This is a genomic window from Streptomyces sp. CNZ301, assembly GCF_004217425.1.
Genome location: NZ_SHLG01000001.1, coordinates 5,202,010 through 5,317,352 on the forward strand (window position 1 = coordinate 5,202,010; position 115,343 = coordinate 5,317,352).

General features: G+C 69.9%; 80 protein-coding genes and 2 pseudogenes (2 of these 82 only partly in view). 59 read left to right on the forward strand and 23 right to left on the reverse strand.

The window, feature by feature from the left end; translation table 11 throughout:
- Both car and EV375_RS22455 read right to left on the reverse strand, forming a co-directional pair.
- Positions 1 to 572 carry the 5' end (the start) of a carboxylic acid reductase gene (car, locus tag EV375_RS22450; protein WP_207228223.1) on the reverse strand. 2,980 nt of this gene lie to the left of the window's left edge, so the window shows 572 of its 3,552 coding nt (coding positions 1-572); it begins with the start codon at positions 570 to 572; its stop codon lies off the left edge, out of view.
- Positions 573 to 813: 241 nt separating this feature from the next.
- Entirely contained in the window at positions 814 to 1,446 is a 633-nt protein-coding gene (locus EV375_RS22455) for a hypothetical protein (RefSeq protein WP_130301223.1), read from the reverse strand.
- 1,032 nt (positions 1,447 to 2,478) lie between these two features.
- On the opposite strand from EV375_RS22455, the gene EV375_RS22460 reads away from it, so the two are divergent.
- The 23 genes from EV375_RS22460 to EV375_RS22570 all read left to right on the forward strand — a co-directional run bounded on the left by EV375_RS22460 (position 2,479) and on the right by EV375_RS22570 (position 36,979).
- Positions 2,479 to 4,326 (forward strand): phage tail sheath C-terminal domain-containing protein, encoded by a 1,848-nt coding sequence (locus EV375_RS22460; protein WP_130301224.1) that lies wholly within the window; start codon positions 2,479 to 2,481, stop codon positions 4,324 to 4,326.
- 67 nt (positions 4,327 to 4,393) lie between these two features.
- Entirely contained in the window at positions 4,394 to 4,918 is a 525-nt protein-coding gene (locus EV375_RS22465) for a phage tail protein (protein WP_028436610.1), read from the forward strand.
- A gap of 26 nt (positions 4,919 to 4,944) precedes the next feature.
- On the forward strand, positions 4,945 to 5,706 hold the full coding sequence (locus EV375_RS22470; protein ID WP_130301225.1) for a T4 family baseplate hub assembly chaperone: 762 nt from the start codon (positions 4,945 to 4,947) through the stop codon (positions 5,704 to 5,706).
- A complete protein-coding gene (locus EV375_RS22475; RefSeq protein ID WP_130301226.1) occupies positions 5,699 to 6,523 on the forward strand; it encodes a hypothetical protein in 825 nt (274 codons plus the stop codon). The genes EV375_RS22470 and EV375_RS22475 overlap by 8 nt, the downstream gene beginning before the upstream one ends.
- A gap of 4 nt (positions 6,524 to 6,527) precedes the next feature.
- A complete protein-coding gene (locus tag EV375_RS22480; RefSeq protein WP_130301227.1) occupies positions 6,528 to 7,640 on the forward strand; it encodes a Pvc16 family protein in 1,113 nt (370 codons plus the stop codon).
- 6 nt (positions 7,641 to 7,646) lie between these two features.
- A complete protein-coding gene (locus tag EV375_RS22485) occupies positions 7,647 to 9,677 on the forward strand; it encodes an AAA family ATPase (RefSeq protein WP_130301228.1) in 2,031 nt (676 codons plus the stop codon).
- Positions 9,668 to 10,030 (forward strand): hypothetical protein, encoded by a 363-nt coding sequence (locus EV375_RS22490; RefSeq protein ID WP_130301229.1) that lies wholly within the window; start codon positions 9,668 to 9,670, stop codon positions 10,028 to 10,030. The genes EV375_RS22485 and EV375_RS22490 overlap by 10 nt, the downstream gene beginning before the upstream one ends.
- On the forward strand, positions 10,027 to 17,016 hold the full coding sequence (locus EV375_RS22495; protein WP_130301230.1) for an eCIS core domain-containing protein: 6,990 nt from the start codon (positions 10,027 to 10,029) through the stop codon (positions 17,014 to 17,016). Before EV375_RS22490 ends, EV375_RS22495 begins: the two co-directional genes overlap by 4 nt.
- A gap of 33 nt (positions 17,017 to 17,049) precedes the next feature.
- A complete protein-coding gene (locus EV375_RS22500; RefSeq protein ID WP_130301231.1) occupies positions 17,050 to 17,808 on the forward strand; it encodes a hypothetical protein in 759 nt (252 codons plus the stop codon).
- On the forward strand, positions 17,805 to 18,530 hold the full coding sequence (locus EV375_RS22505) for a hypothetical protein (RefSeq protein WP_130301232.1): 726 nt from the start codon (positions 17,805 to 17,807) through the stop codon (positions 18,528 to 18,530). The genes EV375_RS22500 and EV375_RS22505 overlap by 4 nt, the downstream gene beginning before the upstream one ends.
- Before the next feature lie 52 nt (positions 18,531 to 18,582).
- Positions 18,583 to 18,972 carry a hypothetical protein gene (locus EV375_RS22510; protein ID WP_130301233.1) on the forward strand — a complete coding sequence of 130 codons (390 nt, stop codon included), beginning with the start codon at positions 18,583 to 18,585 and terminating at the stop codon, positions 18,970 to 18,972.
- Positions 18,965 to 20,104 carry a hypothetical protein gene (locus EV375_RS22515; RefSeq protein ID WP_130301234.1) on the forward strand — a complete coding sequence of 380 codons (1,140 nt, stop codon included), beginning with the start codon at positions 18,965 to 18,967 and terminating at the stop codon, positions 20,102 to 20,104. Before EV375_RS22510 ends, EV375_RS22515 begins: the two co-directional genes overlap by 8 nt.
- A gap of 44 nt (positions 20,105 to 20,148) precedes the next feature.
- A complete protein-coding gene (locus tag EV375_RS22520; RefSeq protein WP_055484167.1) occupies positions 20,149 to 20,676 on the forward strand; it encodes a phage baseplate assembly protein V in 528 nt (175 codons plus the stop codon).
- Positions 20,677 to 20,786: 110 nt separating this feature from the next.
- Complete coding sequence (locus EV375_RS22525; RefSeq protein WP_207228226.1) at positions 20,787 to 21,143, forward strand: hypothetical protein; 357 nt, start codon at positions 20,787 to 20,789, stop codon at positions 21,141 to 21,143.
- Positions 21,140 to 21,529, forward strand: a complete 390-nt coding sequence (locus tag EV375_RS22530; protein ID WP_130301235.1) for a GPW/gp25 family protein — start codon at positions 21,140 to 21,142, stop codon at positions 21,527 to 21,529. The genes EV375_RS22525 and EV375_RS22530 overlap by 4 nt, the downstream gene beginning before the upstream one ends.
- Entirely contained in the window at positions 21,526 to 24,828 is a 3,303-nt protein-coding gene (locus EV375_RS22535) for a putative baseplate assembly protein (RefSeq protein WP_130301236.1), read from the forward strand. The genes EV375_RS22530 and EV375_RS22535 overlap by 4 nt, the downstream gene beginning before the upstream one ends.
- The gene (locus EV375_RS22540; RefSeq protein WP_130301237.1) at positions 24,825 to 28,829 is read left to right on the forward strand and encodes a putative baseplate assembly protein; all 4,005 of its coding nucleotides are present in this window, start codon (positions 24,825 to 24,827) and stop codon (positions 28,827 to 28,829) included. The genes EV375_RS22535 and EV375_RS22540 overlap by 4 nt, the downstream gene beginning before the upstream one ends.
- The gene (locus EV375_RS22545; RefSeq protein WP_130301238.1) at positions 28,826 to 30,988 is read left to right on the forward strand and encodes a hypothetical protein; all 2,163 of its coding nucleotides are present in this window, start codon (positions 28,826 to 28,828) and stop codon (positions 30,986 to 30,988) included. The genes EV375_RS22540 and EV375_RS22545 overlap by 4 nt, the downstream gene beginning before the upstream one ends.
- A gap of 132 nt (positions 30,989 to 31,120) precedes the next feature.
- A complete protein-coding gene (locus EV375_RS22550; RefSeq protein WP_130301239.1) occupies positions 31,121 to 32,680 on the forward strand; it encodes a DUF6519 domain-containing protein in 1,560 nt (519 codons plus the stop codon).
- A gap of 112 nt (positions 32,681 to 32,792) precedes the next feature.
- Entirely contained in the window at positions 32,793 to 33,707 is a 915-nt protein-coding gene (locus EV375_RS22555; protein ID WP_130301240.1) for a peptidoglycan-binding protein, read from the forward strand.
- Between the two features lie 614 nt (positions 33,708 to 34,321).
- Positions 34,322 to 34,963 (forward strand): HNH endonuclease family protein, encoded by a 642-nt coding sequence (locus EV375_RS22560; protein ID WP_130301241.1) that lies wholly within the window; start codon positions 34,322 to 34,324, stop codon positions 34,961 to 34,963.
- A 423-nt stretch (positions 34,964 to 35,386) separates the two neighbouring features.
- On the forward strand, positions 35,387 to 36,271 hold the full coding sequence (locus tag EV375_RS22565) for a universal stress protein (RefSeq protein ID WP_130301242.1): 885 nt from the start codon (positions 35,387 to 35,389) through the stop codon (positions 36,269 to 36,271).
- A 168-nt stretch (positions 36,272 to 36,439) separates the two neighbouring features.
- Positions 36,440 to 36,979: a GNAT family N-acetyltransferase gene (locus EV375_RS22570; RefSeq protein WP_130301243.1), complete on the forward strand. Its 540-nt coding sequence runs from the start codon at positions 36,440 to 36,442 to the stop codon at positions 36,977 to 36,979.
- Between the two features lie 9 nt (positions 36,980 to 36,988).
- Here the strand turns inward: EV375_RS22570 and EV375_RS22575 are convergent, their stop codons facing one another.
- Positions 36,989 to 38,383 carry an MFS transporter gene (locus EV375_RS22575; RefSeq protein WP_486588644.1) on the reverse strand — a complete coding sequence of 465 codons (1,395 nt, stop codon included), beginning with the start codon at positions 38,381 to 38,383 and terminating at the stop codon, positions 36,989 to 36,991.
- Positions 38,384 to 38,716: 333 nt separating this feature from the next.
- Between EV375_RS22575 and EV375_RS22580 the strand changes: the two genes are divergently transcribed.
- From EV375_RS22580 to EV375_RS22630, 11 genes and pseudogenes are all read left to right on the forward strand, one after another.
- Positions 38,717 to 39,343 (forward strand): hypothetical protein, encoded by a 627-nt coding sequence (locus EV375_RS22580; RefSeq protein WP_130301244.1) that lies wholly within the window; start codon positions 38,717 to 38,719, stop codon positions 39,341 to 39,343.
- Entirely contained in the window at positions 39,340 to 40,035 is a 696-nt protein-coding gene (locus EV375_RS22585) for a DUF5987 family protein (protein ID WP_486588645.1), read from the forward strand. Before EV375_RS22580 ends, EV375_RS22585 begins: the two co-directional genes overlap by 4 nt.
- Positions 40,032 to 41,672, forward strand: a complete 1,641-nt coding sequence (locus tag EV375_RS22590) for a GMC family oxidoreductase (RefSeq protein WP_130301245.1) — start codon at positions 40,032 to 40,034, stop codon at positions 41,670 to 41,672. The genes EV375_RS22585 and EV375_RS22590 overlap by 4 nt, the downstream gene beginning before the upstream one ends.
- Positions 41,673 to 41,871: 199 nt before the next feature.
- Positions 41,872 to 42,579: a class I SAM-dependent methyltransferase gene (locus EV375_RS22595; RefSeq protein WP_130302047.1), complete on the forward strand. Its 708-nt coding sequence runs from the start codon at positions 41,872 to 41,874 to the stop codon at positions 42,577 to 42,579.
- Positions 42,580 to 43,288: 709 nt separating this feature from the next.
- A complete protein-coding gene (locus tag EV375_RS22600) occupies positions 43,289 to 44,251 on the forward strand; it encodes an ABC transporter substrate-binding protein (protein WP_486588646.1) in 963 nt (320 codons plus the stop codon).
- 2 nt (positions 44,252 to 44,253) lie between these two features.
- On the forward strand, positions 44,254 to 45,258 hold the full coding sequence (locus tag EV375_RS22605) for an amino acid ABC transporter permease (RefSeq protein ID WP_130301247.1): 1,005 nt from the start codon (positions 44,254 to 44,256) through the stop codon (positions 45,256 to 45,258).
- Positions 45,255 to 46,019 carry an amino acid ABC transporter ATP-binding protein gene (locus EV375_RS22610; protein ID WP_130301248.1) on the forward strand — a complete coding sequence of 255 codons (765 nt, stop codon included), beginning with the start codon at positions 45,255 to 45,257 and terminating at the stop codon, positions 46,017 to 46,019. The genes EV375_RS22605 and EV375_RS22610 overlap by 4 nt, the downstream gene beginning before the upstream one ends.
- A complete protein-coding gene (locus EV375_RS22615; RefSeq protein WP_130301249.1) occupies positions 46,016 to 47,230 on the forward strand; it encodes a M20 family metallopeptidase in 1,215 nt (404 codons plus the stop codon). The genes EV375_RS22610 and EV375_RS22615 overlap by 4 nt, the downstream gene beginning before the upstream one ends.
- A 159-nt stretch (positions 47,231 to 47,389) precedes the next feature.
- A complete protein-coding gene (locus tag EV375_RS22620) occupies positions 47,390 to 48,262 on the forward strand; it encodes a MurR/RpiR family transcriptional regulator (RefSeq protein ID WP_130301250.1) in 873 nt (290 codons plus the stop codon).
- Between the two features lie 248 nt (positions 48,263 to 48,510).
- Positions 48,511 to 48,732: a hypothetical protein gene (locus EV375_RS22625; protein ID WP_130301251.1), complete on the forward strand. Its 222-nt coding sequence runs from the start codon at positions 48,511 to 48,513 to the stop codon at positions 48,730 to 48,732.
- Positions 48,733 to 50,650: 1,918 nt separating this feature from the next.
- Positions 50,651 to 52,372, forward strand: a pseudogene (locus EV375_RS22630) (ATP-binding SpoIIE family protein phosphatase); the annotation flags it as partial.
- Between the two features lie 416 nt (positions 52,373 to 52,788).
- Here the strand turns inward: EV375_RS22630 and putP are convergent.
- Entirely contained in the window at positions 52,789 to 54,330 is a 1,542-nt protein-coding gene (putP, locus tag EV375_RS22635) for a sodium/proline symporter PutP (protein ID WP_130301252.1), read from the reverse strand.
- 699 nt (positions 54,331 to 55,029) lie between these two features.
- On the opposite strand from putP, the gene EV375_RS29870 reads away from it, so the two are divergent.
- From EV375_RS29870 to EV375_RS22700, 13 genes and pseudogenes are all read left to right on the forward strand, one after another.
- Positions 55,030 to 64,758 (forward strand): Ig-like domain-containing protein, encoded by a 9,729-nt coding sequence (locus EV375_RS29870; protein WP_130301253.1) that lies wholly within the window; start codon positions 55,030 to 55,032, stop codon positions 64,756 to 64,758.
- A 178-nt stretch (positions 64,759 to 64,936) separates the two neighbouring features.
- Positions 64,937 to 65,071 (forward strand): annotated as a pseudogene (locus EV375_RS22645) ((2Fe-2S)-binding protein); the annotation flags it as partial.
- A 498-nt stretch (positions 65,072 to 65,569) separates the two neighbouring features.
- Entirely contained in the window at positions 65,570 to 66,526 is a 957-nt protein-coding gene (locus EV375_RS22650) for an iron ABC transporter permease (protein ID WP_130302049.1), read from the forward strand.
- Positions 66,523 to 67,641, forward strand: a complete 1,119-nt coding sequence (locus EV375_RS22655) for an iron ABC transporter permease (protein ID WP_130301254.1) — start codon at positions 66,523 to 66,525, stop codon at positions 67,639 to 67,641. The genes EV375_RS22650 and EV375_RS22655 overlap by 4 nt, the downstream gene beginning before the upstream one ends.
- Complete coding sequence (locus EV375_RS22660) at positions 67,638 to 68,540, forward strand: ABC transporter ATP-binding protein (protein ID WP_130301255.1); 903 nt, start codon at positions 67,638 to 67,640, stop codon at positions 68,538 to 68,540. The genes EV375_RS22655 and EV375_RS22660 overlap by 4 nt, the downstream gene beginning before the upstream one ends.
- Entirely contained in the window at positions 68,537 to 69,523 is a 987-nt protein-coding gene (locus EV375_RS22665) for an iron-siderophore ABC transporter substrate-binding protein (RefSeq protein WP_130301256.1), read from the forward strand. The genes EV375_RS22660 and EV375_RS22665 overlap by 4 nt, the downstream gene beginning before the upstream one ends.
- 896 nt (positions 69,524 to 70,419) lie before the next feature.
- The gene (locus EV375_RS22670) at positions 70,420 to 71,208 is read left to right on the forward strand and encodes a glucose 1-dehydrogenase (protein WP_130301257.1); all 789 of its coding nucleotides are present in this window, start codon (positions 70,420 to 70,422) and stop codon (positions 71,206 to 71,208) included.
- A 676-nt stretch (positions 71,209 to 71,884) separates the two neighbouring features.
- Positions 71,885 to 72,766 carry a transketolase gene (locus EV375_RS22675; RefSeq protein ID WP_130301258.1) on the forward strand — a complete coding sequence of 294 codons (882 nt, stop codon included), beginning with the start codon at positions 71,885 to 71,887 and terminating at the stop codon, positions 72,764 to 72,766.
- Positions 72,763 to 73,749: a transketolase C-terminal domain-containing protein gene (locus tag EV375_RS22680; RefSeq protein ID WP_130301259.1), complete on the forward strand. Its 987-nt coding sequence runs from the start codon at positions 72,763 to 72,765 to the stop codon at positions 73,747 to 73,749. The genes EV375_RS22675 and EV375_RS22680 overlap by 4 nt, the downstream gene beginning before the upstream one ends.
- Positions 73,750 to 73,982: 233 nt before the next feature.
- On the forward strand, positions 73,983 to 75,002 hold the full coding sequence (locus EV375_RS22685) for an ABC transporter permease (RefSeq protein ID WP_130301260.1): 1,020 nt from the start codon (positions 73,983 to 73,985) through the stop codon (positions 75,000 to 75,002).
- Between the two features lie 166 nt (positions 75,003 to 75,168).
- Entirely contained in the window at positions 75,169 to 76,131 is a 963-nt protein-coding gene (locus EV375_RS22690; protein ID WP_486588647.1) for a sugar ABC transporter substrate-binding protein, read from the forward strand.
- A complete protein-coding gene (locus EV375_RS22695; protein WP_486588648.1) occupies positions 76,128 to 77,666 on the forward strand; it encodes a sugar ABC transporter ATP-binding protein in 1,539 nt (512 codons plus the stop codon). The genes EV375_RS22690 and EV375_RS22695 overlap by 4 nt, the downstream gene beginning before the upstream one ends.
- 359 nt (positions 77,667 to 78,025) lie before the next feature.
- A complete protein-coding gene (locus tag EV375_RS22700; RefSeq protein ID WP_207228228.1) occupies positions 78,026 to 78,979 on the forward strand; it encodes a sugar-binding transcriptional regulator in 954 nt (317 codons plus the stop codon).
- A 332-nt stretch (positions 78,980 to 79,311) separates the two neighbouring features.
- On the opposite strand, the gene EV375_RS22705 is transcribed toward EV375_RS22700, so the two are convergent.
- From EV375_RS22705 to EV375_RS22720, 4 genes are all read right to left on the reverse strand, one after another.
- A complete protein-coding gene (locus EV375_RS22705; protein WP_130301261.1) occupies positions 79,312 to 80,085 on the reverse strand; it encodes an SDR family oxidoreductase in 774 nt (257 codons plus the stop codon).
- A 157-nt stretch (positions 80,086 to 80,242) separates the two neighbouring features.
- Entirely contained in the window at positions 80,243 to 81,754 is a 1,512-nt protein-coding gene (locus EV375_RS22710) for an FGGY family carbohydrate kinase (RefSeq protein WP_130301262.1), read from the reverse strand.
- Positions 81,751 to 82,722, reverse strand: a complete 972-nt coding sequence (locus tag EV375_RS22715; RefSeq protein WP_130301263.1) for a transketolase C-terminal domain-containing protein — start codon at positions 82,720 to 82,722, stop codon at positions 81,751 to 81,753. The genes EV375_RS22710 and EV375_RS22715 overlap by 4 nt, the downstream gene beginning before the upstream one ends.
- Complete coding sequence (locus EV375_RS22720; RefSeq protein ID WP_130301264.1) at positions 82,722 to 83,612, reverse strand: transketolase; 891 nt, start codon at positions 83,610 to 83,612, stop codon at positions 82,722 to 82,724. Before EV375_RS22720 ends, EV375_RS22715 begins: the two co-directional genes overlap by 1 nt.
- Positions 83,613 to 83,937: 325 nt before the next feature.
- Between EV375_RS22720 and EV375_RS22725 the strand changes: the two genes are divergently transcribed.
- Entirely contained in the window at positions 83,938 to 84,213 is a 276-nt protein-coding gene (locus EV375_RS22725; protein ID WP_130301265.1) for a hypothetical protein, read from the forward strand.
- Positions 84,214 to 84,768: 555 nt separating this feature from the next.
- On the opposite strand, the gene EV375_RS22730 is transcribed toward EV375_RS22725, so the two are convergent.
- From EV375_RS22730 to mftA, 9 genes are all read right to left on the reverse strand, one after another.
- Entirely contained in the window at positions 84,769 to 85,389 is a 621-nt protein-coding gene (locus EV375_RS22730) for an adenylate kinase (RefSeq protein WP_130301266.1), read from the reverse strand.
- Positions 85,390 to 85,502: 113 nt separating this feature from the next.
- A complete protein-coding gene (gene acs, locus EV375_RS22735; RefSeq protein WP_130301267.1) occupies positions 85,503 to 87,449 on the reverse strand; it encodes an acetate--CoA ligase in 1,947 nt (648 codons plus the stop codon).
- Positions 87,450 to 87,541: 92 nt separating this feature from the next.
- A complete protein-coding gene (mftF, locus tag EV375_RS22740) occupies positions 87,542 to 89,056 on the reverse strand; it encodes a mycofactocin biosynthesis glycosyltransferase MftF (protein WP_130301268.1) in 1,515 nt (504 codons plus the stop codon).
- A complete protein-coding gene (locus tag EV375_RS22745; RefSeq protein WP_130301269.1) occupies positions 89,053 to 89,838 on the reverse strand; it encodes a mycofactocin-coupled SDR family oxidoreductase in 786 nt (261 codons plus the stop codon). Before EV375_RS22745 ends, mftF begins: the two co-directional genes overlap by 4 nt.
- A complete protein-coding gene (gene mftE, locus EV375_RS22750; protein ID WP_130301270.1) occupies positions 89,835 to 90,641 on the reverse strand; it encodes a mycofactocin biosynthesis peptidyl-dipeptidase MftE in 807 nt (268 codons plus the stop codon). Before mftE ends, EV375_RS22745 begins: the two co-directional genes overlap by 4 nt.
- Positions 90,642 to 90,798: 157 nt before the next feature.
- Positions 90,799 to 91,968, reverse strand: a complete 1,170-nt coding sequence (gene mftD, locus EV375_RS22755) for a pre-mycofactocin synthase MftD (RefSeq protein WP_130301271.1) — start codon at positions 91,966 to 91,968, stop codon at positions 90,799 to 90,801.
- A 48-nt stretch (positions 91,969 to 92,016) separates the two neighbouring features.
- On the reverse strand, positions 92,017 to 93,264 hold the full coding sequence (gene mftC, locus EV375_RS22760; RefSeq protein WP_130301272.1) for a mycofactocin radical SAM maturase: 1,248 nt from the start codon (positions 93,262 to 93,264) through the stop codon (positions 92,017 to 92,019).
- Between the two features lie 19 nt (positions 93,265 to 93,283).
- Positions 93,284 to 93,565, reverse strand: coding sequence for a mycofactocin biosynthesis chaperone MftB (gene mftB / locus EV375_RS22765; protein WP_130301273.1), 282 nt, complete (start codon positions 93,563 to 93,565; stop codon positions 93,284 to 93,286).
- A gap of 11 nt (positions 93,566 to 93,576) precedes the next feature.
- Positions 93,577 to 93,696: a mycofactocin precursor MftA gene (gene mftA / locus EV375_RS22770; RefSeq protein WP_130301274.1), complete on the reverse strand. Its 120-nt coding sequence runs from the start codon at positions 93,694 to 93,696 to the stop codon at positions 93,577 to 93,579.
- A gap of 312 nt (positions 93,697 to 94,008) precedes the next feature.
- On the opposite strand from mftA, the gene mdo reads away from it, so the two are divergent.
- The 4 genes from mdo to mftM all read left to right on the forward strand — a co-directional run bounded on the left by mdo (position 94,009) and on the right by mftM (position 99,128).
- Positions 94,009 to 95,301: an NDMA-dependent methanol dehydrogenase gene (gene mdo, locus EV375_RS22775; protein WP_130301275.1), complete on the forward strand. Its 1,293-nt coding sequence runs from the start codon at positions 94,009 to 94,011 to the stop codon at positions 95,299 to 95,301.
- Positions 95,302 to 95,368: 67 nt separating this feature from the next.
- A complete protein-coding gene (locus EV375_RS22780) occupies positions 95,369 to 96,637 on the forward strand; it encodes an AAA family ATPase (RefSeq protein WP_130301276.1) in 1,269 nt (422 codons plus the stop codon).
- 14 nt (positions 96,638 to 96,651) lie between these two features.
- Positions 96,652 to 98,202 (forward strand): VWA domain-containing protein, encoded by a 1,551-nt coding sequence (locus tag EV375_RS22785; protein ID WP_130301277.1) that lies wholly within the window; start codon positions 96,652 to 96,654, stop codon positions 98,200 to 98,202.
- Positions 98,199 to 99,128: a mycofactocin oligosaccharide methyltransferase MftM gene (mftM, locus tag EV375_RS22790; protein ID WP_130301278.1), complete on the forward strand. Its 930-nt coding sequence runs from the start codon at positions 98,199 to 98,201 to the stop codon at positions 99,126 to 99,128. The genes EV375_RS22785 and mftM overlap by 4 nt, the downstream gene beginning before the upstream one ends.
- A gap of 21 nt (positions 99,129 to 99,149) precedes the next feature.
- Here the strand turns inward: mftM and EV375_RS22795 are convergent, their stop codons facing one another.
- Genes EV375_RS22795 through EV375_RS22805 form a run of 3 tightly spaced genes read right to left on the reverse strand, consistent with a single transcriptional unit; the run spans position 99,150 to position 102,471 of the window.
- On the reverse strand, positions 99,150 to 99,833 hold the full coding sequence (locus EV375_RS22795; RefSeq protein ID WP_130301279.1) for a MadR family response regulator transcription factor: 684 nt from the start codon (positions 99,831 to 99,833) through the stop codon (positions 99,150 to 99,152).
- Complete coding sequence (locus EV375_RS22800; RefSeq protein WP_130302053.1) at positions 99,823 to 101,202, reverse strand: MadS family sensor histidine kinase; 1,380 nt, start codon at positions 101,200 to 101,202, stop codon at positions 99,823 to 99,825. Before EV375_RS22800 ends, EV375_RS22795 begins: the two co-directional genes overlap by 11 nt.
- 18 nt (positions 101,203 to 101,220) lie before the next feature.
- Positions 101,221 to 102,471, reverse strand: coding sequence for an iron-containing alcohol dehydrogenase (locus EV375_RS22805; RefSeq protein WP_130301280.1), 1,251 nt, complete (start codon positions 102,469 to 102,471; stop codon positions 101,221 to 101,223).
- Between the two features lie 277 nt (positions 102,472 to 102,748).
- On the opposite strand from EV375_RS22805, the gene EV375_RS22810 reads away from it, so the two are divergent.
- The 5 genes from EV375_RS22810 to EV375_RS22830 all read left to right on the forward strand — a co-directional run bounded on the left by EV375_RS22810 (position 102,749) and on the right by EV375_RS22830 (position 109,248).
- Positions 102,749 to 104,023, forward strand: coding sequence for a helix-turn-helix domain-containing protein (locus EV375_RS22810; RefSeq protein WP_130301281.1), 1,275 nt, complete (start codon positions 102,749 to 102,751; stop codon positions 104,021 to 104,023).
- A 198-nt stretch (positions 104,024 to 104,221) separates the two neighbouring features.
- Entirely contained in the window at positions 104,222 to 105,739 is a 1,518-nt protein-coding gene (adh, locus tag EV375_RS22815) for an aldehyde dehydrogenase (RefSeq protein ID WP_130301282.1), read from the forward strand.
- Positions 105,739 to 106,143, forward strand: coding sequence for a DUF779 domain-containing protein (locus tag EV375_RS22820; protein WP_130301283.1), 405 nt, complete (start codon positions 105,739 to 105,741; stop codon positions 106,141 to 106,143). The genes adh and EV375_RS22820 overlap by 1 nt, the downstream gene beginning before the upstream one ends.
- Positions 106,144 to 106,924: 781 nt before the next feature.
- A complete protein-coding gene (locus tag EV375_RS22825) occupies positions 106,925 to 107,776 on the forward strand; it encodes a DAPG hydrolase family protein (RefSeq protein WP_130301284.1) in 852 nt (283 codons plus the stop codon).
- Between the two features lie 71 nt (positions 107,777 to 107,847).
- The gene (locus tag EV375_RS22830; RefSeq protein WP_130301285.1) at positions 107,848 to 109,248 is read left to right on the forward strand and encodes an FAD-binding oxidoreductase; all 1,401 of its coding nucleotides are present in this window, start codon (positions 107,848 to 107,850) and stop codon (positions 109,246 to 109,248) included.
- 209 nt (positions 109,249 to 109,457) lie between these two features.
- On the opposite strand, the gene EV375_RS22835 is transcribed toward EV375_RS22830, so the two are convergent.
- Positions 109,458 to 110,876, reverse strand: a complete 1,419-nt coding sequence (locus EV375_RS22835; RefSeq protein WP_130301286.1) for an arylsulfotransferase family protein — start codon at positions 110,874 to 110,876, stop codon at positions 109,458 to 109,460.
- Between the two features lie 616 nt (positions 110,877 to 111,492).
- Between EV375_RS22835 and EV375_RS22840 the strand changes: the two genes are divergently transcribed.
- The gene (locus EV375_RS22840; RefSeq protein WP_130301287.1) at positions 111,493 to 111,987 is read left to right on the forward strand and encodes a hypothetical protein; all 495 of its coding nucleotides are present in this window, start codon (positions 111,493 to 111,495) and stop codon (positions 111,985 to 111,987) included.
- Positions 111,988 to 112,433: 446 nt separating this feature from the next.
- On the opposite strand, the gene EV375_RS22845 is transcribed toward EV375_RS22840, so the two are convergent.
- Both EV375_RS22845 and EV375_RS22850 read right to left on the reverse strand, forming a co-directional pair.
- Positions 112,434 to 112,886: a hypothetical protein gene (locus tag EV375_RS22845; RefSeq protein WP_130301288.1), complete on the reverse strand. Its 453-nt coding sequence runs from the start codon at positions 112,884 to 112,886 to the stop codon at positions 112,434 to 112,436.
- A 374-nt stretch (positions 112,887 to 113,260) separates the two neighbouring features.
- Entirely contained in the window at positions 113,261 to 113,719 is a 459-nt protein-coding gene (locus EV375_RS22850) for a protein kinase domain-containing protein (RefSeq protein WP_130301289.1), read from the reverse strand.
- Positions 113,720 to 114,384: 665 nt separating this feature from the next.
- Between EV375_RS22850 and EV375_RS22855 the strand changes: the two genes are divergently transcribed.
- A protein-coding gene (locus EV375_RS22855) for a hypothetical protein (RefSeq protein WP_130301290.1) crosses the window boundary here: on the forward strand, positions 114,385 to 115,343 show its 5' portion. 196 nt of this gene lie beyond the right edge of the window; only the first 959 of its 1,155 coding nucleotides appear in the window; its start codon is at positions 114,385 to 114,387; its stop codon lies off the right edge, out of view.

The following is a 115,343-nucleotide window of genomic DNA, read 5'->3' on the forward strand; positions in this document are numbered from 1 at the left end:
AGCGCCAGTTCGACGGCCGTGTCCAGGAGTTCGGCGCTCGTCGCGAGGATTCGCGGGGCCGACTCGGCGACGACCGGTGCGAGACCGCCGAGCGTCGCGCTGGTGTGAAGCGGTACGGAGACGAGCCCCAGGTAGACGCACGCCAGGTCGACGGTGGCGTAGTCGCCGCTGGTGAAGCCCAGAGTGCAGACGAAGTCCCCGGCGTCTGCCGGGGACTTCGGGTGGCTCGTCAGCTCGCTCGCGAGGGCCTGGATTCTGAGCCACACCTCGCGGTAGGTGAGGGTCCTGAACTCCGGCAGCAGTACGGATTCGGTGCGGCCCGTCCGAGGTTCCTTCGTATGCTCCCTCACGCGCTCGCCGAAGGCGGGCCGGTCTGCGTAGCCCTCCATCACGGTCGCCATGATCCGCGGCAGCCCCATGCCCGGTGCCCGTATCGCCGCGGTCACCTCGTCGAGCGGCTTCGCCTCCCGGAACTGCCGGTCCGTTGCGTACAGTTCGGCGACGCGACGCTCCGCGGGCGAGGGCGGCGCCCCCTCGTCACCGTCGCTGCCGGACTGCGCGTTGACTGCCATTCCGTCTCCTGTTCGCCGCTGCACGGGTATCGGTCGGACGGCGACCCTACGCACACAGCCGCGCACCGTGGCCGAACCGGTAACGGTCGTGCGCAGTCGATCAGCGGGACGGGCCCGGGGGCTCCGTCCGGGCAGGGAGGTGGTGTGACCCGGGCTGGGGAGGCGCCCGCCGCCGGGGGAGAGGCCCGGCGGCGGTGGCACTGGCGGTGGCGGTGGCAGTGGCAGTGGCAGTGGCGGCAGTTCAGTTCAGCTTCGCGACCGCGGTCCTCGTCGTCCGCTTGAAGTCCACGAGCGGAGCGTCTCCGAGATCGCCCATCTGGCCCCAGCGGACCACGGTCACGGCCTTGCCGTCCCGCCCGACACCGAAGAGGTGCACATTGGTCTCGGACTCGGGGACGGAGACGCTCACCCCGTAGACGTGCGCGCCGTCGCCGGCGGCCTGCCCGCCGTAGTCGTCCCAGGAGGCGGTGCCGCCGGGCGTCTCGCGAAGCCAGTCCGCGGCGCAGGCGGCGACGCTCTTCTTGAGCGACGCGGCCAGCTTCTTCGCCGCGCCCGTGCTCGCGGCGACGACACCGACCTGGGTGGCGTTGGTGTCCAAGTCCGTGTGGAACTCGCGGTGATGGCTCCGGGAGGCGGGCAGCTCACCTTCCACGCAGAAGGGCTCGGGGTCCGGCAGCCCGGCCGTCACCTTGCCCGCGAACCAGGGCGAGGACGGGTGCGGCGGCAGGTCCGCGGGAGACAGGAAGCCCGGCGCCCGGTTCTTCTTCGCGGCGCCCGCGGCGACGCCCGGGCTGCTCGCGGCGAGCGTGAGGCCCAGGGCCGAGAGCGCCGCGAGAGTGCCGAACGCGGCGGAACGGAAGGTCTGTGCACGCATATCCGGGACCTTTCCCCCGTATCGGTACTGACGCCACAACAGACCATCAAGCGCGCGGAAGGGTTGTACGCGTGAGGGCCGCAAGGTGCTGTCGTTGTCGTCCGGCGACCGCCGGCCGGTGCCGGCCTCCTTGCCCGGCGACGGCCCGGCCGAAAGCCTTCCCGGCCGCGCTCACTCCGAGGCGAGTCTGCCATGGGGCGACGGGTGGCCTGGCCGGACGCCCGCCGAGCGGGCCGGCGACCACGCGGACCGGCTTCCGCGGACGTCGTTCCTTCAGGTCGGGGCCGGGGGCGGGGACACCCGCCCGGGCGTCCTTTTTGTACCAAGCTCACGATTTCCGCATGTGCGACCCCAAAATGTTCACATGCCGGAATGCGCCCCTCCGGGGAGGGGTGGCGCGGAGGTGCGGCGGTGGCGCCGCTCCGGGCTCCGGCTCTCGACACCGTCAACTCCTCTGATTCGCCGCATTGCTGCAGGTGAGGGTCCTGGTGGAAGGGTGCACAAGGGGCTTGGGGAAGGGGCGGGCATTCGATGGCGGACCGGCACATTCCGGATGCTTCGGCCCCGTACCCGTGTACGAGGCGGCCCTGCTGACCTGCGTCGATACCCGTGTCGTAGTGCGGCACCCCGTCGCTGTGACGAGAATTCGACCATCGCGCTGACCAGTGTGTGCCGGTCGAAGTGCGCGGTCATCTGACCTGCACCTTCGTCGGGGCGTCAACTCCGAGCGCTGTCGGCGGTGTTGGCGGAACCTTTTCCTCCCGGCCCGATGTGGCCGGATTTAACGGGTGTTGAGTCGTCGGGTATTCCCGATATGAATGTCGATGCACTCGGGCATCAGGAGTCGCGCCACAGGACGGTGTGCCCCGCACGTACCGCATGAGTACGGGGCGCCCTGGTCGGCGGCGAGGCACGGGGGGAAGCTCGCGAGTGCGTCGTCGCGTGCGCCCAGGCCGCCGTACCACCACGGACCTGTGTCCCCCTTTCCCACTGAATGCCGTTGTCCAGGCGCTCGTAGGGATTGGAGGGGGAATGCCGACGAAGCCGACCTATCCCGGTGTTTACGTCGAAGAGATTCCCAGCAGCGTCCGCACCATCACCCAGGTCACCACAGCGGCCACCGCCTTCGTGGGCCACACCCGCCGCGGGCCTCTCAACAAGCCGGTCAGGGTTACCAGTTACGCGGAGTTCGAACGCCGCTTCGGGGGCCTGACCTCGCAGAGCGCCGTCGCTTACGCCGTGCACCAGTTCTTCAGCAACGGCGGCTCCATCGCCGTCATCGTGCGCGTGGCGAAGGCCGGTTCGGGCAAGGCGGCCTCGGCGACCCTCGAATCGACCGAGGGCCGCAGCGAATGCCCCGTGCTGGAGATCACCGCCCGTGAGCCGGGCGTGTGGGGCTGCGGGCTGCGCGTGTCCGTCGACTACGACACCCCGGCACCCGAGGAGACCTTCAACCTGCGCGTCTTCGACGCCAGGGGCGAGGCCCGCGAGTTCTTCGGCGGTCTGTCCATGGACCCCTGCCACAGCCGCTACGTCCAGACCGTCGTCAACTCCGGCTCCACGCTCGTGCGCGCCGAGGTCGTCGGCGAGGGACGCCCCGACCCGTCCGGCACGGTCTCCAAGCCCTTCTCCGGGGACCTGCCCGACCTCGGTGTCGAACTGACCGTGAAGATCGGTGAGGTCGAGCGGGAGTTCGTTCTCCACGACCGGGACGAGGACGGCGAGGCTCCCTGCAGCGTCGCCGAACTCGCCCTGCTCCTGGAGCGGAAGCTGCGGGCCCTGCCGGACGCGCCGGGCCGCCACGACTTCGCCGCCGCGGAAGTCACCGCCTTCGGCAACCGGCTCCAGACCGTCGCCGGCAGCAACGACCCGGAGGCCGTCGTCCGCTTCGTCGGCGAATGCGCCAACGACCTGGGCCTGGAGGCCTCCGTCAACCCGCCCGTGTTCGCCCTCGATGGCGGCGAGGACGGCGAGGCGCCCGGTCCGCGCGACCTGATCGGCAGCGAGGCCCGCAAGTCCGGGCTCCACGCGCTGCGCGACGTCGACGACGTCAACCTGCTCGCGCTGCCCGAACTCGCGGCGTACGAATCGACCGAGGACATGATCAGTGTCCTGGCCGCGGCCCAGCGGCTGTGCCGCGAGGAACGCATCTACCTCCTCGTCGACGCGCCCGCTGCCTGGTCCGGAGTGGACGCCGCCCGCACGGGCATCGCCGCATTCGAACCCGTACGCGGCAGCCACGCGGGTCTGTACTTCCCGCACCTGCAGATGACGGACCCGCTCACCGGACGGCTGCGTTCCTTCCCGCCCTCCGGCGCCGTCGCCGGCGTCATCGCCCGTACCGACGGGGAACGCGGCGTGTGGAAGGCACCGGCGGGCACGGAAGCGCGCCTCGCCGAGGTGCACTCGCTGTCCGTGCGGCTCACCGACCGCGAGAACGGGCTGCTCAACCCGCTCGGCGTCAACTGCCTGCGGACGTTCCCGCTGGTGGGCCCCGTGGTCTGGGGCGCCCGCACGCTGGAGGGCTCCGACGCACGCGAGAGCGAATGGAAGTACACCCCGGTACGGCGGCTCGCACTGCACGTCGAGGAGAGCCTCCACCGCGGCCTGCGCTGGGCGGTCTTCGAGCCCAACAACGAGCAGCTGTGGCAGCAGATCCGGATGAACGTCTCCTCGTATCTGCACACGCTCTTCCAGCAGGGCGCCTTCACGGGCGGCACCCCGCGGGAGGCGTACTTCGTCAAGTGCGACCACGACACCACGACGGACGAGGACGTGGAGAACGGCGTCGTCAACGTCGTCGTGGGCATCGCGCCGGTGCGCCCGGCCGAGTTCGTGATCGTCAAGGTCCAGCAGATGGCAGGGCAGTTCACGTCCTGACGGGCCGGCCGCCGTCCGGGAGGCCGGCGGCCGGGTGACCGATCACCCGAGGAACCGAAGGAATCCGATGGCAGAGTTCCAGATAAACGCCCATCGCTTCGACCCGTACAAGAACTTCAAGTTCCTCGTCCTGTGGGACGGACGTACGGTCGCGGGCATCAGCAAGATCAGCCCGCTGAAGCGGACCACCGAGGTCGTCAAGCACCGCCACGGCGGCGACCCCAGCACCCCGCGCAAGTCGCCCGGACGCTCCGAGTTCGAGGGCGTCACCCTGGAGCGCGGAGTCACGCACGACCCGGAGTTCGACCGCTGGGCCAACAAGGTGTGGCAGGTCGGCGCCGGGCTCGGCTCGGAGGTGTCACTGGCCGACTTCCGCAAGGACATCGTCATCCAGGTCCTGAACGAAGCGGGCCAGGTCGCCGTCTCGCACAAGCTCTACCGCTCCTGGCCGAGCGAGTACCAGGTGCTGGGCGAGATGGACGCCAACGCCAACGCGGTCGCGATCCAGAGCCTCAAGCTGGAGTGCGAAGGCTGGGAGCGGGACTACGAGGTCCCGGAGCCCGCCGAGCCCTCCTTCACCCACCCGGCCTGAACGCCGGACAGGGGGGAGCGACGGCGATGGCGCACTCGGAAGCCGCACGCCTGCTGGCGGTCTGGGAGGAAGCACTCACCCGGACCGGCGCGGAGCGTGCGCGGATCCTGCACCGGGCGGCACGCCCGCAGGCCGGCCCCGGCGAACTGCCGCGGGTCCCGGTCGGCGAGCGCGAAGCCGACCTGTACGCGCTGCGGCGCGCGCTGTTCGGCGACCTGATGCAGGTACTCATCGAGTGCGCCTCGTGCGGCGAGGCCATGGAATTCGACCTCGACGCGGGCGAGTTGGCGGCCCGGCCGCCTCAACGGCCGGAGCCCTTGCGGGTGACGGCGGACGGCTGGGAGATCGACTTCCGGCTGCCCGCCGTCGCCGACCTCGAAGCGGCGGCCGAGGGGGCGGCCGGCGCCGACGACCCGAGGGCCGCGGCGAGTGCCCTGCTCGTCGCGTCCTGCACCGTCAAGGTCCGCAGGGACGGTACGGAGGTGCCCGCGGAACGCCTCGCGGAAGTGCTGCCCGAGCAGGTGCGGGACCGGATCGCCGAGGCCGCCGAACGGGCAGATCCGGCAGCCGAGATCACGCTCGACATCTCCTGCCCGGAGTGCGGAGCCGGCACCCCCGCCGAGCTCGACATCACCTCCTACCTGTGGACCGAGCTGGACGCCTGGGCACGCGACTTGCTCCTCGACGTCCACCTCCTCGCCACCGCCTACGGATGGCGGGAGCCGGACATCCTGGCGCTCAGCCCGGCGCGGCGCCGCTACTACCTGGAGCTGTGCGCTGATGTCTGACTACTTCGACCGGCTGCTGGCGCGGCACGCGTCCCTGCCGCGCGCCTCGGGCCCGGCCGGGAAGCCCGGTGCCGGAGAAGGCGCCCGGGACGGCCGGACCGCGCCGGGAGATGCGGCAGGAGACATGCGGCGGGTGCGCGTGAGGCCGCGGCTGCCCGGTCCGTTCGAGCGCGTCGAAGCGCTCCGCGACCGTGAGGACGGGGACGACGGACTCTCCCCGGCGGGCCCGCAGGCCCCGGTGCCGCGCCCGCGCACGGACGAGGGCCCGGCGTCCCGCGGCGTACGGGAGATACACACGGAACGGCACACCGTCGTACGCGAGACGTCGGCGCCCACCGAGCGGGCGGAGCCGCAACAGGGTCGACCCCGGCCGGGGAGCGCCCCGTTGAGGCCCGTCCCCTCCCGTGCGCCACGGCCCGCCGCGAGCGTGCCCGTGCAGCGGGCGGGGCGGGGCGCGTCCCGCGACGCCGGCCCGGCCGACCCCGGCGCACCGCAGACGGGCGCCGCGCCCGCGCTCGTCGCCCGCAGCGGGGAGGTCGTTGCCCGCTCCGCCGCCGCACGCCCGGGAAGCGGTGACCTCTCGGCGGCGCGGAGCGCCCGGCAGCAGGCGGCGGCAGGGCGGCGAGGCGGCGCCCGGCCGGCCGAACGCGTCGTCCACGTCCAGATCGGCCGGCTCGAAGTGAGCGCCGCCACCCCGCCGGGCGCAGGCCGCGGCGGAGCAGGCGAACCGGGGCGGCAGCAGACCGGCCGTACGGCGCCCACGGTGAGCCTCGAGACCTACCTCGCACGCGGCCGGAACGGGGAGAGGAGCAACTGAGCCCATGAGCAACGCACTTGCGGTCGCGCACGTGACGCAGGCGCTGGCGCTGCTGATCGAGAGCAACCTGCGTCCCGAGATCGACATGGCCGTATCCGTCGAGACTCGCAAGCCGCCGGCCGAGCCGTCGCTCGAACCGACGATCACCGTCTTCCTGTACCAGGTCACGCACAACCCGTCGATGCGCAACTACGACCTGCCCACCCGCGCGTCCGACGGCAGGCTGCTCAACAAGGCGGTCGCGGCGCTCGATCTGCACTACGTGATCAGCGCGTACGGGGAGGAGAACGAGCTGGTCGGCCAGCGGCTCATCGGCTGTGTGGCCCGGATCCTGCGCGAGTTCCCCGTCCTGCCCGCCGACGTGATCCGGGAGGCGGGCGAGCTCCCGTACTTGGCGGGCAGCGATCTGGCCGAGGCGGAGCAGAAGGTGCGCTTCACGCCGCTCCAGATGGACATCGACGAGACCTCGAAACTGTGGGGGATGCTCCACCAGACGCCTTACGCGCTGTCGATGACGTATCAGGGGTCGCTGGTCCTGGTCGAGGGACGGGAGGAGCCTCGGCCGAGCCGCCCGGTGGAGAGGACCGTGGTGACGGTCGGCGCCTCGGGCACGCCGTACGACAACACCGCTGCGCCGGGGAGCGGTTCGGGCGGTGGCCCGGGTGCGGCGGGTACGCCCGGCGCGCCGGGCGTACCCGCCGCCGCGGACGGAGCCGAGGGGGAGGAAGGCGACGCCGGGGCGAGTGCGACGGCGGAGAAACCCGCGGTGAGGCCCGCGGTGAAGGAAGCGGCGGCGAAGGCCCCGGCCCGGAAGACGGCTGCGAGGACGGCGGGCTCGAAGACGGCGGGCCGGAAGACGGCTTCGAAGAGCACGGCGGCCAAGAAGACGGCCGCCAAGAGCACGGCCGCAAAGAAGACCGCAGCCAAGAACACGGCCGCCAAGAACACCGCAGCCAAGAAGGCGACCGCGGCCAAGCAGGCCGCCGCCAAGAAGGCCTCGGCGCAGAAGAGCGCCGCCAAGAAGCAGGCAGGCGGAAGCCGTTCGGCACGTGGGGCAGCCGGCGGCGGCACGCCGACCAGCCGCACGGACAACACATCCGACGGCAAGGAGAGCTGAGGCGCGGTGCACGGAACGGGGGCCGACCAGGAGAAGACGCGCCATGTGGCGGAACTGTCCGCCGCCGTCGCGGGCGTGCTCGCACGCGTCGACGCGCACGCCGGCCGTGCCCGTACCCCGAGGGAGGACGGCAGCGACCGCGTCACCGACGACAAGGGGCACGACGGCAAGGGCACCGGCGCCCGTACCCCGGATCGGCGGCACGAGACGCAGGACCAGCAGCAGGCGCCCGTTCCCGCTCCGCTCGCGAAGCTCCAATCCGCCTTTGGTCTCAGCTCGTTCGAGCGCGACATCGTTCTCCTCTGCGCCGCCGCGGAACTCGACCCCACCACCGCCGCCCGCTGCGCCGCGGGCTCCGGCGACCCCGAACGCGCCCACCCCACGTTCTCCCTCGCCCTGGCCGCGTTCGAGGACGCCCACTGGAGTGCCCTCACTCCCGTCGCGCCGCTGCGCCGCTGGCGCCTCGTCGAACTCGCCGACGAGACCCGGCTGACCACGTCCCGGCTTCGGCTCGACGAGCGCATCCTGCACTTCCTCACCGGTTCCGCCTACCTCGATCCCCGGCTGCACGGCATGCTCCGTCCGGCCTCCGCAACCGACGAACTGCCCACGCCGCACGAGGCGGCGGCGGAGCGCGTCGCGGCGGGCTGGAGCGTCCGGCGTCCCGACGCGCCGTTCCGCGTCGAGCTGATCGGCGGTGACCTGCGCACCCGCGAGGACATCGCCGCAACTGCCGCCGCCCGGGCCGGACTCGGGCTCTACGCGATGTCCGCCGAGGACGTCCCCACCGAGCCCGCGGCCCGCGACGCCTTCGCCCGTCTCTGGCAGCGGGAGGCCGTGCTGCTGCCCGCCGCGCTGCTGCTGGAGACGGGAGAGCTGGACCGCGAACACGCCGCCGCCACCGAAGCGTTCATCGCGTCCGCCGCCGTGCCGATCGCCGTCGCGGGAGCGGAGCCGCGCCGTACGGACCGGCCGCGCGGCGAGCGCGTCGCCGTTCCCCAACTGGACGACGCGGAGCAGCAGCGGCTCTGGAGGGACGCGTTCGACAGCGTACCCGGCCTGGAAGCGGGCCAACTGCACTCGCTCGCGGCGCAGTTCCAGCTTCCACCGCACACCGTGCGGTCCGCGGCCGTCTCCGTGCGCCGGGACCTGCCGGACGCTCCTGCCGGGACCGGAGCGGCCCACGGCCTTGCCTGGCAGGCGGGGCTCTCCGAGGCCCGCATCGGCCTGGAGGGACTCGGCCGCCGCATCGAACCGGAGGCGGGCTGGGACGATCTCGTCCTCGCCGAGCGGCAGTTGAAGATCCTCCGCGAGATCGTCGCCCACGTGCGCCAGCGGGCCCGCGTGCACCAGGAGTGGGGCTTCGCGCGGACGCTGCGACGCGGCCTGGGCGTCACCGCGCTCTTCGCCGGCGGCTCCGGCACCGGGAAGACCCTCGCGGCCGAGGTCATGGCGAAGGAACTCGGGCTCGACCTGTTCATCATCGATCTGTCCCAGGTGGTCAGCAAGTACATCGGTGAGACCGAGAAGAACCTGCGGAAGGTCTTCGACGCGGCCGAACTCGGCGGCGCACTCCTGCTGTTCGACGAGGCCGACGCCCTCTTCGGCAAACGCAGCGAGGTCAAGGACAGCCACGACCGTTACGCCAACCTCGAAGTCAGCTATCTGCTCATGCGCATGGAGGCGTACCGCGGCCTGGCCGTACTCACCACCAACATGAAGAAGGCCCTCGACACGGCCTTCATGCGGCGCATCCGCTTCGTCGCCGACTTCCCGTTCCCGGGGCACGAGGAGCGCGCCGAGATCTGGCGGCGCGTGCTGCCCTCGCAGGCCCCGATGAAGGACATCGAGCCGGACGCGCTGGCCCAGCTCACCGTCGCCGGCGGCTCCATCCGCAACATCGCGCTCTCCGGCGCGTTCCTCGCGGCCGAAGAGGGCGACGCGCTTCAGATGCGGCACATGCTCGCGGCGGCACGCACCGAATACCAGAAGCTGGAACGCTCCTTGACGCCCTCGGAGGTCCGCGGATGGGTCTGAACGGAGTGCATGGAGGCAACGGCTCGGGCGCCGCAGGTGACGCTCCGCGCGAAATCCACGTCGAGATAGGCGAGTTGGCCCTCGACGGCTTCCGCGGAGACCCCGGCCTCGTCGTCGCCGCGTTCGAGAACGAACTCGCGCGCCTCGTACGGGAACACGGCGTGCCCCTCGCCGCCGACGGCGAACCGCACACCCTCGACGCCCTCACCGGTCTGCCGCCGCTGCCCGCGACCGTCTCCGCGGGCCGTCTCGGCGAAGCCCTCGCCCGTTCCGTCCACGCGGGTCTCGCCGGCGACGGCGAGGACCCCGAGCAGACGCGGCGGACGCGCGGCCCGGACGGGAGGCGGCGATGAGCAGCACACACGCCTCCGCCGACCAGCAGCAGGCCGCGAACGAAGCACGGCGGCGCAAGCGCAAGGAACGTGCCGCCAAGTCCCGCACGCCCGAGCCGAAGGACATCGTCAGCGGCGCCGGACAGCCCCTGGACGTGGGCGTGCGGCGGGAGTTGGAGGAACAGCTCGGCCACGACCTCGGCAGCGTCCGCCTCCACACCGACCGCGACGCCGGCACCCTCACGGACATGCTCGGCGCGGACGCCGTCGCCGTCGGCCAGGACATCTTCTTCCGCGAGGGCGCCTACGCACCCGGCACCGCCGACGGCTACCGGCTGCTGGCGCACGAGTTGCTGCACACCGTGCAGAACCCTTACGGAGCGGGCCCGTTGACGGCCGGCCGCGACCTGGGTTCCGTCAGCCTGCCGCAGGAGGCCGCAGAGCAGGAGGCGGAGTCGACGGCGCAGCGCCTGATGCGCGAGGAGACCTCGGGCGAGGTCGCGGCGGAGTCCTCACAGGCTGTGGACGTCGAACAGGGCGAAGTCACCCCCGCCTGGATGCGCTACGCCACCGTCGACGCGGACCGCATGCGCACGGAGAAGCTGGACCCGGCGGGGCTGGTGGAGCGGCTGGCGAACTCGGTGGTGCGCTCGCTGCGCAGCGACCCGGAGGACCGCTCGAAGCGCACCCGCCGCCAACTGGCGCGGCTTCCCGAAGGGTTGCAGGTCGACGTCCTGGAACGCCTGGAGGCCAGGCTGCTCAGCTCCGAGCACGACCGGGTCCTGGACCTGATGGAGGAGTTCGAGCAGAGCGGCGAGGCGGAGACCGGCGGCCTGGCGTGGCAGGGATCTCTCGACGCCCCGGCCCTCGTCCCGGACCCGGTCGAGGAGCTGAAGCTCGACCGGGAGGCTGAGCAGCGTGCGGCCGAGGAGAAGCAGGAGCGGGAGGAGAAGCCCGCTGCCGCGCCAGGTCCGGAGAAGGCCCGGTCCGGTGACGGCGGAGCCGCGGGCAGCACCCCCGAGAACGGCGGCCCGGGCCAGGGCGGCGCCAGCCAACAGGGCGCGCAGGAGGGCGAGAAGGAGCCCGGCACCGACAACGGCGGTGACGCTTCCAGCCCCGCCGCCACCGGCGAGCAGCCGACGGCTCCCGCTTCCCGCTCCGACGCCGGCCAGGAGCAGCAGGCCCAGCAACAGGACGCCGCATCGGGCGCCACGTCCGAGGAGAAGGCCGGCGAGAAGTCGGGGGAGCGGCAGGGCCAGGAGAGGTCCGGCGAGAAGGACGGCGGCTCCGGGGAGAAAGGCGAGAAGAAGGACGGCGCCAAGGACGGGGACAAGGCGCAGGAGAACACCGAACAGGAGGGCGCCCCGGCCGAGAGTGAGGAGGCGTCGGCAGCCAGGAACCGTCCGGGCGCGGCCGATCAGCTGGTGGCAGGCCGGCAGCGCCGGCAGGACGAGAAGGACGGGCAGGGTGAGGGCTCGCCCGCCCCCGCCGGTCAGGGCAAGGAGCTGCCCGGCCCGTCGAGTCGGCTCGACGGCGTACGCAACCAGGATCTGGAAGGCCCGGAGGAGAAGGCCGACGACGACCCGTTCGGTTCGGACAGCCAGTCCGAAGTCGACGTCGGTGGCGGCGAGAAGAGCGCGTGGGACGTCAAGCTCCAGCCGGAGGACTTCCTGCCGGAGAAGGACCTCGACGTCTCCGCCGTACCGACCGCCGACAAGGTGGACCCCTCCTCGTCCGCCGCGCCCCCGATGCCGTCCTTCCCGGCGCCGCCGGTGACGAAGGCCGACAAGGTCCAGGCCGAACGGGACGCGGAGGACGCCGAGGACGAGGCGGCGGAGGAAGAGCCCGAAGCGCAGGACGAGTCCGCGTCCGCTGAACCGTCGCCATCGGTCGAGACGGAGGGCGGGCCTTCTCAACTGGCGGATGGGCTCGGCCTGGAGGAGGCGCTCGGCCCCAAGCCGAGCACAGCCACGAAGGACCCGAAGAGCGGCGACGACCCCAAGGAGGGTCCGGCCACGGCTCAGGCGACGGTGCAGGAGGCACCGGGCAAGGCCGAGGCAGACAAGGACGTCAAGGAGCAGGCCGGCAAGGAGGAGAAGGGCACGGCCGCCGGCGGGGACAAGGACTCGGGCGGGCAGGAGAAGGAGTCTCAGAAGGCGGCGGGCAGCGGCTCCGCCCAGTCCGAGGCCAAGGGCGGGGAGCAGGCGAAAGCGTCGTCCGACTCCGCGGAGAAGGGTGGCGCCCAGGCAGACGGCAAGGGCGCGGACAAGGGCACGCCGTCGGGGGACAAGGGCGTACAGGCGGAGGACAAGGAGGGCGGCCCCGCCTCGGACGCCAAGTCCCCGTCGGCCGCCGGCGACACCCACGTATCGGGCCAGTCCGGCACGGACACCTCAAGCGGCGCGGGCGGGACGGACAGCGAGCCGTCGGCAGGTTCCTCGTCCGGCGATTCGGGTGGCGCATCGGGCGGGGTCTCCGCGCAGAGCGAGGGGACGCCCGTCACGGAGAGCCCCCGCACGGGCGGCTCGGCGGAGAAGAAGTCCGCGCCTGCCGGGTCGGCGCCGTCGGCCGCTTCCGCCAAGTCGGCCTCTGCCGCGCCGACGGCCGCGAAGCCCTCGTCCGAACCGAAGGCCGCCCCGGAGCCCAAGTCCGCAGCGGCGCCCAAGTCTTCACCGGCGAAGTCGGCTCCCGCGTCCAGGAGCCGCGGCGGAGCCGGTGGAGGGGGCGGCGGTGGCGGCAAGGGCGCGGGCCCGGCCAAGGGCGGCAAGAAGAAGGCCTCCAAGGCGGCGCCCAACCTGTCGGGCATGTCCCCGGAAGCGGGTCTGTCCACCGCGTCAAGTCTCAAGCCGCACCAGGCGATCGAGGCCATGGGCGGCGTCAGCAGTTCGGTGGACCGCACGGTCGGCGACGAGCACAAGCAGCTCGCCGGCTCGCCCCCGTCGATGCAGCGCCCGGCAGGCGCCCCGCAGACGCTGCACGGCAAGCCCAAGACGGACGCACCGGCGCAGTACTCCCAGGACCCGGCCCACAAGGCCGACGCCCCGAAGGACGAGAAGGCCGAGGTCAAGGGCGAGAAGAAGCCCGAGGGCGAGATCGAGGCGGAGAAGGCGGAGGAGCCCGGCGGCTGGGACACCTTCAAGATGGCCCTCGGCTTCGGCATCGGCAAGGTCCTCAGCTGGGTCGGATTCGAGGTCGACGCATCGGAGCTGGCCGCCAAGTTCGCCGGCCTGCCCACCAAGGACGAGGCCCTCAAGCAGGCCCAGGCGGGCAACGCCCCGGGCGTCGAGATGAAGGGCGCGGCCAACGACAAGGCCGACGAGCAGGGCGGGCACGTCGACGACAAGGGCCAGGAGTCCGTCGACACGGGCCGCGACGACGCCGGCCGCAACATGGGCGAGAACCAGGTCTACCCCGACGCTCCCAAGGAGGAGATGAAGGGCAAGGTCCCCGGACGGCAGGGGGGCAAGGGCGGCAAGGGCCAGGCCGGCGGCGCCAAGACGGGGGCCGTGCCGCCCGAGGCCGCCTCGGAGGTGGCCGAGCACGACCGCGGGCCGCAGTTCCGGAAGGCCTTCAGCGAAGGCCGGAAGGGCATGGCGAAGGAGCGGGAGACCAAGGAGAAGGACTCCCGCAAGTCCAAGGAGAAGCACAAGAGCAGCGTCGGCAAAGAGGTCACGTCCAACACCAGGAGCCAGGCCGGCGAACGGGAGAAGGCGCTCAAGGACGTCGACGGTCAGCGCGAGGACTGGCGCAAGGAGCAGGACGGCGAGCTGAGGAAGCTCGGCACGAAGAAGTCCGACCGCCACGACAAGATCCGCAAGGACGTCAAGGAGAAGGAGGAGAAGACCGACAAGGACGTCGGCAAGGAGAAGGACGGCAGCGACAAGAAGATCAAGGACGAGGGCACCAAGGCCGAGGAGAAGGCCGAGAAGAAGAAGACCGACAGCGCGAACGAGTCCGGCAACTGGGTCACGAAAGCCTTCGACTGGATCAAAGAGAAGGTCATCGAGATCAAGAACGCGATCGTCAAGGTCATCAAGGACGCTCGCGACGCGGTCATCGGCTTCATCAAGAACTTCAAGGAGACGGTCGAGCGCTGGATCAACGACGCCCGCAAGGCCATCGTCGACGCGATCAAGAACTTCATCGACGACCTGATCGAGTTCGCCAAGGCGATGGTGCGCGCCGTCATCGAACTCGCCAACCGCATACGGAAGTTCATCACCTCCCTGATCGCGGCGGCCATCGCTCTCGTCAACAAGCTCGCCCGGATGCTCAAGCAGATCGTCAAGGACCTGCTGGACGCCCTCGCCAAGCTGCTGAGCGACATCCTGAACATCCTCAAGAAGATGCTCCAGGACGTCGTCAAGGCCGTCATCGACGCGGTGAAGACGGTCCTCGAGTACGCCTCCAAGATCCTCGGTGCGCTGGGCGAGTTCATGCTCATCGCCGTCGACTTCCTCTCAGACCCCGGCGGTTGGCTGAGCGGCGCGAAGAACTCTGCGGTCGACGGCGCGAAGAACCACCTCTTCCGCGAGGTCAAGGCGGCCGTCAAGGCGTGGTTCCAGTCCAAGATCGAGGAGATCATCGGGATTCCGAAGGCGATCCTCGACAAGCTGCTCAAGGGCGGCTGGACCCTGGAGCGGATCGTCAAGGAGACGTGGGACGCGATCGTCCCCCAACTCCCCTTCATCATCGGCGAGATCGTCATCACCAAGGTCGTCGCCAAGCTCATCCCCGGCGCCGGCTGGGTGATGGCCGTCATCGACGCCATCCGCACGGCCATCGGCGCGCTCGGCGAGATCCTCAAGGCGATGGGCGCGGTCATCAGCTGGCTGAAGGCAGTGCGCCAGAGCGGCGCGGGCATCCTCTTCGCCAAGGCCGTCGCCGCGGGCATCGTCGCCCTTCTGGAGCTGGCCTACGAGGCCCTGCTGAGTGGCATCGGCAAGTACGTCTCGAAGGTCGGCCGCCGTCTCAAGGGCATCGCCGCCAAACTCGGCGGCAAGAAGGACAAGCCCGGCGGCGGCAAGGGCGGGGGCGCCGACGGCTCGGACGGCAGGGGCGCCCCGAAGAAGGACCAGGAGCAAGACCCCGCCTCCGGCAAGGGGGACGCCCCGCACACGACGGGCGCGCCTGGGGTGCGGCCGGTCGGTACGAAGCCGAAGCCGGACGGGAAGCCGGGCGGCAAGGCTGAGTCCGGCGGGAAGCCGGGCACCAAGGCTGATGGGAAGCCCGACGGGAAGCCGGATTCGAAGCCCGGCACCAAACCGGACGGGAAACCTGGCACGAAGCCTGACGGCAAGCCGGACCTGGACAAGCCCGGCCACAAGGGCGGGGACAAGGGCCACCAGGGCAAGGACGGCGACAAGGCCGACGCCCCGGTCAAGCCGAAGCCCCGGCCCGACAAGGACGCCGACGGCAAGCCGAGCACGTCCAAGGACAAGGACGGCAAGCCCAAGCCCAAGGACGACAAGCCGGACACCCGCCCCACGCCGGCCGCCAAGCCCAAGCCCAAGCCGGAACCCAAGCCGAAGCCGAAGGACGACCCGGACACGAAGCCCAAGCCGAAGGACGACAAGGGCGACAAGGACTCGACGAAGCCCAAGGACGACGACAAGGGCCCGGGCAAGGGCAAGGACAAGGACGCCGACCCGAACAAGCCCAAGGGCAAGGACGACAAGGACGGCGACTCGAACAAACCGAAGGGCAAGGACGACAAGGACGGCGACAGGACCAAGCCGAAGCCGGACAAGGACGGCCCGGGCAGGCGCAGGCCGAGGCCGGAGAAGAAGGGCCCCGGCAAGTCCAAGCCGCGGCCCGACAAGAAGGGCCCGGGCAGGCCCAAGTCAAAGGCGGAGAAGGACAAGCGGAAGAAGGACGAGGAGTCCGAGACAGCAAAGCAGGCACGACTTGCGCTGATCGTCGCCAGGATCCGCCCGATCATCGAGGGAGAGCTCGACCCCGGGGTTCACCGCCAGACGTTCTCGGCGCTGCTGGCCCGTCTGCGTCGCCAGCACCGGCTCACCAGGCTTTACACGCAGGGTGGGGAGCGGTTCAGCGTCAGGGCAGTTCTGAACCCCGGAGTCACGGTCACCCGGGGGTACCTCAAGCAGGTCATGCGGTACCTGGAACAGCAGCAGCTGCCGGATCCGGGAATCACTCCTGCGCCACAGGACTACGGCAGGCCAGGAAAGGTCACAGAAGCAAAGTACGTTAACCCGGTCTGGGCGGCCCGCAGTGGGCAAAAGCCCAACAATCTTAGCCACACTGAAGGCTGGGAATACCTGGAAAGGTACAACCTTACAAAGACTCCCGACCAATGGGATCGAATGCATCTGATCCCACGGGAGCTGGGAGGTCCGGCCAAGGGGTCCAATTTCATCCCGGCCCTGAACTCCATAAACCGCCCGTTCTACAGTGGTTTCGAGAAGGCTCCTTCCCAGGAATTCGGATCAGCCCCATCGTCGACTCCGAAGTCACCGGAACCGGGCTGGTACAGGGTGAGCCTGACGCGCTACGAGGGCAGGAGTACCCGCAGCTATCCCAACGGCCCAAAATATCCGAAGGGGTTCCCCAAGGAGATCACCGCTGAGTGGGGCAGGTATGACAAGGTGAGGGGAACCGGCAGGAAGCGGTCCGACTGGAAAAAGCGCCCGTCGAGTAATCGGACCACGCTGAGCACCTTCATCGAACCTCCGTTGCCGAACCCGAACCACACTCCCGGCGCGGCGGTCCCCATCAACACCGCGAGTCGGACCGCTGTTGAATTGGCATTCAGGTTCCGAAGGACGTCTGCCGCCAAGAAGGCCCGGAACAAGGCATTCATGAATGCCTTCATGGAGGTGCGTAACAGTGCCGCGCCCGGAACGAAGGCATTCAAGAGCTTCAGTGACCTGAGCCGTGAGATGCGGAGCTATAGAAACATGGCAGGGAAGCCGTTGATCGGGGTGCCCGAACTACTGGCAACACTGAGGCTGCGCCTCAAGAACGGATACTTCACGTTCAAGTGATCCATCCACTCATGCAACCGGGAGAAAGACAGGATGTCCCACTTCACCGCGAACGAGGAGCGGCACCTCGCCTCTTTGCGAGAGCTGACGAACTGCCCATACATGGACGTCGAACACGAGGAAGTGGACCAGCTCCCCCCCTCCGTCGAGGATCTGCCCCCTCTGTCGGACTTCAACGAAAAATGGAGCGCCGTCCAGCTGGACGGTGACATGGTTTCGTCCGCACTGAGGTTCACCGAATTCGGTGCCAGTTGGTCGACCCTGTCCGGAGATGAATACGACGATGTGAGCGAGGGTGAAGAGTCCGACGACCCCACTGACTTTGAACTCCCCGAGATCCACGGCGAATTCTTTCTTCGTCCGATCCGCGACATTCTTGGTCAACCAGCAGGCCCCGCTGATCCGGTCGAGACCGAGTTCCAGAGAACGTTTCTGTCTGAACTGCGCGTCATGGATCAGACCCCCCGTTCCGGGGCCGGTATGCTCACGTATCTGCGACTCAGTCCAGGCTCTGGTCCACTGGAGGTCTGGTACAGCGATATTGCAGCCATCGGCGTGCCCCCATACCCTCCGGGATTCGTCAGGATGGACCTCACATACAGCGAATACCTGGACGCGCTGCTTCTCACCAAGGGGACGTATGGGTGGCAGTACCTGTACACGGATATCTCACTCGCCGATGGATTCTCGGAAACAGTCGAGTATCTCGAAGGGATGCTGAGCCTTTTCCCTGAACTCTTCCCCGACCACGACTACTCCGACCTGCGTGCCCGCCTGGAGGCCCGGCTGTGACCTACGCAGACATCCCCCGCCCCATCCGCTCCGGCATCGTCATTCTCGATCCGGAACGCGGCACGCCCCAGCGCGTCATCGTGCTGCAGTTCAATCCGGACACTCTGGAGCGGTCGCTGCAGCCGCAGTCCGCCGGCGGTGACAGCGAAGGTGGGGGCGGGGGCGACAAGAACGAAGCCTTGCGCCTCAAGGGCCCGGCCCAGGAGAGCTGGAAGTTCACCGCGGAGCTGGACTCCACAGATCAGCTGGAGGTGGCCTCGCCCAACGGCATCCATCCCCAACTGGCCGCGCTGGAAATGCTCGTGCACCCCACCACGGCGCAGATTCGGGAGCACAGCCGGCTGTCGAAGAAGGGCGCGATCGAGATCAGCCCCATCGAAAAGCCGTTGACGCTGTTCACGTGGGGGAGCAAGCGTGTGATGCCGGTGCGGCTGACGGAACTGTCCGTCAACGAGTCGGCGTTCGACGTGAATCTGAACCCGATGCGGGCGGCGCTGAGCATCGGGATGAAGGTGCTGACGGTCAGCGATCTGCCGGCCGGTCACCGGGGGGCCGAGCTGTACATGGCGCACCTGGCGCAGAAGGAGCGGCTGGCGGGCGTCGCCACGCCCCTCGGGGGCGCGGGCGGAATCGGTGCGCTGGGCCTGGGCGGTGCGGGCGGACTGGGCGGCGGCCCGGGCGGCGGTGGCGCGTTCGCCGCGAGCGGGCCGGTCAGGGGCTAGGGCAAGCAGGGGCCAGGGGACAAGGGCCCAACGGAAACTGAGGGGGGACCACATGGCAGGCATCGAGCCGTACGAGAGCGCGCTGGACCGGATTCCGGGCGCGCACCCGTATGCGAGCGACAGCCGGTACCACGACGCGGAGATCGGCGTGCACCGCATGCCCGACGGCACCGAAGTGCGGTACACCAAGCGGCGGTTACTGCCTCCGCTGCCGGACCAGGGGGACGAGGACGACCTCGCGACGCACACCGTCGGCGCGGGGGAGCGGCCCGATCTCCTGGCCCAGCGCTACTTCGGCGACCCGGGCCAGTGGTGGCGCATCGCCGACGCCAACCCGGTGTTCGATCCTGCCGAGTTGACGGAGGAGCCGGGCACCGAGATAGACATCCCGCTCGCCGGCGGCTTCCCGGGAAGCGGCGGAAGCGGGGGACGGCGTGTCTGAACAGCCCGTCGGCCGCGGCCCCGTCCATCTGGGGCTGCTGATGGGGCCGAAGCTGAGTAAGCCGGTGCCGCCGGAGGTGACCGAGGCGCTGCTGTCCGCGCAGATCACCATGACGTCGGGTGAACGCAGTGGTTTCCAGATGGCGTTCGACCTGACCAAGGGCGGCGCCATCATCCAGCGGCTGCTGCCCGAGGGGTTCTTCAGCCCCCGTACGCGCGTGATCGTCACCGTTACGGTGAAGGGCACGCCCACGGTGCTGCTGGACGGGCTGATCGTGCGGCACGAGGTCGGCGCGAGCAATCAGCCGGGCCAGTCGACGCTGACGGTCACCGGCGAGGACCTGACGCTGCTGATGGACCTGGAGGAGCGCACCGACCGATTCCCCAACCTGGCGCCGTCGCAGCGCGTGGCCCGCATCCTCGGCAGCTATGCCGACTACGGCATCGAACCGCGCATCATCCGGGAGCAGATTCCGCAGCAGCCTCGCCGCGAGGTGCGGGTCGACTACCAGACCGGCACGGACCTGGCGTACGTCAACGACCTTGCCCGCGCGAACGGTTACACCTTCTACCTCGACCCCGGCCCCCGTCCCGGGCGCTCCACCGCCTACTGGGGTCCTGAACAGCGTCTCGGCCGGCGGCAGCACGCGCTGACCGTCAACATGGACACCGAATCGACCGTCGAGCAGCTGACGTTCGCCTACGACGGCACCGCGCGCGAGGAGCCGCAGGCCCGCGTGCAGGACCCGCGCAGCCGGGAGTCGCGGCTGCTGCCGCAGCGGCCCATCGACCCGTTGCGTCCGCCGCTCGGGCTTCAGCCGACGCCGGCGCTGAAGCGCAGGACCCTCACCGGCACGGCGAAGAAGGACCCCGCGCAGGCGGAGGCCGAGGCGCTCGCCCGCGCGGCCACGTCCGCCGACGCGATCTCCGGTTCGGGGCAGCTCGACGTGACCCGTCACGGCTATGTGCTGCGTCCCCGCGAACTGGTCGGGGTGCGCGGCGCGGGGCGTACGTACGACGGCGACTACTACGTCAAGAGCGTCACCCACCAGCTCAGACCCGGTTCGTTCCGGCAGAACTTCACCCTCTCCCGCGAGGGCCTGATCGCCCGCAGCGACCGCGTCCGTCCCTAGCCACCGACCCGCCAGCAGCTCAAGCAGCCCAAGGAGCCCGCCGCATGGCACCCGCACAGAACAACCGCTTCCTCGGCAAGTACCGAGGCAGGGTCGTCGACAACGAGGACCCGCTGCGCATCGGCCGCATCACCGCGCAGGTGCCGGACGTGCTCGGGGACGAGGCTTCGACATGGGCGCTGCCGTGCCTTCCGTTCACGGGCCCCGCGGCCGGGCAGTTCGTGCTGCCGGCGGTGGGCGCGGGCGTGTGGGTGGAGTTCGAGCAGGGCGATCCCAGCTTCCCCATCTGGACGGGCTGTTGGTACGGCGAGGCGGCGGAGCTGCCGGTGGACGTCGTCAAGGAGCTGCCGGGCAGCCATCCGGTCGTCATCGAGACCGAGGGCAAACACAAGATCGTCATGTCGGACGTGCCGGGCGGCACCGGGATTCTGCTGAAGGCTCCCGGCGGGGCGTACGTGCAGATCGACGAGAAGGGCGTCGTCATCAACAGCGGTCACGGGGCGTCCATTTCGGTATCCGGCCGGGACGTCGACATCAACGAGGGCGGACTGACCGTGCGACGGGACGGCTAGGCGCGTACGGCGCACGGCGCCCAGCAGGCCGACACAGCGCCGCCCGCCGAGCAGAGAAAACCAGGGGCCGGGAGAACCGGGGCCGAGGAAAACCAGGGGGAGTTAACACCGTGTCCGACAACGCGGGGACCGTCTCGAGTCCCCTCACCACCGCAAGCGCTCTGCGCTGCCCGCACGGCGGCACCGTGAGGCCCGCGCAGGGCGCGCCGGGACGGGTGCGCATCGCCGGGGTGCCGGTCGCCAAGGCGGGCGACGCCTTCGTCGTCACCGGCTGCCCGCACACCGTCGGCGGCCGGCCCCGCCCCTGCGTCACCGTCCGGTTCAGTCCCGGCAGCGGCGCCCGTCCACTGACGGACGGGCGTCCGGTGCTGCTCGACACCACGGCCGCGCAGTGTTTCTCCGCCGATCTCTCGCCGCAGGGTCCGCCCCTCGTCGGCCGCGCACAGCAGGGAGTGAGCTGCCGGTGAGTACCCGCAAACCGCGCACCGACATCGCGTTCCCGTTCCGCATCGACCGCAGGGGCCGCACCGCGCACGCCCGCTACGAGGAGCATGTGCGGGACCTGATCGAGCAGTTGCTGTTCACCAGCCCCGGGGAGCGCGTGATGCGGCCCGACTTCGGCTGCGGGCTGCTGGACCTCGCGTTCGCGCCGAACAGTCCCGAACTAGCCGCCACCGTCGAGATGTCCGTGCAGGGCGCGCTTCAGCGCTGGCTCGGTGACCTCGTCGAGGTGGAGGGCGTCGATGTCTCCGGCGAGGAGGAGACCGTGCGCGTCCGGCTCCGCTACGTCATCCGGCACGGCGCGGGCGTCGTCCGCCGCGACGACCTCTTCGAAGGGAGGACTGCCGCGTGAACAGCTCACGGCAGCAGTTGGTCTGCCGCTCCGACACCCGGCGCGGGAGGATCCGCGCCGCACGCCTCGGCGGAGTGGACGGGGTCGAGGTCGGCGACGACGGCCGAACCCTCACCGTCACCTTTCTCGGCAAGGCCCCGCACGGCATACGTCCCGGCAACGTCCGCATCGACGGCGGGCGCCGCATCAGGGGCCTGACGGTGGAGAGCGTCAGCGTCGAGCGGGAGGAGGACCCGGAGCTGGACGACCGGCTGCTGGTCGTTCTCGACCGCACCGGCGACAGGTCCCGCTACCGGCTCTCCCTCGTCGCGGAGGGCCCCGGAGGGCGGCCGGGCAGCGAGCCCTACCCGGGTTTCGACCAGCGCTACTTCAGCGCCGAGTTCCGCTTCGGTACCGACTGCCCGTCCCCTTTCGACTGCGCGGACGACGGGGAGGAGTGCCCACCGGAGGACTCGCGTGAAGGTGACGCCCCGGCCCCCGCCCCTGTCATCGACTACACGGCCCGCGACTTCGACACGCTGCGCCAAGTGGTCCTGGACCGGCTCGCGTTGACCGCGCCCGACTGGCGTGAGCGGCACCCGGCGGACCTCGGCGTCACCCTCGTGGAGCTGCTGGCTCACACGGCCGACCGGATCAGCTACCAGCAGGACGCCGTCGCCACCGAGGCCTACCTGGAAACGGCCCGCCGCCGCGTGTCGGTGCGCCGGCACGTGCGGCTCATCGACTATCCGATGCACGACGGCTGCAACGCGCGGGCCTTCGTCTCGCTGGAGGTCGCCGCGCCGCTGGTCCTGCACCCCGGCAGCTACCGCTTCGCCTCGATCGACCTTCGTACGCCCGGACTTCACGAGCCGCCGGCTCCGGGCACCGTTCTCGACGAGGAGGAACTCGCCGGTCTCGACGAACGCGGCGCCGCCGAGATCTTCGAACCCCTCGACGGCCGGCCGCTGCGCCTGCACCCTGCGCACAACGCCATCCGGCTGTGGACGTGGGGCGACGAGCAGTGCTTCCTGCCCGGGGGCGCCACCGCGGCGACGCTGCGCGACGAGTGGGGCGACGACGAACACACTTGCCGCACCCTCCAGTTGAGGCCGGGCGACCTGCTGATCCTGGAAGAGGTGCGCGGCCCGCGCACCGGCACCCCGGGGGACGCGGACCCGGCGCACCGGCAGCCCGTGCGGCTCACCTCCGTCACCGAGTCCGTCGACGAACTGATGGGCCAGCCCGTGCTGGAGGTGACGTGGGCGGACGAGGACGCGCTCCGCTTCCCGCTGGTGCTCTCCACCCTCGGCGGGCCCGACTGCGAACACGTCACCGACGTCAGCGTGGCCCGCGGCAACATCGTCCTCGCCGACCACGGCCGCTCCCTCACCTGGAACGGGGCGGAGCCGGAGACGGTGGTGCTGCCACCGGAGCCCGCCGTGCTGCCGTCCTGCGAACCGGAGTCCGGCTGCGCCGACCGGCAGTCCGGCAATCCGCCCGCCCGGCTGGTCAACTCCCTTCTGCGCAAGGCGGGTCACGGCCGGCAGCTCACCCCGGACGGCGTGCGCGAACTGCACGCGCTGCTGGGCGTCGAGGCCACCACACGCGCCGGCATCGGCCTGGAGAACGCAGGGCTGCGCGGCGTGGGGGCATCCCCGGCCGGGGGCGGGGGGAGTGTTTACCCGGCGACCGTGCACGGACAGGCCGCGGCTCTGCGGACCCTGCTCGCCCAGTCGGTCTACCCGGGCATCGCGCCGCGTCCCCGTCCCGTGCTGGAGAACCCGTCCGTCGTGCAGGCCGTGCCCTACCCGGAGCCGCGGCACGTCGCCGCCGGGCAGGCCGAGCGGCTCGCCGCCCTGCCGGAGGCCGTACGGCTGCGGCTGACCGGACTGTGGCGTTCGGCCCGCGACCGCGACGGACTCTCCGACGACGAAATCGCCGAGCTGACAGTCCTGTTCGGCCTGCGGTTGCTGGAGCGGCTGGCTCTGCGCGAGCATCCCGTCGCAGCCCTGCGGGAGTTGCTGCACCGCCGGGAGCACCATCTCGGGGCGAAGCTGCGGCGGCTGGCCGTGCTGACGGCACGGGCCCGCGCGGGCACCGTGCTGGACGGCCGCATCTTCTGGGAGATCACCCGCACTTGGGGCCCCGTGTATGCAGCCGGGCTGCACCCGGACGATCCCGTCCTGCACGGAGCGGCGGCCGCCGCCGTGCAGGACCCGCGTTCGGCGCTCCCCGCCGTCATCGCCGTCAGCGACAGTGACAGTGACGTCAGCGACAGCGACAGTGACAGTGACGTCAGCGACGGCAGTGGGGAAGGCGGGCGCAGCCGCGTGTGGCAGCCGCGCCGCGACCTGCTCGAAAGCGGCCCGTACGACCGGCACTTCACCGGTGAGCTGGAGGACGACGGCCGCCTGGCCCTCCGCTTCGGCGACGGCCTTTACGGGGCCGTGCCCGAACCGGCCGGCAGGCTCGCCCTCCACTACCGCACGGGCGGCGGCACCGCGGGCAACGTCGGCGCCGAGGCGATCGGCCACCTCGTCCTGCGCCGCGACCCGGACGCGGTGGACGCCGGCGAGCCGATGCCCGTCGCCGGGGTGCGCAACCCGCTGCCCGCGACAGGCGGTACCGCTCCCGAACCGGTCGATCAGGTGAAGCAGTTGGCGCCGCTCGGCCTCAAACGCGACCGGCTCCGTGCCGTCACCGCCGACGACTACGCGCACCTGGCGGCGCGGGTTCCGGGCGTGCAGCGCGCGGCGGCGGAGATCCGCTGGACGGGCAGCGTCTCGGAGGTGCACGTCGCGGTCGACGCATGCGGCTCGGACGAGCCCTCCGCCCAACTGCTGGCCGCTGTCGAGCAAGCGCTGGAGGGCTGCCGCAGGATCGGCCACGACCTGATCGTCCGCCCCGCGCAAGTCGTTCCGCTCGACATCGCCCTGAGGGTGTGCGCGGCTCCCGGCCATCAGCACGGCCAGATCATCGCGGAGCTGCACCGCGTGCTCGGCCCTCGCCGGCTGCCCGGCGGACGAGGGCTCGGCTTCTTCCACCCGGACGCCCTTACCTTCGGCGAACCGGTCAGGCTCTCCCGCCTGGTCGCCGCGGGAGCGGCGGTGGCGGGGGTGGAGAGCATCCAAGTGACAAGGCTGCGCAGGCAGTTCCACGAGGACCGAGGAGAACTGGAGGACGGGGTGCTGCGTCTCGGACCGCTGGAGATCGCGCAGTGCGACAACGACCCGGTGCTGCCGGAGAACGGCAGGCTGGAGATCACGCTCGCGGGTGGGGGTACCCCCGGCGACGCCTGGGGGAGTGACGCCCGATGAGCACCACATCGCACAACACCGCGCCATGCGCAGGGAGTTCGCCCGGATCCGGCTCCCGCTTAGACTGCGGTTGCGGCTGCGGTCGGCACGACGAGAACCGCGCACCCGCCGCTCTCTACAACCCTCCCGGGCGCACCGCACTGGAGCTGAGGACCGGCACCCACGCGTCGTTCCTCGCCGCCATGCTCGACCGGCTCGCCTCACCCGCCTATCCGGCGCTGCGCGGCCTCACGGCGCGCTCCACCGACGACCCGGCCGTCGCGCTGCTCGACGCGTGGGCCGTCCTCGGTGATCTGCTCACCTTCCACTCCGAACGCATCGCGGACGAGGGCTACTTGCGCACGGCGGACGAGCACCGCTCGCTCGCGATGCTGGCCCGCCTCGTCGGCCACCGGCCGCGTCCCGGTGTCGCCGCGGGCACGTACCTCGCGTACACGGTCGACCGCGACCCGCGGGCGGACGGGAACGCCGAGGTGCTCATCCCGCGCGGTTCCCGCAGCCACAGCGTGCCGGCGGCCACGAGCGACGAGGCGCAGACGTACGAGACCGACGAGGACCTGCAGGCGCGCGCGGAGTGGAACCGGCTGAAGGTGCGCCGCCGTCGTCCTTCGCTGATCGTCCCCGGCGACCTGAAGAGGCGCTCCGAGATCTTCGTGGCGGGCACGGACGTACCCCTGAGGAAGGGGGACGACCTGCTCTTCGTCTTCGGCGGCGGCAAGCCCGAGCTGCTGTCCGTCGCGGACACCCGCATCGACCGCGACGACGACGTCACCGCGATCCGACTGCCGGACTCCGCCCCGCCGACCCTGCAAGAGCTGGTGGAACTCCTCCGTTCGTGGATCACCGTGCCCGAACCGGAGGAGCCCGGCGCGGAGGACGCGGCGGACGCGGCGGACGCGGCGGACCACGAGCCGGACGAGCCGGAGGCGACGGACGCGACGGCGGAGACCGGGGCGGAGAAGACCGGGACGGCGGCCACCGCGGACAACGCGAAGAAGGCGGATGCGGCGGCGGAGACCCCGTCCGCGGCCCGCCCCGCGCCGAATCCCCGCCCCGTCAGCAGGCTGATCGAGGACTTCGACGAGCAGGTCCTCGCCCCGCTCCGCGAGGACCTCGAACGCCTCGTCACCGCACGGGAGTTCGTGCACCGTCTGGCCCAGCCCCGCGAGCGGCTCGCCGAGGCGCAGGCCCTGGCCGCGCCGTACGAGGAGCCTGCCGCCTGGTTCGCGGAGCTCGCCGCCATGCTCGGCGAACTCGCGGAACGAGCGGCCGAGTTGGGCTCCGTCGGGCAGCCCGCACCGTCCTCACCGGCACCCGGGGCCGGCACGTCCGCGCTGCGCGTGCTGGACACGTTGCTGCCCGCGTTCCGCACGTCCGGACGGACCTCGCCGCCCACCGGCCGGTCCGGAGCCGGGCACGGCCAGGGCCTTGGCACCGGTCCGGGCTCGGGCCTCGCCGCCGGGCTGCTGGGCGCGCTGGAACCCGCCACGGGCCGGGAGCTGTACGGCGCCTGGCAGCGGGCGAAGCCCGCGGGTGCGGCCGCCCCGTCGGCGCCGGACGCGCTGCGGGAGCTGCTGGCGATGGGGGTCACCGCCGCCCCGTTCGGCTCCACCGCTCCGCTCAAGCCCGTACAGGACTCGACGGGCCGCGTCGTGCAGACGACGGACTGGCCGCTGAGCGGCGCCGAACTCACCGGCATCCGCATCGAGTTCGACCCGGCCGGAAAGGTGCCGCAGCGCGCCGAGTTCGGCTACGCCCGCTACGACCTGTCCCGGCAGCGCACCGAGGCGCTGCCCGCGGACACCTCGTTCACGCTCGGCCCCGGCCGTGTCGAACTGCACTCCCGCACCGGGCAGGACCACGGCCTGGGCTGGCTCAACCGGCGGCCCGAGACGTCGCAGGAGCCCGGAGTCACCGTCCGGCTGCATCCGGGCCTGCCCGAGCGCACGGTGTTCATCTCACGTCCCGGCGAGGAGGGCGCCGTCCAGGTGGCCGTGCACAACGGCGACACCGCCGGATGGCTGCTGAAGCCCGGGGAGGAGCAGCGGGCGCGTCAGGGCGACATCGAGATCACCGCCCGCTACACCACCCGCAGCGAACCGGCGTCCGTCGAGGTCGTCCTCGCCACGGTGCCCGACCCCGAAGGCCGCAGCATCCTCCGGCTGGACGGCGTGTACGAGAACATCGAGGTGGGCAGCCGGGTCGTCGTCAGCAGGCCCCGCAAGGGCGCCGACGGGGGAGTGCCCGGCGACAAGGACCTCGCGTTCGTCAGCACCCGCGTCACGGCCGTGCGCACCGCCTCCTACGCGGACTACGGCATCACCGGACGCGGCACGGAACTCACCCTCGCCGACCCCTGGCTCGACGAGCGCGACGTGCTGCTCTCCCATATCCGGGACACGACCGTGTACGCGGCGGGCACCGAACTGCGCCTCGCCGACGAGCCGTTGGACGACGACGTGCACGGCAACGAGATCGTCCTCGACCGGCTGTACGAAGGCATCCGCCCGGGCCGCACGATCGCCGTCAGCGGCGAACGCACCGACGTGCCTCACACGTCCGGCGTCCACGCCACCGAACTCGCCGTCGTCGCCCGCGCCGAGCAGTACCTCGACCCGCGGCTGCCCGGCGATCACGTGCACACCGTCCTCACCCTCACGGGGGACCTGGAGCACCGGTACCGCCGCGAGACCGTCGTCGTCCAGGGCAACGTCGTCTCCGCCACCCACGGCGAGAGCCGCGAGGAGGCCATCGGCAGCGGCGACGCCGGCCGCACGCACCAGACGTTCACGCTCTGGCAGGCGCCGCTGACATGGCTGCCGGACGCCGGTCCGCTGGGCGCGCGTCCCACCCTGGAGATCCGCGTCGACGGGCTGCTGTGGCATTCGGTCGACAGCCTCGCCGGCCGTGGCCCCACCGAGCGCGTGTACGTCACCGGCACGGCGGGCGACGGCCGCACCACGGTCACCTTCGGCGACGGGGTGCACGGTGCGCGCCTGCCGTCCGGCGCCGAGAACGTCAGGGCCCGCTACCGGTTCGGCACCGGCGCCGAGGCGAACGTCGCGGCACGGCGCATCACTCAGCCCGTCACCCGCCCGCTCGGCGTCACCGGGGTCACCAACCCCGTGCCCGCCACGGGCGGCGCCGACCCCGACGGGCCGGCGCACGCCGCCGCGTCCCGCAGGCCCGGACGCCTTCCCGCGGGCCGGCGCCGCATCCCGCTCGCCGTCTCCGCACTCGACCGGCTCGTCTCCGCGCAGGACTACGAGGACTTCGCCCGCTCCCGCGCCGGGATCGGCAGGGCCGCGGCCCGTGAAGTCACCGACGGCAGGCGGCGGTTGCTGCATCTGACCGTCGCCGGGGACGACGACATCCCGCTGGAGCCGGACTCGCGGACCCTGCGGGCGCTGCGCACGGCGCTCGCCCAGTACGGCGACGCGCGCCTGCCCGTGCGCGTCGAGACCCGCGAACTCGTGGTGCTCGTCGTCGCCGCGAAGGTGAAGGTCGCCCGCGACCACTCCTGGCAGTACGTGGAGCCGCGGCTGCGCCAGGCCCTTGAGGCCGAACTAGGCTTCGCCGGGCGCGACCTGGCCGTGCCCGCCCGGCCTTCGGACGCGCTCGCGGCAGCGCACACGGTTCCCGGCGTCGACTGGGTGGACCTCGACGTCTTCACCGGAATCCCCGAAGGCACCCCGCCGCAGCAGATCGTGGACCGGCTGACGTTTCCCGGCGCGCCGGGAAACGTCCCGGCCCGCCCGGCCGGGTACGACGAACAGTTCCACCGCGTCACCGCGCCCGAAGGCGAAACCCTGAGCCACATCGCCGGCCTGCGGGGGATCTCCCTGGAGGAACTGCTGCGGCTCAACCCCGACATCACCGACACACGACCGCTGGCGCGTGGCCGCTCCGTGTGTGTCTTCCGCGGCGTCCGAGCGGCCCAGTTCGTGCTGCTGCCGCAGAACAACGCCGACTCGCTCGTCCTGACGGAGGTCGAACAGTGACCAGGCAGCCGGACCACCTCGCAGACCTGCTCCCGCAGTGGCACCGCCTGCGGGACGCCGAACAGGGGGAGCCGCTGCGCGCCCTGCTCGCCGTCGTCGCGGAACAGTCCGACCGGATACGCACCCAGGTCGAACAGGGTTACGACGACTGGTTCGTGGAGACCGCCGCCGAGTGGGCGCTGCCCTACCTCGGCGACCTCGTGGGCCACCGTCCGCTCCCCGGATACGAGCGGGTGCTCGCCTCCGGCGGCCCGGACGGACCGGCCGGCGCCTCGCGACGGCGCCTCGCCGAAGTCCTCTCGCCGCGCCGGGACGTCGCCGCCACCGTCGCCAACCGGCGCCGCAAGGGCACACTTCCGCTGCTGGAGGAACTCGCGGAGAGCGTCGCCGGGTGGCCTTCCCGGGCCGTCGAGCTCTCCCGGGGGCTCGCCCATCACCAGCCGGTGCGGCTCTACGGCGCGGCCACCCCCGCCGCCGACGTGCGCAGGGCAGGCCGGGGCAGACTCGCCGATCTGCGCGAGCGCGACCAACTCGACCTGGCGGCAGGCCCGTTCGGCACCCTCGCGAGGACCGCCGACGTGCGGCGTGCGGACTCCCGGCGACGGCAGGGCGGCCACACCCCGGCGGGCGTCGGCCTGTACGTGTGGCGGCTGCGCCCGTACTCCGTCACCCGTGCACCGGCCTACTGCATCGACCGGGCCCGCAACCTGTACACCTTCTCCGTACTCGGCAACGACACCCCGCTCGTGACGAAGCCCGAACCCGAGCCGCACGCCGCGCACATCGCCACGGCGGACAACCTGCCCGACGCCATCGGGCGCCGACGTCTCGCGGACCGTCTCGCGGACTACTACGGGCCCGGCAAGAGCTTCACCGTCTGGCGGGACGGACAGGACGAGCCGGTGCCGATGGAGGACATCGTCGTCGCCGACCTGACCGACTGGCGCTACCGTCCGCGGCGCGGCCAGATCGCCGTCGACCCGGAGCTGGGACGCATGGCCTTCGGCTCCCGCTCGGCGCCCCGGCAGGGCGTATGGGTCACCTACCACTACGCCTTCTCCGACGAGACGGGCGGCGGCGAGTACGTCCGCGAACGTCCGGTGACGCCGGGCGCGACCGTCTACCGGGTCGGTCCCGGCGAGGCACATGAGCGGATCATGGACGCCTACGCCCAGTGGCGCGAGGACCGGGGCAACGGCCGCTGCCCCGGCGAGGGCATCATCGAACTCGCCCACAGCGGAACCTGGCAGGAGCAGCTCGACTTCGACCTGGAGGCCGGCGACCGCCTCCAGATCCGCGCCGCCGAGGGCACCCGCCCCGTCGTCCGCCTCCTGGACTGGTACAGCAACCGCCCCGACGCGCTCAACATCCGTGCCGCCGAAGGGGACTTCGCCTCCGGCGAGGAGCCGCGGGCCGTCCTCGACGGGCTGCTGATCACCGGCCGCGGCATCCACGTCTCCGGGCCCGTCGGGGCCGTCGTGCTGCGGCACTGCACCCTCGTGCCGGGCTGGAGCCTGGAGGAGGACTGCGGCCCGCACTCCCCGCAGGAACCCAGCCTCGTCCTCGAATCCACCACGGCCTGCGTGGAGATCGACCGCAGCATCCTCGGCACGATCGAGGTCATCGGCGACGAGGCCGGCACCGACCCGCTGCCGCTGCATCTGCGGGACAGCATCCTCGACGCCACGGGCCACGACCGGGAGGCGCTCTCCGCGCCCGACTGCCGGCACGCGCACGCCGTCCTCCACGCCCACCGCACCACCGTCATCGGTGAAGTGCACACGCACGCCGTGCAGATCGCGGAGAACAGCATCTTCACCGGGCGGGTCGAGGTGGCACGCAAACAGGTCGGCTGCATGCGCTTCAGCCATGTCCCGCAGGGTTCGCGCACACCGCGCCGCTTCCGCTGCGTCCCCGACCGGGAACGTCCGCAGACCCGGACGGTGCGGCCCGTCTTCACCAGCGAGCGCTACGGCACACCCGCCTACGCGCAACTGGCCGCGGGCTGCCCCGACGCCATCGGCCGCGGCGCCGACGACGGCGGTGAACTCGGCGCGTTCCACGACCTGTACCAGCCGCAGCGCACGGACGGCCTCCGGGCACGTCTCGCCGAATACGCCCCGGCCGGCACGGACGCCGGGATCTTCTTCGTCACGTGAACCACGTGAAACACGTGAACGGACGGTTCCGGCAGGCCCGTTGACCGGAACCGTCCGAGCCCGGCCCGCAAGCTTCCGTACGCACGCACCGCCCGCTCAGCACGGCGGGCACCACCGAGGGGGATTCCTTCCATGCACGCAGATCTGTCCCGCAGCACCTTCCGGCCGCAGCGGCACTACTCCGCCGTCCTGGCCCAGCAGGGCCGCGTCCAGCTGGACGCCGACGCCAACGAGCAGGCCGCCATCCAGCTGCATCACGCCCGCACCACCACCGCCGACCTGATCGGGCAGCACGGCGGGCCCACCGGCGCCGCGGGGTTCCGCATCCAGTTCGTGGGGAGCAGCGGCGAGCTGGACGACCTGGAGATCGGCGCCGGCCGGTACTACGTCGACGGCATCCTGTGCGAAGCGGACCGCCCCGACCCGGGCGTGCCCGTGCCGGACGAGAAGGACCGGGACGGCAAGGCCGAGGACGAAGGAGACGGCGGCAAGAAGCCGCAGCAGCCGGGGAGTTGGACGTACTGGGACCAGCCCTGCGCCCACCTGGACCCGGAGCGCCCCGGCGACCGGCTTCCCGCGCAGCGCCCCTACCTGGCTTACCTGAAGGTGTGGGAGCGCGCCGTCACCGCGGCCGAGGACCCCTACCTGAGGGAGACGGCCCTCGGCGCCGCCACCACCGACACCGCCGCCCGGCGCAAGGTGATCTGGCAGGTGCGGACCCTGCCCGGCGACGAGCTCGACCTGGACGACGACAAGCCGGACAAGGACGCCCTCCGCGAGGCGTTCACCAAGTGGACCCGGGCGAGGGACACTTCGGCACGGAAGCTGGCGGCCCGCAGCGAACGCCCCGACGGTGCCGACGACGAACCCTGCCTCGTCCGTCCCGACGCCCGCTACCGCGGCCCGGAGAACCAGCTCTACCGCGTGGAGATCCACCGGGGCGGCGACGCGGAGACGGCCGGCTTCAAGTGGTCCCGCGAGAACGGCTCCGTCACCTTCCCCGTCGATGAACTCGACGGCACCTGGGCGTCGTTGGGCACTCTCGGCGACGACAAGGCACTCGGCCTGGACGTCGGCGACCTCGTCGAGTTCACCGACACGGCGACCTCGGACCGCCAGGACGCGACACCGCTGCTGCGCATCGAGGAGGTCGACATGCCCGGCCGGCAGGTGCGGCTGTCCGCCGAACCGGAGACGTACCGGCCCGGCAAGAACCCGTTCCTGCGCCGCTGGGACCACCGTGCCCACGGCCACGGCCAGGGCGGCGGGCACGGGGACGAGGGACGGCTGCGCGACGGTGCCCTCCCGGTCGAGGAGGGACGCTGGCTCGCCCTCGAGGACGGCGTCGAGGTCTACTTCGCCGAGGGCGGCACTTACCGCACGGGCGACTACTGGCTGATCCCCGCCCGCACGGCGAACGGCGAGGTCGAGTGGCCGGTGGACGCCGCCCGCCGCCCGCTGCTCCAGGACCCGGCGGGAATCGCCGTCCACTACGCGCCGCTGGCTTGGGTGATGGGCGAGGGCACCGCGTCCGACCTCCGGTACGTCTTCAAGCCCCTGGCCTCCGCCGTTCCCGCGGCGAGCGAGGAGGAGCTGGCGCTGGAGGTCCGGGCGGCCGAGGAGGAGAACCTCGCACAGCAGCAGGCCGAGGACGACGCGGCTCCGCTGTACCCCGGGACGGGCGGCCAGTGACCGGGTCCGGGGCGGTGCGGGAGAGCGGCACGGAGAGAGCGAGCAGGCACACCACGTTCTGCGAGGACGGGACGCGTCCAGGGCGACGCATCCAGGGAAGGGGGATACCGAGATGGCGAAACCACTGAGCGCGGACCGTTTGGTGAAGGCCCTCAAGGCAGAGGGCCTCACGGTCCACGAGGTCCGCAACTGGCGGCGTCACAACCGCAATTCGAAGGGCGCCTGGGGCCCGCTGAACGGTGTGATGATCCATCACACCGTCACCTCCGGCACCGAGGGCAGTGTCCGGCTGTGCTACGAGGGCCGCTCGGGCCTGCCCGGGCCGCTGTGCCACGGTGTCATCGACAAGGAGGGCGAGGTGTGGCTCGTCGGCAACGGCCGCGCCAACCACGCCGGTCTCGGCGACGGGGACGTCCTGAGCGCGGTGATCGCCGAGCGGAAGCTCCCGCACGACAACGAGGCCGACACCGACGGCAACGCGCGCTTCTACGGATTCGAGTGCATCAACCTCGGCAACGGCAAGGACCCGTGGCCCAAGGCGCAACTGGAGGCCATCACCCGCGTCTCGGCCGCCATCTGCCGCGCGCACGACTGGACGGAACGCTCCGTCATCGGTCACAAGGAGTGGCAGCCCGGCAAGGTCGACCCGCGCGGCTTCACGATGGACAGCATGCGCGGACGGATCGCCGACCGGCTGAAGAAGAAGCCGGGCGACGGAGGAACGGTCGGTGGCGGCGGCACCGGTGGAGGCGGCGGCGGTGGCGGCGGCAGCAAGCCCGCCCACGAGCCTTTCCCCGGCAGCGACTTCTTCCACGAGGGACGCGTCAGCCCCGTCATCACCGCGATGGGCAAACGGCTGGTGGCGGAAGGCTGCTCCGAGTACCAGGTCGGCCCGGGCCCCCGCTGGACGGATGTCGACCGCCGTTCGTACGCCGCGTGGCAGCGCAAGTGCGGCTACCGCGGCAAGGACGCGGACGGCATCCCGGGGCCGGACAGCTGGAAGAAGCTGAAGGTCCCCAACGTCTGAGCATCTCTGAGCATCTCTGAGTACGGCTCCTGAGAGCCGGCACCGACCGCTGGGCGGCCCGGACACCCTGCCCGCCCGGCACGAACCACATACAGAGCCCGCGGCCTGCGGTCAGGCCGCGGGCTCTGTATGTGGACGGGGCCCTGCATGCCGCAGGTGCGGAAGCCCGGTTGGCCGGCGCGTTCCGATACCCCCGGGCCCCGGGCCGGGACGCACCCGGCCCGTCCGCCTTCCTCGGCGGACGGGCCGGAAGCTGGCCTTCGCACGCCCTGAAGACGGCGCGGACGGTCTCCGGGCCGGCCGTCTCCAAAATCCCTCCGGACGCAACTCGCCGTCACTTCTGCGCTGTTGAAGCACGGGACCGGCCCCGGGAACCGGCCGGACGGCCCGTGGTGACGCCCCCCGCTCCGCAGCTCGGCGGGGCCGTGCTGCCGCTCCGCCGCGGTTCGGCGCCGTCGTCCGCGGCGTGCCATCCGGTGAACCAACCGACCGCTCACGCGTGCCCGTTGGCGGGTTGTCACGGAAATTTCACCGTGCGAGGTCTATCCGCATAGACAACTCAGTATCACGATAATCGCACCGCTCCACCCCCCAACACATGGGAGCCGACAACCATGCGCAGCCGAATACGCCGTGGCGTCCTCGCCACGCTCATAGCCGCCTGTACGACAGCGGTCACCCTGCTCGGCATCACCCCCGCCCACGCCGCACTCCCCACCCCCATCGCCGCCTCCACCGCCCGCTCGTACCTCTCCTCCATGACCGTCACGACCGAGCACTCCCGCGACGGCTACAACCGCGACCTCTTCCCGCACTGGATCACCATCAGCGGCAACTGCAACACCCGCGAGACGATCCTCAAGCGCGACGGCAGCGGCGTGGTCACCGACTCGTCCTGCGCCGCCACCAGCGGCAGCTGGTACTCCCCCTACGACGGCGCCACTTGGAGCGCCGCCTCCGACGTCGACATCGACCACCTCGTCCCCCTCGCCGAAGCATGGGACTCCGGGGCCTACAACTGGTCGACCTCCAAACGGCAGGACTTCGCCAACGACCTCACGCGGCCTCAACTCCTCGCCGTCACCGACAACGTCAACCAGTCCAAGGGAGACCAGGACCCCGGCACCTGGTGGCCCTCCCGCACCGCGTACCAGTGCACCTACGCCCGCGCCTGGGTCCAGGTGAAGCACCACTACGGACTCACGGTCGACTCCACGGAGAAGAGCGCCCTCTCCTCGGTCCTCAACGGCTGCTGACGCCACGGCACCCGTCCCCGGGCGCCGCATCGGCCTGCTGAACTCGCGGAAGCCGGAGGGCAGTCGGGGACGGGTGCCGTGGAAGGCCGCTCGGTCCAGTACGCGGGGGACAGGGCCGCCATGGCCCGAGTGAGCCCAAGTTCATGTCGCAGCAGTCCAGTTCGCCTTGCAAGTCGATCACCGGCAGGCGGCCACGCTTGATGAGCCGGCCACCCGCAGCAGAGGAGCGGGGCCCCAGCGCCCGGCCCCGCTCCTCGCAGTTCCTGCAGCGCCTGCAGCGATCGTGTGCGTCCCGTCGCATCAGGGGCCGAACGCGGCAACGCTGCCGGACCGGCCCCGTCCCGAGTGCGAAAAGCGGCGGATGCCTCCACAGTGGTTCAGAGGTGGCTGCGCGCTCTGCCCTCACCTGCCGGAGGTGGACGTATGACCGGGACCGTCGTCGTCGGCCTCGACGGATCAGCGCAAAGCCGGGCCGCGGCCCGGTGGGCCGCTCCCGAGGCCGTGAGCCGTGAAGCCGTCCTCGACCTTGTGCACGTCGTCGCGTCCGGCCCGTCCGCCGGGCCGGCGGTGCCCGCCGGACAGCTCGGCTCTGTGCCCGACCAGGGCGAGATGATCACACGTGAGGCCGACGAGGAGCTGGCCGAACGGCACCCCCGCCTGCGTATGACGCGCAAGGTGCTGACCGGGAGGCCCGACCGGCTGCTGTGCGAGCTCACCTCCGGCTCCGACCTGGTCGTCCTCGGCTCACGCAACCTGGACCCCGTGGCCGGGTTCCTGATCGGCTCCGTCGCCCTCCGCGTGGTCGCACACGCGCGCTGCCCCGTCGTCCTCGTACGCTCCGCGAGGCATGAGCCCTCCGCGCCGTCCACGGAGCCGGCATCGGGCAATGTGCTGCTCGGCGTGGATCTCCCCGGCCCGGCCGACGAGCTCGTCTCCTTCGCCTTCGACGAGGCCGCCCGGCGGGGCTGCGGGCTCCGGATCGTCCACGGCTGGCAGATGCCGCTGACGATGCTCGCCGTGCGCCAGACGGCCGAGCCGTCCAGGCTCCCCGCCGAGCTGGGTGAGGAGAGAGCCGAGGCCCTGCACATGGCGCTGCGGCCGTGGCGGGAGAAGTACCCCGGGGTCCGCGTGGACGAGCGCGCACTCCAGGGCCGGCCCGCGAGGCACCTGCTGAAGGACGCCCAGGACGCCGCGCTCGTGGTGGTCGGCCGCCGTGTCCACCGGGCCCCGGCCTCCACACCCATCGGCGCGGTCACACACGCGGTGCTCCACCACGCACGCGTCCCCGTCGCGGTCGTCCCGCATTGACGTGATGCGGCGCGCCGTCGGCGCGGAGGACCGGTGCAGGCCGCCCCGGGCTTGTGCGCGGGACAGGCGAACCGGCGCGTCATGCACGGCAGTTGGGCGCCTTTGACGCCGACCGCGACGTCCGTAAATCGGTTGCCGCCGACCGGCACGGCCGGATAGGAAGCTCGCATGCTCAGAGGTGGCAAGGTCGGGCTCAGGGCCCGGCACGAGGACGACATCCCGGTCCTGCAGGCCGAGCTCCACGGCGACGTGGTCAACGCCTCGCGAGCCGACCCGCGGCCGTGGCGGCCGATCACGCCCGGCTCGAAGGACGCGCAGTTCGTCGTCGACGACAAGGAGCAGAAGCACGTCCCGTTCTCCGTGGTGGAGCTCGACGGCGGCACGCTGGTCGGCAGTGCGCTGCTGTGGAACATCGACAACCACAACCGGTCCGCGCACATCGGGCTGGGGCTGCTGCCGTCCTGCCGCGGCAAGGGCTACGGCACCGACGTGGTCGCGGTGCTGTGTCACTACGGTTTCGTCGTGCGCGGCCTTCATCGGCTGCAGATCGACACCCTCTCCGACAACGCCGCGATGCTGCGCTCCGCCGAGCGCAACGGCTTCGTCCGCGAGGGGGTGCTGCGTTCCTCGGCCTGGGTGATGGGGGAGTTCCTGGACGAGGTGCTGCTCGGGCTCCTTGCCCGGGACTGGAAGCCGGACGCCGGCTGAGACGGCTCCTCAGCCGCCGCGCCGCGTCCGCGCACGCCATGTGGACAGCGCGAGCGCCGAGGACGCCGCAACCGCGGCGAGGACGGCGGCTGCGGGCGGCACCGTGAACGTGGCGGGCCAGGAGAGGTGCCGCGCGTGCTCCGCCACCCACCCTCCGGCGGCCGAGCCGGCGGCGACGCCGGTCAGGAGTGCGGTCACGGCGCAGGTCATGCCCTCGTTCAACCGGGCTGCCGGGACGGTCTCCTGGATCAGCGTCATGCCCGTCACCATCGTCGGCGCGGTGCTCATGCCGGCGACGAGCAGCGCGACGGCGAGTACGGCCAGGCTTCCGGTGGCGGCCGCGGTGAGCGGCAGCAACGCCAGGACGGCCATCGCGCCGACGCACAGCACGAAGCGCCGGTAGAGCGGCGTGGCCGGCGCTCCTCGCGCACCGAGGAGCAGGCCCGCAGCGGCCGACCCCAGCGCCTGGCACGCGAGCACCGCGCCCGCGGCGCCCTGTTGTCCGCGCTCGTCGGCGAAGGCGATCGTCGCGACCTCCAACGCCCCGAACACGCCCCCAGTGGACAGAAAAGTCACCAACAGCGGTGCGAGGGCGGGCAGTCGGAGCGGTGGAGCGGCGCGGTCGGCATCGCGCGGGGCAACAGGCGGCTCGGTGCCGCGCTGCCCCGTGAAGATGAGCATTCCCAGCAGCAGAAGCGCGGCTCCCGTCAGGGTTCCCGCTTCCGGGAAGAGCCGGGTGCACAGCAGCGCGGCGAGGGGCGGGCCCGCCATGAAGCACAGCTCGTCGGCGGCCTGCTCGAATGAGTTGGCGGTGTGCCGGGCGGCGGGATCCGCACGGAAGAGATGCGCCCAGCGGGCCCGCGACATGCCACCGGTGTTCGGTGTGGTGGCAGTCGCCGCGTACGAGACGAAGAGCGTCCAGGCCGGTGCCCCGAACCGTACGCAGGCAGCGAGCGACACCGCCCCGGCCGCTGCGATCAGCGCCGCCGGCAGCGCGATCCGTGCCTGCCCGTGCCGGTCGATCAGCCGCGCCGTCAACGGGCCCACCGCACCCGTGGCGGCGAGACCCGTCGCGCTCACGGCTCCTGCCAGCGCGTACGAGTCGCGTGTGGCCGCGATCATGATGACAGCGGAGACACCGAACATCCCCATGGGCAGCCGGGCCAGCAGGTTCCCCGCGGTGAAGGCGCGAGCTCCCGGAACGACGAACAGCCGTGCGTACGGGCCGAGTCGACCCGCCCCACGGCGCGGGGTGCGAACGGGTCCGGTTCGTCGGGCTCGTCGGGCAGGGCTCCTCGGATGCGCGATGAGGGTGTGGCCCGTAAGACCGAGAATCAGCGTGCCGCCCGGGGAGGAACGGTGATGATCGCGCCGGCCACGGCGGCGGACGGCGGCGTCTGGCATGTGCGTCAGCCTCGCGGTCTGCTCGGCTGCCCTCAACTCGTTTTCGGCACGGCGCCTCTCCCGGCCGAAGGTCTGCCGCCGGTGCGAGGCGGCTGCTGCAACGAGTTGCGGGTCTTCACCGCGCACGGCTCGTCCAGGTCACGGAAAAGCACGCCGCGGCAGTCCGGTTGCCCGGCTGCCGCGCCGGGTCCCCGTCGGACCGGCCCGGGGAGGTTTCGTAGCAGCGTGTGCAGGGGTCTTGCGCTGCCGTACCGCGGGTATCAGGATTCCCCTCGCTAGTGACCCGCCAGTAACCGAGCCCCGCCGGGGCTGGAACGGGAAGAAGGTCCTGCCATGCCGTCGATCCGCCGAGCCGCTGCCACGGGCCTGGCCGTTCTGCTGCTCTCCGCGCTCGGCGCGTTCGGTGCGGCACCGGCCGGAGCCGCGACCCCCGACGCCGCGTCTCCCGGAGCCGCCACTCCCGACGCCACCACCCCCGGCGCAGGCGGCTACACCGACCCCGGCTTCGCCGAGGACTGCACCTTCCACCACTTCGGCGAGGGCGAGACACCGCCGCTCGGCATGCTGGGGACGGAGCCGCTGTGCGTCGAGTACGCCAAGCGCGACATCACCGTCTCCAACGGCGGCGCGGCGCGGTTCCTGCTGGCCGAGCCCGCCCGCTTCGCCATCGCCGTTCCGGCCTGCCGCTACTGGCAGCTGGACCACTGGAGCGTGCAGGTGCGGCCCGGCGAACCCACCTTGGTGGGCTGGGACGGCAGCTACTGGTTCGACAAGTCGGCCGGCACCGCGGGAGCGTCGGTGCGCAACGTGACCGTCGCGGGGCAGCCGGCGGAACCCGACGAGGCCGCTGCCGCGCTGCGCCCGTACGATCCGCGGCTCGCCGACGCGCTCGAGAAGGCGGCGGGCGGCGTCTCGGCCCAACTCCCCACCTCACTGCCGTGCGTGGGGATCGGCACGTGAGCCCGCGGCCGTCGCGGCGGCAGCTCGTCGCGGCGCTGACGGGGGCCCTGGTCGCGGTCGGCAGCGGCGCGGCCTCCGCACCGCCGGCGGGCGCGGCACCCACCGGGACCAGCAGCACCGGGGCGGGCACCGGCCCCGCACTGGGCCCTCTCGACACGGTCGCGACGATCGAGGCCTTCGCCGACACCATGATCCCCGGCGAGAAGCGGCACGCCCACGACCGTGCCGTCGCGGGCGCCGCGCCCGGGCCCGGCGCCGTCCAGGCGGGAGCGGTCGCGCTTCTGCAACTCCCGGAACTCGGTGTCGAATTGCTCCTCCCGGAGCTCGCGGCCCTGGTGAACGCGGAAGCCACCGCCTGGGCCCTCGTCAGAGGCCGTGTGCTGCTTCCCACTCGACCCCCGTTCGTCGCACTGGACTTCGACGACCGGACCCGCCTCGCGGGCAAGCTGCTGAGCAGCGCCGGGCCCGACCAGAAGGTCTACGTGCTGCTCGCGCTGTTCAGCGCGGCGGCCTTCGACACCGCCGCCCATCTGCACACCAGCGACGCGCTCGATCGGCGCCACCCCGGACTGACGTGGCTGCGCTTCCCCGAGCCCGACGCGGACGGCCTCTGGCGCTACCCGACGTACTCGTACGGCAAGCGGCTCGCGAAGGAGCATCCGCACACCACCGCCGGAGGCCACCCCGCATGAGCGTCACGGAACGTACCGACGTCCTGGTCATCGGCAGCGGCTTCGGCGGCTCCATACCCGCCTACCACCTGGCGGCGGGCGGCGCCCGGGTCGTCGTGCTCGAACGCGGACCCCGCCTGGGGGCCCGGGACTTCACACACGACCAGCGCATCGGCAGCTACACCCGGATCGTCGACCTGGTGCAGGGCGACGGCATCACCGTCGTCGCGGGAAACTGCGTCGGCGGCTCCAGCGTCGTCTACTTCGCCGCCTCCCTGCGGGCGCCGGGCTTCGTGTTCGAGCGCGAGGGAAGCCTGGGTCACCGCATCTGGCCCCGGGCCCTGACCCGCTCCGCACTGGACCCCTGGTACGACAGGGTCGAGGAGACCCTGCCCGTGGCCCAGCAGCAGTGGAACCAAGTGCCCTACCCGGGCGGCCTGTTCGCGGCGGCCTGCGAGCGGGCCGGCCGTACGTGCAACCCGGTGCCCGTCGCCGTCGACCTGGAACGCTGCACCAACTGCAACTGGATGCTGAACGGCTGCCACTTCGACGCCAAACGCTCGATGCTGCTCAACTACCTGCCCGCCGCCACCGCGTCCGGCGCAGAGATACGGGCCCTGCACGAAGTGCAGGCCATCGCGCCCGCCACCACCCCCGGCTACCGGTACCGGGTCGCGTACACGGTTCTCGACGCGGACGACTACCGGCTCACCCAGGGCGCCGGGTCCATCGAGGCCAAGGTGGTGGTCCTCGCCGGCGGCGCGATGGGCACCCCGGTACTGCTCCAGCGCTCGGCCGCACTGCTCGGCGGGATGCCGCGCGCCGTGGGCCGGTACTTCTCCGGCAACGGGGACCGGGTCTCCATCGCCGACGTGGACGAGTCGAAAGCCGGCGAACTGCTGGGACTCGAGCGGTCCCCGGGCACGCCGTACGAGGGCTTTCCCGTCGGCAAGCCGATCGGCTCGATGTCCTACGACCGACTCGACGCGGACGCCGAGGAGTTCACCCGCTTCTCCCTCCAGCAGATCTACTTCCCCGGCATCACGAACATCCTCGCCCAGGCCACGGACAGGCCGGAGTCCGGCTGGTTCGGTGTGGAGAAGAAGGAGCTGCGCTCGCGCTGGAGGTCGTGGCTGTCGGTCCTGGCGATGACCGAGGACGACAACGAGGGCAGGTTCGGCCTGCCGCCGGCGACGGGCAGCTTCACCCGCGTCGCCTCGTCGGTCGGCCTCTCCACCCTCCGCTACCGGCCGACCGCCAACACGCTGCGCGGCTGGAAGGCTGCGGACGAGGAGGCACGCGCCGTCCTCGAACGCGACGGTCTGGCCCGGGTGCGCCCCTGGAGCGAGGTGGTCGGCTCGCTCAGCGCCCACCCCCTCTCCTCCTGCCGCATGGGCGACGACCCGGCCACGTCGGCGCTCGACGACCACAACGAACTCCGCGGCCACCCCGGCCTGTTCGTGACCGACGGAGCAGCGGTCCCCACTTCGCTGTGCGTCAACCCGTCCCTGACCGTCGCCGCCCTCGCCGAACGCGCCAGCCGCCACATCGTGGAACGGGCAGCCGAGTCGGGCGTGGACGTCCGCTACGGAGCGCCCGCACCCGACGGCTCGACGTCCGGGCGGCGCGGGGTGCTGAAGCTGCTGAACCAAAGGTGAAACGCGCGCTCGCCTCGGATGTTCAACCGGTTCGAGGACGCCGCCCGGGGCGTTGCCCGCCGCCCCGGGCGACTGGGCTCTTCCGGTTCGGCCACCGACCCGGGAAGTGCTGTGACCGAGTACCTCGGTCGACCACTCCGAATGTCACAGTTGGCCAAGTCATGTGCCTCGGCAAGAAGGAGTGTGTCTGGTGAGCTCGATGGTGCAACCGGACGGGACCGCGGGCGAGTGGCCGGAGCGAGTTGCTGCCGTACGCCGCGAGCTCGCCGAGCACGGACCTCCGCGGAGTCCCGACGGCGCTCCGGACTTCGCGACCGTCGCCCTGCCGGAGCGCGACTGCGATCAGGTGCGTGACGTCCTGGTGGACGAGCGGGCCGGCACGGTCGTCGAGATCGGACTCGCCTACGGCGGCTCGGCGCTGGCGATCGGCGAGGCGCTGCTGCGCGCTGGTTCACAGACCCCACGGCACGTGGTGATCGACCCGTTCCAGTACACGGCGTACGACGGTGTGGGGTGGGAACTGCTGTGCAGCGCCGGCCTGGACGGCGTCGCCGAGCTGGTGACCGAACCCTCGCAGCGGTTCCTCGCCAGGTTGGCCGATGTGGGCTTTGCCGCGGACGCGGCGTTCGTCGACGGCAGCCACCACTTCCACAACGTCTTCGTCGACCTCCACTTCCTGGGCGAGATCGTCCGGCCCGGCGGCCTCGTGCTGCTCGACGATGTCTGGTGGCCCTCGGTCGGCGCTGCCGCGGCGTACTTCGAGACCAATCTGGGGTGGCATCCGGTGCCCGCCGCTCTGGCCGGCGGTACGACCGACCCGGCCAGTGGCCGGCCGCGGACCCGGGCCTACCGGCTGCCCGCTCCGCCCCCGAAGCCGGACTTCAAGGAGTTCCGGCCGTTCTGCTGAGCCGGTCCCCGAGGGCGACCACCCCTGTCGCGGGACCCTTCGCCGGTCACGGCCGGCCGGGCGGCTACCGGTGACCTGGGCCCGCGGGGCGGCGACCTCCTTGGCGGTGCTGGGTGCGGCGGCGGCAACGGTCAAGGGCCTGGTCGCCCTGGGACCGGCCACGGTGACCCGCGCCCGGCTGACTCCACGGCGCTTAGCCTGCCGGCCGCCGGCCCGCGCCCGACCGGCCGTGCTTCAGAGAGGTCGAACTGCGCATCGTCATCCGCTTACTGGCGGCCAGGAACGAGGAACTGGCCCGTCACCGGGGCCGCGGCCCCGGTGACGGGCCGGCTTCGTCCATCGCATGCCGTCCCGCTTGGTGCTCCGGCCTCCGGCCCCGCCGGGGGGACCGGGGGCTGGGGGCCGGAGGCCGGAGCCGGGGTTCGGGACAACCCCGCGCATCGGGAAAGTACAGATGTTCGCGGTGCTGTGCAAGATGTAACACCGGCCTCGCGTGGTGTTGAGGGTGGAGCGACAGCTCATCCGGGGAAACTGCCCGCAAATGCCATGGATAATCCGGATGTTGCCTGCTACTGACTCGCTCGGGTGAGGGGTCCTTCGCCTCGAGTCGTGCGTTACATATAGCCAGCGGATGGCGCCTCATGTAATTTCCTCCGGAACCAGCCGCGGTGCGACTCGGCCGTCGGCGCTCATCGAGAGGGGATCGACCGTGACGCCAACCTTCCGCCCCCGTTCGCCCGCGACCGCCGCTGCCGTGACGGTGGGCGCCCTCCTCGCTCTCACCGCGTGCGGCCAGGGAGGCGGGACGGACGACGAGACCCCCGGTGCGCCGGCCACCGTCACGATCGCCGGCGTGAAGGTGAAGAAGGACCCCAAGCTGCACGACGCCCTTCCCGAGCAGATCAAGGCGTCCGGCACTGTGCGCGTGGCCACGGATGTGCCCTATCCGCCCTTCGTGATGTTCGAGAAGGAGGGCAGCACCACCATCACCGGGCTCGACTACGAACTCGGCCAGGCCGTCGGAGCCAAGCTCGGTGTGAAGTTCGACTTCAAGCCGCAGAAGTTCGACGGCATCGTCCCCGCCATCCAGGCAGGCAAGTTCGACGTCGCCATCTCGGCCATCACCGACGACAAGGAGCGTCAGGCGGTGCTCGACTTCGTCGACTACTCCGTGTCCGGCTCGGGGATCATGGTTGCCGACGGCAATCCCAAGAAGATCGCCACACTGGACGACCTGTGCGGCGAGGGGGTCGCCGTTCAGGCCGCGACGAACCAGCTCGACCTGCTCAGGAGCTACCAGCGCAAGTGCCGGGCGGCGGGCAAGAAGAAGATCGACATCCAGCCCTATCCCAAGGACTCCGACGCCCAGCTCGCACTGCGCTCCCGCAAGGTCGTCGCCGATGTGCTGACCAAGCCCGCCGCGGGCTGGACGGCGAAGACCGCCGACCAGGGCAACGCCTTCGACGTCGTGGAGGACCCCGCCGCCAAGGGAGGCTACGGGGCCTCGCCGAACGGCATCGCCGTCTCGAAGCAGCTGCGCGAACTCACCGACGCGGTGCGCAAGGCCGTGCAGGCACTGATGGACGACGGCACGCTGAAGAAAATCTGCGCCAAGTACGGAGCGGAGTCCATCGCGCTGGAGAAGGCCACCGTCAACGCGGGCAAGGAGTGAGGATGTCCACGGCCACCACACCCACCGGCGCCCCACCGAGGGATGCCGGGGCAGCCGGGGAACTCACCGTCGTACGGGTACGCCACTGGGGAAGGCTGCTCGCGGCCGTCCTCGCGGTGGTGGCGCTCGCCGGACTTCTGGGGTCACTGGCCCGCAACGAGAACCTCCGCTGGGACATCGTCGCGGACAACCTGTTCAAGGACCTCGTCTTCGACGGACTGTTCACCACGCTGTGGCTGACAGCGGGCGCGATGCTGCTCGCCGTGCTGCTCGGCGTCGTGCTGGCGGTGATGCGCCTGTCGGACAATCCTGTGCTGACGGTGGTATCGGGGCTGTTCGTCTGGTTCTTCCGCGGCACACCCCTGCTCGTGCAGATCATCTTCTGGGGCTTCGCGGCCGCCCTGTATCCGATAGTGCTGATCGGTATCCCGTTCACGGACGTCACCTTCTTCTCCGCCAGGACAAACTCCGTGCTCAGCCCGGGACTTGCCGCGCTGCTCGCACTCGCGCTGCACGAGGCGGCGTACGCGAGCGAGATCGTCCGGGCAGGCATCCAGTCGGTCGACGCCGGGCAGACCGAGGCGGCGCACTCGCTCGGCATGCGTCCCGGCAAGACGATGCGGCGCATCGTTCTCCCGCAGGCCATGCGCGTCATCATCCCGCCGATGGGCAACGAAACGATCAACATGCTGAAGATGACGGCGCTCGTCTCCGTCATCAACGCACACGACCTGATGTCCAACATCCAGGCCGTCTATGCCGCCAACTATCAGGTCATCCCCATGCTCGTGGTCGCCTCGATCTGGTACCTGGTCATGGTGTCGGTGCTGAGCGTGCCGCAGGCGTGGCTGGAGCGACGCTTCGGGCGCGGCACCGTGCGCAGCGACCGGGCCGGGCTCCTGGGGCGCCTGTTCACGGGGGACGCTGCCGGGCGCCCCGCAGCGCCGGGAGCGGCGACGACAGAGCAGGCAGAGGGTACGGACACCGGCAAGGAGGTACGGAGTTGAGCACCCCCCTGGTGCACGCCCGGGGCGTGCGCAAGCGCTTCGGGAAGCTCGAAGTCCTCAAGGGCATCGACCTGACCGTGGAACGGGGGCAGGTGTGCTGCCTGCTCGGGCCGTCCGGTTCGGGCAAGTCCACCTTTCTGCGTTGCATCAACCATCTCGAGAAGGTCGACGGCGGCAAGCTGACCGTCGACGGAGAACTCGTCGGTTACCGGCAGCAGGGTTCCCGGCTGCACGAACTGCGGGAAAGCGAAGTCGCCGAGAGACGCCGCGACATCGGCATGGTCTTCCAGCGCTTCAACCTCTTCCCGCACATGACCGCGGAGGAGAACGTCATGGAGGCACCCGTCCAGGTCAGAGGAGTGACACGTGCGGAGGCGCGGGGAACGGCGCGCGCGCTGCTGGAACAGGTGGGCCTGGGCGACAAGGTTCGCGGCTACCCCGCGGAGCTCTCGGGCGGGCAGCAGCAACGGGTGGCGATAGCACGGGCGTTGGCCATGAAGCCGAAACTCATGCTGTTCGACGAGCCCACCTCCGCACTCGACCCGGAACTCGTCGGAGACGTACTCGACGTGATGCGGCAGCTCGCCGAGGACGGTATGACGATGGTGGTCGTCACCCACGAGACCGGCTTCGCCCGCGAGGTCGGCGACACCGCCGTCTTCATGGACGAAGGCGTCGTCGTCGAAGCCGGAGACCCCCGGAGAGTGCTGACCGACCCTGAGCAGGACCGCACCCGGGCGTTCCTCTCGAAGGTCCTGTGACCGCCCTCGCGCGGCATCAGCAGCGCACCGCCGCACTGCTGTCGCTGGCACGTGCCCGACACGGGGACTTTCTGCGGGACCTGGCCGAACTCGTCTCCATCGACTCCGGCTCGTACAGCCCCGCCGGGATCAACAGGGTCGCCGACTGGACCGGGCAACGCCTGAAGCGGCTCGGCTTCACCGTCGCCCGCATCCGCTGCCCGGCGGTGGACGGCCGGCGGTTCGGCGACATCCTGGTCGCGCGCCGCCTCGGCGGCCTGACGCGAGCGGAGGGCGGAGCCCGAATACTGCTCGTCGCACACATGGACACCGTCTTCGAGGACGGCAGCGCGGCACAGCGTCCCTTCGAACTGACCGGCACCCGAGCCCACGGGCCCGGCGTCAGCGACGACAAGGGCGGTCTGCTGGCCGGACTGACGGCGCTGGAAATCCTCCTCGACTCCGGCTTCGACGAGTACGCCGAACTGGTCCTGCTCGCCACGCCTGACGAGGAGATCGGCTCGCCCGCCAGCCGTCCGCACACGGAGGCGTTGTCCCGGGGCGCCGACTTCGCCCTCGCGCTGGAGTGCGCGCGGGAGAACGGCGATGTGGTGACGGCCCGTAAGGGCGTCGCCGACTTCCGTCTCACCGTCACAGGGCGGGCCGCTCACGCCGGCATCGAACCGGAACGAGGGGCCAACGCCGCGCTGGCGTGCGCTCATCTCGTCATCGAACTGCAGGAGTTGAACGGACGCTGGGAAGCGGTGACTGTCAACGTCGGTATCGTGCAGGCCGGCACGCGCACCAACATCGTCTGTCCTGAAGCGCAGTTGAACGTCGAGGTGCGTGCCGCGCGCTGGAGGGAGATCATCGCCGTGCGTGCGGCAATCGAGGAGATCGCTGCACGGCCTCGCGTCGAGGGAACCTCGGTGACCGTCCAACAGCTGGAAGTGTGCCCGCCGTTGGAGGAGACGCCGGCATCCCTGGAGATGTACGAGCATGCCCGTCGGATCGGCACCGAAGTGGGGATCGATCTCGGCCGCTGCGCCACCGGCGGGGTCGGCGACGCAAATCTCATCGCGGGGACGGGAGTGCCCGTGCTGGACGGGCTGGGCCCGGTCGGCGGCTGCGACCACACACCGGACGAGTGGCTGGAGACCAGCACGGTGCCCGACCGGACAGCCTTGCTGGCGCTGCTGATCGCGGCACTCGGAGACCGGGGCCGGGGTTGAGAGGGAGGAAGGGAGGCGTCCCGGGATGTGGGGGACGGGAACCGTCCCCCGTCCCGCCGCACCCCGCTCGCACCGTGGCCCGGCAACATCGGCCTGCCAGAGGTTCCCAAGCCCCCGACCGCATCCACCCCCGCACACCGCCCACGGAAGGAACGGACCATGGCCCCAAGCGTCCTCGCCGACGAGATCCGGCAGAAGCTCGGTGACCTCAGCCCTGCCGAGCGCAAAGTCGCGCGGGTGCTGCTGGCGGGCTACCCCTCAGCGGGCTTCGAGACGATCGCCACCCTCGCCGAGCGGGCCGGCGTGAGCGCGCCGACCGTCATCCGTTTCGTCAACCGGCTTGGGTACCGCGGGTTTCCCGACTTCCAGACGGTGCTCCGGCGCGAAGTGGAAGAACGTAACGCCTCACCGCTGTCGCTGTACGAGACCGCCGACTACGGGCGCGAAGGCGACGGACAGGGCGACAGTTCCTCGCTCATCGAACGCGGCAGCAGACTCTTCGGCGAGGCGGTGTCTCGTACCCTTGCCGAACTGCCTCCGCACGACCTCCACCACGCCGTGAACCTGCTCGCCGACCGCAAACGCCGGGTCACCCTGGCCGGCGGGCGTTTCACCCACCTGCTTGCCCAGTACCTGGGCCTGCACCTGATGCAACTCCGCGACGACGTCCGCTTCCTGCCTGACCGCGCGGTCGAGCGCACCGCACACCTGGCCGCCCTGAACCGTCGTGACGTTCTTGTCGTCTTCGACTACCGGCGTTACGAGGAGGACAAGGCGGCCATCGCACAACTCACCCACGACAACGGCGGAAAGATCATTCTCTTCACCGATACGTGGCTTTCGCCCGTGACGGCGCAGGCACAGGTCGTCCTGCCCAGCCAGGTCGCCGCACCGTCCCCTTACGACAGCCTCGTGCCGGCGCTCGCAGTCATCGAGACGGTCGTCGCCGGCGTGCTGATCGAACTCGGGGAGGAGGCTCACGCCCGCATGCGACACGGAGAGGAGACCGCACGGCGCATCGGCCTGTACTGACTCGTGACCTCCGGCCCGCGGGCGGGGCCCACTGTTGCCCGGCCGCTCAAGTGAACGGCTACGGCTGGTTGTTCGCACCGACGACAGGTACTGGGGGCATGGTGGTTCCCGACGCGATGGCGGGCGTCCTGGTCCCGAGTTGGACGTGCGAGGATTCCGGCCATGGCGGTGTCGATCCGGCCGTGATATGACACTGGTCACACCGGGGGCGGTGGCGGGGCGTGATGGCGGGGATACGGAGGCAGCCTGTGGCGGAGTCGCGAGACGACGAGCAGCTCACCGGGCGCCTGGCGGCCGTAGCGGTATTAGGGTTCGTGCTGATCGTCCCGCCGCTGCTGCCGCAGTTCGACCGCATGGGCCAGGTGTTCGGCATCCCGATCCTCGCGGCGTACCTCTTCCTCGCCTGGGCGGTCCTGGTCGCCCTGGTGGCCCTGGTCGCCGGCATCGGCGGCAGGTCGAGCCGGAGGTAACGCCGTGCTCCAGACCTGGGTCATCGTCACAGCGTCGGTCGCGTACCTGGGCGTGCTGTTCGCCGTGGCCTTCTACGGCGACCGGCGGGCGGACGCCGGCCGGAGCCTGATCAACAACGGCACGGTCTACGCGCTGTCCCTCGCGGTGTACGCCACTTCCTGGACGTACTACGGCAGCGTGGGCCGGGCAGCCACGGCCGGAGTCAACTTCCTGTCCGCCTACTTGGGGCCGACGCTCATGCTCGCGCTGGGCTGGCTCCTGCTGCGCAGACTCATCCGGATCAGCCGCCGGCACCGGATCACCTCGCTGGCCGACTTCGTCTCCGCCCGCTACGGCAAGAGCGCCGCGCTGGGCGGCCTGGTGACGGTCATCGCCGTGATCGGGATCGTTCCCTACATCGCGCTCCAGCTCAAGGCGGTCTCCAACACCTTCGAGATCATCCGGCTGCACCCGGCGATCACCCCCACGTCGCAGCTGGGCCACGTCCCGCCGCTTCAGGACAGCGCGTTCTATGTGGCGCTGCTGCTCGCCGCGTTCACCATCCTCTTCGGGACCAGGCACCTGGACGCCACCGAACGCCACGAGGGGGTTGTCGCCGCCATCGCGTTCGAGTCCGTGGTCAAGCTCGTGATGTTCCTCTCGGCCGGGATCTTCGTGACCTTCTGGATGTTCTCGGGGTTCGACGACCTGTTCACGAAGGCCGCGGACGCCGGCCTCACCCGGCTGTTCACGCTGCGGGAGCAGACCGGCTACGGCGAGTGGATCTGGCTCAACGTGCTGTCGATGCTGGCGGTCGTGCTGCTGCCACGGCAGTGGCAGATCACCGTCGTCGAGAACGTCGACGAGCGGCACCTCAAACGGGCGATGTGGCTCTTCCCGCTGTACCTGCTCGCGATCAACGTCTTCGTGCTCCCGGTCGCGGCCGGCGGGCTGCTGACGTTCGGAAAGTCCGTCGACGCCGACACCTATGTGCTGGCTCTCCCGATGGCCGAGGGGCAGCAGGCACTCGCGCTGCTCGTCTTCATCGGCGGGATCAGCGCGGCCACCGCCATGATCATCGTCGAGACGGTCGCGCTCAGCACCATGGTGTCGAACTCGCTGGTGATGCCGCTGCTGCTGCGCGGCAAGGCCCGGATCGCCCACCGGGCCGACCTGACCGGGCTGGTGCTCGGCATCCGCAGGACGACCATCGTGCTCGTCCTGCTGCTCGGGTACGCCTACTTCCGGCTCGCAGGCGAGGGGCCGACGCTGGTGTCGATCGGGCTGGTGTCGTTCGCGGCGGTGGCACAGTTCGCGCCCGCGATCCTGGGCGGCCTGTTCTGGAAGGGCGGCACCCGGCGGGGTGTGCTGGTCGGCCTGGTCGCCGGTTTCGCCGTGTGGACGTACACGCTGCTGCTGCCCAGCTTCGCCGAGTCCGGGCTGCTGCCCGCCTCGTTCCTGCGCGAGGGCCCGTTCGGCATCGAACTGCTCCGGCCGCAGCAGCTCTTCGGCCTGGCGGGAATGGACCCGATCAGCCATGCGATGTTCTGGAGCGCGCTGCTGAACCTCGGCGGGTACATCGCGGTGTCCCTCGCCGGACGGCCGGACGCCGCCGAGCGGGAGCAGGCCGTGCAGTTCGTCGATGTTCTCGAGGAGTCCGTCCGGGAGCGGCGCTGGCAGGTCCGTGCCACGGTCGGCGACCTCCAGGGGCTGCTGGAGCGCTTCCTCGGGCGGGACGGCGCCCAGCGGGCGATGCGCTCGTACCCCGGACGACGGCCCGAGTCACCGGAGACGGAGGCGTCCCCGGAGCTGGTCCATCACGCGGAGGCGCAGCTCGCCGGTTCGGTCGGTGTGGCCTCCGCGCGGCTCGCCGTCGACGCGGTGGCCGGAGAGGAGCAGATCGGCACCGATGACGTGATGGAGATGATCGGCGAGGCTTCACAGCGGATCGAACTGGTCCGGGGGCGGCTGAGGTTGCTCTACGACGCGACCGGCGGCATCGGCACGACCCTCGATGTGGCGCATACGGCCGAGGAGCTCGCGCAGGTCGCGGTACCGCGCTTCGCCGACTACGTCACCGTCGACCTGGCCGAGCCCGTGCTGCGCGGCGAAGAACCGGGGGCCAACGGCGCCGGCATCAGCACGAGCGGCGGCGGTACGCGGATGCGGCGCCTCGCCTTCAGCGGTATCCGCAGCGACGCCCCGCTCTTCGCCACCGGCGACCTGATCACCTTCGGGCGCTCCTCGCCGCAGGCACGCAGTTTGGAGAGCGGGCAGGCCGTTCTGGTGCCCCGCCTGGCGGAATCCCCGGGGTGGCAGGCGATCGACCACGTTCGGGCATGGCAGGTCATCGGCTACGGCATCCACTCGCTCATCGCGGCACCGCTGCACGCCCGCGGAGTACTGATGGGAGTCGTCAACTTCTGGCGCTCCGAGAAGCCCGAGCCGTTCGAGGACGACGATCTGTCCCTCGCCGCCGAACTGGCCGCCCGCGCCGCCGTCTCCCTCGACAACGCGCGCCGCTACACCCGCGAACACGGCATGGCCGTGACGCTGCAACGCAGCCTGCTGCCCCGCGCCCTGCCCGAACAGAACGCCGTCGAGGTCGCCTCCCGCTATCTGCCCGCGCAGGAGGGCGTCGGCGGCGACTGGTTCGACGTCATCCCTCTCCCGGGCGCCCGCGTCGCGCTGGTCATGGGCGACGTCGTCGGGCACGGACTGCATGCCGCGGCCACCATGGGACGGCTGCGCACGGCCGTGCACAACTTCTCCGCGCTCGACCTGCCGCCCGACGAACTTCTCGGCCACCTCGACGAGTTGGTCACCCGCATCGACCAGGACGCCATCGACGCGGGCGATGAGACCGCCATCACCGGCGCCACCTGCCTGTACGCGATCTACGACTCCGTGACCCGCGACTGCGCCATCGCCCGCGCCGGCCACCTGGCACCCGCTCTGGCACGCCCCGACGGCACCGTGGAATTCCTGGACATCCCGTCGGGAGTCCCCCTCGGCATCGGCGGACTGCCCTTCGAGACCACCGAGTTGCAGCTCCCCGAGGGCAGCCGGCTCGTCCTGTTCACCGACGGTCTGGTCGAACGCCGCGACCAGGACATCGACACCGGGCTCCAGCTGCTCCGCGAGACCCTCACGCACTCGGACCAAGCTCCCGAGGAGACCTGCGACGCCCTCCTCGACGCCCTCCTCCCCGGGCTCCAGAGCGACGACATCGCGCTGCTCGTCGCCCGCACCCAGGTGCTGGGGGCGGGCCAGGTCGCCGAGTGGGACGTGGAGTCCGAACCCTCCGCCGTGGGACGAGTACGCGCGGCCGTGACCGAACGGCTCGCGGAGTGGGAGCTGGAGGGCCTCGTGGACACCACGGAGCTGATCCTCAGCGAACTGATCACCAACGCCATCCGCCACGCCGCCGGACCCATCAAGGTGCGGCTGATCCGCGACCGCGCGCTCATCTGCGAGGTCTCCGACCACAGCAGCACCTCACCGCACCTGCGCTACGCGGCCACCACGGACGAAGGCGGGCGCGGCCTCTTCCTCGTCGCCCAACTGACCGAACGCTGGGGCACCCGCTACACCAAGGACGGCAAGGTCATCTGGACCGAACAGGCAGCGCCCGAGGCTCCCGGCCGCCGATCGCCGTAAGCCCGAGGCCCCCGGCCGCCGATCGCCGTAAGCCAGGGGCTCCCGGCCCCTGACCGCCGGCGCCTGCGTCCGCCACGACGCACCGGCACCACCGGCGAACTCCTCCGCGAGCCGCCCTCGCCCCCAGCCGCGACCACAGGCCCACCGGCCGGCCGGCCGGGCCACGACGTCAACGACCCGGACGCAACCGTGGGTTCGGGGTCGTTCCGATGTGCTGAGACATCACATGGTGCCCGCGGCGGGACCGCACTGAAGTATGACGGGGCTGACTTGGGAACTCCGGCCGGACAGTTGGTGATCAGGGGCTCGTTCTTCACAGGCTGGGCGTGTGCGCTGAGGAGTGAAGCCACGGGCCTGCGCGCGACTGTTTCGGACTCTGGAGCCCGCACCCCGGTCGTCCAGGTGCCGCCCCTGCGTCATTGAGTCACCACCCCCGGACCGTCCCCGAGCGATGTGGAGTAGCCCTTCGCCGTCTTGCTGGTCCAGTCTTGCGTCGGGCGGCGTCCGACGAACCTGCCGAAAAGCAGTGCCGCCGCGGTGGCGGCGAGCACCCCGGGCACCATCTCGTATACGCCCGTCTCCAGCGGCCCCAGGAGCGGGTCGATCTGCTTCCAGAGGAGGACAGTGAGAGCCCCGGTGAGCATTCCGGCCTTCGCGCCGGCCGCCGTCATCCGCGGCCAGAACAGCGACAGAAGGATCACCGGGCCGAATGCCGCACCGAATCCCGCCCAGGCGTACGCGACGATGTCGAGCACGGCGCCGCCGCTCAGCGCAATCGCATAGGCGACCAGCGCCACGGCCAGCACACTCAGACGCCCGATCAGCAGCAGCGACGCGTCGGAGGCCCGTCGGTTGCGGAACGCCCGGTAGAGGTCCTCGGCGAGGGAGGTGGCCGAGACCAGCAGCTGGCTGTCCGCCGTGGACTTGATCGCGGCCAGCACGGCCACCAGCAGGACCGCCGCGAGCCAGGGCGAGGTCAGCTGTGCGGACAGTGTGATGAAGACCGTCTCCGGGTTGGCGAGCGGCTTGTCGAGCGCGGCGATCCCGGAAAGCCCGATGAGGGATGCCCCCACCAGGACGACGGTCACCCAGCACACGCCCAGACGGCGGGCCAGCGGTATGTCCCGTGTGCTGCGGATACTCATGAAGCGGGTCAGGAGGTGGGGCTGGCCGAAGTAGCCGAGCCCCCAGGCGAGGAGCGAGATCAATCCGACGGCCCCGAGCGGCTCGCCTGTCGTCCACTTCTCGTCGGCGAAGGATGCCTCGGTCCCCGGGTCGAGCAATACCGGGGCCGCGGCGGTGAGTTCACTGTGCAGCGCGTCGAAGCCGCCGAGCTTCCCGATGGCGATCGCAGGGAGGACGACCGCCGTGAGGAACATCAGCGTGCCCTGTATGGAGTGGGTGACGCTCAGGGCGCGGAAGCCGCCGAGGATGGTGTAGATGACGATCACCACGGCGAAGACGGTGAGTCCCAGCTCGAAGCCCGTGCCGAAGATCTCGTCGGCCAGGAGACCGCAGGCGACCAGTCCGCTGGCGACGTAGACGGTGAAGAACACCACGGTGACGGTGGCCGACAGGAACCGGATCACTCTGCTCCGGTCCTCGAACCGCTCCTCCAGGTATGACGGCAGGGTCACCGCACCGACCCGCTCGGTGTAGACGCGCAAGCGGGGTGCGACCAGGCGCCAGTTGAGGTAAGTGCCGATGATCAGGCCGCCGGCGATCCAGGTGGCACCGATCCCGGCCGCATACACGGCGCCCGGCAGACCCAGAAAGAGCCAGCCGGACATGTCGGCGGCCCCTGCGGACAGCGCGGCTGCCGGGGCGGTGAGTTGACGGCTGCCGACGGTGAAGTCGTCGAAGGTGGCCGTTTCTTCGTGCGTCATGATGCCGACCATGACCATCGCGATCAGAAAGACTCCGAAGGTGATCATGACGGGGACGGTCAGGGCGATCACGTATTTCTCCCTGCGATATGGAAAGAGCGCCGGCACACGCCGCGCACGCGGCAACGAATCGTGAAGGGGAGGAGGGAGCTTAGGAAGGAACCGCGCGTACTGGCCAGGGAATCCGACGCCGTACGTTCTGATCGCGTCTGGATCGTGATGCATCAGCAGCACCGGAGCCCCTTCCCTTGGTTCGCCGGCCCGCCAACAGCGACCTCCTGACCCGGTACTCCGGGAGCACCGGGCCAAGTGAACTCGCAGTCATGCGCTCGCTTCCAGGGTCACGTCACAAGCGGGCGGCCATGCCAACTGCGGTGAGAACACGGCCGGATGCCGTACGCGCAGCGTCGGAGGGCGGCGATCCGGCGGCCGGTGACGTGCGGGGTGGTGGAGCGACGCTCGGGTGACCCGCGGCACGAGTCCCCGGCAGGGGCGCCCCGGGAGGGACTGCCGACAACGCGCGCTGTTCTGAGTCGAAGTCTGCGCCCCCCACACTCCCTCACGCTGCTCCGTTCGGGGTAATTACAGGACTTTGCCCTGGTGTGCCTTTTCGCAGCGTGAGTTCATCAATGGTATTGGCCGCTGTCACCCGTGCCTCGGTTCAGCTGGGGCGCCGTCCGAAGACGTGTTCTTGCCATCGCTCCCAACTCCGGTCGCGAGTAGGGGACGTTGGGCCTGAATCACGGAGACGCGCAGCACTGTCTCGGGGTGATGAGGAAACGGCGGGCATTACGAAAGGGGCACACCGTGGCATCACCCACCATCACCCAGGTGATCTCTTCGCCCACCTCGTCGGTTTTCGGGCAGGAGGTTGTTTTCACTGCCACAGTTATCTCGGTGGTTCCGGGTCAGGGTGTCCCGACGGGGACGGTCACCTTTGTGATCTACGGAAGCGGGGGCGGTAGTTACACGGTGCCTCTGGATGCGAGTGGGAAGGCGACCGTCACCTCGGCGTCTCTCGGTACGGCCACGCATGCGGTCACTGCGACCTATAACGGCTCTGGTCAGTTCTCGCGTTCGAGTGGTTCGTTCCGTCACGCGGTCACCAGGGCCGCCACGAGTACTGAGGTTTCGTCGTCGCCCGATCCGTCGCAGGAGGGGGCGACGGTGACCTTCACGGCGACGGTGGCTGCGGTGGCTCCGGGTGCCGGGACGCCTTCCGGCGTCGTCCAGTTCATCATCGATGCGCTTCCTCGCAGGTGGGTGCAGCTGGATGCGAGTGGTGTCGCCGAGGTCACGGTGCAAGGGCTCGGGGCGGGTTCGCAGTCGGTGGTCGCGATCTACATGGGTAATGCCGACTTCCTGGCGTCCACTGCCAGTGGCACTCATACGGTGACGCCGACGCTGAAGGCGACGACCACCTCGGTGACGTCGGTCCCCGATCCGTCGGTGTTCGGGCAGTCGGTCACGCTGAGCGCCACTGTGACTCCTGTACCGCCGGCTTCGGGCACCCCCACCGGCACGGTCACCTTCACCGTCGACGGTCCCGGGGGCGGCACGTTCACCGCCCCGCTCAACGCGTCCGGCGTCGCCGGCGTCAGCGTCGGCACGCTTGCCACCGGAGACCATGGCATCACCGCCACCTACAGCGGCGACGCGGCCTTCGCCTCCTCCACGGGCACCGACACCCACACCGTCCACCGGGCGGGGACCTCCACGACAGTCGACTCCTCGCCCGATCCGTCTTTGCCGGGCCAGGAAGTCACTTTCACCGCCACCGTCACAGCGGTTCCACCGGGCGCCGGAGTACCGACGGGCGACGTCGTCTTCACCATCGACAGCGGCCCCGTACTCACCGGCACGCTGGTGAACGGCGTGGCCACCGTCGTCACCAGCACACTCTCCGCGGGGCCGCACGCCGTCACCGCCGGCTACCAGGGGGGTGCCGACTTCGCACCGTCCACCGGCACCGGCACCCACACGGTCAACGGCGCTTCGACGACGACGACGGTCGTCTCCACCCCGGATCCCTCGGTCTTCGGCCAGCTGGTCACCTTCACCGCGGTGGTCTCTGCGGTGGCTCCGGCGACGGGAGTGCCGACAGGGTCGGTCACCTTCGACGTCGGCGGCGATCCGGTCACGGCGACCCTCGACTCCAACGGTGTGGCGCGCGTCACCAACAGTGCACTCCACGCGGGGAGTTACACCATCACCGCCACCTACGGCGGTGACAGCGACTTCAACGCGTCCACGGGGTCCGATACCCACACCGTCGACCGGGCGCCGACGAGCACTGTGGCCGCATCCGCTCCCGATCCGTCGGTTTTCGGGCAGGAAGTCACTTTCACCGCCACCGTCACGGCGCTGCCGCCCGGCGCCGGTACACCGACCGGTACCGTCACCTTCACCGAGAGCGGTGGCGGCACCGCCACCGTCCCGCTGGACGCGGGCGGCGTCGCCACCTTCACCACGGACGCCCTCACCGTGCAGACCTACAGCGGCACTGCCACCTACAACGGCGACGCAGACTTCGCCCCTTCCGCGGGCAGCGACACCCACGTCGTCACTCGCGCGGACACGACCACGGCCGTCACCTCCGCACCGGATCCGTCGGTGTCCGGTCAGGCCGTGAGTCTCACCGCGGCAGTCGCCCCCGTCGCACCGGGTGCGGGCACTCCGGCCGGCACGGTCAGCTTCACCGTCGACGGCACGACGCTCACCGGGACACTCGTCGACGGCCTCGCGACGGTCAGTCTCGCCACCCTGACGCCGGGCCCTCACATCGTTACGGCTACATACGGGGGCACAGACGATCCCCGCTTCAACGGCTCCACGGGCACTGACACCCATACGGTCGGCCAGGCGGCGACGACCACGACGGTCACCTCCACCCCGGAACCCTCGGTCTTCGGCCAGCCGATCACCTTCACCGCCACCGTTGCGCCGGTCTCACCGGGGGCCGGGACACCCACCGGCACCGTCACCTTCGCTCTCAGCGGTAGCGGAGGTACGGCGACCGTGCCGCTGGACGCCGACGGCACTGCTCAGCTCCCCCTCAACTTCCTTCCGGCCGAAGACTATTCGGTAACCGCAACCTACAACGGCGACACCGCCTTCACCGGCTCGTCCGGCAGCGGCACCCACACCGTCGACCCCGCAGCCACTACGACGATCGTGACGTCCTCCCCCGATCCGTCCGCCGTGGCACAGACCGTCACCGTCGCCGCCACGGTCTCATCGATTCCGCCCGGATCCGGCACACCCTCAGGCACCGTCACGTTCACCATCGACGGCAGTGGGGGAGGCACCTTCACCGGAACCCTCGACGCGTCCGGCACCGCTCAACTCACCATCGGCACACTCGGCTTGGGTGCCCACACCATCACCTGCGTCTACAACGGCGATGGCAATTTCGTCACCTCCGCCGCGACGGACTCCCACACGGTCGAGGTGGAGCCCTCGACCACGACCACGCTCACGTCCGGCCCCGATCCGTCGGTCTTCGGCCAGCCGGTCTCTTTCACCGCGACGGTTACCCCAGCACAGCCCGGGCCCGTTCCGACTGGGACCGTCACCTTCACCGTCGACGGAATTGGCGGAGGCACTTTCAGCCGGCCGCTGGACGCGTCCGGCACCGCGCAACTCACCCTCGACACCCTCAGTGTCACCACCCACTCCGCTACGGCGACCTACAGCGGCGACACCGAATACGATCCTTCCTCCGGCTCCGACACCCACACCGTCACCCCGGCGGCCACGACCACGACCGTCAACTCCAGCCCCGACCCGACGGTGTTCGGCCAGACCGCCACCTTCACCGCGACCGTGACTGCGGTACCGCCGGGTGCCGGGACCCCGGCCGGCACGGTCACGTTCATCGTCGACGGCACCACCACCCTCACCGGAACCCTCGACGCGACCGGCACCGCCACCGTCAGCACCAGCACGCTCCCGGCCGGCAGCCACACCGTCGAGGCCACCTACAACGGCGCGGGAGACCCCAGCTTCCACACCTCCACCGGTACCGGCACCCACCGTGTTCTCCCCGCGCAAACAACCACCTCTGTCACGTCCACCCCCGACCCCAGCGTCTTCGGGGAGCCGGTGACGTTCACCGCGGTCGTGGTCTCGGACGCCCCGGGTGCGGGAGTACCGACCGGCACCGTCACGTTCGTCTTCGACGGAGCCGGTGTCGTCACAGCACCGCTCGAAGCCGACGGAACAGCTACTGTGCCGGTCAACTCGTTTACGGTCGGCTCTCATTCGGCAACCGCCACCTACAACGGCGACGCGAACTTCGCCGGTTCGTCGGGCACGGACACCCACACCGTCAATCCGGCGGCGACCGTCACGACGCCCACGTCGGACCCCGATCCGACGGTGTTCGGTCAGACGGCCGTCTTCTCCGCCGTAGTCACCGCTGCCGCTCCTGGCGCGGGAACTCCGACCGGGACCGTCACCTTTGTCATCAGCGACGGACCCACGCTGGTGGGAAGTCTCGACGCGCACGGTGTCGCCTCGGTCAGCACCAGCGCTCTCCCCGCCGGCACCCACACCGTCACCGCCACCTACAACGGCGACAGCAGCCACTCCACGTCCCTGGCGACCGACACCCACATGGTCAACCGGTCGGCCACCACCACCGTGCTTGTTTCCACCCCCGATCCGTCCGTCTTCGGTCAGGAAGTCACCTTCACGGCCACCGTCGCACCCATCGCACCAGGAGCGGGAACCCCGACCGGCACCGTCACCATCTCCGGCAGTGAAGGCGACACCCTCGAAGTCACCCTGGATTCCGACGGCGTCGCCAGGGGCATCCTCCCCGACTTCCCCGCCGGGTCGTACGCCGCTACCGCCACCTACAGCGGGGACAGCAACTTCGCTCCCTCCACCGGCGCCGACACACACCTCATCAACCGTGCTTCGACCACCACGGTGCTTGTTTCCATCCCCGACCCGTCCGCCTTCGGACAGGAAGTCACCTTCACGGCCACCGTCTCACCCGTCGCGCCGGGAGCCGGCGTCCCCACCGGCACCGTAACCGTCACGGACAGTGGAGGTGCGTCGGTCACGCTGCCTCTCGACTCCGGCGGTGTCGCCAGCGGCATCCTCCCCGCGTTCCCGCCAGGGTCGTACGCCGCTACCGCCACCTACAGCGGGGACAGCAATTTCGCTCCCTCTACCGGCGCCGACACCCACATCATCGAACCCGCCGCCACGACCACCACCCTCAACTCCAGTCCCGATCCGACGGTGTTCGGTCAGACCGCCACCTTCACCGCAACCGTCACGCCTGTACCGCCGGGTGCGGGAACCCCGACCGGCACGGTCACGTTCACCGTCGACGGCACCACCACCCTCACCGGAACCCTCGACGGCACTGGCACCGCGACCGTCAGCACCAGCGCTCTCCCCGCCGGCACCCATACCGTCACCGCCACCTACAGCGGCGACATCGGCTACCTCACCTCAGACGGCAGCGACACCCACGTGGTCGATCCGGCGGATACCGTCACCGCCGTCATCTCCGGCCCGGATCCGTCGGTCTTCGGCGAACCCGTCACCATCACCGCGCTGGTCACGACCGTTCCCCCCGGAAACGGAACACCCACCGGCACCGTCACCTTCGCTCTCAGCGGCGGCGGCGGTACGACCACCGTCCCGCTGAGCCCCGACGGCAGCGCCCATGTCATCGTCAACTCCCTGCCGGCAGGCAGCTACTCGATCACCGCCACTTACAACGGCGACGCCAACTTCAGCACGTCCACCGGCACCGACTCGCAAACCGTCCAGGTCGCGACGACGACCGTTACGGTGACCTCCTCCCCCGACCCGTCCACGTTCGGTCAGCCCGTCACCATCAGCGCGACGGTCTCGCCCGTTGCCCCAGGAGTGGGGATCCCGACGGGCACCGTCACGTTCACCATCGACGGCAGTGGGGGAGGCACCTTCACCGAGAGCCTCGATGTCTCCGGCACCGCCCAACTGGCCGTCAGCACACTCGGCTTGGGCTCCCATACCATCACCGCCACCTACAACGGCGCTCCCGACTACGCCGTTGCGACCGGCACGGACTCCCACACGGTCGAGGTGGAGCCCTCGACCACGACAACGCTCACGTCCGGCCCCGATCCGTCCGTCTTCGGGCAGTTGGTCACTTTCACCGCGACGGTCACCCCGGCACAGCCCGGGCCCGTTCCGACCGGGACCGTCACGTTCACCGTCGCCGGAACCGGCGGAGGCACCTTCAGCCGGCCGCTGGACGTCTCCGGCACCGCGCAACTCACCCTCGACACCCTCAGTGTCACCACCCACTCCGCCACGGCCACCTACACCGGCGACACCGACTACGATCCTTCCTCCGGCTCCGACACCCACACGGTCGATGCGGCGGCCACGACCACCTCCGTGGCTTCGTCGCCCGACCCGACGGTGTTCGGCCAGACCGCCACCTTCACCGCGACCGTCACCCCGGTACCGCCGGGTGCGGGCATTCCGACCGGCATGGTCACCTTCACCGTCGACGGCGCCGGCGGAGGCACGTTCACCGAAACCCTCGACGCCACCGGCACCGCCTCGGTCAGCACCAGCACACTCCCCGCCGGCAGCCACACCGTCCAAGCCACCTACATCGGGGACAGCAACTTCGCCTCATCCACCGGCACCGACACCCACACCGTCGACGCCGCCTCGACCACCACCACCGTCAACTCCACGCCCGACCCATCGGTCTTTGGACAGGAAGTCACCTTCACGGCCGCGGTCGTCCCCGTCGGACCCGCAGCCGTCACACCCACGGGCACGGTCACCTTCACCATCGATGGCGGCAGCCCCGTCATCGTCGGGGTGGACACCGACGGCATCGCTCACCTCAGCCTCAACTCCCTCACGACGGGCGGCCATTCGGTGAGCGCCACCTACAACGGCGACACCAACTTCAGTACGTCCACCGGCACCGACACCCACACCGTCACGCAGGCCCCCACCCAGACCACCGTCGTCAGCACCCCGGACCCGACGGTATTCGGCCAGACCGTCGTCTTCGCCGCTGTGACTGCCCCGCTCTCACCGGGGGCCGGGACACCCACCGGCACCGTCACCTTTGCCATCAGTGGCGGCCCCACCCTGACGGCGACTCTCGACGCGTCCGGCATCGCGGTCGTCAGCCTCAGCACACTCCCCGCCGGCACCTACACGATCACCGCCACCTACAACGGCGACGCCAACTTCAGTACGTCCACCGGCACCGACACCCACACCGTCAACCCGGCGGCGACCACGACCGTGCTGGCCTCCACTCCCGACCCGTCCGTCTTCGGCGAAGAAGTCACCTTCACCGTGACGGTCACACCCATCGCCCCTGGAGCGGGCGTGCCCACCGGGACGGTCACCATCACCGACAACAGCGGTGCCTCGGAGACGCTGCCCCTCGACTCCCAGGGCGTCGCCACGGGCACCATTCCCGCGCTCGCGCCCGGAGCGTACGCGGCAACCGCCACCTACAGCGGTGACGCCAACCACCTTCCCTCCAGCGGCAGCGACACCCAGATCGTCAACCGTGCCTCGACCACGACGACCCTGACGTCCACGCCCGATCCCTCGGTGTTCGGGCAGCCGGTCACCTTCGCCGCCGTCGTGGCGCCCGTCGCGCCCGGGGCCGGAATCCCCACGGGCACCGTCACCTTCACCGAGAGCGGCGGCGGAACCATCACCGTCCCGCTGGACGCGAGCGGCGTCGCGGCCCTCACCTCGGGCGACCTTGCCGTGGGGACCTCCAGCGGAACCGCGGTCTACAACGGCGACGCCAATTTCGCCCCGTCCTCCGGCTCCGACACTCACACCGTCAACCCGGCGGATACGACCACCACCGTCAACTCCAGCCCCGATCCGACGGTGTTCGGTCAGACCGTCAGCTTCACCGCGACCGTGACCCCGGTACTGCCGGGTGCGGGGACCCCGGTCGGGACGGTCACGTTCACCGTCGACGGCACCACCACCCTCACCGGAACCCTCGACGGCACCGGCACCGCCACCGTCAGTACGAGCACACTCCCGGCCGGCAGCCACACCGTCGAGGCGACCTACAACGGCGCGGGAGACCCCAGCTTCCACACCTCCACCGGTACCGGCACCCACACCGTGAACCCGGCGGATACGACCACGACCGTCAACTCCGCGCCCGACCCGTCCGTCTTCGGGCAGCCAGTCACTTTCACGGCCACCGTGACGCCCATCGCACCAGGAGCGGGAACCCCGACCGGCACCGTCACCTTCGTACTCAGCGGGAGCGGGGGTACGACCACCGTGCCGCTGAACGCTGACGGCACCGCCCAGCTCCCCCTCAACTCCCTGCCGGCGGACATTTATTCGGTCACCGTCAGCTACAGCGGCGACTCCGACTACGCCCCCTCCACCGGCAGTGGCGCGCACACCGTCAACCGGGCATCGACGACGACTGCGGTCTCCGGCACTCCCGATCCGTCCGCACTCGGTGCGCCGGTTACCGTGAGCGCCACCGTCACCCCGGTCGCTCCGGGTGCGGGGGTCCCGACGGGCACCGTCACGTTCACCATCGACGGCAGTGGGGGAGGCACCTTCACCGGGACCCTCGACGCCGTCGGCACCGCTCAAGTCACCATCAGCACACTCGGCTTGGGTTCCCACACCATCACCGCCGCCTACGACGGCGACACCGACTACCTCTCCTCGACCGGAACGGACACCCACACGGTCGAACTGGAGCCCTCGACCACGACCACGCTCACGTCCGGCCCCGATCCGTCGGTCTTCGGGCAACCGGTCTCTTTCACCGCGACGGTTACCCCAGCACAGCCCGGGCCCGTTCCGACTGGGACCGTCACCTTCACCGTCGACGGAATTGGCGGAGGCACTTTCAGCCGGCCGCTGGACGCCTCCGGCACCGCGCAACTCACCCTCGACACCCTCAGTGTCACCACCCACTCCGCTACGGCGACCTACAGCGGCGACACCGAATACGATCCTTCCTCCGGCTCCGACACCCACACCGTCAACCCGGCGGCCACGACCACGACCGTCAACTCCAGCCCCGACCCGACGGTGTTCGGTCAGGCCGCCACCTTCACCGCGACGGTGACTGCGGTACCGCCGGGTGCGGGGACCCCGGTCGGCACGGTCACGTTCACCGTCGACGGCACCACCACCATCACCGGAACCCTCGACGGCACCGGCACGGCCACCGTAAGTACGAGCACACTGCCGGCCGGCAGCCACACGATCGAGGCGACCTACAACGGCGCGGGCGATCCCAGCTTCAACACCTCCACCGGCGCCGACACGCACACCGTCACCCCGGCGGCCACGACCACGACCGTCAACTCCAGCCCGGATCCGACGGTGTTCGGTCAGGCCGCCACCATCACCGCGACCGTCGCGTCTGTACCGCCGGGTGCGGGAACTCCGACCGGCACCGTCACCTTCACCATCGACGGCGGCGGCACCACCACCGTGCCCGTGGAAACGGACGGCACGGCCCGGCTCACCCTCAACTCCCTGCCGACGGGCGGCCATTCGGTGAGCGCCACCTATAACGGCGACGCCAACTTCAGTACGTCCACCGGCACCGACGCCCACACCGTCAATCAGGCGGCGACCACTACCACCGTCACCTCCGCCCCCGCCCCGTCCACCTTCGGCCAGACCGTCACCTTCACCGCGACCGTCACAGCCGTAGCCCCGGGAGCCGGGACACCCACCGGAACCGTCACCTTCAGCATCACCGGCGGCCCCACCCTCACGGGGGCACTCGACGGGATGGGCGTCGCCACGGTCGGCACCGGCGCACTTCCCGTCGGCAACTACACGGCCACAGCGACCTACGCGGGTGACGGCAACTTCACCGGTTCGACCGGCACCGGCACCGGCACCGTCAACCGGGCGGCGACCACCACCGCCGTCACCTCTGCTCCCGACCCGTCCACCTTCGGCCAGACTGTGACAGTCACTGCCACGGTCGCCTCGAACCTGCCGGAAGCAGGCACCCCGACGGGCACGGTGACATTCCTGTTCGACGGCACAACGCCGGTCACAGCACTCCTCGTCAACGGCGTCGCCACAACCACCACCACCGGTCTGGGCACCGGCCCGCACACGATCACGGCAAACTACGGCGGAGGAGCCGACTTCGCCCCGTCCAACGGCACGGACATCCACACCGTCAACCGCGGTTCGACGACCACCACCGTCGTCTCGTCACCCGACCCTTCTCTTCCCGGTCGAGTCGTCACCTTCACCGCCACCGTGTCGCCCACGCCTCCCGCAACGGGAATCCCGACCGGGACCGTCACCTTCACCATCGGAGGCAGCGGCGGAGCCACGCTCACGGCGGCACTGGTCAACGGTGTCGCCACGGTCACCGACAAGGGACTCTCCGTCGGGACGCATGCCATCTCCGCCACCTACGGCGGCAACCCCGAACTCGCCCCGTCGACCGGCACCGACACCCACACCGTGAGCCCATGAGCGAACAACTCCGCCGGAGTCGGGTGTCCAGCAGGCTGCGAGCGACCGATCGCAGGGGCCGCCCAGCCACAGTGGTCCCGCCGACCGGACCGAGGACGCCAGTTCGACTGGGCGGCCTTCACGCGGGGGCTCGCCCGGCTCCTGGAGGCCTTCCCGCCGCGCTGGCAGGAACGCGGGCGCCGACGGCCGGTCACACGTGACCCGCACCCGCCGGGGCTGCTGCCTGTACTACACGGTCCGGACGGCCGGGGAAGCGTGCCTGACGTGCCCCCGCAGCTGCGACGCGGAACGCCTACGCCGGCTGGAGCGCTGAGACGGGAACTCTCACCCCCTCCGTCCGTCCTGGCAGCCCGCAACGGGGCAACGTGCCTTCGGGGTGGCACGACCGTCTCCGGCAACGGCGAGCGGTGGCCCCCAGCGACGCACTCCGGGCGCCCCGCAGTTCGCTCGTCACGGGGGTCGTGACTCGGCGCGAGCCGCCAACTTCACCTCTCTGCCGACCAGTTGCGACGCGTGCGTTCGGTGGTGGCCGATCGGGGTCATGCCGAGAGCGAAGCCAACGGTGGAGGGGCAGGGGCGGTTGCGGGGTTGGCGGACGTGCCGGGTGGCATCCCCTCGAGGAGATGACTTACGCTGCCAGGCACTTAGGTTTGCCTTACCTCACTGTACTCCCATTTGGACGCGAGGAAACCCTGCCATGTCCGTCGTTTCGAGGACGCAGCACGAGTCCGCCGGACCGGCCGCGGCCGACCGGACCAGCGGACCCCGTGCCGCCGTGGTCGTACGGCGCTCGGCGCTCACCGCGGCGGGGATGGTGGCTCTGGCGGTGGCCGCGCTGCTGAGCCTCGCGGTTGGGGCGCGCGCCGTTCCACCGGCACAGGTGTGGGAGGTGCTGATGCACGGGGGACACAGTGATGCCGCGGAAGTGGTGCGGGAGATGCGGCTGCCCCGCACTCTCATCGGGCTGATGACCGGCGCCGCGCTGGGGCTCGCGGGCGTGGTGATGCAGGGCCTTACCCGCAATCCGATCGCGGAGCCCGGCGTGCTCGGGATCGGCCAGGGGGCCGCGGTGGGGGTGCTGTTCGCGATCGCCTTCGCGGGGGTGCACACGCTGGCCGGCTACGTCTGGTTCGCCTTCGTGGGGGCCGGGCTCTCCGGGGTCGCCGTATACGCCATCGCGGCGCGCGGGCGGGGCGGAGCCACCCCGGTGAAGCTGGCGCTCGCCGGGGCGGCCGTCAACGCGCTGTTGGTGTCGGTGATTTCGGCGGTGCTCACCACCCGGGGCGGGGCGCTGGACGAGTTCCGCTTCTGGCAGGTGGGCTCGCTGACCGGACGTGGCGGCGACGTGGCGGCGCAGGTGTGGCCGTTCCTGCTGGTGGGCCTTGCCCTGGTCCTCGCCGTGGCGCGAGGGCTGGACGCGCTCGCCCTGGGGGAGGACATGGCGAAAGGCCTCGGCCAGAGCGTGGCCACGGTCCGGGTGGTCGGGGGTCTCGGTGCGACGGTGCTGACCGGTGTCGGGGTGGCGGCCGCGGGCCCGATTGCCTTTGTGGGGCTGGCCGTTCCGCACATCGCCCGCGCCCTGGTGGGCTCCGGCCATCGGTGGCTGCTGCCCATGGCGGGACTGCTGGGGCCGGTGATGCTGCTGGCGGCCGATGTGGTGGGCCGGGTGCTCTTCCCGCCGGGCGAGGTCCCGGCGGGCGTGCTGACGGCCCTGCTGGGCGTGCCCTTCCTTGTGGCCCTGGTGCGCCGGAAGCGGGTGGCGGCATGACGGTCCGGCACGGAGTGATCCCCGCGGGGTATGCGGTGCTTCGGCGGCGCGGTGTCTCCGTACTCGTGCACCGGCGGAGCGCGGTGGTGGCCGTGGTGCTCGCGCTGGCGCTGTGCGCCGCCGTGGTGGGGAACCTGACGGTGGGCGAGCTCCAGGTGCCGCCGGTCGAGGTGGTCAAGGTCCTCCTCGGGCTGCCCTCCCCCGACCAGCTCGTAGTGGGCACGCTGCGCATGCCACGGCTGGTGGTGGGCCTGCTGGTGGGTGCGGCGCTCGGGACAGCGGGGGCGCTGATTCAGACGGTGGCCCGCAATCCGCTGGCGAGCCCCGAGATCATCGGGGTCTCGCATGGCGCCGCGGCGCTGACCGTGGGGGCGATGGTCTTCGGAGTGACCTCGCCCACCGTGCTGCCGGCGCTCTCGGTGGCGGGCGGCCTGCTGGCGGCGGCCCTGGTCTATGTCTTCGCCTGGCGCGGGGGGCTGCACGCGGGGCGGTTCGTGCTGATCGGGATCGGCTTCTCCGTCGCCCTCGCTTCGCTGACCCGGCTCTTCCTCACCAAGGGCGACTTCCTCGTGGCGCAGCAGGCCCAGGTGTGGCTCACCGGCTCGCTCATCGGGCGGGGCTGGGACCAGGCAGGACCGCTCGCCCTTGTGCTTGCGGTCCTGCTGCCGCTGGTGCTGTGGGCCGCGCGCGCCCAGCGCGATGTCACCTTCGACGACGACACGGCCACCGCGCTCGGCGTCCGACTGGGCGGCACCCGGCTGGGGTTGGTGCTCACCGGAGTGGTGCTCGCCTCGGTCGCCACCGGTGCCGCGGGCCCGGTGGACTTCGTGGCGCTGCTGGCCCCGCAGGTCGCCCGCCGTCTCACCCGCGGCGCCCAGATTCCACCGCTGTGCTCGGCCCTGCTCGGCGCCTTCATCGTCACGGTCGCCGACCTGCTTGCCCGCACCCTGTTCGCGCCCACCGAGCTGCCGGTGGGGGTACTGACGGCGGCGGTCGGCGCTCCGTATCTGATCCGCCTGATCGTAGGAAGCAGCGGCGGGGGCGCAACCGGTGGCCGTGGCGCCCGCCGTGTGCGCAAGGCCGTCGTCAACACCGGTACTGGAGCGTCCGCATGAGCATTCCCGGCAGCCCTCGTCAGCCCCGCACGCGCCGTACCCGCCTGGCGGCGCGCGAGCTGACCCTCGCCTATGAGGAGCGCACGGTCGTCGAGGGCCTCGACCTGGAGGTGCCAGACGGCGAGGTCACCGTTGTCGTCGGGCCCAACGCCTGTGGAAAGTCGACCACTTTGCGGGCCCTGGGCCGACTGCTGAGACCGCGCAGCGGGGCGGTGCTCCTGGACGGCCAGGAGCTGTCCCGTCTGCCGACCCGGCGGATCGCCCAGTCCATCGGCTTGCTCCCGCAGTCCCCCGTGGCCCCCGAGGCGATCACCGTCGCCGATCTCGTATCCCGCGGGCGCCAGCCGCATCAGCGCTGGTGGCAGCAGTGGTCCGAGGAGGACGAGCGGGCGGTCACCGAGGCGATGGAGCGCACCAGCACGGCCGGACTCGCGAACCGCCCGGTGGACGAGCTGTCGGGCGGACAGCGGCAGCGGGTGTGGATCGCCATGGCCCTGGCGCAGGAGACCGAACTGCTGTTGCTGGACGAGCCGACCACGTACCTGGACATCGCGCACCAGGTGGAAGTGCTCGACCTCGTACGCCAGTTGACTGCGTTCTCTCACAAAGGTGATCGCGGCCGCACCGTGGTGATGGTGCTGCACGACCTGAACCAGGCCGCCCGGTACGCCGATCACCTGGTGGCCATGGTGTCCGGCCGGATCACCGCACAGGGCCGGCCCGACGAGGTGGTCGACGCGGACCTGGTCCGCGAGGTCTTCGGCCTGGAGTCGGTGATCGTCCCCGATCCGGTGACCGGCTCCCCCCTGGTCGTGCCCGGCGCCCCGTGGCACCCGGCCTCCACAGACCCACCCCCCACTACTTCTGCTCCCGTACCGTCCCGAAAGGCGAACACGTGACACTCTCCTGCCGCAGTCGCACAGCGACCCTCACCGCGCTGGTCGCTTCCGCCGCGCTCTCCCTCACCGCCTGCGGCGGCGGGGGCGACAAGGGCCAGGCAGAGAAGGACAGCAAGGGTGGCAACGACACCCGCCGGGTCAAGACCTTCAAGGGCACGGTGTCCGTACCGAAGAAGCCCGAGCGAGTGGTGGTGCTGGACACCGGGGAGCTGGACTCCGCGATCACCCTCGGGGTCAAGCCGGTGGGCGCGACCAAGGCCGACGTCAGCAAGGCCCTGCCCGGCTACTTCCCCAAGGACAAGGTCGAGGGCATCCAGAACGTGGGCAACATCGGTGCCCCCAACCTCGAGAAGATCGCCTCGCTGAAGCCTGACCTGATCCTCACCAGCGCGATGCGCGACGCCAAGAACTACCAGCAGCTCAAGGCCATCGCGCCCACTGTGATGACCGAGGCCACCGGCTACCCCTGGAAGGAGAACTTCCAGGTGCACGCCGAGGCGCTCGGCAAGAAGGCCGAGGGCGAGAAGACCGTCGCGGACTACGACAAGCACGCCGCTGAGGTCACCAAGGCGCTCGGGGGCAAGGACAGGGCCAAGTCCATCGACACCAATGTGGTCCGCTTCATGGAGGGCGCCGACGCCCGCCTATACGGCGACAAGAGCTACATCGGCACGGTGCTCAAGGACGTCGGCCTGGGCCGCCCGGAGGTGGTGAAGAAGGCAAAGGAGTCCAATGGCCTCTTCCTCGGCGTCAGCCCCGAGAAGATCGACCAGGCGGATGCGGGCGCGCTCTTCCACTCCTCCTACGGTGACCCGGCCAAGTCCGGCTACAAGAAGGCGGCCAAGAGCGGCCTGTGGAAGAACCTCGATGCCGTGAAGGACAAGAAGGAGTTCGCCGTCAACGACGACCGCTGGTTCCTCGGCATCGGCTACACCTCCGCCAACCAGATCCTCGACGACATCGAGAAGAACCTCGCCGACTAGGCGTGTTGATCGGGTAGCCGGGGCTCAGGGGCTGGGCCCCGGACCCCTCAACTTGTGCTTTGACCTCGCACGTCACCGGCTCGCTGAGATCTTCCGCTTCCACGGCGGTGGCGCTACCGCTCTCCACGCCCTCTGCGGTGACACCGCAGGCTTGGTGAAGATCTCAGTTGACTGCTTGCTGAAGCATAGTCACACCTGGCCCACCGGTAGGGCGAACGTTTGCTCTGACCTGCGAAACGGTGCAGAGCGTAACTGGTGCCTCCGGCAGGGCACCGCACAGAAGGGTGACGGCTCTGAACTGCGGGCCCTTGTCGGGCGGTTGGTTATCAAGGGCAGCTTCGATCCTGTCAGTGGCATGCGTTGAGGAGGGGAACTCTCCGCAGCGCGCACGCCACCTTCAAAGACCATGGACTTCCTCGCCGACGGCGGGACGCAGCACCACCTCCCGCCTGCAACAAGGGGTTGACGGGGTCCGGGCCGGGGCTTTTACTGCTGTCGAATGGCAAGTCGTATACGAATAGGGATTCAATGCCTGTCGCAGTGCCCGGCGGCCACGAGGTTTCCGTCAACGATTGGCGCATGGTGGTTGCAGGCCAACCTCATGCCGGTACGCAGGCCGACATCACTGAATCTCCGTCCTCGGCGTCCCTCACTACACCGGGACCGCCTCCGGGATGCGGCGCGAAACCGGCCTTGCCGCAGTGGGCGATCCCGGCGTCGTCGCCCTCAGCCACGGCGCGGCCCGGCTCTGTGCACGCCTCACGGCCTGCGCGGCGCCGTGACCGGGTCACGTGTCGGAGCCCCCGAGAGTCGATTGCGAGCCGGTCGTCGGCGGACGGCCGGGGGCCGGCCCGTACAGCCCATCCTGTTCAACAACGAAATTTGAGGTCCTCCATATGACAGAGCAGCGCTACGCGGGGAAGACGGTGGTCGTCACCGGCGCGGCCCGCGGCATCGGACGCGGTATCGCAGTGCGCTTCGCTGGTGAAGGCGCCCGCGTCGTCCTCGCGGACATGGACGAGGCTGTGCACGAAGTCGCCGAACACCTCACCGCCGAGGGCCACTCCGCGCACGCCTGCCCCACCGATGTCAGCAGCCCCGACCAGGTGGCCGCGCTGTACAAGACGGCCGAGTCAGTCTTCGGCGGCGTCGATGTCTCGATACAGAACGCCGGTGTCATCACCATCAGCCGACTCGCCGACCTGAGCGAGCGGGACTGGGACCGTGTGTTGACGGTCAACACCAAGGGCGTCTTCCTGTGCGCACAGGCCGCCGCAGCCGTCATGCGCCGCCACAAGACCCCCGGGCGCATCCTCAATGCCGCCTCCGGGCAGTCCCGGCAGGGCTTCGTGTACACACCGCACTACGCCGCGTCCAAGTTCGGCGTCGTGGGCATCACCCAGAGCTTGGCCAAGGAACTCGCGCCCGAGGGCATCACCGTCAATGCCTATGCACCCGGCATCGTCGGCAGCGACATGTGGGACTACAACGACCGGGTCTGGGGCGAGTTGCTCGGCGACTACGAACCCGGTGAGCTGATGAAGGAGTGGGTGGCCGGTATCCCGGCTGGACGCGCCGGCACGCCCGACGACATCGCAAACGTCCTGCTCTTCCTCGCGAGCAAAGAGGCCGAGTACGTCACAGGTCAGACGATCAACATCGACGGCGGCATGTTCATGAGCTGAGGCACCGCTTACCTGCTCCCGACCACCTCTCGTAGAGGAAGCGACCCTCCGCGAGACCGTTTTCAGCCCCGGCCCCTCGCTCCCTGAAGGGTAGGCCAGCCCCCGTCAGTGGATCGGTGAGGCCATCGCCCTCGGATTCCCCGCCTCGGGCGCTGATGTGACGTGTCTCGACCTCAACGCTGTCCAGGAGACCGCGACCAGATCGCCACCGCGGGTGGATGCGCGCTGGCCGTAAGCTGCGCTGGCCGTAAGCGCCGACACCACCGATGCCGAGACGCTGACCACCGCCGGGATCAGACCCTCGACGCCTTCAGCCGTGCGGCGCCAGCCCCGCCGGCATCGCAGCATGTTTTGGACGAGACAGCGCGGCCTCGTCCCCTGCGCACGATCGGCGCCTGGACGGCCCCGTACGCCCAGAACACCCACGGTTTCAGCGTCTCGTCGAGAGCACAGGGGTGCTCTGCGGTATTCGGATTCAACCCATTGACATGCGGCGGAGGCGGCATCAGTATGACGCGAGCGTTACGATTCACTGCTGACTAGATATTCATCTACTGTGGTGCGGGCCTCCTCCGCTACTGCCTCAGTTCCAGCTCCGCCGGGAACCACCAGTCACTCCGGTCAGTGCCGCGAGGGCTATCGGCCCCGAGGGCTCGGCAATCAAGGACGTTTCCAGATGCTCAGTACAGACCCAGACGGTGCCGGACGGTTCCGGGCGCGGCGTCGGCGTATCGCCGACGAAGACCCCGCCGGCCACCTCAGCGATCTTCGGCACCTCTCCAGCGAGGTGCGCCGCAGCATCGTGGACATGATCGACCGGGCCCGGCTCGGCCACATCGGCGGCGACCTGTCGGTGACCGACATCCTGGTCACGCTGTTCGGGGGTGTCCTCGATGTGGATCCCGAGGACCCGCACAAGCCCGACCGTGACCGTTTCATCCTCAGCAAGGGGCACTGCGCGTCGGCCCTGTACGCGACGCTCGCTCACAGCGGCTTTTTCCCGGTTTCCGAGCTGTCCACCTTTATGGCCAAGCTGTCCCCGCTCAACGGCCACCCGAACCGGAAAGCGGTGCCGGGAGTCGAGACGAACACCGGACCGCTCGGGCACGGCTTCCCCGTCGGAGTCGGCTGTGCGCTGGCGGCCAAGCTGTCGGGCCGCTCGTACCGCACCTTCGTCGTTCTCGGGGACGGTGAGCTGCAGGAGGGCAGCAACTGGGAGGCGGCGATGACTGCCGCGCACTACCGCCTCGGTTCCCTCACGGTGATCGTCGACCGTAACCGCCTCCAGCAGGGGGCCCCTACCGAGGAGACCAAGGGGCTGGAGCCGCTCGCGGACAAGTGGGTCAGCTTCGGGTGGGAGACGCGCGACGTCGACGGACACGATCACGAGCAGCTGCTGACCGCGTTGCGTCCCTCCATGACCGGCCGACCGGTGGCCGTGCTGGCCCGCACCGTCAAAGGCAAGGGCGTGTCCTTCATCGAGGACCGCGTCGAGTGGCACCACAAGATCCCTGACGCCGTACAGGTTCGCGCCGCGCTGGAGGAACTCAGCCGATGACTGCCGAACTTGTGCCCGACAGCCCGCAGACCTACGACTGCCGCAAGGCCTTCGCCGATGAGCTGATCGCCATGGCCGCCGAGGACGAGCGGATTGTCGCCGTCTGCAACGACTCCGTCGGCTCCAGCAACCTCGTCCGTTTCCGGGAGCTCTACCCCGAGCGCCTCATCAACGTCGGGATCGCCGAGCAGGACCTCGTCGGCGTCGGTGCCGGACTGGCGATAGGCGGTTTGATCCCCTTCGTCAGCGCGGCGGGTCCGTTCCTCACAGGCCGGGCCACCGAACAGATCAAGACCGACGCCGCCTACAACGGCCTTCCCGTGGTGCTCTGCGGTCAGAGCCCCGGCATGGCCTATGGGGAACTGGGGCCCACCCACCATTCGATCGAGGACCTCTCGTGGATGCGGGCCATCGCCGAACTGACCGTCGTCGTGCCCGCGGACAATGCCCAAACCCGCGCCGCCATGCGCTGGGCGGCCGAGCAGCCCGGCCCCACCTACCTGCGCATACCGCGGTTCAAGGTCCCCTCCGTCACACCGGATTACGCACCCTTCGAGACCGGCCGCAGCATCGAACTCACCGAAGGTGACGACATCACGGTCATGGCCGTAGGGACCATGGTCTCCCGCGCCCTGGTCGCCGCCGAGACTCTGCGGGCCGAAGGCCTTGGCGTACGGGTGCTGAACATGACCTTCGTCGAGCCGCTGGACGTCGAGGCGGTCCTACGGGCGGCCCGGGAGACCCGGGGCATCGTTACGGCCGAGGAGGCGACCACGACGGGTGGGCTCGGCGCGGCGGTGGCCGGCGTCGTCGTACAGAACCATCCCGTCCCCATGCGAATCCTGGGCGTGCACCGGAGGTTCGCACCCACCGGAAGTGCCGCCTTCCTGCTGGAGCACTTCGGACTGAACGCAGACGGCATCGTGGCCGCAGTGCGCGAGCTGCTGTCCCAGACCCGGGGCGGAGCCCGTGAAAGCAGTTGAGCAGGTGAGCCCTGTGGTCGCCGGGTGCCCGTACGCGCAGGACGCCTCACGTGCCGCTGCGGATCTCAGTGCGCAGCGGGTCGCGTCCCCGCGCGCCAACCGGCGCACCGCAGACGACGCTCGTGGGCCCCCTGCGCGCCCGGCGCGACGAGCTCTCCGACGACCTGACACGAACGGGCGATGACCTGCCCCCAGCGACAGACATATGCACAACTCCCCATTAGTAGGTACTGATGAGCGTGACCAAAGACGCGGCGACGCCCGTTGACACAGAGATTCAGCCGGTGGCACGGCGCCTGCGAGCACCGTCCTGGGTGACGGGACTGCTCACCGGGTCGCGAGGCCCGGCGCTGGGCCTGCTCGGCATGTGCGTCGTCTTCTTCATCGCGACGCCGTACTTCCTCACCCAGAACAACCTGCTGAACATCGTCGACCAGACGGTGATCCTCGGTCTGCTCTCGCTCGGGATGACCGCTGTGATCGTGATGGGCGGCATCGACCTGTCGGTCGGTTCCGTGCTCGCCTTGGCAACCATGGTGCTCGGCTGGCTCTCCCACGATCAGGGATGGCCGATATGGCTCAGTGCGATTGTCGCGATCGGCGTCGCGGGGGCGTGCGGTCTGGCCAACGGTCTGGGCATCACCTTCACCAAACTGCCTCCCTTCATAGCCACCCTCGCGATGATGTCGATCGCCCGTGGTCTGGCCAACGTCATCACCGACGGTAAGCAGATCGTCGGTTACCCGGAGTGGTTCGGGAATCTGTCCACCGTGCGCTACCTCAGCATCTTCACCGTGACGACATTCGCGCTGGTGGTGCTGTACGTGGCGGGTTGGGCCTACATGCGCTATCGGGCCGGCGGACGCGCGCTGTATGCCATCGGCGGGAGCTCTGAGGTCGCGCGGCTCGCTGGCATCGGCGTGCGGAAGACGACGGTTCTCGTCTACACCGTCGCCGGTCTCCTGGCCGGCGTGGCCGGGGTCTTCCTTGCGATGCGGCTGGACTCCTCGCAGCCCAGCGCCGGATTGAACCTTGAACTCGACGCGATCGCCGCCGTGGTGATCGGTGGCGCGAGCCTGAAAGGCGGTGTCGGCTCCGTCACCGGAACCGTGTTCGGCGTCCTCATCATCGGAGTCCTGCGCAATGGGCTGAACCTGCTCGGCGTCTCCCCGTTCGTACAGCAGGTCGTCATCGGCGTGGTGATCGCGCTGGCGGTCATGCTCGACGTCCTGCGCCGACGCAAAGCCCAGTGACGGTGGGGCGGCGGCGTTCGGCGAAGCCACCGCCATTCCGGCAGTTCCCCCGTGAACGATCCCGTTCCTGACGGCCGTCCCCCTGCGGCTTCTCCACGACCCAACTCACTTCCCCAACCCACCACTCTCCCAGTTGCTGGGAGGCAGTCCACTAGGAGCAGTTCTCATGAAGACCCAACGCGTGATGGCCACCACCATCGTTGCCGCCCTTGCACTGAGCGCCACCGCTTGCGGAAGGGGCGATGGTGGTACGAAGACGGCCGATGGCAAGCCGGTGAGGATCGGTCTGTCCGTGGCCAACCTCCAGGCCGACTTCTTCAACCAGATCAAGCAGTCCGTGGAGGCCAAGGCCAAGAAGGAAGGCGTCGAGGTCGTGGTCTCCGACGCCAAGGGCGACGCCTCCACGCAGGTCAACCAGATCCAGGACTTCATCAGCCAACAGGTAAGCGCCATCATCTACATCCCCGCAGGCGCCACGGCGGCCGGTGTGCCGGTGAAGGCGGCAAAGCGCGCCAACATTCCCGTCGTCACGGTCGACCGCAATCCGCCGAGCGCGCCGGGTAAGTCGTTCATCGCCACCGACAGCGTCGCTGCCGCAAAGACGCTCGGCGACTGGGTGGTCAAGAAGAAGGACGGCAAGGGCCGGCTGGGCATCCTTCAGGGCCAGATCGGGACCACCCCGCAGGTGGACCGGCAGAAGGGCTTCGGGAAGGCGCTCGCCGATGCACCCGGCGTCAAGGTGGTCTCGCAGCAGCCTGCCGACTGGGCCCAGGACCAGGCGTACAAGGTCTCCCAGGACATGCTCCAGGCCCACCCGGACATCGACATCATGTGGGGTCAGGCGGATGCGATGGCGCTCGGTGCCGCACAGGCGGCCAAGGGCGTCGGCGGGAAGAAGCGTCTGATCGTCGGGTTCGACGGCGACTTCGCAGGCATGAAGGCAGTCCGCAAGGGCACCATCGACGCCACCATGGTTCAGCAGACGCAGAAGATGGGCCGGATGTCGGTCAGCACCGTGATGGACATCCTGAACAAGAAGAAGGTCCCCGCCAAACAGCTTCTGCCTGCCTACCTCCTGACCAAGGACGACAAGGCGAAGGCCGCCCAGTACATCAAGAAGCACCCGTGAGCGTGAGGACGAACATCGCCATGACGAACGTCAGCTCGCGCCCGGCGGACGGGTCGGAGGGGGCCCACAAGGGCCTCGTGCTAAGGGGAGCGTCGAAGCGCTTTGGCCCCACCCAGGCCCTCGACGACGTCGATCTCGACATACGCCCAGGTGAAGTGGTGGCGCTGCTGGGCGAGAACGGTGCGGGCAAGTCCACCTTGGCCAACGTCGTCGCAGGTACATTCGCCGCCGACACCGGTGAGATGACCTGGGGTGGACTGCCGTACGAGCCGAAGTCGCCGGGGGATGCCATCAATCACGGCATCGGGCTAATCCACCAGGAGACGACTCTGCTTCCTGACCTCTCGGTCGCGGAGAACGTCTTCCTCGGCCGGCTCCCGTGCCGCGGGGGACGGATCGACCGTGCGGAGATGAACAGACGCGCGGAGGAACAGCTGCGCCGCCTCGGGCTCGACATCGCCCCTACTCGGCTGGTGCGCACCTTGCGCGTGGCGGCGCAGCAGCAGGTCGAGATCGCCAAGGCCCTGACCCTCAACGCGAGGCTGCTGATCCTCGACGAGCCCACGGCTGCTCTCGGCGGCGAGGAGACCGAGCACCTCTTCGAGCGCATCGATGCGCTGCGGAAGGAAGGTGTGTCCTTCATCTACGTCAGCCACCGGCTCAAGGAGATCGCGCGCATCTGCGACCGCATCGTGGTGATGCGGGATGGACGGCGAGTCGCCACCCATCCGTCCGCTCAAGTGCCCGTGCCTCAGCTCGTCGAGGAGATGGTGGGGCGCAGCGTTGAGCGCATCTTCCCGGACCGTGGAACTCCGGGGCGGCGTGAGGTGCTTCGTGTGGAGGGTCTGACCAACCCCTCGTTCCATGATGTGTCCTTCAATGTGCACGAGGGCGAAGTGTTCGGCGTCGCGGGGATCGTCGGTGCCGGTCGCACCGAACTGGTGCGGGCCATCGCGGGCGTTGACCCGGTGACCGCGGGGTCCGTGGCGGTCGATGGAGAGGTGCTGCGGCTGCGCGGACCCCGGGATGCCAATCAGGCGGGTGTGGCTCTGGTTCCCGAGGACCGCAAGGCCCAGGGCGCCGTGCTAGACCTGTCGATCGGCGACAACGTGGCGCTGCCGAACCTCGACCGCATCGCCAACCGTGGGTGGCTGACTCCTCGGCGCGTCACCGAGATCGCCACCGACGCGATCGGGCTCATGACTATCAAGGGACGGGCCAACCAGCCGGTACGCGCGCTGTCCGGTGGCAACCAGCAGAAGGTCGTCATCGCCAAGTGGCTGGAGCGAAAACCGAAGGTCGTCATCCTGGACGAGCCCACCCGCGGCATCGATGTCGGAGCCCGGGCTGCGATCTATGAAGTGATTGCGGACCTGGCTCGATCCGGAATGGCCGTCGTCGTGGTCAGCTCCGACCTCGACGAGGTCCTCGGACTCTCCCACCGTGTGCTTGTCCTCAGCCGAGGGAGGCAGCAGGGCATTCTGCCGGCCGAGGAGGCGACGGATGCCGCCGTCATGCGCCTTGCCACCGCATGACGGCCAACGGGTGCCGGGCGTTCACAGCGGCATGGCGACAGTCGGCGGGCGACCCGCGACTGACGAGTGGGTCGCCCGCACCCTGCTGATGTCTGATCGTCGACGTGAACTGCCCAGGGTCTCCCACAGCGCTCGCTCCTGATTTGAGCCAACGGGCAAGCGAAGCCTGAAGCCTGTGAGTTGACCGACCGTTCCCATGAGCCACACGACCGGTCACGTCACCTCCGCTGCGCCCACAGATCGGATGTGCACCTCCACCCGGACTTGTGCGAATATCTATGCAGGACTGTTGAAGCAATCGTGACTACGCATGCGTCATTGCGGCTTGAGACGCATGAGGCGACAGGGGAGGGGTGCCGGTGGCGGTTGTCGGCGAGGAACTGCGGATGATGACGCATGTGGCCCGGCTGTACCACCTTCAGGGCGTTCGACAGCCGGAGATCGCGGCCCGTCTGGATCTGTCGCAGGCGAAGGTGTCACGGCTGCTGAAGAAGGCGCAGGAAAAGGGCATCGTGCGCATCACCGTGACGCCACCCTCCGGCACCCACCCGGACCTGGAGGATGGCCTGCAGGAGCGGTACGGGTTGAAGCTCGCCCTGGTCGTCGAGACTGCTCCGGACAATGAAAGCGCCATGCTCGGCGATCTCGGTGCGGCTGCCGCCTACTACCTCCAGACGACACTGCGCTCGGGCGACACCGTGGGCCTTTCTTCGTGGAGCGCCAGCCTGCTCGCCACGGTGCAGGCGATGCAGCCGGTCGCCGGGTTGAAGGACGTGCGCATCGTGCAGGCAGTGGGCGGAATCGGGGATCCCGCCGCTGCAGGACACGCCTCGCGTATGACCGGGCAACTGGCGCAGTTGGTGAACGGCGATGCCGTCTATCTGCAGGCGCCCGGTGTGGCCGGGTCGGAGGAGGCCGCGCAGGCGCTGCGTGCGGACCCGTTCGTGTCAGCGGCCCTGGGCGTGCTGGACGACCTGGCCGTGGCGCTTGTGGGTATCGGCGAGATCACTCCGTCCAGCACCCTCGCCCGCAGCGGCAACGCCTTTTCCGACGAGGAGCGCGCCGAGTTGGAGAAGCTGGGCGCAGTGGGCGATGTGTGTTTGCGCTTCTACGACGCCCAGGGGCAGCCGGTCAAGTCCGAACTGGACTCCAGAGTCGTCGGCATCGACCGTGGCCAACTGGCTGCCGCTCACCGGAAGATGGGGGTGGCCGGCGGTAGCCGTAAGCACAAGGCGATCCGGGCGGCACTGGTAGGGGGCTTGGTGGATGTGCTGGTGACCGATCAGGAGACGGCAACGGCCTTGATGGCGTGATCCTCGCGAATGGCATCGGCTGGACCGGCGTAACGTGATTGCATGCCAGGTCGGGGTTCGCCTGGGTTCGCCTGGGGAGCAGCGGAGTTCGGCGACCGGCGCGGTCTGACGTAGGCGGCGAGTCCGGTGCAGCGGCCGTGGGCGGGGGTGGCGCCGGCCCGGTCGTCTGAGCGGCCCCTTGAGCGCGGTAAGCCCGGCAGGGAAGAGGCTCCGGATCGCAGGAAGTCCCACACATGGGGCATGCAGTCCGCGCCCAAGAAGCCGTCCTTGCACCTGCGTTGGGGCCGTGGCCTGGCCGCGGCCACAACGCGGGAAGGGGCGCGTGGCGCCCTTCACCAGCAGACGTAGCCGCCATCGACGATCAGATCGGAACCGGTCATGAACGACGCCGCGTCGGAGGCGAGGAAGACCGCGGGGCCCACCATCTCCTCGACTTCGGCGATGCGGGCGAGCGGAGTGTCGTCCGCGTAAGCCTTGAGACGTTCGGCCACCTCGGGCCGCCTGTTCATAGGCGTGAGGGTGTAGCCGGGACTGATCGAGTTGACGCGAACTCCGCGGTGCGCCCACTCCGTTGCCAGGCTCTTCGTGAGGTGCATGACGCCGGCCTTGGAGGAGTTGTAGTGGGCCTGCAACAGCCCCCTGTTGGCGATGGTGCCGGACATGGAGGCGATGTTGATGATCGAGCCGCCGCCGTGGGTGAACATCTCGCGGGCCTCGGCCTGAGCGCTGAGAAACACTCCGGTGAGGTTGATGTCGACGACACGGCGGAAATCCTCGGCGGGCATGTCCTCGGCGGCGGTTGCGCCGGCCACGCCTGCGCAGTTAACCGCAGTGCGGATCCGGCCGATCGACTCGACCGTCGTGCGAACCGCTTCGGCCAGGGACTCCGGGGAGGTGACGTCCCCATCGATGCCCACAGCCCTGCCACCCGCCGCACCGATCAGATCAGCGGTGGCCCGGGCGGCATCGGCATCGCGATCGAAGCAGGCGACATCGGCGCCGCAGGCGGCGAAGCCCAGCGCGATGGCTTGGCCGATGCCGCTGCCCGCGCCGGTGATGAACGCGGGCTTGTCTTTGAGGGAGAAGGCTTCGGGGCTGAAGGCCATGGTGCGGCTCTTTTCGAAAGCGGTGAGGCGGTTTGGGGAGAGCCGGCATGCGGTCGGGCGGCTTTCGCCCGCCCGAAGCACGAGCCGATGCCGACTGATAGCGGACGACACGGGGGCGACTCGTTAGCTGATCGTGGGGTACCGGCCCGGGCCGGTGTCAGAGGTTGCTTCCGCGTGAGCAGGCGACGGCGTGGTACCAGCCGGCCATGCGGCGGCTACGCCATGCGTCGTCCTCGTGCGGTGTGAAGCGGGTGCCGTGCGGGGTGAGTTCGGGTAGGTCGGCGTCGGCCCAGATGCCGAGTGCGGTGCCGGCCAGGTACGCGGCGCCGAGGGCGGAGACTTCCCGGCGGCCGGCCCGCAGCACGGGGGCACCGGTCAGCTCGGCCTGGAGTGACATGAGGCGGTCGTTGCCCGTCGGCCCACCGTCCGCGCGCAGTTCGGCGATCGAGCCACCGAGGACGGTACCGAAGCGAGCGAGCGTGTCCGAGACCTGGAAGGCCATCGACTCGACTGCGGCGCACGCCACTTCGGCGGGACCGGTGTCGAAGTCCATTCCGATCAACAACGCACGGGCGCTGCGATCCCAGTACGGCGCGCCCAGTCCGGAGAACGCCGGGACCAGGTACACCTCGGCGTCCTCCCGCGCATCGGCGGCCAGAGCGGCGACGCCGGCCGAGTCGGTGCCGAGCAAATGCGCTGCCCAGCGGATCGCCGTGCCGGCGGAGGCAATGTTCGCCTCCAGCGCTTGCGCGGCGCCGGCGTCACGGGTGCGCCGCCACGCCAGGGTGGCGGCTATGCCGTCGGCAGGCCGACGACCCTCGGGGTTGAGGACCATGAGCGAGGCTCCGGTGCCGTACGTGGCCTTCACCACGCCCGCGTGCCCGTGGCTCTGCGCGAAGAGCGCGGCGTGGGAGTCGCCGAGAACCGCGGCAATGGGCAGCCCGTCCGCGAGGCCCGGGACATTACGAGTGCGGCCCAGCTCCTCGCCCGCACCGTCCGAGGCGGCGATGCGGGGCAGCGCCGCGCGGGGGATGCGGAACAGGTCGAGCAGTTCCGGGTCCCAGTCGGCGTCGTCAAGACGCACGAGCTGGGTGCGGGAGGCGCAGCCGGTCTCGGTGGCGTCGGTGGCACCACCGGTGAGCCGGTGCAGCAGCCAGGCATCGACGGTGCCGACGCGCAGCTGGCCGACGGCCGATTTCTCGCGGATCGGGTCGAGTCGGTCCAGCAGCCACTCGGCTTTGGTCGCGGAGAACATCGGGTCGACCGGCAGACCGGTGCGGCTGCTGATCCGTTCACCTTCGGCCGAGGCAGCGAGCTTGGCGCACCGCTCGGCGGTACGCCGGTCCTGCCAGCTGACGAGCGGCGACAGCGCGGCGCCGGTGTCCGGGTCCCAGACCAGGACGGCCTCACGCTGAACGCTCAGTCCCAGGCCGACGATGCACCTGCTCTGGGCTGCGGCCTCAGTGGCGAGTACCTCGGCAACCTCGGTGACGCTTTGCCACAGGGCGGCCGGATCCTGCTCGACCCATCCGGGCTCGGGATACTGCTGGGTCAGCGGGCGGTGCGCGGTGGCCACGACCCGTCCGTCGTCCGTGAGGAGCAGTCCCTTGGTGCCGCTTGTGCCCTGGTCGAGGGCGAGGACGGCGGCGCCTTGGCCCACGGCACTCATGCCGTCGCCTCCTGCTTGGCGCCTGTCAGCTCGCGCGCAGCGCGGGCGATGGCTTCGGCATCGATGCCGAAGTACTCGGACAGGAAGGCCGGGCTGCCCGTCGGGGTGAACTCGTCGCGCACGCCGAGGAGCCTCATCGGCACCGGCTTGCGGGGGGCCAGGAACTCCGCGACGGCGCTGCCGAGCCCCCCGTGGATGTTGGCTTCCTCAACTGTGACGATGCAGCCGGTCTCGGCGGCCGCCGCCAGTACCGCTTCCTGGTCCAGCGGCTTGACGGTGGAGAAATTGAGCACGCGCGCCTCGACACCTTCGGCAGCCAGCTTGCCGGCGGCGACGAGCGCAGCAGAAACCGTCGTGCTCACAGCGATCAGCGTAACGTCGTCGCCGTCGAGCAGACGCGGAGCCCGGCCGACCTCGAAGGGGACGTGCGGCGTCAGGTCCGGCACCTTTGTGCGGCCGATGCGCAGGTAGACGGGCCCGTCGTGCTGGTGGGCCCAGCGCAGTGCCTCCCGGGTCTCGGCCGGGTCGGCCGGTGCGAGGACCACCAGATCGGGCAGGGTGCGCAGCCAGGCGAAGTCCTCCACGCCGTGGTGAGTCGGGCCGAGTTGGCCGTAAGCGAAGCCCGGGCTCATGGAGCACAGCTTGACGTTGGTGCGGGAGTATGCGACGTCTGCCTTGATCTGTTCCAGGGCGCGACCGGTGAGGAAGGGGGCCGCGGCACAGACGAACGGGATGCGGCCGCCGTTCGCAAGGCCGGCGCCCGCGCCGACCATGGTCTGCTCGGCGATGCCGACGTTGACCAACCGGTCCGGGAAGCGCTGCTGGAACTCCTTGAGGTTGGAGGAACCGACCGAGTCGTTGCAGACGGCCACAGTGCGCTCGTCCGTTTCGGCCAGTTCGATCAAGGTCTCGGCGAACGTCTTGCGGCAATCGTGCAACTCGGCGGTTGCAGCAGTGGCGTTGCCCATCAGGCGGTCAGCTCCTCGAAGGCGGCAGCGGTCTGTTCCTCGGTCGGCACCTTGTGGTGCCACTCCACGCGGTCCTCGATGAAGGACACGCCCTTGCCCTTGATCGTGTCGGCGATCAGGCACCTGGGGCGGCCATCGGGGGAGCGTTCCTCGCTCAGGGCCTGATAGAGAGCCTCGTAGTCGTGGCCGTCGAACGTGCGGACGTCGAAGCCGAAGGAGGCCCACCTGGGGCCGAGCGGGTCCAGCCCCGACGTCTCCTCGGTGGCGGCGCCCTGCTGGAAGCCGTTGCGGTCGACGATCACGGTCAGTCGGCCGAGACGTTGCTGAGACGCGGTCATCGCCGCCTCCCAGTTGCTCCCTTCCTGCAGTTCACCATCGCCCGTGAGTACGTAGGTGCGCCGGTTCGAGCCGTCCAGCTTGGCGGCGGTCGCCATACCCACGGCAACCGGGAAGCCGTGTCCCAGCGGACCAGTACTGGTCTCCACCCCAGGGACCTTGCGGCGGTTGGGGTGGCCGTTGAGCGGCGAAAGCGGCTCCATGAACGTGGCCAGCTCCGCTTCGGGAAAGAAGCCGGCGTGCGCCAGGGTCGAGTACAGGATGCCTGCGGCGTGCCCCTTGCTGAGCACGAAGCGGTCGCGCTCGGCCCACTCCGGCTCTTCGGGACGTACGTCGAGGACCGTGAAGTACAGCACTGTGACGATGTCGGCGGCGGAGTAGTCACCGCCGATGTGCCCCTGACCGGCCCGGCTGATCATCTCCAGATCACTGCGGCGGATCGAGTAGGCCAGCTCCCTCAGGCGCGCGGCGCGCTCTGTCGGGGGCGCCTCGCGCAGCTCGCGCCTGATGTCGGCGAGCCGCGCCGTGGCGCCGGGGACTGGTACGAGAGTCATGATGAATATCCATTCATCTCTGCGTTACGATTCAATCGAAGTGAAGCTTGCGAATCCGCATGAGTCAAGGGGACGAGCCTTCAGGGCGGCCCAGCGGGAGCTGGAACACCGGTGGAAGAACGGCAGGGTTACCGCTTCAACGGCGACGTCGATGTGCTGATCGACGGCGGCGTCCCCCTGAAGTCGCTGCACCGGCAGGTGGCATGAGCGAGATGACGGCCACGTCTATGACGGCGGTCCGCCTGCGGCCCGACCAGGGGCGTCGCCGATGCGAGGGCCTCAGACCAAGCGAACGACCGAATGCCGGCGATTCGGATATGGCCAGATGCTGGTCTGGCCCTTCTTCGAGCTCGTACAGGTGATCTTTATCTGGATCGGTCACGACTACCTCGTGACCGATCCAGAGAGCCTCGTGCCTACAGGAGACGTTGAAGACACTGCGGGTGGGCATGAGGGCATGGCCAACTCCCGCAACAGTCAGCAGCTGGGTTTCACGTTCGAAGCCAATTGCATCGGCGGCCGGGAGGGGCAGCGCTCGCGCGTCAGCAGGTTGCCGCGATTCGCGGATGTAGTGCTGGATTGCCGAGCATCGCTCGCATGATCACGTGCCGACGTCCGATGTACAGGATGGAGACGTGGCTGTCCCCCGAGACCGGAACGAACAAGGGCCAGCTTCATTCGGAGAAGGCGATGAGTTCCCTGACCAGGGCTTTTCGCAGAGGGTGAGCGCGGTGCTTGCCGGAGTTAACCGCCAGGGCACCAACCTGCGACGCCCCATGTTGACTTCCTGACGCGAGGTGCGGCTCGCTCATCTGCGGTAACGCCCTGTGAGTTGCCAATGTGAGGGCCAAGCAGCCTCATTCGAGGTCAACCGCGCGAGAGACCGAAAGGGCTCCAAAGCTGGTGCGGGTTCTTGCTCTGGCCTGCAAGGAATACAGAACGTAACTGGTACCCCCGGCAGGAGCCCACACATAAGGACGACGGTGCTGAACTGGGGCTTCCGGTCGGTCGGTTGATGATCAAGGGCAGCTTCGAGCCGGTTGGTGGCCTGCGTTGAGACGGTCGGTCACCTGCGGCGGATCGGCCTATGCCGTGCCGTGTGGCAGGAGGGGATGCCGAATCCCAAGGATCCCGAAGTCCAGGTCCGCTTCCAGCGCTACGCGGAGAGCGGCCGCGAGGTGCTCGTGGGCGTGGCCCGTGGTGCGGTGGACGACGCCTCGCGGCGTTCCCGTACGGAGTCGAGGGCGTCGAGGACCTGCTGGGCGATGTCCTCGACGGCCCCGGTGGCGCGGATGGTCAGCAGCAGATCCCCGTAATAGCGGAGCAGCGGCGCGGTCTGGGTGCGGTAGACCTCCAGGCGGTGCCGGATGACCTGTTCGGTGTCGTCCGTTCGGCCGCGGCTCAGCAGCCGCTGGATCACCACGTCCTGCGGTACGTCGAGCTCCACTACGAAGTCCAGTTGCTGCCCGTCTGCCGCGAGAACCTCCGCCAGGACGTCGGCCTGGGCCGTCGTCCGCGGGAAGCCGTCGAGCAGGAACCCCTTGCCGGTATCGGGGGTTGCAAGCCGCTGCCGGACCATCGCGTTGGTCACGTCGTCGGGGACCAGGGCGCCGGCGTCCAGATACTCCGAGGCCCGGCGGCCGAGTGGGGTCCGGCCGCCGACGTGCTCCCGGAACAGATCGCCGGTGGAGACGTGGGGGACGCCCAGGGCGGTGCCGAGGATGGCTGCCTGGGTGCCCTTGCCCGCGCCTGGCGGGCCGATGAGGACGATTCGCATCTGGAAGGGTCCTTTCTGGTTGTCGTCCACGGTATGCGTGCGGCGGGTTCGGGAGGCGGGTGCGGAGCGGACCCGCCCTCCGCCCCGCACCGGGCCGGAGGGCGGGGGCTGAGTCAGTCGCTCTTCGCGGCGTGGCCGCCGAGGTGGTTGTTGATCAGATTCATGACGGACGCGTCGGCGAGCGTGGTGACGTCCCCGATCTCCCGCTGGTCAGCGACGTCCCGCAGCAGCCGGCGCATGATCTTGCCCGAGCGGGTCTTGGGAAGCTCCGGAACGAGCATGATCTGGCGGGGCTTGGCGATCGGGCCGATCTGCTGCGCCACGTGGTTGCGCAGCGCGGCGATCGTTTCCTCGACCGCGTCCTCTTCGGCTGCGTCCCCATCGCTCGTGGCGCTGCCGCGCGGGATGACGAACGCGACGACGGCCTGCCCGGTCGTGGCGTCCGCCGCGCCGACCACCGCGGCCTCCGCAACGACGGGGTGAGAGACCAGCGCTGATTCCACCTCGGCGGTGGAGATCCGATGCCCGGAGACGTTCATGACGTCGTCCACCCGGCCCAGCAGCCAGATGTCGCCGTCCTCGTCGTACCGTGCGCCGTCACCGGCGAAGTAGTAACCCTGCCGGGCGAAGCGGGACCAGTACGTCTCGCGGAAGCGCTCCGCGTCCCCCCAGACGCCGCGCAGCATGGAAGGCCAAGGGAAGTCCAGCACCAGGTACCCGGACCCGCCCTTGCCGACCTCGATGCCTTGGTCGTCCACGATCCTGGCGGAGATCCCCGGCAGCGGGGTCTGCGCCGAACCGGGCTTGGGGGCGGTTCCGTTGCCGGGCAGCGGCGCGATCATGATGGCGCCGGTCTCGGTCTGCCACCACGTGTCCACGACCGGCGTGCGGTTGCCGCCGATGTGCTCCCGATACCACAGCCAGGCCTGTGGATTGATCGGCTCACCGACGCTGCCGAGCACCCGAAGGGAGGACAGGTCGTAGCGCGCGGGGATGTGCTCCCCCCACTTCATGAAGGTGCGGATGAGAGTGGGCGCGGTGTAGTAGATCGATACGCCCAGCTTTTGGATTATCTCGAAGTGCCGGCCCTCGTGAGGGGTGTTGGGTGTGCCCTCGTACATGACCGAGGTGGCGCGGTTGGCGAGCGGCCCATAGACGATGTACGAGTGCCCGGTGATCCAGCCGATGTCCGCGGTGCACCAGTAGACGTCCTGCCCTGCCCGGTGGTCGAAGGCCGCCTGGTGGGTGTACGCGGCCTGGGTGAGATAGCCGCCGGAGGTGTGCAGGATGCCCTTGGGCTTTCCGGTGGTTCCCGAGGTGTAGAGGATGAACAGCGGGTGCTCGGCGTCGAATGCCTCCGGGCGATGCGTATCGGCCTGGGCATCTACCAGGTCGTGCCACCACAGATCGCGGCCCTCGGTCCAGGCAACTTCGGTGCCGGTACGCCGGACCACCAGGACGTGCTCGACGCTCGGCGTGTTCTTCACCGCCTCGTCCGTGCCGTCCTTCAGCGCCACCGCCCGGCCCCTGCGGTGCTGGCCGTCCGCGGTGATCAGCAGCTTCGCCTCGGCGTCCTCGATCCGGGACTGCAGCGCGGCGGGGGAGAAGCCGCCGAAGACGACGGTGTGCGGCAGGCCGAGCCGGGCGCAGGCCAGCATCGCGAACACCGCTTCGGGGATCATCGGCAGCTGGATCGCAACCCGGTCACCGGTGGTCAGCCCAAGGGAGAGCATCGCGTTGGCCGTTCTGGACACCTCGCGCAGCAGCTCGGTGTAGGTGATGGTCCGGCTGTCGCCCGGCTCGCCCTCCCAGTGGAAGGCGACCTGCTCGCCGCGGCCCGCTTCGACATGGCGGTCCACGCAGTTGTACGCCACGTTCAACCGGCCGTCGACGAACCATCGAGCGAACGGCGCATCCGACCAGTCCAGCACCTGCGTCCACGGAGCGTCCCAGTCCAGCCGGGCTGCCTGCTCCGCCCAGAACCCGTCCCGGTCGCTTGCCGGTTCAGGGTCCGGGGTCCGGTCCTCGGCATCGGTGTGTCGGTCCGTTCGCCGGGTCATGCGGGGGCCTCCGAGGGGTGAGGGTGGTGATGAGTGACGCAACAGGAGGTGCGAGCGGTGCTGCCGTGGGGCCGTGCCCGTTCGCGGAGCGCTCACTGTTGCCGGGCGAGGTTGGCGCGAGGTTGGCGCGCGGGTTCGTCGGCCGGTGTCCGGGTGGCGCGGCGGCCCTTGTCCAGCCATGACGGGGCGATGCGTGGCAGCAGCGGCGCGGCGGTGCGGCGGCGCCAGGCGCCCTGCCACACCCCCCACCCGTACGCGAAATCGTCGAGTCGACGGATCGCCGTGTACGTGAGGGGGTTCAGGGCCGCGCCGGACCGCCGGTGGTCGGCGAGCCCGTCGGCGACAGCGGCCGCGAGCAGCACGTACCGGGCACGGCGGCTGCACGCCGCGGCGGCCACGGCGAGCGGCCAATGATGCCGGGTGGCGCAGCGAAGCAGCTGTTCTGCCGTGCCGCGCAGTGCCGCGAGTGAGAGCAGCACCCCCGCGCGGACCGGGGTATCGGCATCGGGCATGCGCCGGACCAGACGTACGGCGGACGCCGCGGTCAGTGCCGCCGCCGAGGCTGCCGGGACCGGCCCGCCGCGCAGCAGCAGCGCGCAGGCGGCCAGCGACCAGGGATGGCTGTTGAGCGGCGGCACTTGTCCCGGGTGCCGCAGCGCCAGATCGGCCGCCCCGGTGCCGTACCCGGCGCGTTGGGCGAGCCAGCTACGCAGGTCGGTGCGGTGCTGGTGACCAACCCTGGACTGCGGCACGTAACGCAGCCGCCAGCCGGCGGCGTGCAGGCGGTGGCACAGGTCCACGTCCTCGGCGACCCGCATCGTGGGGGCGAAGCCCGCACCGACGGCGGATCTGCGCACCACGATGGTGGCGCTGGGCACGTACGCGAGCGCGGACAGCGGGACGACCGGCCCCTCCCTCGCGCCCATGTCCAGCGGGGAGCGAACCTCCTCGTACCGGTCCAGGCGGCCGGGGCGGCACACGGGAACCGCCACGATCCGGGGCGCGGCGAGCGCCACCGCGGGGTCGGCGAACTGTGCCAGAAGCGGCTCGAGCCATCCTGTCTCAGGCCGCACATCGGAGTCGCAGAACGCCACGTAGGGGGTGTGCGCGTGCTGCAGTCCGGTGTTGCGGGCGGCCGCGGGGCCGAGGTTGTGCGGGTGGACGAGCAGCCGGGCGTCGTGTTTGCGGGCCGCATCGGCCACGGCGGCCGGGTTCCGGGAACCGTCGTCCACCACCAGCACAGGCAGATCCGCGGTCTGTGGGTCGGCGCGCAGGCCCGCCAGCAGCCGGTCCAGCAGATCGTGCCGGTCCCGTGCGGGGACGACGATCGTGGCCTGGCCCGGCGCGTGCGCGGGCGGGCGCGGATGCGCCGCTCCGGCGTCCAGCAGCCGCCGGGCCAGCGCGGCGGTCGCCCGGTCGGTGACGGTGAATCGGCCGTCGGCCAGTAGCCGGGCCCCCTTGGTGCTCGTGCGCAGCAGCCGCGGCGGCGAGCCGCCGAGCAGCAGGCGGCCGTCGCGTGACCGGTGTACCTGTGCGTCGAGTTCGATGCCGAAGCCGTGCGGCAGTCGGGTCCCGGGCGGTGGTTCGAGTTCCGGTGCGGCGGTCATCCGGCGAACCCCCCATCGGCGTGCAGCACGCTTCCGGTTACCGCGGCGGCTGGCTCCGAGCACGCGAAGGCGACGACGGAGGCGACCTCCTCGGGCTCCAGCAGTCGTTGCAGCAGCTGGTGTTCGGCCAGATCCTGCGCGTCGGCCAGGCCGTAAAGGTCGGCGGTGGCCTGCAGCATGTCCGTCCGGGTGGACCCCGGCGACACTGCGACCGCGTTCACGCCGGTGCCCTGCAGGTCGCAGGCGAGGGACCGGACCAGCCCGACCACGGCGTGTTTGGCCGCGCAGTACCCGCCCAGGCCCCACAGCCCGCGGTGCGCGGCGGCCGAGGCGAGCGCGACGAACCGCCCGGTGCGCGGCTGCGGCCGGCGCAGCAGGGCGGGGACGGCGGCACGGGCGAGATGTGCGACGCCCAGGACGTCCACGTCCAGCAGGGTCCGCCAGTACGCATCGGAGTGCTCCCACACCGGGCGTCCGCCGAGCAGCACGGCCGCGGCGGCCACGGCCGCGTCCAGCCCGCCGAACTCCGTCTCGGCCAGCTCCACGGCGTCCCGCAGCGCGGCCGCGTCCCGCACATCAGCGCGGACGGCACGCACCAGGGGGAAGTCCCGCTCCAGCGTGTCCAGTTGGCCGGGTCTGGCCAGCGGGTACGGGACTTCGGGGTCGTCCGCGCAGCGGTCCACCGCGACCACCGCCCAGCCGTCCTCTGCCAGCCGCCGCACGGCCGCGGCCCCGATGCCCCGGGCGGCACCGGTGACGACGGCCACCCGGGGGCCGGTCATCGGGGGGCTCCCTGATGCGCGGAACCGGGGAACTGACGAGCCGAGTCCGCACGGTGGTGCCGGTCCGCCGGTGGGTGCTCCGGCCGGGGCTCCGCGGCGTCGAGTTGGCCGGGCTCGGAGATCTGCCAGCGGCGGATGTCCGCGGCGAGCCGGACGGCCATCCCCTCCAGCAGCTGTTCGCCTTCGGCCCGGTGGGCACCGGCCGGATCGCCGAGCACGCCGGACGGACTGACCCCGCGTACCGACTCGGCCCGCAGCCGGTCCATCAGCAGGTGGATCGGTTGGGTCGGCCCGGCCGCCGCCCGCTCGCCGTGCACCGCTCGCGGCCGGACGCTCAGCATCATCGACGTCTCGGTGCGGCCCGCGTGTGCGTCGGAGCCGGGTGGGACGCACGGCCACCAGGCCACGTCCCGTCCCTCGCCGCGCAGCCCGGTCACCGCCGCGCTCAGGCTCGTCAGGTTGCCGCCATGGCCGTTGACCACCAGGAGACGGCCTGCCCAGCGCAGCATCGAACGGCCGATCTCGGTGACCAGCATCCGCAGCGAGGCGTGACCGATGGACACCGTGCCGGGGAAGCCTTCGTGCTCGCCGCTGGCCCCGTAGGGCTGTACGGGCGCGACCACCACGTCCAGCTCTTCGCCCAGCCGGGCAGCGGCCCGGTTGGCGACTGCCTTGGCGACCGCGGCGTCGGTGTCCAGGGGGAGGTGCGGGCCGTGCTGTTCAAGGGACCCGAACGGCAGCAGCACGAGAGGGCGGCGTTCCGTCAGATCCGGCCAGCCCAGGTCCGCGAGGTGGGTGCTCATGGCTTGTTCTCCCGGTACTGCGTGTCGAAGCGTATGTGTCGACGTCGCGAAGGCGGGCGGCTCGTCAACCGCACGGCCGGGGCGCAGGGGCCGGATACGGCCGGGTGAGTGCAGTGTCCGCGACCCGGCCGCGGCGCCCGGCCGCCGCGCGCTCAACTCAGACGCCCAGTGCGCGGGTGAACCCCTGCGGGATCACCACGTCGTCGGCCGTCAATTCATGAATGGTGGAGCGCCCCAAGCCGAGCAGGGCCGAGTCGATGCCACCGCGCAGGACGTCGAGCACGTTCTCCACCCCGGCCTGGCCGCCCGCCGCCAGGCCCCACAGGTAGGCGCGCCCGATCATCACCGCCTTGGCGCCGAGCGCGACAGCCTTGACCACGTCGCTGCCGCGGCGGATTCCTCCGTCGAGCAGAATCTCGACCTCGTGGCCAACGGCGTCGGCGACGGCCGGCAGGGCGCGGATCGGCGCGGGGGTGGCGTCCAGGTTGTTGCCACCGTGGTTGGACACGGAGATCGCGGTCACTCCCGCGTCCACGGCCCGCTTGGCGTCGTCGACCCGGCAGACGCCCTTGAGCAGGAACGGGCCGTCCCACTGCTCGCGCAGCCAGGCGACGTCCTCCCATGACGGGGGCGGTGTCTGCATCCACTCGCCGTAGGCCCCGAAGAACGACGGTGCCGGCCCGCCGGGTTCGGCGATGTTCGGGGTGGTCAGGTCCGGGATGCTCCGGCTCCTGAGGAAGTCGAGCAGCCAGCGCGGACGGGCCAGTGCCTCTGGGGCGAACCGGAGCATCGCCCTGGTGTCCAGCCGCTCGGGGATCTTGGGGCTGCCCCAGTCCCGGCCGTGTGAGAAGGACCAGTCGAGGGTGACGATCAGTCCCTTGGCCCCGGCCGCGCGGGCACGTTCCATCCGCTGGAGCATGACGTCCCGGGTTCCCATCCAGTACGCCTGGAAGAACGTCTGCGGGTTGGCCGCGACGACGTCACCCAGCGGCTTGCTGGCGAAGGAGCTCAGGCCCATCGCCGTGCCGCGGGCCGCCGCCGCGCGGGCGACGGCCACTTCCCCGTCGGGGTGTACGGCCTGTACGCCCGTGGGGGAGATGATCACCGGCAGCGATATCTCCTGCCCCATGACCGTCGTCGCCATCTCGCGCTTGGCGGACTGTCCGGCGACGTGCGGGGCGAATCCGAGCTGCGCGAAGGCCGCGGTGTTGTCGTCGTAGGAGACGCCCTTCTCGGAGCCGGCGAGCAACGCGCTGTAGACGGATTTCGGCAGCCGCTTCCGGGCCCTGCGCTGGGCCTCCGTCACGGTCTCGAACCAAGCATTCATGATCTTCCTCTTTCGTCGTCCCTGCCCGGTCGCGCGCCTCGCGGCCGTTCACGGGCGGTCCATGCCGGCCAGGGGGCTCTCGTCACAGAAGCGGTCCGGGCGGCTGACCTTCAGCGCGGGCATGCCCAGGGGAACCGGCTGGCTGCGCACCGGCCCGGTGTGCGAGTGGTCGGCGCCCTGCGGGGGCACCGCGGCACGGTCGACCGTGGCGAGTGCGGCGGCGCCGTGTCCCTTGACGCACTCCGGGTCCGGGCCGTCCAGCGGCAGCCCGGTGAAGAACTTCGCCGCCATGCAGCCGCCCTGGCAGACGTCGTACGCCGAGCAACTGGTGCAGGCGCCGCCGGACTGCGGCCGTCGCAGGTCGGTGAAGAGCTCGGAGTCCTGCCACACCCGCTGGAAGCCGCCGGGCGAGCGGACGTTGCCGGCCTTGAACGCGTCGTGGATGGCGAACGGGCAGGCGTAGACGTCCCCGACCGGATCGATGAGGCACACCACGCGCCCCGCGCCGCACAGGTTCAGTCCCGGTATCGGGTCCGTGCCCAGTGCGTTGAGGTGGAAGAAGGAATCCCCGGTCAGTACCCGCTCGCCATGGCCGGTCAGCCAGGCGTGGATGTCGCGCTGCTGGTCGGCCGTCGGGTGCAGTTCGTCCCAGACGTCCGCGCCCCTGCCGGACGGACGCAGCCGAGTGATCCGCAGCTGCGCCCCGTACCGGTCGGCGATGGTGGCGAAGTCGTCCAGTTGCGGCACGTTGTGCCGGGTCATGACCACCGAGATCTTGAAGTCCTGGAAACCGGCCTCGGCGAGATTTTCCATGGCCCGGACCGCCATGTCGTACGAACCGGGGCCACGGACCGCGTCGTTGACCTCGCGGGTCGCGCCGTCCAGGGAGATCTGCACGTCGACGTAGTCGGTCGCGGCCAGCTGCCGCGCTCGTTCGGGGGTCAGCCGCAGTCCGTTGGTGGAGAACTTCACGCCGACCTCGTGGGCGATCGCGTAGTCCAGCAGCTCCCAGAAGTCGTGGCGGACCGTCGGCTCGCCGCCGCCGACGTTGATGTAGAAGACCTGCATCCGCTGCAGTTCGTCGATCACCGACTTGATCTCGTCGGTGGACAGCTCCATCGGGTCGCGCCGACCCGAGGACGAAAGACAGTGCGCGCAGGCCAGGTTGCACGCGTACGTCCACTCCCAGGTCAGACAGATCGGGGCGTGCAGACCGCCCTTGAACTGTTCGACCAGGGCGGGGACGGGTCGGTCGGATGCGCGTTCGGCAGGGGTGGGGGCGTATCGAGTGGGCATCACTGCACTCCGGTTCCGCTCACTGGGGGATGATCATGTCGGCGGCGGCCAGCGAGGTCAGCGCGCGCAGCCAGGCGTTGCGCCGGCCGTCGGGGACGCCGGCCAGCGCGTCCCCGACGCTGGGGTGCCGGTCCAGTCCCTGAACCAGTTCGACGAGCTCCGGGGCCTTCAGGAAGGACAGCCGGCGGTTGCCGAAGTGGTACGCCAGGGCACCGAACGGCTCAGGGCGCAGCGCGACGCACGGGTTGAGGCGGTACGGCCTGGTGGTGTCGAAGTCCGCCGCATCGGAGGGGTGGGACATCACGGCCGGCCTCAGTAGACGCCGCACATGCCGTCGATGGACACCTCTTCCACGAGGAGTTCCTCGGTCACGTCCTCGGCCGTGGCGGCACTCGTGTCCAGGTCCTGTTCGGTCGCGTTGTCGTCCTGCATGGCGAACCTCCGTACGGAATAGGGGAGTCGAGGGTGAGGCGGTGGGCGCTGCCTGCTTCGGCAGTGCCTCGCATTTCGACGCTAGGCGCGGTCCCGTATCCCGTCCCACCGTGCTTCAGGTCCCCATCGCCCCCTCCGATCGGTCAGGTGCGCGGGCGCCGCACCGGCGGCGCCGGGTGCCCCCGTCCGATCGGGCAGGGGGCCGCCTCTCCGTTCGTTCCCGGCTGCCGCCCGGCTGGCCGGTGTCCCGGGCCGCAGCCGTTCGCCGAAGGTGAATCACGCCACTCGTCGAGCAGAGAGGAACCGGAGATCATGCAGGTCGATGAACTTCTCAAGCCGTTTCCGATCAAGGAGTTCCACCCCTTCCCGCGGGCGATGCTGGGCCCGGGAGCGCATGAAATGATCGGTCCCGAGGCCAAGAAGCTCGGGTTCCGTCGCACGCTGGTGATGACCACGGGTCTGCGGGGCAGCGACACCGTCCACAAGATCGTCGAGTCGATGAAATACCACGGCCTCGAAGTCGTCCTGTACGACAAGGTCGAGTCGAATCCCAAGGACTACAACGCCATGGAAGCCGTGGCGATGTACCAGGAGAACAAGTGCGACTCGTTCGTCTCGATCGGCGGCGGGTCCTCGCACGACGCTTGTAAGGGCGCCCGCATCTCGGTCGCGCACGACGGCCGCAGCGTCAACGAGTTCGAGGGCTTCAACAAGTCGGAGAACCCCAAGAACCCGCCGCACATCGCGGTGTCCACGACTGCCGGCACCGGCTCGGAGACCTCGTGGGCGTACGTCATCACCGACACCACGACCGACCCCGACAACCCGCACAAGTACGTCGCGTTCGATGACGCCTCGGTGGCCACACTCGCCATCGACGACCCGGTGCTGTACTACGACTGCCCGCTGGACTACACCGCGCAGTGCGGCTTCGACGTGCTCGCGCACGCCTCGGAGCCGTACGTCTCGCGGCTCAACTTCCAGCCCTCGCTGGGCAATTCGCTGCACGCGATCCGGCTGACGGCACAGCACCTGCGGCAGGCCGTGTGGAACGGCCAGGACTTGGCCGGCCGCGAAGGGATGATGTACGCGCAGTACATCGCGGCACAGGCGTTCAACTCCGGTGGCCTGGGCGTCATCCACTCCATCTCGCACGCGGTCAGCGCCTTCTACGACACCCACCACGGGCTCAACAACGCCATCGCGCTGCCCAGGGTCTGGGCGTTCAACATGCCCACGCAGTACGAGCGGTTCGCCGACATCGCCGAGGTGATGGGCGTCGACACGCACGGCATGACCAAGGTCAAGGCCGCCGAGGCGGCCCTGGAGGCCGGTATCCGGCTGCTGCGGGACGTCGGCATCCCGGAGAAGTTCACCGACGTCACCCAGGAGTCCTACTCGAAGAACCGACTGGGCCAGGGCCCGACGAAGTACTACGAGCAGGCTCCCGTCATCAAGGGCGACGACGCGGACGCCGACCGGATCACCAACCACGTCCTCGGCGACGCCTGCACCCCGGGCAACGCCAAGGAGTGCACGTTCGACACCGTCCGCCCGGTCGTCGAGCACTGCATGAACGGCCACCTGGACGACCTGCTCAGCTGAGCGACAACGGCACGGGGAGGGGGCGGCTCGGGACGCCGCCCCCTCCCGGACCCCGGACGGAGGAACAGTGCTCGACACAGCTCACCCCCAAGACACCCCGGCTGATCCCCAGGACTCCCCGCCCCCGGAATTCGACTCGGTCGACGACGTGATCGAGCGGTTCGCCGCGCAGGGCTACATCGCAGACCGGCGGCTCGCCACGACGGTCTTCCTACTCGCCAGGCTGGACAAGCCGGTGCTGCTGGAAGGCCCGGCCGGGGTCGGCAAGACGGAACTGGCCAAGGCACTGGCGGCGGCCTCGGGGCGCCGGCTGCTGCGCCTGCAGTGCTACGAGGGCCAGGACGAGAGCAGGGCGCTCTACGAGTGGGACTACGGCAAGCAGTTGCTGTACACGCAGATGCTGCGGGACAAGATCGGCGAGCTCACCGCTGACGCCCCCGACCTGGCCACCGCCGTGCACCGGATCGGCGAGCAGGACAGCGCGTTCTTCTCCGAGCGCTTCCTCGCACCGCGCCCGCTGCTGGACGCGATCCGCGGCGAGCAGCCGGCCGTCCTGCTGATCGACGAGGTCGACCGCGCGGACGAGGCCCTGGAGGCGGTGCTGCTGGAGTGCCTGGCCGAGTACCAGGTCTCCGTGCCCGAGATCGGCACGTACACCGCGAAGGTTGCGCCGTACATCGTGCTCACCTCCAACAACACGCGCGACCTGTCCGCCGCGCTCAAGCGGCGCTGTCTGCACCTGTTCCTGGACTACCCCGACGCCGAGCGCGAGCTGGACATCCTGAGCTCCAAGGACACCGGGCTGCCGGTCGCGACTGCCCGGCGCCTGGTGGACGTGGTGCGCGGCCTGCGTGATCTGGACCTGCGTAAAAGCCCCAGCATCGCCGAGACCGTCGACTGGGCCCGCACCCTCGCCGTACTCGGCGTCGACGAACTCGACCCGGAGATCCTCGCCGAGACCGCCAACGTGGTCCTCAAGTACGAGCGGGACCTGCACCGCGCCCTGGGCGTGCTGCCCCGGCTCGTCGACCCCAACCGCGAGCTGCCCGAACCGGGACACCACCACGACGGGCACGGGCATGGGCACCACCACGGCCCGGGCCACAGCCACGGTCCCGGGGACGCCCACGACGGTACGGGCCACCTCCACCGTCACGATCACGACCCCGACGCCGGGCCCGACGGAACGGCCGTAAGGGTCGCCATGGACCAGCAGGGCCGCCACGACGAGGGCTACTACGGGGCGCCGGGACCCGGCCCGGCCGGCCGCCCCGAGCCGGGCAGAGGTCAGGGCGCCCGCTCCTTCGCCGCCATCGCCAGGCGCCGGACCGACTGAGCCGGGGGCGAGGCATGCAAAGCAGCGTGCACCGGTTCGTCCGCCTGCTGCGCCTGTTCGGGCTGCGGGTGTCGGTTTCGGAGGCGATGGACGCCATGCGGGGGGCGGCCCAGCCCGGAGTGCTGGACCAGCGGGAGACGCTGCGCGAGGCGCTGCGGATGACGCTGGTCAAGGACCGGCGCGACGACGCGCTCTTCGACGAGCTGTTCACGGCGTACTTCTCGCTGCTGCCGGTGGGCGCAGGGGACGACGGGCACGGCCACAGCCACGAGCACGACGACCTCACCGACGACGGCACACTGGAGTCCTTCACCGTCTCCGAGGAGCCCTCGGAGCTGCCGGAGCAAGGCCACAGCCACGACAAGCCCGCCGATATCCGCGACTACTTCGACCAGCGGGACATGTCCCAGCAGTACAACCTGCACCAGGAGGCCAACAAGGTCGATATGGCCTCGATGACCGATGAGATCGTGCTGTCCAAGGACCGTGCGACCGGAGCCACGGACGAGGCCCCGTCCGTCCAGCTGGAGACCGAACGGCTGCACGGCGCAGGCGTCCCCGGACAGCTCGCAACGGCGACCGGGCAGCGGATAGACACCGAACTGACCGTCGCCCAGCAGGACGCCCTCTTCGGGTGGCTCGCACAGGAGGCCGATGACGACGACGCCGACGACGCCGAAAAGGAGGCCCTCGCCGCGCTGCGCCGGCGGCTCGCCGGAGTCATCGAGAACCTGCCCGAGCTGTTGCAGCGGCACTTGGAGCGGCTGGCAGGACTGGAGACGGTGTCCCAGGAGTCCGCACAGCCCGCCGAACACGCCCGCCTCGAATCGGTCGACGAGGACGAGCGGGCCCAACTGGAGGAGGCGCTGCGCCGGTTGGGGCACTCCATGCGCGGCGCGCTGACCAGCCGTCGCCGGGCCAGCCCGCGCGGCCGGGTGGATGCGGGGCGCACCATGCGCCGGAACATGCGCTTCGGCGGCATCCCGTTCCGTCCGGTCACCACGGTCCGGTCCGAGGACAAGCCGCGGGTGGTGGTGCTGGCAGATGTGTCGCTCTCGGTACGGGCGACCGCACGGTTCACCCTGCACCTCGTCCACGGCCTGCAGTCGCTCTTCGGGCAGGTCCGCTCCTTCGCCTTCGTCGACGAACCCACCGAGATCACCGAGCTGTTCACCGAGCATCCACTGGAGCGGGCCCTCGGGCTGGTCTTCGACGGGCTGCCGGCCGGCGGCCTGATCGACACTGACGCCAACTCCGATTACGGCCGGATCTTCGACCTGCTGCTGGCCGACCACGCGGCGGCCCTGAGCCGCCGCACCACCCTGGTCGTCCTGGGCGACGGCCGGGGCAACGGGAACGACCCGCGGACCGGCACGTTCGAGGAGATCACTCGCCGGGTCCGGCAGACCGTCTGGCTCACCCCCGAACCCCGCTATTCCTGGGGCCTGGGCGCCTGCGACCTGCCGCGCTACGCGGAATTCTGCGACCGCGTCCAGGTGGTCGCGGACCTCGCCGGGCTGCAGCGCACGGCCCACCGGATTGCGGCGGAGGGGACCGGGCGATGAGCGTTTCCGATCTGCGCCGCGCGGCGCAGCGCATCGATCCGCTGGGGCCGCACCAGCCCGGCCGGTACGCCGACCAGGTGGTCGCCGTGATCCGGGAGAGCCCGCCGAGGGGCGGCGACCCGGGCCCTGCGCCGATCGTGCGGACCGAGCACTTCCGTCTGCGTCGGCATGGCCGCCTGGTCGAGGTGGGCCACTGGCTCCGCCCCGGCCAGCTGGACAACGACCTGGCGGGGCTGCTGGCGGAGGAGCTGTTCGCGCCCGGCTGGCTGTCCGGACCGGACGTCTTCGAGCGGGTCTTCACCGGTGTGGTGCGCTCCTGCGTGGACGGGCCGCTGACCGCCTGGACCACGTTCTACGAGAACACGCTGGCCCGTATCCGGGCGTGCTGGCAGGATCCCGCGGTGGCCCACGACCACTCGTCCATCGCGGGATTCGCGCCCGTCTACCGCCGCACGCTGGAACTGGTCGAGGCGGCGGGCACGGTGCTCGACATGGGCTCCTGCTTCGGGTTCCTGCCGCTGATGCTCGCCCGCCGCCCTGGGCAGACCGTGATCGCCTCCGACCTGTCGCCGGGCACGATGCGGCTGCTCGGAGCCGTCGCCGAAGCGCTTGGCCTGCGCCTCGGCACTCTGACTTGCGACGCCTCACGGGTACCGCTGTCGGACGCGTCGGTGGACACCGTCACCGTCATCCACCTGCTCGAACACCTCGATCCCCGGCACGGCGATGCGGTGCTGGAGGAGGCGCTGCGGCTCGCACGGCGGCGGGTCGTGGTCGCGGTGCCGTACGAGGACGAGCCGACTTCCGCGTACGGCCACGTCCGGTGCTTCGACCAGGATCAGCTGGAACGGCTGGGTCGCGGCACGGGCAGCCCGTTCACTGCCACCTCGCACCATGGCGGCTGGCTGGTCCTCGAAACCAGCTGATCGCCGCGCTCTCCGCGGCCGTCAGATCACGCCCATCTTGCTCGCCTCGTACACCGCCTCCGCACGGCTGCTGGCGTCCAGCTTGCGCATGATGTTGCGTACGTGGAACTTCACCGTCGTCTCGGAGATGAACAACCTCGCGCCGATGACACGGTTGCTCAGACCGTGGGCGAGCAGTTCCAGTACCTTCAACTCCCGCTCGGTGAAGGTGGCTTTCTCGGGCTGCGGATCGGTCTGGACGCGCATGCTGCGGACCATCGCGGCGGCCGAGCGGGAGTCGAAGGCGCTCTCGTTGCGGGCCACCGCCCGGATGGCCCGCAGCAGTTCGGTGGTGTCCACGTCCTTGACGACGTACCCGCGCGCACCGTGCTGGATGGCGGCCGCCACCAGGGAGTCGTCCAGGAAGGTGGTGAGCACCAGCACCGCCAGGCCCGGGTGCCGCTCGGTGAGGTCGGCGCACAGGCTCAGGCCCTCGGAGTCGGCGCCCGTCGACAGCTTCAGGTCCAGCAGCACGATCGTGGGGCGGGCGTGTTCGATGACGGCTATCGCCTCGGCTGCCGTACTGGCCTCACCCACCACCTCCAGGTCCTCCTCGCGCTCCAGGATCGAGCGGAGCCCGTGCCGGACGATGGCATGGTCGTCGACCAGGATGATCCGTACGGGGGAGGCCAGCGGCGCGGCCGCCGCCTGCGCTTCAGCATTCATCGGATACCTCCTGTTCGACGCCCACCGGCAGGGGGATGCCCACGCGCAGCAGGATGCCGCCCATTCGTGACCTGCGGATGGACAAGATGCCGCCCAACTCCTCGGCTCTGGCGGCCATGTTCGCCATCCCGCAGTGGCGGCCCGAGGCGTCGCCCGCCCGGGACAGCTGCAGTGCCCGCCGCAGCTGGGCCGGATCGCCGCTCCCGTCGTCGGAGATGCTCAGCGTGACGGAGTCGGGCAGATACCGCAGCCGCACCAGCGCCCGGTCGGCCTTGCCGTGCGTTGCGGAGTTGAACAGCGCCTCGCCCGCCAGCCGCAGGACCGACTGCTCGGCCTGCGGCGGCAGCGGTACGGGGCTGCCCTCGATCCGGACTCGCACTTCCAGGTCGGTGGTCTGGTGGACCGTGGAGAGCCGCTCCAGCATCACAGGAAGCGGACCTGATGGTTCGTCGGAGGTGTGGTGCAGGGCGTAGATGGCGTTACGCAGCCGCTCCACGGCCTGCCGGTTGAGGTCCTTGGCCGAGGTCAGCCGCAGCGCGATGTCCTCGGCCGCGCCGCCCGTCGCGGCCAGTTCCGCCCGGCACACCTCGATCGTCATACCCGCGCTGAGCACGTACTGCGTGACGCTGTCGTGCAACTCCCGGGCTATCCGGTGTCGTTCGTCGTCCAGCGCCTGCCGCTGCATCGCCCCCAGAAGCAACTGCTGTGTCTCGGCCAGCTCGGCGCTGCGCGCCGCCAGGTCCCTGGCCTGACGCTGGGCCGCCTCGGACAGCTGCTCGGTACGGCCCCGCAGCCGGGTGGCCGCGTGGAAGAGGAAGGAGTTGTGCAGGGCTACGGCGGCCTGATTGGCGAGCACCCGGAGGATGGCCAGGTCGGTGGAGGCCACCTCGACACCGGCGCCGGGCCGGGCCACGATCCCGCCGACCGGTTCGTCGTCCAGCGTCATCGGCGCCCGGACCCAGCCCTCGCCTCCCGGTGTGGACTCGGCTTCCCAGGGCCGGGTGCGCAGCACCTCCAAATGACTGCGGACCTCGGCGGGCAGCCGCGACTCGTCGTCGATCAGGACGTCGTCGGCGTACAAGAGGAACCGTGGCCGCGCGGCTCGCAGCGCGCCGTCCGCCACGGCCAACAGCAGCCAGCGCGCCTGCAGATGCTCGGCTGCCGCCCGTACTACCGCCTCGACCAGTGCCCGCGGCCCCTCGGCGGTGCGGACCAGGGCGCGCGAGATGCCGTCCAGCGCCTCCACGGCGCGCTCCAGGCGTTCGGTCGAGCGGATGTAAGCGGGGTAGTACGAGCGTTTGCCCGAGCGCAGGCCGGTGAGCATCCCGAGGTCGGCGGTGGCCGGCGGGCGCCGGTCCGGTTCGTTCATGGCGGTCACGGGATCACCTCACAGGGCTGCGCGGAAGAGCGCCTCGATGTCCCGCACCTCCACGTCCCTGGGGTTGGTGGCCAGGCAGGCGTCCTTCAATGTCGTGCGGGCAAGCCGGGGCACGTCCGCCTCGGTGACGCCGAGGCTGGAAAGCTTCTTCGGCACGCCCACCGCGTCCGCCAGATCGCGGACCTTCTCGGCGAGGGCGTAGGCCAGTTCGTCCGACGGCGCGCCTTCGGAGGGAAGCCCCGCGGCCGTGGCCAGCGCCCGGTAACGCTGCGGCATCACATCGGCGTTGAACCGGATGACGTGCGGCAGCAGGACGCCGTTGACCACGCCGTGCGGCGCGTCCAGCAGGCCGCCCACCTGGTGGCTCATGGCGTGTGTGGCGCCCAGGATCGCGTTGGTGAAGGCCATTCCCGCCTCCAGTGAGCCCTGGGCCATCGCGAGGCGCGGATCGACTTCGTTGGGCCGGTGCTGGGTGCCCAGAAGATGACCGGTGATCAACTGGACGGCGTGCAGGGCGTGGTTGTCGGTCAGCAGATTGTGCGCCTTGGAGACGAACGCCTCGATGGCGTGGGTGAGCGCGTCCAGTCCGGTCGCCGCGTTGAGCCACTCCGGCATGGTGGTCAGCAGTCGTGGGTCGATCACCGATATCTCCGGCACGAGCGTGCGGCTGATGATGGTGATCTTGATGTGTTCCGCTGTGTCGGTGATCACCGCGAACTGCGAGACGTCCGCCCCGGTGCCCGACGTGGAGGGCACCATCACCGTGGGCGGGATCGGATGCACGACTTTGTCCACGCCCTCGTACCCCAGGATGCGCCCGCCGTTTCCTGACAGGATCGCCACGCCCTTGGCCGCGTCGATGCACGAGCCGCCGCCCAGCCCCACGACCACGTCGCAGCCGCTCGCCGCGTAATGCTCGTACGCGTCCGCGATTTCGTGGTCTTTCGGGTTGGGCGTCACCCCGTGCCACACAGTGGGGCGCAACCCGGCCACCCGGAGATGACCCAGCGCCTCATCCACCCAACCCGCCTCGATCAGTCCGGGGTCGGTGACCAGGAACGGCCGCCGCCCGCCGATCCGCAACACACAGTGACCCAGCTCGGCCAGCGATCCGGGGCCGAAGACGACCTCCGGGGCGTGGAATTTGGCGAGTTGGGAGGGCTCGCGTTCGTTACCTGGTGTGATCCGCTGCGGGCCGGCCAGCTCCTCGGGACGTGTGTCGGCGTACCAGTCACCGACCGACCGCTCACTCCCGGTCATGATGGGGCCTCCCGGCAGATGAGGCACGGGACCTCCAAACTGCGGAGTCATATTACGCAGGTCACAAGGCACCGCCAGGGTTTGCGCGACATCCAAAGACTTAACAGAGCCGTGACGTGCAGTAAACAAGGTAGGGGCGCTCACTCGCGCCCAGCACTCTCCAATGTGGCGCGCCGACCTGCCCGATCGGACAGGTGCACTCCAGGACAATGCGCCGGACAATGATCGCCGGCGCGTGCCGATGGGCATGTCGACGATGAAGAAGCCGGGAAGTGCTATGTCTGAGCATCTGGGACTTCGGCAGCGACGGGCCGCGCTGGAGGACGAATGGGCCCGTCGGGTACCGGAGTTGAAGAGGGTCCGCCGGGTTCTGCCCGGCGGCGCGGCGCTGCGCCGCGAGGTCACCGAGTCCTGGATCCGCTCGCTGGACTCCGTCGACCCGCGGCGGGACAGCGCGCCGACCGCCGATGGCGGCGCGGTGGATCCCCGCTGGTCCAGGTCGCTGCTGCGGGGCCCGGTGACGGCGTTGGCCGACGAAATGCGCAGCATCGCCGACGACGCGGGATTCGTCGCCGCAGTCACCGACGAGTCCGGCACCATCCTGTGGACCTGCGGCGGACGCGTCATGCGGCGCCGGGCCGAGCGCGTCAACTTCGCGCCCGGAAGCCGCTGGGACGAGCTGGCAATGGGCACCAACGCGTTGTCGCTCGCGCTGCGCACAGGCCGTCCAGCCACCGTCTTCTCTGCGGAGCACCTGGTCGCCGCGCTGCACGGCTGGGTCTGCTACTGCGCACCGATCCGCGCCCAGGACGGGCGGATCCTGGGCGTACTGGACCTGTCCACCACCTGGGACCGCTCGCACCCGCTGGCAATGTCGACCGTACGGACCCTGGCGACCAGCATCGAGGCCTGCCTGGGGACCGCTCCCGACTGGCCGGCCGGCGGGTCCGGCCCCGGCACCGGGTCCGGTACCCGTACCGGACCCGCATCCGAGGTGCGGCTGTCCTGCCTGGGCAGCGAAGAGGCCGTACGGGATGGCGCCTCCCTGCGGTTGCGGCCCCGTCAGCTGGAGATCCTGACGCTGCTCGCGCTGGAGCCCGACGGCTACTCGCCGGACCGGCTGCGCGAAGCGCTCTACGGCGACCGGCCGGTCACCGCCTCCACGTTCAAGGCGGAGGTCTCTCATCTGAGGCGCGCGCTCGGGGGCGCCGTCGCCACCCGCAAGTACGCCCTGACGACCGCCGTGACCTGCGATGCCGTCGAGGTCCTGCGGGCGCTTGAGCGCGGTGACATCGAGACCGCTGTGCGGCACTACTGCGGCCCGCTGCTGCCCGGCTCCGAGGCACCGGGCATCGTGGCCTGGCGCGCGCACCTGGAAGTCGCCGTACGAGAGGCCGTACTGGCCAGTGCCCGCCCCGAACATGCGCTGCGCTACGGCGAGTACGCGCCGTTCGACGCCGAGGTGCACGAGCACGCCCTGGGCGTGCTGGGCATGGACGACGTCCGCCGCGGGATCGCTGCCGGGCGGCTGCGAGCGGCGCTGCGGGCCTGACAGCCCTCAGAAATCCGGGTCACACAGTGTGCCGTAGGGCATGCCGTGCCGAGTCCCTGTGCGTACACCTGCCATGCCCGTGCCGTGTGCACGGGGTTCGCCAACCTTTCGCCAACCTCGTGCAGTCACGGTGAGCCGTGTCACGACGGCGTTGCCGTCACGTCACCCGCACATTGATTCCCAGCGAGGAGCGCAGCAATGGTGTACTCCCAGCCAGGCACGGACGGCAGCATCGTCAACTTCGCCCGGCAGTACGAGAACTTCATCGGTGGCGACTGGGTCGCCCCCGTCAAGGGCGTGTACTTCGACAACGCTTCACCGGTGGACGGCAAGAACTTCACCCAGGTGGCCCGGTCCTCCGCCGAGGACATCGAACTCGCCCTGGACGCCGCCCACGCCGCGGCCGCCAAGTGGGGCCGTACGTCCGCCACTGAGCGGGCCAACATCCTGAACAAGATCGCGGACCGGATCGAGGAGAATCTCGAAAAGCTCGCCCTCGCCGAGACCTGGGAGAACGGCAAGCCGATCCGCGAGACCACGGCCGCCGACCTGCCACTGGCGGTGGATCACTTCCGCTACTTCGCCGGTGTGGTGCGCGCCCAGGAGGGCAGCATCGCCGAGATCGACGAAGAGACAGTGGCGTACCACTACCACGAGCCGTTGGGTGTCGTGGGCCAGATCATTCCGTGGAACTTCCCGCTGCTGATGGCGACATGGAAGCTGGCACCGGCACTCGCGGCCGGCAACTGCGTGGTTCTCAAGCCCGCTGAGCAGACCCCGGTCAGCCTCCTCGTGATGATCGAGCTGATCGCCGATCTGCTGCCGCCCGGAGTCGTCAACGTCGTGAACGGCTTCGGCGTCGAGGCCGGCAAACCGCTGGCTTCCAGCCCGCGGATCGCCAAAGTGGCCTTCACCGGTGAGACCACCACGGGCCGCCTGATCATGCAGTACGCGAGCGAGAACATCATCCCGGTCACCCTGGAGCTGGGCGGCAAGAGCCCCAACATCTTCCTGCCCGACGTCACCGCCGCCGACGACGACTACCTGGACAAGGCCGTCGAGGGTTTCGTGATGTTCGCACTCAACCAGGGCGAGGTCTGCACCTGTCCGTCCCGCGCGTTGATCCACTCCTCGATCTACGACGAGTTCATGGCCCGCTGCGTCGAGCGCACCAAGGCCATCAAGAGCGGTAGCCCGCTGGACCCGGCAACCATGATCGGTGCCCAGGCCAGCAACGACCAGTACGAGAAGATCCTCTCCTACATCGACATCGGCAAGAAGGAAGGCGCCGAGCTGCTCACCGGCGGCAACCGGCGCAGCGTCGCCGGCCTCGAGGGCGGCTACTACATCGAGCCGACCATCTTCCGCGGCACCAACGACATGCGGATATTCCAGGAGGAGATCTTCGGCCCGGTCGTCTCGGTCACGACGTACGACTCGGTCGACGAGGCGCTGAAGATCGCCAACGACACGCTGTACGGCCTGGGGGCCGGCGTGTGGACCCGGGACGGCAACACCGCGTACCGCCTGGGCCGGGAGATCAAGGCGGGCCGTGTCTGGACCAACTGCTACCACGCGTACCCGGCCCACGCCGCCTTCGGCGGTTACAAGAAGTCCGGCATCGGCCGCGAGAACCACAAGATGATGCTGGACCACTACCAGCAGACCAAGAATCTGCTGGTCAGCTACTCCGCGAAGAAGCTCGGATTCTTCTGATGGGCACCCGCACCGGACGCGTCGAACTCACGCCTGCAGCCGAGGAGTTGGTGAGCGCTCTGATCGCCCGGCACGGCCCGGTGATGTTCCACCAGTCCGGCGGATGCTGCGACGGCAGCGCGCCGATGTGCTATCCGCGGGGCGAATTCCGGGTCGGTGGATCGGACGTGCTGCTCGGCCACCTCGCCGGGGACACGCCGTTCTGGATGAGCGCCGACCAGTTCGCGTACTGGTCGCACACCTACCTCACCGTCGACGTGGTCCCTGGCCGGGGTAGCGGCTTCTCCCTCGAAGCCCCAGAAGGCGTTCGCTTCCTGCTCAGGTCGCGGCTGCTGACCGACGAGGAGGTGGCGCGCACAGAGTCCGAGCCACCGCTCCCCACAGGAGCCGATACCGAGGGATAGCGGGGTGACGGGGCGGTGCCCTCACGCCCAACCGGCAAGCACCACCGCGCCGACGCAGGAGCGGTGGTGGCCAGGGGCCGGACACCCAGGTGCCCGGCCCCTTCGGCCTTGCAGCTCCCCCGTGCGCGTGTTCCGATCCTTCGGTCTCCGCGCCCAGAAAAGATGCGAGCGACCCCGGGTCCCGAGATCGAATGCAGACGGATCCGAGCTCGGCACCCAGGCGAGTTGCGTCCTGAGCACGGCGTATCGCGGAATGTAATGGGAGTGCTTGCTGAAGGCACCCCCGTATGGCTCGAACCTGCGACAGTTCAGTGGCGTGGGCCGGTCGCTCGGACTCAGCCACTCACCCGGGGCGACTCCTCCCTCTGCAGGGACCCCGCAGACACCGTGGGGAGCTCAGTTGACTGCTTGCTGACGCATAGTCACAAGTAACCCTACTGGTAGGGCAATTGCTCGCCCTGACCTGCGAACAATGCAGGGCGTAACTGGTGCCCCCGGCAGGGGACCACACAGAAGGATGACGGCGCTGACCAGGGACTTCAGGCCGGGCGACTGGTAATCAAGGGCACCTTCGAGCTCGTCGGCGGTATGCGCTGCGGGTAGTTGCAGGACCGGGCCCCGATTCTCTGTCGGCGGTCGAGTGGCACGCCGACGGATCGGGTCGAGACGGTGATCCCGAAGGACGATCCAGGATCGTATTCCAGGTGAAGGCGTTGGATGAAGAGGGGCACGTGCTCAAGTCCTCCGGCATCGTGACCCTGACCCACTGAAGGTGGCACCCATGACAGAGCCACGTCCCGATCCCGAGCGTCGGACCCACCTGGGAATGCGGCCCGGCGAACTCGACGGCAAGTGGTACGCGAAATACTGGAACCCCGTGATGGCTCCGCTGCCGGATCACATCAAGGAGGCGATCGATCTCGGTCCGCAGGCGCCCCCGTTGTGTCTGGACCTGGACGACGTGAGAACACTGAGCGAGGCCGGATACCAGGAGCTCGAAAACGGATACAGCCTCTTCGACGACGGCTCCATGCACATCGCCACACTGACTCGTATGCCGGGCGTGTCACCGGAAATGGTGGACTGGTGGTTCTGGTGGCACGCCACGGAGACCCAGCGTTACAAGCTGTGGTATCCGCGTGCCCACCTGTACGCGGACTGGTCCGGTGATGCGGGGGACCGGAGCGCTCCCAACCGTGACAGGTATGTCGGCGGCACCTCGTTCGTGGACGAGTACGTCGGCAATGTGCTCGGTCGGCTCGCCATTCGTTTCGTTCATCCCAGCAGTCTGGGATTCAGCGACTGCACGCTCGATCCGGACAAGGCAAGCGTTGTCTGCGGCAGAGTGGGATTCTCCGATGTACCGCTTGACTGGGGCCATCTGCTCCACCATGTGCGCCGGGTGAACGGTGGCGCCGAGATCCGTTCGCGCTTCTGGATGGGCGGGAGGTACGTCGCCCCCCGTGGAGAAGCCTCCCTGACCGGTGAGCTCGAAACGATCGGCGAGGCTGTGCGGCATCTGGGCGACGGGCAGGCCCGCGCCATGGTCGTGCACTGCTCACAGGAGATGAATCACCTCGCCGCGTTTCTCCCGGACATCTTCGACGAGTTCAACCGCAATGAACGGGAGTGAACGGGCCGGACATCCGGCCCGGGATTCGGGCCACAGGCGCGGTGCGGGAACACCCGGCGAAGGGAGCGGACATGGCGAAACAGATCGAGGGCAGGGTGCTGCGGCGCGGTGACTACCACTACGAGAGCCGGCGCCGTGAGGCCTGCTGGCACTCGGGAGTCCCGGACCGCTACCCCGAGGTGATCGTGCTGGCGATCAACGAGGACGACGTCGTCGGAGCGGTGGGGCTGGCCAGGGAAGAAGGCCTGCAGATCGCGGTACGTTCCGGCGGCCACAGCTGGTCCGGGTCGCATCTGCGCGACGGCACGGTGCTGATCGACCTCTCCAATCTGCGCCATGTGGCCGTCAGCATGGAGGCGATGACCGGCACCGCCCAACCCGGCATCAAAGGGTCGGAACTCAACTCGATGCTTGCGCAGAACGAACTCTTCTTCCCCACGGGTCACTGCACGGGCGTCTCCATCGGCGGTTACCTGCTGCAGGGCGGATTCGCCTGGGCCGGGCGGGACTACGGACCGGCCTGCATGTCGGTCACCGGCATCGACGCGGTCACCGCGAGCGGCGAGCTGATCCATGCCGACGAGACCCGGAACGCCGACCTGCTCTGGGCCGCGCGAGGCGCCGGCCCCGGCTTCTTCGCCGTCGTCACCCGGTTCTACATCAAGCTGTACCGGCGCAAGAGGGTCACGATGAACAGCGGCTACTTCTGGCCCGCCTCCGCCGCGCGGGACGTCTACGGTTTCGTTCACGAGATCGGCCGTCACACGCCCACGGAGATCAATCTCATGTGCAACCGAGACCCGATGACGAACGACGAGCCGCTCATCTCCCTCAATGCCACCGCCTTCACCGACACGGAGGAGGCGGCCACGGAGCAGCTGTCGGTTTTCGAGTCCTGCCCGGCACGCGCTCACGTGCTCACCACGCGGCTCAACAAGGTGACGGACACGGAAACCCTGAGCCGGGTCGGCTCCGATCCGCACTACGACGAAACCAAGCGCTATCTGGCCGACAACATGTGGACCCACGCCGCCTTCGATGACCTGTGGCCCAACTTCGAGGCGATGCTGAAGGCCTGGCCCCCGGCACCTTCGCACATGGTGCTGTTCAACTGGGGAGGATACGAGGGGCAGCCCGAACGTCCGCCGATGGCCTATTCGGTAGAAGACGAGCTGTACTACGCACTGTATGCGGCCTGGACCGATCCGGCTGACGACCAGAAGTACACAAGCTGGGTGACCGACCACATGCGGGCTTGGGAGCCGTACGCCACCGGCATCCAGTTGGCCGACGAGAACCTGATCAACCGCCCCTACCGCTTCGTGAGTGACGAGAACCTCCGACGGCTCGACGACCTCCGCGCCACATGGGATCCCGATGGGCTCTTCGTCTCCTGGCTCGGCCGCGCCGAGCCAGGAGACGAGGCCGCGGAACCGTCCGGAATGCGTCGGAAACGTGCCGGTGACCCGTGACGGCACGATCACTCAGTTCTTCGTGCCGCGGCGATCCGCTCGGCATACGCGCGGTGGGCCTTGCGTCCGGTAGGGGTGCAGGGCCCACTGCCCTTCGAGCTCAATCTGCCCAGCCGCGCTGCATGACGTCCTGCTCGCACCCCGGCCTTGTCGTCAAAGCTGGTGGTGTCGGTGGTCTCTTCGTTCCCGCTCGCCTTGTGTGTCCGGAGTCATCTCGACAGTTTGACGATGCGGGAGGTCTTGAGGACATTCCCGTCCGCGTCCAGCGCTCTCACTCGGAAGTACGGTCCTGGATTGTCCGTCGGGATCGCCGTCTCGAACCCGGATTTTCTAGCACCTTTCACCACGACCGACAGTGAGTCGGGGTCAGGCCCTGCGAGCAGCTGCCACGCTCTGGTCTGCGTCGAGCCGTTCCAGGACGCGTGGACGACGCTGCGCCCGCCGTCAGCTCGCGCCGCCGCCTTCGGTGGGTAGTACGGAGTGCCGGTCCATTCGTTCCGGAACGCTCGATACGACATGTTGGAGCCCGGGAACTTGGCGTCGTAGAGCAGGTTCTTCGAGCCGTTGCCCTCGGTGTTCCCCGCACGCGCGTACTCCGAGTAGTACGGGCTCTGCCCCCACCCGATGAACCGGTTGCCGTTGGAGAGGACCTGGGTGTTCCCCTGGCTCGCCGAGAACAACGGCGGCTTGTGGTAGTAAGCCTTGTCCACGGTCGCTTTGCGGGCGCGGAAGTCGAGGTTGAGAAACAGGCCGTGCGACTGCTGTTCGGCAGGAGTGTCGGACGATTCACAGCAGCCGTCGTCGAACATGCTGATCCGGTTCCCCGGCCGGAACCGCGCGTCATGCTGCCAGTAGAAGTCAGCGTTGGGCCCGAAGGTGAAGTCGCTCTTGTCGCCGCCGAGTTGCCAGCGGATATTGCCGGACTTCTTGGCGACGTTGTAGATCGCCCACATGTTCCGGGCCGAGATCAGCAGGCGGCCGTCACGGCCCTCCTCGACGGAGTTGATGTGGAAGGGGTCCCACACTCCGTCGGACGAAGAGGCGCTGGATACCGGCTCCTTTGAATCCGCGGGGTCAAGGTGGTCCAGAGCGTTCCACGAGGAGAGGAGCCTGCCCGTGGCGAGGTCGACCTCCTGGATTTCGCTGTTGTGGATGGCACCGTCCTTCGGACCGCCGTAGGGCGAGAGATCGAAGGCCACGGGCTTGGACGCGATGAACAGCGCTGTGCCCCTGCGGGTCAGGGTGAACTCGTGAAAGTCCGGATAGTAGCCGTGATGTGCGAAGACCGTCTTGAGCAGGCGGTAGTGGTTGTCGTAGATGTAGAAGCACCCGCCCGGTTCCGGCGCACCGGACGGCAGGTTCGTATACCCGGGTGGCAGGGCGGTGGTCCCCTGCCACCAGGTCAGCACCGGCTGCCCCTTGCCTTTGCCTCCGCGGTAGTACTTCTGGACCCTGAAACCGCTGTTCTGGAGGTTGGTGGAGGGCAGCGGGCGGAACCAGACCGGATCGCCGGACTTGTCGTTGATCAACGCCCCGGTCTGGCCGACCATCCGCTCGTCGGTGTACGGGGCGACGAAGACGCCGCCGCGAGCCGTCCCCGGTTTGTTCGCGGTCACTTTCACGCGCATGGGACGAAGGCGCGGCTCGGAGACGAAACTCCACACATCGCTGCCTGAGAGGATCGGAGGCGGAGTCTCTCGCGATGGAGGAAAAGGCTTCGTCGCGCACAGGCGGGACGCACCTCCTTGAGGAGACGCGCCGCGTTGAGGACTCGTCGCGGCGGAGGGCAGAGAGCCGGCGACGACACACCCCGCGGCGAGCACACAGGCCCCCACCGTGCGAGGTCTTCCCCATCTCCGACGGACCTGCAGCTTTCGTGTCACCTTGCCGACCTCCTTGGCACCGGGCACCTGCTCCGCGATGGCGGGTGCCACTTCTCAATCTGATTCTTCGTCCATTGCTCTTTCGGAACCGCGACGGTCAAGACCGGAGTCGTTCCTCCGGTGACGGTAAGCAGTAATGAGGCGCTCAGACTGCTGAAGCTCACGCAAGTGGGCCGTTCGGCAGGAGCAGGTTCACCTGGACATGCATCAGCTCCCTCAGGGGGCCAGGCCCGTTCTGGGGTTTCCTTCGCGATGGTGACCCCAGCGATCGGGTGCAGCAGCCCGAATGACGCACTGACCCGGCCCGGAATCCGCGGTCGCCCCGTCGACGGGTGCCGCGGAGCAACTGGCCCTGGACGCGATGACCTTCCGCGCGCGGGAGTTCGAGTTCGCCATGGACGCGGCACCGCGCGTCGGCTTCCGAGCGGTGGGCATCCCGGTGTGGCAGTGCGTGGCAAGCCCGCAGCGGGGCATCCCGTCTGAGGCCATGGCCGAAGCCCTCCGCGAGCGCGGACTGCGGGTCGCTGAAGTGGAACTGGTGAGGCTCGGCGAGCGGGGCATCCTGCTCCCCCAGCCCGGCGGGCCCACCGGTCTCTTCCGCGCGAGGCAACGCCACTACCTCCACCATGTGCTGCGCGACGCGCTCATCGCGGAGGTCCGTGCCGCCGGCAACGAGCAGAGCCGCATCGACGAACACATGCTGTTCCTGAGGGACCTTGTGGAGACCGTCGGGCTGGGCAAGGAACCGGGCGCCCGCATGAGCGTGCGCCGGAAGCTGGACCGCAGTCGTGGTGCCGGTGCGGTGGAGTTCCTCCCCGAAGACCGCGGGACACCATCTCGGCGCTCATCGCGCTGATACCGACGCATGACAACGACCGGCGGTACGGCCGCCTCCGGGTCTGACGGACCGCTTCGGCATGAAGGTCATCCGGCCGGGCGTTCTCCGTACTCCCTGCTCCCGGCCCGTCAGGTCTTCTGCAGCGCACGGAACCGGCTGATCCAAACGTGGTTCCGTCCGGGCAGACCGTCCTTGCCGTCCTCCACGGTGTACGGGCAGAACAGCTGTTGAGCAGCCACGGGTCGTTTCAGCGCCCTCGCTGCTGCCTGTTCCGGCATCCTTGCTCGCTCCGGCCCTCTTGTCCGGTCCGGAGGGTGTCGTTCTGGCGCCCAGCACGCCCAGCACGCCCAGCCCGGCAGCCCCGGACGCGCCGAGCAGCCGCCGGCGCGACAGTGCAGTGTGCTTGTCGGCCCCGGTCGGGTTCGCGGCCGAGCTGTGCGAGTCCGACGAACCGCTGCAGTCGGTCACTGGTAGCGGTTGCCTGCGAAGTTGTGCAGCGCCGTTCCGAGGCTCTCCACGCGGATGCTCGTATCCCTCTTCCAGGAGGAGGCGATCGTGCACTTCAGGACGCCTTCGCCGGCACGCAGCGGGGACGGGATCTCGGTGTTCGCCTTCGTCTGGAGGGTCGCCGTCAAGGTAAGTGCCCGCTTGTTCTGCTTCCTGTTGAAATTGACGGACGCGATGTCCGGCCAGGGCACGGTCAGTGCGTGTGGGCCGTGCCGCACGGTGAGCCCGTCAGCTCCTACGTGCAGCGCCCTGGCCCGAAGGAGTGGCAACGAGACATTCAGCCCGTGGAGCACACAAAGCAGAGTGATCACTAGCGCGTACACGGACATGACCGGGACCTTGTCGAACCAGAGCCCCATCAACAGGAGCAGGCCGTCGATCCACGACGCGAACACGACCGGCCGTCGCATACGACGCCAGAACACACCCGGGCCCCAATGCTCCACCGCGAACGAGTCGCCTTCCGCCGGGCTCCCGGCCGGCTCGCCGACCGGCGCCTTCCGCGGGCCCCTTGCGGGCGGCCTGGTCGCGGCCGTCGAGCTCGCCGAACCCGTTGCAGCGGCCCGGTGTTCGCCAGTGCGTCCGCGGATCGCTCGTCCTCACGTCTATGCGCAGATCCGCCTCAACGTCGTTCGGCGTGGCACGGGGATCGGGAACTCTCGGCTGCTGATGTGCGAGGCGCGAGACGAGTTCAGTGGCGGCGGGGCGGTCCTCCGGTGCTTTGTGCAAGCAGTCCTCCGCCAACTCCCGCAGGCTGTAAGGCATAGCTCTGAGATCGGGTGCCTCATAGACCACGCGGAACAGCAGGGTGTGAGCGGCACCTTCGCCGAAGGGCCCGTGTCCGTGGCCGCGTAGACGAGCAGTGAGCCGAGAGAGAAGACGTCCGCCGGCGGCCCGCCGACTGCCCCAGTGCCTGTTCGGGCGACATGAAACCCGGCGTGCCGAGGATGGTTCCTGCCCTGGTCAGATCGGTGCATCCGGTGGTCTCGAGGGTCTTCGAGATGCCGAAGTCGATGATCCTCGGACCGTCCTCGACGAGCAGGACGTTCGAAGGCTTGAGGTCGCGGTGTACAAGGCCGTCTTGTGGAGTCCGGATCCCCGTCGACGACTTGCGCTGTCCAGAAGCCACCCGCGCGCATAGCGAACTTGGCCTCGCGCCGGAAGCGTTCGCGGAACCCGGGTGAGGACGCCATGTCCTCCCGTACCACCTTGACGGCCACCCGCCGCCCGGTGGGGGGCTCACCCAGGAACACCCGGCCCATTCCGCCCGAGCCGAGGCGGAAGGTCAACCGGTACGGACCGACCGCCCGCGGGTCCCCGGCTTCCAGCGGCTGCATCAGATCAGATTCTCCGCACCCAAACGGGGAAGCGTCCTGAGCAGGGTGTATCTCGTAGCGTGATTGAAGTGCTTGCTGAAAGCACCCCTGTAGGGCTCGAACCTGCGAAGGGGGAACAGCGTCGGCTGGACTGTCGGTCTCCCTCGCCCACCTGCAGCGATTCGTTGTACGGCGACACCGAAGGCACCGTGATGATCTCAGCTGACTGCTTGCTGAGGCGTAGTCACAAGGAGCCCATGGTGAGGCGAATATTCGCTCTAACCTGCGAACAATGCAGAGCGTAACTGGTGCCCCCGGCAGGATTCGAACCTGCGACACCCGCTTTAGGAGAGGGATCGGATCCTTCACGAGTGGTGCTGGGAGGTGTCGCGTAGTGCTGTTCTGCCTAATCAGCGTCGTGCCGCATCATCAGCAGTCCGGTTGGTGACCGGCTATGCGATGCCGTCCGCTCACGCGTCGCTCACGCATGGGGGCGGCACAGGCAGCGCTGGTACGTGTGTGCCTGCCCAGTGCTCCGAGGCTGATTGACCCTGCTGCCGCAATGGGTGGCTCGTGCTGGAAGGCTTGGTGCGTGACGTACGCGGTGACAGTGGATATGAGCATCCCGAGCGGTGCTCCACAGATGGATGAGCTGCAACGGGCCGGTGCCGGGGCTCTGTTGGAAGAAGGTCTCAGCGCGATCGAGTCGCTCGAAGGGCCGGACGGGGTGGAGGTGGAAGTCGACGACACGTTCGTGGGTGTCTATCCCGGTGGGGCCCTGCTGAAGGTGTTCGTGGATGCGCCGGCGCTGGAGTTCGCCGAGCAAGCGGTCCGTTCGCTGGTGGAGGAGGTCCTCGAACGTTCGGAGCCTCTTGCCGATTGGACAGTGGAGCGTTGCGAGGTCGAACTGCACCCGGAGTTGGCGAAGGAGAGCCTCGAGGCAGCTGATGGTCCGGCGGCACCCCCGGTCGATATCGCTGCCCGGCGTGCCCAGCTGGCTGAATCGGCCGCCGGAACCCCCGCCGACCCTGCCCGCATAGCTGCCGAGTCGAAGGCAGCGGAGACCAGGATGCGCGCCATGGCTGTCCAGTTGCGGGCTTTCGGACCAGGGATGTTCGGCGCAGTCGACGAGGAAGACGAAGACTACGACCCGGAAACCTCCTATTCTGCGGTGTCGCCCGAGGATGCGGAACTGGCCGCCGGGGCGCTGGTCTGGGCTTCGGATGTCCTTCTGGATGAGCTTTTCCAGGACGCTTTCACCTTGGCCCAGCGGAAGACCAATGTCGCTGAGTGCGAGGAGCCCCTGTGGCTGCTTGAGGACTTGCCTCCGCGCTATGCGCTAAAGTACGACGCTCGTTTCGCCCGCAGGCTTTTGGTTACGGCCGTCGCCCTCACCACGCGCTTCACCGAGGGCAGCTTCGAGCAGCTGAGCTGCGTCGCGGAGGAGCTGACCTTGAGGCTGCTGCTGACCACGACCGAGGTCACGTTGGAGACGTTCGGGCTGCTTGATCCGAGGGTCGCGGACGCGTTGGCGTGCTTCTCCGATCTGGT

Excerpts from the sequence above, each read along its gene's own strand:
- EV375_RS22455 (WP_130301223.1), bottom strand. The coding sequence starts at position 1,446 with ATGCGTGCACAGACCTTCCGTTCCGCCGCGTTCGGCACTCTCGCGGCG.
- EV375_RS22460 (WP_130301224.1), top strand. The coding sequence starts at position 2,479 with ATGCCGACGAAGCCGACCTATCCCGGTGTTTACGTCGAAGAGATTCCC.
- EV375_RS22465 (WP_028436610.1), top strand. The coding sequence starts at position 4,394 with ATGGCAGAGTTCCAGATAAACGCCCATCGCTTCGACCCGTACAAGAAC.
- EV375_RS22470 (WP_130301225.1), top strand. The coding sequence starts at position 4,945 with ATGGCGCACTCGGAAGCCGCACGCCTGCTGGCGGTCTGGGAGGAAGCA.
- EV375_RS22475 (WP_130301226.1), top strand. The coding sequence starts at position 5,699 with ATGTCTGACTACTTCGACCGGCTGCTGGCGCGGCACGCGTCCCTGCCG.
- EV375_RS22480 (WP_130301227.1), top strand. The coding sequence starts at position 6,528 with ATGAGCAACGCACTTGCGGTCGCGCACGTGACGCAGGCGCTGGCGCTG.
- EV375_RS22490 (WP_130301229.1), top strand. The coding sequence starts at position 9,668 with ATGGGTCTGAACGGAGTGCATGGAGGCAACGGCTCGGGCGCCGCAGGT.
- EV375_RS22495 (WP_130301230.1), top strand. The coding sequence starts at position 10,027 with ATGAGCAGCACACACGCCTCCGCCGACCAGCAGCAGGCCGCGAACGAA.
- EV375_RS22500 (WP_130301231.1), top strand. The coding sequence starts at position 17,050 with ATGTCCCACTTCACCGCGAACGAGGAGCGGCACCTCGCCTCTTTGCGA.
- EV375_RS22510 (WP_130301233.1), top strand. The coding sequence starts at position 18,583 with ATGGCAGGCATCGAGCCGTACGAGAGCGCGCTGGACCGGATTCCGGGC.
- EV375_RS22520 (WP_055484167.1), top strand. The coding sequence starts at position 20,149 with ATGGCACCCGCACAGAACAACCGCTTCCTCGGCAAGTACCGAGGCAGG.
- EV375_RS22540 (WP_130301237.1), top strand. The coding sequence starts at position 24,825 with ATGAGCACCACATCGCACAACACCGCGCCATGCGCAGGGAGTTCGCCC.
- EV375_RS22550 (WP_130301239.1), top strand. The coding sequence starts at position 31,121 with ATGCACGCAGATCTGTCCCGCAGCACCTTCCGGCCGCAGCGGCACTAC.
- EV375_RS22555 (WP_130301240.1), top strand. The coding sequence starts at position 32,793 with ATGGCGAAACCACTGAGCGCGGACCGTTTGGTGAAGGCCCTCAAGGCA.
- EV375_RS22560 (WP_130301241.1), top strand. The coding sequence starts at position 34,322 with ATGCGCAGCCGAATACGCCGTGGCGTCCTCGCCACGCTCATAGCCGCC.
- EV375_RS22565 (WP_130301242.1), top strand. The coding sequence starts at position 35,387 with ATGACCGGGACCGTCGTCGTCGGCCTCGACGGATCAGCGCAAAGCCGG.
- EV375_RS22570 (WP_130301243.1), top strand. The coding sequence starts at position 36,440 with ATGCTCAGAGGTGGCAAGGTCGGGCTCAGGGCCCGGCACGAGGACGAC.
- EV375_RS22575 (WP_486588644.1), bottom strand. The coding sequence starts at position 38,383 with ATGCCAGACGCCGCCGTCCGCCGCCGTGGCCGGCGCGATCATCACCGT.
- EV375_RS22580 (WP_130301244.1), top strand. The coding sequence starts at position 38,717 with ATGCCGTCGATCCGCCGAGCCGCTGCCACGGGCCTGGCCGTTCTGCTG.
- EV375_RS22590 (WP_130301245.1), top strand. The coding sequence starts at position 40,032 with ATGAGCGTCACGGAACGTACCGACGTCCTGGTCATCGGCAGCGGCTTC.
- EV375_RS22595 (WP_130302047.1), top strand. The coding sequence starts at position 41,872 with ATGGTGCAACCGGACGGGACCGCGGGCGAGTGGCCGGAGCGAGTTGCT.
- EV375_RS22605 (WP_130301247.1), top strand. The coding sequence starts at position 44,254 with ATGTCCACGGCCACCACACCCACCGGCGCCCCACCGAGGGATGCCGGG.
- EV375_RS22620 (WP_130301250.1), top strand. The coding sequence starts at position 47,390 with ATGGCCCCAAGCGTCCTCGCCGACGAGATCCGGCAGAAGCTCGGTGAC.
- EV375_RS29870 (WP_130301253.1), top strand. The coding sequence starts at position 55,030 with ATGAGGAAACGGCGGGCATTACGAAAGGGGCACACCGTGGCATCACCC.
- EV375_RS22650 (WP_130302049.1), top strand. The coding sequence starts at position 65,570 with ATGGTGGCTCTGGCGGTGGCCGCGCTGCTGAGCCTCGCGGTTGGGGCG.
- EV375_RS22655 (WP_130301254.1), top strand. The coding sequence starts at position 66,523 with ATGACGGTCCGGCACGGAGTGATCCCCGCGGGGTATGCGGTGCTTCGG.
- EV375_RS22660 (WP_130301255.1), top strand. The coding sequence starts at position 67,638 with ATGAGCATTCCCGGCAGCCCTCGTCAGCCCCGCACGCGCCGTACCCGC.
- EV375_RS22670 (WP_130301257.1), top strand. The coding sequence starts at position 70,420 with ATGACAGAGCAGCGCTACGCGGGGAAGACGGTGGTCGTCACCGGCGCG.
- EV375_RS22675 (WP_130301258.1), top strand. The coding sequence starts at position 71,885 with ATGCTCAGTACAGACCCAGACGGTGCCGGACGGTTCCGGGCGCGGCGT.
- EV375_RS22680 (WP_130301259.1), top strand. The coding sequence starts at position 72,763 with ATGACTGCCGAACTTGTGCCCGACAGCCCGCAGACCTACGACTGCCGC.
- EV375_RS22685 (WP_130301260.1), top strand. The coding sequence starts at position 73,983 with ATGAGCGTGACCAAAGACGCGGCGACGCCCGTTGACACAGAGATTCAG.
- EV375_RS22690 (WP_486588647.1), top strand. The coding sequence starts at position 75,169 with ATGAAGACCCAACGCGTGATGGCCACCACCATCGTTGCCGCCCTTGCA.
- EV375_RS22705 (WP_130301261.1), bottom strand. The coding sequence starts at position 80,085 with ATGGCCTTCAGCCCCGAAGCCTTCTCCCTCAAAGACAAGCCCGCGTTC.
- EV375_RS22710 (WP_130301262.1), bottom strand. The coding sequence starts at position 81,754 with ATGAGTGCCGTGGGCCAAGGCGCCGCCGTCCTCGCCCTCGACCAGGGC.
- EV375_RS22715 (WP_130301263.1), bottom strand. The coding sequence starts at position 82,722 with ATGGGCAACGCCACTGCTGCAACCGCCGAGTTGCACGATTGCCGCAAG.
- EV375_RS22720 (WP_130301264.1), bottom strand. The coding sequence starts at position 83,612 with ATGACTCTCGTACCAGTCCCCGGCGCCACGGCGCGGCTCGCCGACATC.
- EV375_RS22725 (WP_130301265.1), top strand. The coding sequence starts at position 83,938 with ATGCTGGTCTGGCCCTTCTTCGAGCTCGTACAGGTGATCTTTATCTGG.
- EV375_RS22730 (WP_130301266.1), bottom strand. The coding sequence starts at position 85,389 with ATGCGAATCGTCCTCATCGGCCCGCCAGGCGCGGGCAAGGGCACCCAG.
- acs (WP_130301267.1), bottom strand. The coding sequence starts at position 87,449 with ATGACCCGGCGAACGGACCGACACACCGATGCCGAGGACCGGACCCCG.
- mftF (WP_130301268.1), bottom strand. The coding sequence starts at position 89,056 with ATGACCGCCGCACCGGAACTCGAACCACCGCCCGGGACCCGACTGCCG.
- EV375_RS22745 (WP_130301269.1), bottom strand. The coding sequence starts at position 89,838 with ATGACCGGCCCCCGGGTGGCCGTCGTCACCGGTGCCGCCCGGGGCATC.
- mftE (WP_130301270.1), bottom strand. The coding sequence starts at position 90,641 with ATGAGCACCCACCTCGCGGACCTGGGCTGGCCGGATCTGACGGAACGC.
- mftD (WP_130301271.1), bottom strand. The coding sequence starts at position 91,968 with ATGAATGCTTGGTTCGAGACCGTGACGGAGGCCCAGCGCAGGGCCCGG.
- mftC (WP_130301272.1), bottom strand. The coding sequence starts at position 93,264 with ATGCCCACTCGATACGCCCCCACCCCTGCCGAACGCGCATCCGACCGA.
- mftB (WP_130301273.1), bottom strand. The coding sequence starts at position 93,565 with ATGTCCCACCCCTCCGATGCGGCGGACTTCGACACCACCAGGCCGTAC.
- mftA (WP_130301274.1), bottom strand. The coding sequence starts at position 93,696 with ATGCAGGACGACAACGCGACCGAACAGGACCTGGACACGAGTGCCGCC.
- mdo (WP_130301275.1), top strand. The coding sequence starts at position 94,009 with ATGCAGGTCGATGAACTTCTCAAGCCGTTTCCGATCAAGGAGTTCCAC.
- EV375_RS22785 (WP_130301277.1), top strand. The coding sequence starts at position 96,652 with ATGCAAAGCAGCGTGCACCGGTTCGTCCGCCTGCTGCGCCTGTTCGGG.
- mftM (WP_130301278.1), top strand. The coding sequence starts at position 98,199 with ATGAGCGTTTCCGATCTGCGCCGCGCGGCGCAGCGCATCGATCCGCTG.
- EV375_RS22795 (WP_130301279.1), bottom strand. The coding sequence starts at position 99,833 with ATGAATGCTGAAGCGCAGGCGGCGGCCGCGCCGCTGGCCTCCCCCGTA.
- EV375_RS22800 (WP_130302053.1), bottom strand. The coding sequence starts at position 101,202 with ATGAACGAACCGGACCGGCGCCCGCCGGCCACCGCCGACCTCGGGATG.
- EV375_RS22805 (WP_130301280.1), bottom strand. The coding sequence starts at position 102,471 with ATGACCGGGAGTGAGCGGTCGGTCGGTGACTGGTACGCCGACACACGT.
- EV375_RS22810 (WP_130301281.1), top strand. The coding sequence starts at position 102,749 with ATGTCTGAGCATCTGGGACTTCGGCAGCGACGGGCCGCGCTGGAGGAC.
- adh (WP_130301282.1), top strand. The coding sequence starts at position 104,222 with ATGGTGTACTCCCAGCCAGGCACGGACGGCAGCATCGTCAACTTCGCC.
- EV375_RS22820 (WP_130301283.1), top strand. The coding sequence starts at position 105,739 with ATGGGCACCCGCACCGGACGCGTCGAACTCACGCCTGCAGCCGAGGAG.
- EV375_RS22825 (WP_130301284.1), top strand. The coding sequence starts at position 106,925 with ATGACAGAGCCACGTCCCGATCCCGAGCGTCGGACCCACCTGGGAATG.
- EV375_RS22830 (WP_130301285.1), top strand. The coding sequence starts at position 107,848 with ATGGCGAAACAGATCGAGGGCAGGGTGCTGCGGCGCGGTGACTACCAC.
- EV375_RS22835 (WP_130301286.1), bottom strand. The coding sequence starts at position 110,876 with ATGCGCGTGAAAGTGACCGCGAACAAACCGGGGACGGCTCGCGGCGGC.
- EV375_RS22840 (WP_130301287.1), top strand. The coding sequence starts at position 111,493 with ATGACCTTCCGCGCGCGGGAGTTCGAGTTCGCCATGGACGCGGCACCG.
- EV375_RS22845 (WP_130301288.1), bottom strand. The coding sequence starts at position 112,886 with ATGCGACGGCCGGTCGTGTTCGCGTCGTGGATCGACGGCCTGCTCCTG.